The organism is Sphaerisporangium dianthi, from assembly GCF_042654065.1.
In the GTDB taxonomy this organism is placed as follows: domain Bacteria; phylum Actinomycetota; class Actinomycetes; order Streptosporangiales; family Streptosporangiaceae; genus Sphaerisporangium; species Sphaerisporangium dianthi.
In genome coordinates, this window is sequence record NZ_JBHSFP010000033.1 from 1 (window position 1) to 98436 (window position 98436).

Genomic DNA, 98436 nt, shown 5'->3' on the forward strand with positions numbered 1-98436 from the left:
CAAGCTCAAGCAGTGGCGAGCCATCGCCACCCGCTTCGACAAACTCGCCAGCCGCTACCTAGCCGGCGCCACCATCGGCTGCCTGATGCTCTGGCTCCGCCACCGCGAATTGTCAGACACGCCCTAGGCCGTCAGCAAGATCTCGGGCATACTCCTCGCGGACCTCACAGGCGACGGCGTGGGTGATCTCAAAACAGGAGCAGCGCATCGTCGGTCGCGTCGGCGCCCCCGTTGAGCGGCAGCCCTGCCACGTGGTGGAGGTGAGCGACGGTGAAGGCTGATCCTCCAGGAAGCCGGCCGACCAGCGCGGCCAGGAGCAGCGCGGCGCCGGTCGCGTCCCACAGCGCGCGGTGCGGCGTCTCGTGGCCGACGAGGGCCGTCACTTCGTTGGTGAGCCCATGGGCCGAAAGGAGCGCCGTCAGGCTCCGCTCATGGCTTGCCGCAGCGACCCAGGCGAGCTTCAGCGTGTCGATGAGCGCTGCAGGGCGGACGGTCGGGCATCGTCGCGACAGCAACCGCCAGTCCACCGCGACGTTGTGCCCGACGATGAACGCCCCATCCAGGCGGGCCACGAGTTCCGGGGCGACAGCGTCCAGCGGCGGGGCGCCGGCGAGCGACTCGTTGGTCAGGCCAGGCGAGATCCAGGGGCGACGCGCGATGCGCCGCCCCGGGTTCACCGTGGACTGGTAGCTGCGCGCCATGTCGGGGCGGCCGTCGACCAGTGGGACGATCCCGACTTCGAGGATCGCCTCGTGCTTACCGTCCTGGCTGCCGGTGCCTTCCAGATCGAAGGCCACCAGGGGGGCGGTTGTCCACGGCTGCTGCATGGCGCCTCTCCCGGTCAGTCATCGTCGTAGCGGGCCGCTGCCGCGAGCCTGATCGAGCTGTGCCTGCTCCTCCAGGCTCAGTACATACCCTTGCAAAGCGCGGCCGTGCGCGGCGGGCACATGCGGGTGAGCCACCTCTCACACACCAAATGAGCGTGGCGTCGAGGTCACGAACGTTCCAGCTAGGCTCGGGCCTCCACCGCCTGGGCGGCGGTGGAGGCCGGTCTACGCTGTGGCTCACGGCCACCGCACGATCTTTGGTTGTCCACACAGCAGCCGATGATCACGCAGTGGCCGTACCCATGTCCGCACAACCAGCCAGATCGCAACTAACGCTGCAGTATTAGGTGACAGTAACGTCCTCGGGCCAATAGCTTCTGCCATCCACTCCCTATTGCATCTGACCACGGTGATACGGCACCGGCCTCGCTGAACTCCAGATGTTCGGCGGGGCCTTACTTGAAAGTGCATCTTACTCTTGTTGCTTCCGGGGTCGAATTGAGCCGAAGTAGTAGCCGATTACCGACCCTGCTAGGACCTGTATGATATCGGTCGAAGCTCCTATTTTATTCCCGAATGCCACTGCGATCACGATAAGTATGCCCAGTGTGCCGCGCATAACCTGTTCGATCGTTTCGTGTCTGGCTTTAGTCTTCGCGTCATAAAATGCGAGCCTCGCTTCAATGTCTTCAACTTTATATGTATGGATTCCAAGTTCGGAGGATTTGTTTGCTAATTCATCTAGCTCACCTTCTCCAGCAGATGCGATGTCGCGCCGCGTCGAGCTACTGCGGACATCTATTAAACGACTCTCATATTTCCCGCCGCCTTGGCGAGGGGTTTCGTTGGTACTCGTCCCCGACTCTTCCGGCGCAATTTCTTTCTCGACTGGCGCTGGCTCTGACGAGCGGGGGCGACCTCGACCGCTACTACTCATAGGGGGATCCTCTCGATGCCTTTATGTTAATTTTGGGCGTTTTCATTCAATTACCTTCTGGATTTTTCCAGTGGCTTGGTTCCATAGGAGCACCGTGTTACCGGAAGTCTTGACGTCGTCCAGGAACTTGTGGGCGGAGATCGAGCGCCGAAGTGCTTCAGTGACGCTGACTCCATGCTTGTCGGCGATCTGCTGCAATGTCTCAAGCACTTCCTCGGACAAGCTGACCGAAATTCTATAATGGGCCACACCCCTCCCTCCCCTCTCTCTAAACGAACACATATTCACGTCGGCGCCTTGCGGTGCCGACCTGAGCGGTAAGACGACCGACGATACGACATGGTTCCCGAGGCCGCCAAGGAGCGAAGATGATCTTTATGGGCCTTGCACAGAAGGCGGGTAACCTCCAGCCCGTAACCTAGCGTGTGTGGGCGGAATTCCAGGACGCTGAGCGCGCTTTCCTCCTGCTTCGCGTAGCTGAAGGACGAGGATGGCTTTACGAGCTGACCTGCGCGCATGGGGCAACGGTGTTGCTTTCCTGGCATTGAACCCTGAACCTAAATGCCCGCCCGTGCCGTGGTCGCCGCAAGGCCAGAGGGCCGATTGCGCTCTACGCCAGCCGGATCGGGATGATGCCCAGGGAGGCGAGTTCCTCGTCGAGGATGCGGACGTGTTTGTTGGTCGCCCAGGGTTGGAGGCGGGTGCGGGTCTGGCGGATGGTATCGGCGAGGCGTCCGGAGCTGTGACTCACGGTGATGCGGGCCGCCTGGCGGATCTTGTCGATCGCGGCCGGTATCTCGCGCTTCTGGGTCAGGGCCCCGGCGTAGAGCAGCAGGGTTTCCCCGCGCATCAGCGGGCTGATCGCGGATGTCGACAAGGCTCGCTGTGCTGAATCGATGGCCTCGTCGGGACGTCTCCAGGCGATCGCGCAGTAGGCGGTGTGCCGTTGCACTCCGTTGGGCGTCCACCAGTAGAGGTAGGAGGGATCCGCCTCTGTCCTTGGGCGTGCCAGCAGTTGTCGTGAGCGGGTGAGTGCACGTTCGCTGTCCAGGACGTTACCGTCGGCGGCGAGAACCCGCGCGAGGTTCACGGCGTGTACCGACCGGAGCAGGCTGCTCGGACTCTGTTGTGCCCACCCCTGGGCGGCGTAGATGTGGTCCAGAGCCTCGCCGGTGCGGCCTTGGAAGCGGGACATGTTGGCGAGGCAGGCGTGCAGGTAGGCGATCAAGGTCGCGTCGCGGATCTGGTGGGCGGCGGTGAGGGCTTCTTGGTAGCGGCGGCGGGCTCCGGGGTGGTCGAGGAGGTCGTGGTGGAGCCAGCCGGCGAGTTGGCTGAGTTCGGCGTAGGCGCGGATGAGGCGGTCGCGCAGGCCGGGGAGCAGGGACTCGCGATGCAGCAGGTCGGCGACGAGGGTGCGCTGGCCGTCCACGACGGGCAGGACCTTGGCGGGGCCGAACTCGTCGTCCAGGCGGCGGCAGCGGGCGGTGAGTTTCTCGATCAGTTCCACCGTGGCGGCGTCGACCCGGGCGGAGGAGCGGATCGCGGTGGCCAGCCGGTCTTTCTCGGGTGGGGACAGGTGGCGCAGCAGGGCCAGGGCGGGGGCGCCGCCGAGGGCCAGGGCCAGTTCGAAGAGCAGATCGCGGCGCTTCACGTCGGCCTCCTCGGCTGTGAGGGCACGCAGCAGCGCGGCGCAATCCTTGAAACCGGGAACCGGGGCAGCCGGGCGTGCCGCTTCCACTTCCTGACCCATGGTGACATGCCCCGGGAAAGCGGCCGGGACGGCGGAGGGCCGCTGGGGGGCATGGGACGAACGGTGGTCGGTGCGGTCGATGAGGTCGCGGTCGCGCACGCTGTAGGAGGCGTAGACCTGGTCGCCGACCAGGCGGCGGGCGGCGGTGCTGTAGACGTGCGCGAACAGCGCGATGGTGCGGGCGGTCGGGCGCATGCCGCGCTGCGGCCAGTGCTCGAACTCGTACAGCCGTGACTCGCGCAGCGCGGCGGTGCCCGCCGGGTCGAGGTCGTTGTACCGCGCGGCGGCCTCGGCGGCGGTCAGCCCGTAGGCGTAGCGGTACAGGCGCAGCGGGCTGACGTCGTGGCAGACCGAGAACACCTCGGCGATCTGGTCGAAGGTGTAGCCCATGGCGCGCAGCGCCTCGCTACGTCGCCGGCATTCCAGCAGGGTGTGCACTCCTTCGCCCGACATGTGCGTACGCCCCCCTGACTCGAACAGGTTCCCGGATCACAGAAGTTACACGGAAAGTATCGAATTGACTACGGAGAATGATGCGGCTGGGACATGGTCAGAGGGCTCGACGGGTGGTGATCAGCCGGATTCATATGTTCGCGCACGTCATCAGGGGTGTCTGGCTGAAAGATCGTCCTGGCGGAAGGTGGGATCGGTGAGGCGCGTCCGCTCGTCGATCGTTGTGGCTCGTGTCCATGAGAACCGATCCCGGCGACGAGGTGCCGCGCGTGGCCGCCGCTCCCGTCATCTCGCCCGTCACGCCGCAAGCAGGTGATTCCTCACGCACCCTGCCGGACGCCGGTCATCGCTCACGTGCCCTGCCGGTCAACGAGGCCGTCCGGGTCGGCCCGGAGATCCTCATCTGGCGGCGCGCCTTCCCCGGCGCGCTCGACCAGGCCGCGGAGGCCAGGCGCTTCACCCGCTTCCTGCTCGCCGGCACGCCGTTCGCCGACGACGCCGAACTGATCGTCGGCGAGCTGGTGGGCAACGCCGTCCGTCACACCCGCAGCGGTTCCCCGGGCGGTCGCTTCACCTTGGAGATCGCCCTCGCCTCATCCCGCCACGAGCCGCTCGGCACCCCCGCGGTGGCCGCGAGCGTCCTGATCACCGTCTACGACCTCGGCGGGGCCGGCGTCCCGCGGTTCGGCGACCACGGCCGAGCGGAGGTCCCATGCGCTGAAGGCGGGCGCGGGCTGGCCATCGTGACCGCCCTGGCCGAACGTGCCGGCTTCCAGGGCGCCCCGGCGACCGGCCACAGAGTGTGGGCCTATATTCCACGTCGGCCGTGACCACGACGGACGCGTCCCCGGCTCACGGCCTTCGCCTCACAGCCGGGATCTCAGCACGTCGACCTCACAGCCCGGCGCGAACGGGTCGAAGCCGTGCTCGATCAGCCAGCGAACCACCAGCAGGCTTCGTAACGACCACCACGCGCGGATCACGTCGAGGTCGATGTCGGTGCCATAGCCGGCGACGACGTCGCCGAGGTGTTCCTCGTGTCCGAGAGTCAAGGTGGCGAGGTCGAACAGGGCGTCGCCTTGGCCCGCCTCGGACCAGTCGATGATGCCCGTGATCTCGTCGCCGTCGACGAACACGTGAGCGATCTGCAGGTCGCCGTGCGTGAACGCCGGATCCCACGGCCGGAGCGCGGCCTCGGCGATCTGGCGGTTGCGGGTGACCAGGCCGACGGGCAGGACGCCGTTCGTCACGAGCCATTCGCACTCGCCGTCGAGTTCCGCCGTCAACTCGTCGACGTCCCGGCCGGCCCGGCCGCGCCTGGGCGGCAACGGCGCGTCGTGCAGTTTCCGGATGGCGGCGCCCGCCGCGGCCCACGCCGCCGGGGACGCGGTCGACGGCTCGCCGAGGCGGCCGAGCGCCGTCCCCGGGACCGCGGCGATCGCGAGCACCGGCGGCTTGTGCCACAGGATCTTCGGCGTCGGTACCGGCACCAGGGCGATCGCCTCGACCTCGGCGTCGATGCGCGCCTGATCGACGTCCACCTTCAGGAACACGTCGCCGACGCGCAGGGTCACGCGCTCGGAATGGGCGACGAGCATTTGGACCTCATCCATGGACGACCAGTATCCCGGGGGTGATCGCCGACGTCACCGGGTTCATCGCATGTGGCCCGGCGGTGGGCGGCTGGAGTGCCGTCCGGCGCAGGGGGTGGGCGTTCCGGCGATGGGCGGGTTCTGGGGGCCGTGACGCGCGGGTAGGCTCCGGCGGCGTGGAACCGCTGCTCGCCGTCCCGGTGCTCCTGGTCCTCGCCGGAGTGCCCGCCGTGGTGCTCTGGCGGGTGCTGCGCGGCCGGCGCGAGCTCGGCACCAGTCCCGCCGAGCGCGCCACCTTCGAGACCCTGCACACCGCGTCGCTGGCCGCGCCGCCGCTGCGCGCCGGCCTGACCGCCGCCGGGGCGCTCAAGGCGTCCCGCTACCTGCGCGAGCTGCTCGGCTCGCCCGCCATCGCCATCACCAACCGTGAAGAGCTGCTGGTCTACGACGGAGCGGGGGACCACCACGCCAAGAACGCGTTCGCGCACGCCGCCGCGACCCTGCGCGACGGCCGCATCCAGGTGCTCGGCCCCGACGTCGTGTGGTGCCTGTCGCCGGAGTGCCCGGTCAGGTACGCCGTCGTCGTCCCCCTCACCACCGACGACCGGGTGGTCGGCTCCCTGGCGGCCTATGGCGACCATGCCAGCGCGGGGCTGGTCAGGGCGACGGGGGAGGTCGCCGCCTGGGTCGACTCCCAGCTCGAGCTCGCCGAGCTCGACCGCTCGCGCACCCTGCTCATGGAGGCCGAGGTGCGGGCGCTGCGCGCGCAGATCTCCCCGCACTTCATCTACAACTCGCTGACCACGATCGCCTCGTACGTGCGCACCGACCCCGAGCGGGCCAGGGAACTGCTGCTGGACTTCGCCGACTTCACCCGCTACTCCTTCCGGCGGCACGGCGAGTTCACCACGCTCGCCGAGGAACTGCGCTCGATCGACCGCTATCTGACCCTCGAACGGGCCCGCTTCGGCGACCAGCTCCGGGTCACGCTGCGGATCGCGCCGGAGGTGCTGCCCGTGGCGGTGCCGTTCCTGTGCCTGCAACCGCTGGTGGAGAACGCCCTGCGCCATGGGCTCGAGAGCAAGGACGGCGTCGGGCGCATCGCCATCACCGCCGAGGACGCGGGGGCCGAGTGCCTGATCAGCGTGGAGGACGACGGCATCGGCATGGACCCCGAGCGGCTGCGGCGCATCCTGTCCGGCGACCCCGACGAGCGGTCGGGGACGGGCGGCGTCGGGCTGGCCAACGTGGACGAGCGGCTGCGCCAGGTGTACGGCGACGAGTACGGCCTGGTCGTCGAGACCGCCGTGGGAGCGGGGGCCAAGGTGAGCGTTCGCCTGCCCAAATACCGGCCGGGCGTCTCCGTATAGTTATCAGCGCTCCGCCTCTGAGCCGTTGACTTCCCCTGCCCGATTCACCACTCTCTAGGAAGATGAGGAGCAAGTCTCGCCAGGTCGGCCCCCCGGCCCCGCGGTTTCCGGGCGAGTCAGGGTGAGTGGCGGTGACGTGACGGGCCTGCGCGTGCTGGCGGTGGACGACGAGCAGCCGGCGCTGGAGGACCTCGCCTATCTCCTGCGCGCCGATCCTCGCATCGGCGAGGTCTCCATGGCGCGCGACGGCGCGTCGGCCCTGAAGATGCTCGACCGCGCCATGGCCGAGGGCAGGCCGGTCGAGGCGGTCTTCCTGGACATCCGGATGCGCGGCCTGGACGGCGTCGTGCTCGGACGCCTGCTGACCCAGTTCGCCCGGCCGCCCCGCGTCGTGTTCGTCACCGCCTACGAAGAGCACGCGGTGGACGCGTTCGAGATCAAGGCCGAGGACTACCTGCTCAAGCCGGTGCGCCCCGAGCGGCTCGCCGAGGCCATCCGCAGGGTCTGCGCCGCCGTCCCCGGCGGCCTGGGAGCCGGGGACGAGGCGGGACGCCCGGCGCCCGACGGCGACACCATCCCGGTCGAGCTGGCCGGGGTCACCCGCTTCGTCGCCAGCACCGACGTCCGCTACGTCGAGGCCCAGGGGGACTACGCGCGCCTGCACACGGCCACGGGCAGCCACCTGGTGCGCATCCCGCTCGCCGCGCTGGAGGAGCGCTGGGCCGCCGCCGGGTTCATCCGCGTGCACCGCAGTCACCTGGTCGCGGTCAAGCACATCGACGAGCTGCACATCGACTCCGGCCGCTGCATGGTGCGCATCGGCGACACCGAGATCCCGGTGAGCCGCCGTCACACCCGCGAGCTGCGCGACCTGCTCGTCCGCCGGGCGAGGAAGGGCCGCGCCGAGTGACCGGGACGACGCGCGGCGACGGGCAGGACGGCGGCCGGCGGCGCATCGCGCCCAAGGCCCCCGAGCGGCCCCGGCGGCAGGTCGTCACCAGCCCGCGCACGACCGCCGCCCGCCGGCCCCGGCACCCGGTCACCCTGGAGATCGACGAGCAGACCAGCCTCGGCGAGGTCTACATGCGCTCGCTGGTGCGCACCCAGTTCCGGCTGGCGCTGTTCGTCTGCACGGTCCTCTCCTGCGTGATCGGCGGCCTTCCGCTGCTGTTCCTGCTGGTCCCCGGCCTGCGTGAGGTGCGGCTGCTCGGGTTGCCGCTGCCGTGGGTGGTGCTCGCCGGGCTCATCTACCCGGCGTTCGTCGCCGGGGCCTGGCTCTACGTGCGGCAGGCCGAACGCAACGAACGCCACTTCGCCGAGATGGTCGAGCGTCAGTGACCGGGTGGCCGCGGTGAGCGCGGGACTCGGGGTCGCGGCGGTGGTGGTGGTCGTGGTGGCGGCCATCCTCATCGGATCGTTCGGGCTGCGCCTGTCCCGCACCACGTCGGACTTCTACGTCGCCTCGCGCACCGTCTCGCCGCTGTGGAACGCCTCGGCGATCGGTGGGGAGTACCTCTCGGCGGCCTCCTTCCTCGGCATCGCGGGCCTGATCCTCGCCTACGGCGCCGACATGCTGTGGCTCCCGGTCGGCTGGACCGGCGGCTACCTGGTGCTGCTCGTCCTGGTGTCCGCCCCGCTGCGCCGCTCGGGGGCCTACACGCTGCCCGACTTCGCCGAGGCCCGGCTGGAGTCGATGGCCGTGCGCCGCATGGCGAGCGTCCTTGTCGTGCTGATCGGCTGGCTGTACCTGATGCCGCAGTTCCAGAGCGCGGGACTGGTCCTGCGCACGATCACGGGCGGCCCGGCCTGGGTGGGCGGCCTGCTGGTGGCCGTCGTCGTCGCGGTCAACGTGCTGTCCGGCGGCATGCGCTCGATCACCTTCGTCCAGGCGTTCCAGTACTGGCTGAAGCTGACCGCCCTGGCCCTGCCGGTGTTCTTCCTGCTGTTCGCGTGGAACGGGCTCGGCAGGCCGGCGCCCGCGGGCGACGCTCCGCCCGTCTTCACCGCCCCGGTCACCGTCACCGTGGGCATCGACGTCACCATCAGCGTCGAACGGCCGGTCGAGGTCACCGCGGACGGCCGCGTCGACGGCCGCGTCAGGCACGGAGAGCGGATAACGCTGGCGCACGGCCCGCACACGGTCACGGCGGACACGACGCTCGGCTTCCCCGCGGGCGCGCCCGTGCCGCACGCCGAGAACCTGCCCGTCCTCACCGACCACGAGTGGGCGCTGCCCCTGCACGGCCGCGAGCACCCGCTGTACGCGACCTACTCGCTCATCCTGGCCACCTTCCTCGGCACCATGGGCCTGCCGCACGTCCTGGTGCGCTTCTACACCAACCCCGACGGGCGGGCGGCCCGCCGCACGACCCTCGTCGTGCTGACCCTGCTCGGCGCCTTCTACCTGCTGCCGGCCATCTACGGCACGCTCGGCCGCCTCTACACCCCCGAATTGCTGATGACCGGACGAACCGACGCCGTCGTGCTCACCCTGCCCGGGCGCATGGTCGGCGGGACGGCGGGCGAACTGCTCGGCGCGCTGGTCACGGCCGGGGCGTTCGCCGCGTTCCTGTCCACCTCCTCCGGCCTCGCCGTGTCGGTGGCGGGCGTCATCGGCCAGGACATCCTGCGCGGGGGAGTGCAGTCCTTCCGGGCCGCCACGCTGCTGGCCGTGGCCGTGCCGCTGGCGCTGGCGACGACGGCGCGCTCCCTCGCCGTCGCCGACGTGGTCGGCCTGGCCTTCGCGGTGGCGGCGTCCTCCTTCTGCCCGCTGCTCGTGCTCGGCATCTGGTGGCGGCGGCTGAGCGCGGCGGGGGCGATGGCCGGCCTGCTCACCGGGGGCGGCCTGGCCAGCGCCGCGGTGATCGCGGTGATCACCGGCGGCCCGTACACCGGCTGGACCGGGGCGCTGCTCGCCCAGCCGGCGGCCTGGACGGTGCCGATCTCCTTCGCCGTGATGATCGTCGTCTCGCTTCTCACCCCGGGAGGCGTCCCTCGCGGGGTCGCCCGCACGATGGTCCGCCTGCACACGCCCGAGACGCTCAACGTCAACCGCGGTGACTGGCGGCCGCGCTCCACCTGAGCGGGCGCGGCCGGTGGGGGGAACACGGCGGCCATTCGTCGCAGGGATCGGGCCTTTGGGCGCAGGAGCGCGCCAGATGAGCGATCCTTCGCGTCGGCTTGGCGACCGTGTGGCCTGTACCCCTGCGCAGCGGCGGGTGTCCCCTTCTACGGTATGGCGTGATTCAGATCACAACGTTGGAGGTCGCGTGACCACTCGACAAGACGAGTCGTCCGAATACGAACAGGTACAGGCGAGTACCGAATTCCAGGAGCTGCGCCGGCGCTTCCGCAACTGGGTGTTCCCGGTGACCATCGGCTTCCTCGCCTGGTACCTGCTGTACGTGGTCCTGTCCGGCTGGGCGCGCGGGTTCATGGGCACCAAGGTCTTCGGGAACATCAACATTGCGCTGATCTTCGGCATTCTGCAGTTCGTGTCGACGTTCCTGATCGCGTGGGCGTACGCCCGGCATGCCGACAAGAAGCTCGACCCGTTGTCCGGCAAGCTGCGCGCGGAGATGGAGACCACGACCAATGAGTGACCACGCCCTATCGATCACCCTTTTCGTCCTGTTCGTCGCCGCGACGCTGGGCATCACGTTCTGGGCGAGCCGCAACACCAAGACCGCCACCGACTACTATGCGGGCGGGCGCTCGTTCAGTGGCGTGCAGAACGGCCTGGCCATCGGCGGCGACTACATGTCGGCCGCGTCCTTCCTCGGCATCGCGGGCATCATCGCGCTGTCGGGGTACGACGGGTTCCTCTACTCGATCGGGTTCCTCGTCGCCTGGCTGGTGGCGCTGCTGCTCGTCGCCGAGCTGATGCGCAACTCCGGCAAGTTCACGATGGCCGACGTGCTGGCCTTCCGGATGAGCCCGCGCCCGGTGCGCACGGCCGCCGGCGTGTCGACGATCACGGTCAGCATCTTCTACCTGCTCGCCCAGATGGTCGGCGCGGGCGCGCTCGTCGGCCTGCTGTTCGGCATCACCTCCGACGCCGGCAAGATCGGCACGATCGTGGTCGTCGGCCTGCTGATGATCATCTACGTGGTCGTCGGCGGCATGAAGGGCACCACCTGGGTCCAGATCGTCAAGGCCGTGCTGCTGATGACCGGCGCCGCCCTGGTGACCATCATGGTGCTCGGCCACTTCGGGTTCAACCTGTCGTCCCTGCTCGGCACCGCCGCCGACCAGAGCGGCAAGGGCAACGCCTTCCTGAACCCGGGCCTGAAGTACGGCGTCGAGGCCAAGGGCCTGGTCAGCAAGCTCGACCTGATCAGCCTCGGGCTCGCGCTGGTGCTCGGCACCGCGGGCCTGCCGCACATCCTGATCCGCTTCTACACCGTGCCGACCGCCAGGGACGCCCGCAAGTCGGTCCTTTGGGGCATCGGCATCATCGGCGTGTTCTACCTGCTCACGCTCGTGCTCGGCTTCGGCGCCGCCGCGCTGGTCGGCAGCAAGGCCATCGCCGCGCAGAACAAGGCGGGCAACACGGCGGCTCCCCAGCTCGCGCAGAAGGTCGGCCAGCTCCTCTTCGGCGACGTCGGAGGCACGATCCTGCTCGCGATCATCGCCGCGGTGGCGTTCGCGACGATCCTCGCCGTGGTGGCGGGCCTGACGCTGGCGTCCTCCTCCAGCTTCGCCCACGACCTGTACGCGCACGTCTTCAAGCGGGGCACCGCCACCGAGCAGCAGGAGATCAAGGTCGCCCGCATCGCCGCCTTCGCCATCGGCGCGGTGTCGATCGTGCTCGGGATCTTCGCGCAGAACCTCAACGTGGCGTTCCTGGTGGCGCTGGCCTTCGCGGTCGCCGCCTCGGGCAACCTGCCCGCGATCCTGTACAGCCTGTTCTGGAAGCGGTTCAACACCGCGGGAGCGGTCTCGGCGATCTACGGCGGCCTGGCGTCGGCCGTGCTGCTGGTGATCTTCTCGCCGGTGGTGTCCGGCACGCCGACCGCGCTGTTCCCGGGCGCGGCCTTCAACTGGTTCCCGCTGGAGAACCCGGGCCTGGTCTCGATCCCGATCGGCTTCCTCGCCGGCTACATCGGGACCGTGCTCAGCAAGGAGTACAACGCGGCCAAGTACGCCGAGATCGAGGTGCGGTCGCTCACGGGCGCCGGCGCCGAGAAGGCCACCTCCCACTGAGGACCCTCCCGGGTGGCGCCGCGCGGCGCCACCCGGGAGCGCTGAGGACATCCTGCCTCAGCCGCCCGGCCGCGGGCCCACCCCCTCCGGCCCCGGCCGGGCCCGGCGACCGCCCGCGAGACGGTGACGCTTCGCGTCCGGCCGCAGGGTGGCGACGAACCCGTACAGGCTGAGCGCGATCATCTCTGCGCCGATCCACCAGACGCCCTTGTGCTCGCGGACGCCCCGCCAGGCCGGCCTGGCCCCGCCGATCTCGGCGAGTGCCGCAAGGGCGAACGGCGCGTGATCGGTTCTTGCCGTAGGGGCGCGTCAGGACGACTGGACGATGTCGTCATGGGTGTCAGGGCCGTTGATCGTCCAGCCGGGCGCGTGAGACACCAGGTGCAGGTCATCTTCGCTGATCGCCTGCCCGCAGGTGCGGCACACCATGGCCGGCTGGATCTGGTGCCCGTGGTGCTCCAGGACCAAGGGCGGGTCATCGACCGCCCAGCGGTCACCCCAGGTCATGAGGCCGATGAGCACGGTGAGAAGCTCTTTGCCCGCATCGGTGAGGTGATACTCGAACCGTGTGGCCTGATATTCCCGCTTCTCAAGGATGCCGTCGGCGACCAAGGACTTGAGCCGGACGGCCAGCCGATCACGTGGTGCCCCTGTGTTGCGGGCGATCTGGCTGAACCGCCGATTCCCGAAAAGGATCTCCCGCAAGGCCAGCAACGACCAGCGGTCGCCGGTCAGTTGCAGCGTGGCCGCTATCGAACAGGGTCGTCCTGGGACCACCGGGGATTCAACCATGATTAAGAGTACCAAGCCACGGTTTGCTATCCAAACCATCCAGGGGTAGCGTGGCGTCACGGTCTCGAAATCAAACCGTTCGTGCCGTGATCGCCAAAAGGCCCGGACGCGGGAGTGGTCTGCTGATGGAACCGGCGATGCTTCGCAAGGTGACGCAGGCACTCGGGGGAGACATCGGCGCGTTCTCGTCCTGGTCATGCAGGCGACCAGGACCACGCGGTGCATGGCCGACCGTGCCGGCTCGCACATCGTCAAGGTGAACGCCCCCCACCTGTCCATGGTGGCCGGACCCGGAGACGTCACCGACCTGATCACGAACGCGGCCGGCCACAGCTGACACGCGATATCACCTTGCTGCAACTGATGAGGAGGAAATGGAATGCCGGAGAAACTGATCCTGGTGACCGGAGCCGGAAACGCCGGATCCGTGGGCAGGAAGGTCGTCGAGCGCTTGCGGAGCCGCGGACTGCCGACTCGTGCGCTGGTCAGGCAGGACGACGAACGCGCCGAGTCCCTCCGCGCGACAGGCGCCGAAGTGGTCGTCGGCGACCTCACCCGACCGGCGGACATCGCTCGTGCCCTTGAGGGGTGCCACCGGATGTACTTCGGGATGAGCGTCTCGAGCTCCTACCTGGAAGCGACGACGGCGGTCGCCGCCGCCGCACGCGAGTACGGGGCCTTGGAGGCCTTCGTCAACATGTCACAGATGACGGTCTCGCAGATGACGATCACGAGCAGTTCGGAATCACGTCAGCAGCGCCTCCACTTGCTGAGCGAGCTGATCCTCTCCTGGTCGGGCCTTCCCGTCGTTCAAGTCAGGCCCACCATTTTCATGGAGAATCCGCTGTTCCAGTTCGCGGTCGGCTCGACTCCAGAAGGGATCACCCTCCGGTTGCCGTTCGGCTCCGGGCGCACCTCGCCGGTCGCCACGGGTGACGTCGCGGACGTGGTGACCGCTGTTCTCGCCGAGCCCGGTTCTCATCTGGGCCGGGTGTACGAACTCACGGGACCGGTTTCCAGGGATTTGGATGGTGTGGCGGACGAATTCGCCAAGGTGGTGGGCCGGCCCGTCACCTACGTTGACGTTCCTTTCGGCGAGTGGGCGCAGGGGCTGGCGGCGGCGAAGCTTCCGGAACATCTCTTCGAGCACATTGGAACCATGACCCGGCTGCATCGCGAAAACCGATACGATCGCGTCTCCACGGATATCGAGACCATCCTCGGCAGGCCGCCTCTCGACGTTCGGGATTTCGCCGAGAACAACCCTCGGCTATTCCAGTAGTTCATTTCCGCTGATCCATCCCTCCGGAGGCCCCCTTCCCTCCTGTGCCGGCCATCGGCGGTTCCGGTTGGCGGACACCCTGGCCAGGACACCCTCCACCTCGCCGGACGGACCTGATCGCGGGCGGGCCGGAACAATGTCCATGGATGACCGGGCGGCAGCGGGCACGATTCCCCTTGAAGATCGGCTGTGTGAGAGAACCGATCTGAGGAGTCGTGCCCGTTCTCGCGCCCGAATTGGGGCAGCCGTCACTTGTCGGTGTGGCGCGGGTGTTGTGCGGCGCGAGAGATATCGGCCGGCCGCGACCCGCACGTTCGACTTCGGTCACCGGTCATTGATCCGTCCAACGTGACCGCGGGCGAATACCACTTCGGTTTGGTTTTCAAACCGAGGCATGTATAGTCCACATGGTTCGAGTTTCAAACCGTCATATCTGAGGAAGTCGCCATGTCATCGTCCGCTCCACAATCGGGCAAGGCCGGACCCGTGGTCACCCAGCACAGCGCCTGGATCCCACTCGTCGTCACAGGACTGATCATCGGCGCTGCGTTCATCGCCGTTTATGTCGGCCTCCAACGATCACCCACCCCCTACGAACTTCCTGTGGCCACGGTCGGGGGACAACTGACGAACGCGGCACAGGCCAGGCTGGGTGACTCGCTGAACGTCACGCAGGTCTCCAGCATCGACGAGGGTGCCGCCTTGGTCCGAAACGGCGACGCGGTCGCCGTGGTGGGCGCGACCTCCCCGACCACACTGCGGTTGGAGTACGCCGGCGCGAGCGGGCTCAGCGAAAGCGGGGCGGCTCGACAGGTCGTCACCGGTCTCGCCCGCGCGGCCGGACTCACCGTTCAGGAAACCGACATCGTCCCTCTGATCAAGTACGACTCGCGCGGGCTGTCCGCTTTCTACGTGGTCTTCGGCGTGACACTCTCGTCATTCGTCCTCGCCCAGGGCCTCACCGGTGCCGTCGCAACCGTTCGCCTTCGCCACAGGCTCTATGCGATGGCCGGCTTCGCGGTGGCGATCGGTGTCGTGGCCGCCACGATCGCAGGCCCCATCTTCGGCTCGCTGACGCCGTCGTTCCCGCTCCTGGCCGTGTCTCTCATCCTCCTGTCGGCCGCGAGCGCGTTCGCGACCAAGGCCCTCGGGGCATGGCTGGGCCCGGCCGGAATAGGCCTGGCCGTGCTCACCCTCACGACGATCGGCAACGCGACCAGCGGCGCGGCCATAGGGTTCGACCTGCTTCCCGGATGGGCACAGGCGGTCTCCGCGAAGCTGCCCCCCGGCGCGGCCGTGCGAGCCATCAATGACTTCGGCTACTTCGGCGGATCGCACGCAGGGCGCGCGCTCGCCGTCCTTGCTCTCTGGTTCGTCGCGGGTCTCGGCCTTGTGCTCCTGCGGCAGTGGACGACCGCGCGCCGCGTGAGGGTGAGCACCGTCGAAGTGGAGCCGCTGGCAACGGTCGGATGAACAGGTACGGGGACGAATCCGCTCGTTGCGGCGGAAGAGTCTTCCATCGCGGTCGTGATCGCCGCCTCCGCCAACGGCGCCACTCTCACCACCACCATCGATCGACCTCCGGCACCGTGCCGAACCCTGTCCGCACGGACAGGCGCAGGCATGTCCGTCAGGCACGACCCCGCATATCGCAAGGAACCGCACCATGACCGTCGTAAAAGCTGCCGCAGTCCAGATCAGCCCCGTCCTCTACAGCCGGGCGGGCACCGTCGAAAAGGTCGTTCAGAAGATCCGCGCACTGGCAACGAAGGGTGTCCAGTACGCGGTCTTCCCCGAGACCGTCGTTCCCTACTATCCCTACTTCTCCTTCGTGCAGGCGCCCTACGCCATGGCCAAGGAGCCCTTGCGCCTGCTCGAGGAGTCGGTGACCGTGCCGTCCGCCGAGACCGACGCGATCGCCCAAGCGGCGAGGGAGGCCGGCATGGTCGTCTCGATCGGCGTCAACGAGCGCGATGGTGGGACCATCTACAACACGCAGCTGTTGTTCGACGCGGATGGCACGCTGATCCAGCGCCGCCGCAAGCTCACGCCGACTTATCACGAGCGCCTGGTCTGGGGCCAGGGTGATGCTTCCGGCCTGCGCGCGGTGGACAGCGCCGTCGGCCGCATCGGCCAGCTCGCCTGCTGGGAGCACTACCAGCCGCTGGCGCGCTACGCCCTGATCGCCGACGGCGAGCAGATTCACGCCGCGATGTATCCCGGCTCCTTCGGGGGCTCGCTGTTCGCGGAGCAGATCGAGGTCAACATCCGCCAGCATGCTCTGGAATCGGCTTGTTTCGTGGTCTGTGCAACCGCCTGGCTCGACAAGGACCAGGTGGGGCGAATCGCTGAGGACACCGGCGGTCCCGCGCTTTCCGGGGGCTTCTTCACCGCGATCGTCGATCCCGAAGGACGCATCGTCGGAGAGCCGCTCACGTCGGGCGAGGGCGAGGTCATCGCCGACCTGGACTTCGCGCTGATCGACCAGCGTAAGCGTCTCATGGATGCGCGCGGCCACTACAGCCGCCCGGAACTGCTCAGCCTGCAGATCGACCGCACTCCGACGGCCCACCTCCACGAGCGTGGTGCTCATGTGCCGGTCCAGAACGCTCGGACGGTTGAAGAAGACCGCTCCGCTGAGGCCCACTGAGCCGCCGTGAGCGGCGGCGGGGCGCCGACCCGGGTGATCAAGACGGCCGGGCGGGACGCGTACGGTTTCCGCGCCTCCGCCCAGCACTCGCCCTGTGTCAGGGGATGATCGTCACCGGGTGCTGGACCACGCCGTCGAAGTGGTAGCCCAGCATGTTGAAGCGGGTGCGCACGGGCTGGGCGGCTCCGGTCTCGTCGACGGCCCTGGCCATCAGGATGTGCGCCCCCGGTCGCCTCGGCACCCAGGCCAGGTGCCAGGGCACCCACGCCCGGGCCGATCGCGGGCCGCTGGTCTCGGCGACCGTCCACACGCGGCCGCCGTCCACGCTGACCTCGACCCGGACGACGTGCCCGCCGCCCGACCACGACCGGCCGTGCAGGATGTGCGGGCGCCCGGCCCGCAGCGTGGCGCCCCACGGCAGCTCGAAGGCGCTCTTGACCACCTGGGCGGCCAGCGGGACGCCCCCCGTCGGATGCCCGGGCCCGAACATGCGGTAGAAGCGGGTGGTCCAGGGCGACGACAGGGGAGCGGTGGAGACCTCGATGCCGCCGAGCCACTTGATCGAGGCGACTCCGCTCCAGCCCGGCACCACCAGCCGGGCGGGGAACCCGTGGTCGGGCGGCAGCGGCACGCCGTTCATCTCGTAGGCCACCAGCACGTCCGACAGCGCCTTCTCGATGGGCAGCGGCCGGCGTACGTGCCCGTGGTCGACGCCGTCCTCGACGTACACCGGGTCCAGGCCCTGGGGCATGACGTCGACGGCGCCGGGGGTCACCCCGGCCAGGTCCAGCAGCGTCGCCAGCGGCACGCCCCGCCAGCGCGCGACGCCGATGGCGCCGAGCCGCCATGGAATGCCGGACATGGGCTGGTCCTGCTGGAGGTCGAAGAACGCCCGCCCGTTGCCGGCGCACTCGATGGCGACGTCGGCGGTCACCGAGGGCAGGGCCAGCAGGTCCTCGTACGTGAGGCTGCGCGGGTTGCGCAGCCCGTCCCCGTGCAGGCGCAGCCGCCAGGCGCGGGCGTCGACGAGCGGGGTGGAGGTGTGGTTCCGGACGAAGAACCGGTCGTTGGGGGTGTGGTAGCCCTGGCCGCGCATGGACTCCCAGCGCGTCTCGGCGCCGGCGCCGTAGGTGATGAACAGGTCGGGCGGCAGAGGCTTGAGGATTCGGACGGGCGCCACGGCGGGCGGGGCCGCGGCGGAGGCGGAGGCCCCGCGCCGGCGGGACGCCTCCGCGGAGGCGGAGGCCGCGCGCTGGGAGGCCTCCGCGGAGGTGTGCGGGGACTCCGGGCGCATCCGCGGCACCCACCCAGTGCCGCTGCCATGTCCCAGGTCAAGTCTGGTCGTGGTGGCTTCGCCGGTCCGGTCATCGAGTTCCATGGGGCACCCCCCCATCCGGTCAAACTTCTACCAAATCCCTACCAGAAAACCATGTTATATCGCCAGTCTACTCCGCTCGCGCCTCCGGCGGGAGCCCTCTGTTCTGGGCCTGCTCGGACGCCGGCCCACAAGGACACCTCACCGGCGACACCGGCTCTTCGTGCCGATGCCGGGACACCGGCTCCCCTCCCTGGCGCCGGCTCCCGCGACGGGACGCGGGCGGTCAGTGGCCGCCGAGGAAGTCCAGCAGCCTGTCGAGCGGCCAGCTGTTGATGACGTCGTCGCCGGTCAGCCACGCCCGCTGGGCGACGCCGACGCCGAACCGCAGGTTGTCCATGTGCGGCACGGCGTGGGAGTCGCTGTCGATCGAGAAGCGCACCCCGTGGTGGCGCGCGAGCCGCACCAGGTCGGAGGGCAGGTCGGCCCGGTCGGGGTAGGCGTCGATCTCCATCGCGGTTCCCGTGCGCGCCGCCGCCGCGAAGACGGCGTCCCAGTCGGCGTCCACCTGCGCCCGCTTACCGATCTTGCGGGTGGTGGGATGGCCGATGACGTGCACGTGCGGGTTCTCGCAGGCGGCGACGAACCGGCGGGTCATCTCTTCGCGCGACTGGCTGAAATGAGAATGAACCGAGGCGACGCAGATGTCGAAGCCGGCGAGCACCTCGGCCGGCCAGTCGACGGTGCCGTCCGGCGCGATGTTCAGCTCGGTGCCGTGCAGCAGGCGCATGTGCGGATGGTCGTCCTGCAGGCGGCGCAGCCGCTCGCGCTGCTCCAGCATCTTGTCCAGCGTCATCCGCTGCATGAACAGGTTCGGCGCGTGGTCGGTCACCGCGTAGTACGCGTACCCGCGCCGGGCCGCCGCCTCGACCATCTCTTCGAGCGTCGCGATGCCGTCGGTCAGGTCGGTGTGGGTGTGCAGGTCGCCCTTCAAGTCTTCCAGCGTGACGAGCTCGGGGAGCGCGCCGCGCAACGCCGCCTCGATCTCGCCGCCGTCCTCGCGCAGCGGCGGCGGGACCCACTGCATGCCGAGCGCCGCGTAGATGTCCTCCTCGGCCTTGCCGGCGATCACGGCCTCGCCCTCGAACAGGCCGTACTCCGACAGCTTCCAGCCGCGCTTGACGCACATCTCGCGCAGCCGCACGTTGTGCTCCTTGGAGCCGGTGAAGTACTGCATCGCCGCGCCCCACGACTCGGCGGGCACCAGGCGGAGGTCCACCTGGATGCCCTGGGTGGTGCGCACCGAGGTCTTCAGCGCGCCGCTCGCGATGACCTCCGCCACGTACGGCTGCCCCTTGAAGTCGGCCATCAGCGACTCGGGGCCCACGGCGAGGACGTCGACGTCGCCGACGGTCTCCTTCATTCGGCGCAGCGACCCGGCGTAGGAGATCTTCTCGGCCGCGGGCAGCGAGGCGATGACCCGCTCGGCGAGGTCCATCGCGACGCCGATGTGCACCCGCTCGCCCGCCCGCTGGAGCTGCTCGATGCCCTTGAGGAGGTTCTCCTCGGTCTTCGCGCCGAACCCGCGCAGGCCCTCGAGTCGCCCCTGGCCGATCGCCTCGGCCAGTGACTCAGGGGAGTCGATGCCCAGCTCGCGGTACAGGAAGACGGCCTTCTTGGGGCCGAGGGAGGCGATGCGCGTCAGCGCGCGCACCCCCTCGGGCACCTCGGCGCGCAGGGCGTCGAGCTGGCGGAAGCTGCCCCGCTGGAGGAACTCCTCCATCTTCTTGGCGATCGCCTCGCCGACCCCTGGCACCTCGCGGACGTTCACCTGGGAGATGTCGCCGGGATGGCCCGCGATCGCCTTGGCGGCCTTCTGGTAACTGCGCACCCGGAAGGCGTCGCCGCCGGTCATCGCGAAAAGATCGGCGTACTCCTCGAGAGCCGCCGCGGCTTCGTCGTTCGCCCGCCCCATGGGCACCAGCTTACGGAGGCCGGCCGACATTTCCGCCCTGGCGGCACGCCCGCCCCCGGGGCACGCCCACCCCCGGGGCACGCCCGCCCCCGCGGGCCGCCCCTCCCGCCGCGCGTGGCGTGCCGCGAGGCGGGAGCGGCCGCCGGGCCTCAGGTGAGGGTCAGTGGATGACCGGGCGGGTGACGTACGGCTCGGCGAGGTAGGCCAGTTCCTTGTCGCTGAGCGACAGCTCGGCCGCCGCGACGGCGTCCTCGATGTGGCGCTCCTTGGTGGCGCCGACGATCGGGGCGCTCACGCCGGGCTGGGCGAGCAGCCAGGCCAGCGCCACCTGGGCAGAGGGGACGCCCCGCGTGGCGGCCGTCTCGGCGACCCGCGCCAGGACGGCGGCGTCGCCCGGGCCGCCGTACAGCTGCTCGATGCGGCCGTCGACGCCCGAGCGCGTCGTCCGCTCCTGCCCCGCGTCCGCCCGGGCCAGCAGCCCACGGGCCAGCGGGCTCCACGGGATGAGGCCGACGCCCTGGTCCAGGCAGAGCGGGATCATCTCGCGCTCCTCCTCGCGGTACAGGAGGTTGTAGTGGTTCTGCATCGAGACGAACCGGGTCCAGCCGTTGACCTCGGCGACGTGCTGGGCCTTGGCGAACTGCCAGGCGTACATGCTGGAGGCGCCGATGTAGCGCACCTTGCCTGCGCGCACGACGTCGTGCAGCGCCTCCATGGTCTCCTCGATGGGGGTGTCGTCGTCCCACCGGTGGATCTGGTACAGGTCGACGTAGTCGGTGCCGAGGCGCTTCAGCGAGGCGTCGATGCCGGCCATGATGTGCTTGCGTGACAGCCCGCCGTCGTTGGCGGCCTTGTCCATGGGGAAGAACACCTTGGTGGCCAGGACGTAGTCCTCGCGGCGAGGGAAGATCTTGCGCAGCAGCCTGCCGGTGACCTCCTCGCTGGCGCCGAAGGAGTAGGTGTCGGCGGTGTCGAAGAAGGTCACGCCCGCCTCGGCGGCCTTGCGCACGAGCGGCTCGCTGCCCTCTTCGTCGAGCACCCAGTCTTGCCATTTCGCGGGATCGCCGTAGCTCATCATCCCGAGACATATCCGGGACACCTTCATACCGGTGGTACCAAGCCTGACGTAATCCATATACGTACCTCCTGCCGGACATCCCATCACGTCCTGGGCGAGCCGTCATACGGCCCGGGCGCTCATGGTGAGGGATGTCCGGGGGGGCGAGGCGAGCGGTGCCGTGCCAGGAAGGCCGGGCACGGCACCGCGGGTGTCAGCGCCGGGTATCGGTCACGGAGAGGATCTCGACGAAGGACCCGCAGTTACCGGGCCATGTCGGATTCCCCCCGATACCGGGTTCCGGTTGGATGAGACACGCCGCCTGGAACACCCGCGTGTCCGTGGACACGGTGACGTTGAGCGTCGTGGACGGAGCCGTCGGTGACGGAGCCAGCGCGACGGAAATCGCGCCCTTCGGGTAGCCCGGTAGCGAGGACACCTGGTGGGGCGTGTCGGGAGTGCGGGAGTCCCGGACGTAGGTCACGCCGTTCTTGATGAACGCGACGAACTGCGGGGCGCTGATCTGCGTGAGGATCGTCGCGTTGACGTCCGCGACCGGGCCCAGCGGCCCTGCCGGCCCCGCGGGTCCTGCCGGTCCTGCCGGTCCTACGGGCCCTGCCGGTCCGGTGGGGCCCGCCGGTCCGGCGATTCCGGGGAGGCCGATGGGTCCGATAGGTCCTGTGGGTCCGGGAAGGCCGATCGGACCGATGGGTCCCGCCGGTCCCGCCGGTCCTGCGATTCCGGGGAGGCCGATGGGTCCGATAGGTCCTGTGGGTCCGGGAAGGCCGATCGGACCGATGGGCCCTGCTGGTCCCGCCGGTCCTGCGATTCCGGGAAGGCCGATGGGTCCTGCCGGTCCCGCCGGTCCGGGGAGACCGATGGGTCCGATCGGTCCCGCCGGTCCCGCCGGTCCGGGGAGGCCGATGGGTCCGATCGGACCTGCCGGCCCCGCCAGTCCGCGCGGTCCCGCGGGTCCAGTCAGACCGACGGGTCCCGCGGGTCCGGGGAGGCCGATGGGTCCGATCGGACCTGCCGGCCCCGCCAGTCCGCGCGGTCCCGCGGGTCCGGTGAGCCCGGTGAGACCGATGGGTCCCGCGGGCCCGGGGAGGCCCATCGGTCCTGGCGGCCCCTCCGGACCGGGCAGCCCAGGAGGGCCGGGTGGTCCCGGAGGCCCTGGACGGAAAAGACACTTCCGCATGTTGGTGCAGCACTTACCCCGGCATTTGAAGAGCTTCTTGTCGAAGTCGAAGTAGAAATCCCGCCACTCGTCACCGGGCGGGCCTCCCCGCGGCGACGTGTGCCGGGCATCAGGGCTCACCGGCTCGGTGCCGGCGACGGCCGACGAGGAGAGGGTCAGAAGTGCGCCGCTCATCACCACGACCGCCCACCCCGTCCGGCGCCTGGGCGCGCGAGAGGCGGAGTCGCTCAAGGTACCACGAGAAATCATATTGTTCCGTATGGTGATTGATTTTGGCTGAATGGGACGTCTCCGCCGCACCCGGCAGAGACGTCTTTGAAAGTAGCCGTTCTTTGGGCAGTGGCCATCATTTGGAGATCGTGAAACGGTAAACAGACTGCATGATAGGGCAAATATGATATCGACGATCTGTATGTCCTGGCGAAGTCGTTCCAGGTGCGATCTTTTCCGCCAAGGTGTCATTGATGGCGTCGGTCAATGAAGAAGGCGTCCGCGGAGATGGCGCGTCACGCGCAGGGCCCGCACGCATACGGTGACGGGTCGGCGCGCTCTTTGACCACGTGTTCGGCCATGCGGGGCGCCATGGCGCGCCTGTATATCGCGACAACCTGGAATGAAGCGCGCGAGCATCGAACCCCGTGTCATGTGGCGAGGATCATCGCCGAACCGGGGCGACCGTTCGCAATCGGTCAAGGAATCACGTGCGGTCGATATCCGGGAAGATCGGTGAGTATGCCGGTCAAGCGATGGTGGCCGCGTTATATCGGCTCGCGGCTGGTTTCAGGCGGCCAGGCGTCGATCGATCGAATTCACGTCTGAGGGGTGCCGGTCGCCAGGTGATCGATACCATGGCGGGGTCATCCTGCCGAGGACCGTCAAGGAGGACGTCATGACGAGCGACGAGCCAGAGCGGGGGCCGTCTCCCGCGAGCCCGGCGCCGGCCGCGTCCTCTCCCTTCGGGCTGGGGCTGCATCACGTGCAACTGGCGTCGCCGCCGGGGGAGGAAGAGGCGTGCCGGCGGTTCTATGTGGGCGTGCTCGGGATGACGGAGGTCGGCAAGCCGCCGGAGCTCGCAGCCCGGGGCGGGCTGTGGGTGCGCGCGGACGCGCTGGAGATCCACCTGGGCGTCGAGCCGGACTTCCGCCCGGCGCGCAAGGCCCATCCCGGCATCCTCGTCGCCGACCTTGACGCCCTCGCCGAAAGGCTCACCGCCCACGGCGTCCAGATCACCTGGGACGACGCCTTCCCCGGCCATCGGCGCTTCTATGCCGCCGACTGCCACCAGAACCGGCTGGAGTTCCTCGGTCCCCGCCAGGCTTCCTGACCCCGTCGGCGCGGCCGGGCTACACCGGGCGGAAGGATTCCAGGAGACGGTCCTCGGGGCTCTGCTGTCGCGGGACCGGCGGCTGGAGGCCTTCGGGGGACAGGGCGTCGCGGGAGCGGCCGTCGCGAAGATCGCGGTGGCGTTCGGCGACGCGGCGGGCGGCGGTCACCGGGTCGTCGGCCGGGCTGTAGGCGTAGGTCCTGCGGCCGGTCGTCTCCGACACCTCGCCCGACCACCAGAAGTAACACGCGCCGTCGGTCCAGGCCACCAGGTCGACGCAGACCGAGGCCAGCGCCAGGCCCCTGCCTTCGTGCACCTCGGCGGTGATCCCGTGCCATTCCAGCGCGCGCCGCAGCCGGTGGGCCGCGCGGGTGGCCGGATGGGGGTGTAATCGGCCGTCCGCGCGCCCATGACCGGCACCTTGACGTTCAGAGGGAGAGCTCATGGAACGAAGCTAGAAATGGCGGCTCAGACCCGGCAACACAGTTCCGCGAAGTTGCTCGTCATTCGCCAGGGCGGGTCCGCCCGCTGTTCGTTCCTGTAGGTCCGCATGTGGCGGGGGTGTGGGCGATGAGCGCGATCTGGTCACATCCAGGTGCGCGGGTGATCGAGTCCCGTGGCCGGGGCGGATGAGATCCGACGCGGTGGACGGCTACGGCTCCGCGTCCTCGTCGTGCATGAGCATGCGACCGTGGACGGACGGTTCGCGCAGGGCGACGCCGGGCAGCGACCTGGCGAGCCGCAGGTCCAGGTTTCCGCGGATCTCCGCGCCGTAGAAGCCGGCGAAGTCATGGCGCTCGCGCCCGTCGAGGAAGGTCGCGCCGAGGAAGACGCAGTCCTCCTCGAAGGTGCCGTTGCTGAAGTCCATCTCGGCCAGTACCGCGTGCGTGAAGTCCGCCACTCCGTCGAACGTCGCGCCGGAGAAGTCCGCCTGCCCGGCCAATCTCGCTTCGGTGAAGCGGGCTTCGGCGCCGAAGCCGGCGCCGAAGAAGGAGATCTTGCCGCAGACGAGCCCCGCGAAGCTGGTCCGGCCGTGGAACCGGCAGTGGTCGAACACGGCGGTGCCCAGGGAGACGCCGGACAGGTCGAAGTCGAACAGATGGGCCCCGAAGAGGTCGACGCAGGGGACGGCGGGGCCGCCGGTCCACAGCCTCGCCAGCCGAAGCAGTACCGCCTGTGCCCGGAGATGCGAACGGCGGAAGTCCTCGGCCGTCTCCGCCTCCCGTCCGCGGCCGGCGGCGCCGCCGGGGGAACGGTCTCGCGCCCCGGCGCCGGACGCGTGCTCCGCGTGCTCCGCGTGCTCCGCGTGCTCCGCCTGGGCCGCCCCGCCCGCCGGCCAGGACGCGGCCGACCCGAGCAGCGGTCTGCGCAGGTAGGCCGAGACGGCGTCCACGGCGATCTGCCGGCGCTCGGGGCTCTCGCCGCCGAACTCCTCCAGCCAGGCGAGCGCCTGGTGCCGCACCTCGGGAGCCGGTGCGCCCAGCCGGTCCCATGCCGACACGAGGCCGGCGCGCGCGCCCGCGTCCAGCGCCGTCAGACCCTTGGCGCCGAAGCCCTCGCGAATGGCGTCGGGCAGCCCGGCCTCGCCTGGGGATCCGGCGGCCGGGGAGGAGGCGGCGAGGCGGTCCTGCAGTGCCGCGTGCCTGAACTGGTACACCGGGCCCACCCGCCGCAGGATGCCGAGCCGGTAGGCATCCTCCAGGAAGGACATCAGCCGCCAGGGAGCCTTGCCCGTAGCCGCCAGGACGATCCGCGCGATGGTGTACGCGGGCCACTCCTGGACGGTCCGCGTCACCAGGAGCCCGACGGCGGCTCCGCTGAGGGCGAGCGCCGCCGGCAGGGCCAGGTCGGCCGGCGAGACCGTGATGGTCACCGGGTCGAGCGATCTGAGGTCGACCGGGCGGACGAACAGCCGCTCGGAGAGTGCGGCCGCGTGTTCGGCCAGGTAGAGGACGGGAACGCCCGCCGTGGCGAAGGCCGCCGCCACCAGGCCGATGCGGAGGAAGGCGAGCCGCCGGTCACCCCGCAAGGTGGTCATCGGGCTCTGGGCGTGGTCGGTGGCGGCCGGAGTGGCGGCCCACCTGTCCAGGGTGAACAGCGCGGTGTAGACGAGGAGGGCGACGATTCCGGCCAGGACGCCCAGCGCCGGCTCCACGACGGCGGCGGCCAGGACGGCCGTGGCGGCCGCGAGCGCGAGGCCCGGGCCGGTGTGCCTGAGCAGGGGCAGCAGCCGTCCGCGCAGACGCAGGTCCGCCGACGACGGCTCCGACGAGTAGGGGTTCGCCGTGAGGAGGCCGAGGCCGAGGAGCGAGGACAGCACGCCCGAGCACACCGCGGCCGCCGTGGCCGCGTCCGCCCTGCCGGCCGCCCCGCCGAACATGACGTGGAACAGCGGATAGTAGGCGGCGAAGGCCGTGACGGCGCCGACCGGCGCGCTGGACCATCGAAGCCGCCGTGCCGTGAGGGCTTTGTGCAACCGCCACCACGCGAGGTCGCTGGTCCGCCGTTCCCGCATGTGCGCGGCCAGGTGCGAGAGCCACGCGATGGCCTCGCGGCTCTCCCAGCGACGGCGCGGGCGGGAGTGGTGCTCGGGGTGATGCCGGCCGACCGGCGGGCGCATCCGGACGAGCGCGTCGATCAGGCCGTCCAGCAGGTGCGCCTGCACGGCGCGCGCGCCGGGGAAGGACCGCTCGTCGAGGAGTTCGGCGGGACCGGCGCCGGTCTCGATGTGGACCGAGCGGAAGAGCGACAGGTACAGCGGGATGGTCAGGGCCGTGGCGACCGGCCCGTCGGGCCTCTTCTCGATGTGCGCGAGGAAGGAGGTCCACCGCTCGGGCGGGTCCGGCCTCAAGCAGGCACGAAGGTAGGTGACGACGTCGTCCGCCGTCAGCGGCGACGGTTCGATGACGGCGGCGGCGGTGAGCACGTCGGCGTGCGCCGCCGAGACCGAGCCGGTGTACTCCGCCGTGCGGCAGGTGAGGATCAGCTCGTCGCCGGCGGTCACCCTCATGTTCAGCGCCGAGATCGCCTGCGGCCGGACCGCCGGGGGAAGCTCGTCCAGCCCGTCGAGCACCGGCAGGATCCGGCGCTCCTCCACCAGCGCCCTGGCCGCCGTGCCGCCGTACCGCTTGGACAGCAGCGCCGGGTAGCTCTCCTCCAGGCTGCGCACCAGCCAGTCACGGAAGGTCTCGGCCCTCGGGTCCCAGCTCGCCAGCGTGAACAGCACGGGGACGGGCCGCTGGTGGTCCTCTTTGGCGTCGATCCGGTCCAGGAGCTCCAGCATGATGAGGATCGCCAGCGTGGTCTTGCCCATGCCGGCGTCCCCGATGATCGCCAGCCGGTTGTGGCTGAGCCGGTCGAGCTGGTCCACCAGGTCCTTCACCGCGTCGGCCCGCGCGCTCACCTCCTGCGTGGCCGCCGCGCCGATGTGCGGGCGGTGGTCCACGACCGGCAGGCCGGTCATCCGCCACCGCACGGCCAACGGCGTGGGGTCGTAGAGCTGGCGGGCGGTGGCCTCCTCCCGCCACTGGGCGGCGACGTCCGCGGCGAGCTTCTGCCGTGCCAGCGCCACCTGCCCGGGATCGGAGGAGTCGTCCCGGTCGCCGGAGCCGCCCCGCTTCGCCCAGGCCAGCACGCCGGCCGCGATGGCGAGGGCGCCGATGACGCCCGCGGTCCAGCTGGCCCCCTCCGGCCCGGCCGGCGTCCGCCAGGAGATCAGCAGCGAGACCACGATGAGCACAGCGGCCGAAACCGCCACCGACCACCGTATCCACGAACGCACGATCCGAATTCTGCCCACCCCGCCGGACCCCGGCCGCCCGACGGAGACATCGATACCATCGCGTAGCCAAGACGCACGCCACCGCGGACGGAGCCCGGGAAGACCGCCGGGGCGGACGCTCATCTCGTCCCCGTGCGGGCATACGGGCGCTCGCCCGAGCTGTGGCGCGTGGTGTGTCCTACAGCGTCGCGCGGATCTCGCCGACGGGGTGGCCGCCGCCGAGGACGGGAACGGTGGTGAAGGTCTCGGCGCCGGTGGTGTCGGCGCCGAGCTCGGCGAGGGCGGCCAGGGCGATGGCCGAGGTCGCGCGCGGACCGCCGTCGATCACCTTGACGGCCACCGCGTACCCCTCCGGTGTGGCGGCCACCAGCACGCCCTCGGCGCCGCCCTTGACGACCCAGCCCGGCAGCGCCCGCATCAGCTCGGTGTTGACGTGCCCGGTCCCTCCGACGAACTCGGGGAACGAGCGCATGGCGTCGGCCACCGCGCGCTCGGAGGTGTCCTTCGGGGCGACGGCGAGCGCCCGCACGGCGCGTGCCAGGCCGGCCAGGGAGAGCGCGAACAGCGGGGCGCCGCAGCCGTCCACCGCCGTGTGCGGGCTCTTCTCGCCGGACAGCCGCTGGATCGCCGACCTCACCCGCCGTTGCAGGGGATGGGAGGCGGTGAGGTAGGAGGCGGTGTCCCAGCCGGCGGCGGCGCAGGCCATCAGCATCGCCGCGTGCTTGCCCGAGCAGTTCATGCGCACCCGGGCGCGGTCTTCGCCGGCTCTGACCATGGCGTGCCGCGTGGTCTCGTCCTCCGGCCAGTCGGCCGGGCAGCGCAGTGCGGAAGGGGCGAGGCCGGCCTCCGCCAGCATCGCGTGGACCAGGTCGGCGTGGAAGTCCTCGCCCGTGTGGCTGCCGGCGGCGATCGCCAGGCGCGAGCCGTACAGGGCGGCGCCGGAGTCCAGGCAGGCCAGGGCCTGGAAGGGCTTGGCCGAGGAGCGCGGGAGCATCGGCTCGTCGACGACGCCGCGCGCGAGCGCGAGGGTGCCGTCGGGCGCGAGCGCGGCGACGCTGCCGAAGTGGGCGCTCTCGGTGAAACCAGACCTGATGACCTCCGCCAGGCGCGCGTACATGGAAGTGCCTCTCTCGAACATGGAACGGTCCGGCGTGGAGCCGGGGCGAGCGTTGGGCGCCGCCGGGGGCGAGCCGGGGCGAAGGGAAGGGGATCGGGGCGTGCGGTCAGGCATGGAGGGCGGCTTCGGGGGCGGCGGGGGGCTTCGGGGCGCCGGTGGCCGCGGCGCGGCGGGCGGCGCCGGCCTGACGGGCCTCCAGCGTGCGGGCCAGCTTCGACAGCGACGCGTTCACCACCAGGTAAACCAGTGCCACGACGATGTAGGTCTGGATCAGCAGATGGTTGTAGTTGGCCAGGACCTTGCCGCTGTACAGCAGCTCGGCGTAGCTGACGACGAAGCCCAGCGAGGTGTCCTTGAGCAGGCCCACCGACTGGCTGACGATGGACGGCAGCACGCGCCGGGCGGCCTGCGGCAGCACGATGAGGCGCATGGTCTGCCCGCGCGTCAGCCCGACCGACAGGCCCGCCTCGCCCTGGCCGCGCTCGACCGACAGGATGCCGGCCCGGAAGATCTCGGCGAACGCGGCCGCGTTGGACACCGACAGCGGCACGACGAGCTTCCAGAACAGCGGCAGGTCCAGGCCGTACCTCGGCAGCGCGAACAGCACAACGTAGACCAGCAGCAGCGCCGGGATCGTCCGGACGACCTCGACGTAGGCGCCCGCCGCCCAGCGCACCGGGCGGCGCGAGGACACCCGGCCGAGCGCGAGCAGCAGCCCGCCGGCCATGGCGAGGGCGGCCGAGACCACGGCCGCGAGGACGGTCGACCACAGGCCGCCGAGCAGGTAGCGCCACATGGGCCAGGTGGCGTACGGCTGCCAGCGTGCCGCGTCGAGCTGGCCGTTGGCGGCGAACTGGCGCAGGGCCAGCGCGGCCAGCGCCAGCAACGCGAGAGCGGACACGAACGTGGCGATCCGCGTGCGCCGCCGGGCGCGTGGGCCCGGCTCGTCGAACAGCAGGCGGCCGGCGGCGCTCATCGGCGCACCGCCCTCGCGGCCGGCGGTGAACCCGCCGCGCGTCCGGCCGGCGGTGAACCCGCCGCGCGCCTGCCCGCCGGTGCGGGCCGGCCGCTCACCGGTGCACCGCCAGCCTGCGCTCCAGCACGCCGGTGGCGAATCCGACCAGCGACGACAACAGCATGTACGCCACTCCGGCCCCCACGAAGATCGGTATCGGCTGGGCCTCGATCAGGTTGACCCGGTTGGCGGCGGCGGTCAGCTCGACCACGCCGACCGCCGCCGCCAGCGAGGTGTTCATCGTGAGCATGATGAAGATGTTGCCGAGCGGCTGGACGACCGTGCCGAGCGCCTGGGGGAGCACCACGTGGCGCAGCGACCCCGCGAAGCCCAGCCCGAGCGCCCGGGCGGCCTCGCCCTGCCCGGCGGGGACCGCGTTGATGCCCGACCGCAGCGCCTCGGCCACGTAGGCGGCCTGGTACAGGGCGATCACCACCACGGCGGTGGTGAACAGCCCGGCCTGGACGCCGATCTCGGGAAGCCCGAACACGGCCAGGATCAGCAGCACCAGCAGCGGGATGTTCTGCAGTGTCTCCACGTAGACCGTCCCCGCCGCGCGCAGCACCGGGACCGGGCTGACGCGCGCGGTGGCGACGAGGATCCCGGCGACGGACGCGCCCGCGAACGCGAGCAGCGTGAGCTGCACGGTGACGAGCAGACCGTCCCACAGCGCCGGGAGGTTGCCGGACAGGGCGTCCATCTACGACGGCGGCCTTCAGGAGCCGGGGACCGAGCCGATGGCGGGCGGCGCGGGCGCCTCGCCCTGCACGACCGTGCCGATGGAGTTCTTCCACGCCTGCTGCCACAGGCCGGCGTCCTGGATCTTCTTCAGCCAGTCGTTGACGAACTTCTTCATCTGGTCGTCGCCGTGCTTGAGCCCGATGCCGTACGGGTCGGTCGTGAACGGCTCGCCGACCACCTGCAGCTCAGGGTCGCTCTTGCCGTCGGCGACCAGCAGCGACTGGTCCTGGACGTAGGCGACGCCGCGGTCCTGCTTGAGAGCCTGGACGCACTCGGGGTCGCTGCCGAAGGTGACGATCTTCGCGTTCGGGGCGACCTTCTTGATGGCGGGGATGGCCGGGGTGTTGGCGCCCGCGATGACCGTCTTGCCGTCGAGGTCCTCGGGCTTGGCGATGCCGGTGGTGCCCTTCTTCACCGCGATCGCCAGGCCGGAGGTGTAGTACGGGCCGGCGAAGGCGACCTGCTCGGCGCGCTCGGGGGTGATCGTGTAGGTCTGGAAGACCACGTCGACGGTGCCGTTGGACAGCAGCGCCTCCCGGGTCTCCGACGCCGAGTTGACGATCTTCACGCTGGGCTTGCCGAGGATGTACTTGGCGAGCATCTTGCCGAGGTCGGCGTCGAACCCCTCGACCTGGCCGGTCACCGGGTTCTGCTGGGAGAGCAGCGGCGCGTCCAGCGACCCGCCGACGAGGAGCTCGCCGCGCTGCTTGATCTTGTCCATCGTGGAGCCCGCCGGGATGTCGGCGGCCGTCGCGACCGGCGCCGAGGCGTAGGCGTCGGCGGGCTGGGAGTTCGTGCCGCCCGCGGGGGCGGGAGGCACGGCGGACGAGCCGTCGCCGCCCGAGCAGGCCGCCACCGCCCCGGCCAGCGACAGCACGGTCATGACGGTCAGCGCCGCGCGGCGCGTGCGGGAGGGTGCTGGAGCGTTTCCGCGCAGCTGGATCATCACTTACCATCCGACTTCGTTCGGAATCGAATTTTGAACGGACACTATGGGTCGATGTCGGCCGAAGTCAATTGATTGCCGCACTAAGTAACATCGTGGTATTCATCTGGTTGTGTCAGGCAAAGGTGAGCTGCTCCGTCTCGTCGCGCTGGGCCACGCCGCGTCTCGCGCCGAGCTCGCCCGGCATTCCGGCCTCGCCCCGTCGAGCGTGTCGCTGCGGGTGGAGGAGCTCATCGACGCCGGCCTGCTCCAGGAGGAGGGGCCAGGGCTGTCCACCGGCGGCCGGCGTCCCAGGCGCCTCAAGCTCGCCCCCGAGTCCGGGCTGCTCGCCGTCGCCGACCTCGGCAGCCACCACGCCCGGCTCGGCCTGGTCGACCTCGCCGGCACCCCGCTCGCCGTCGTCGAGCACGCCTGCGACATAGGGGCAGGGGCGGCCGTCACCCTCGACTGGCTCGCCGCCCGGCTGGAGGAACTGGTCGCGACCGCCGGCGGCGGCCTGCCGGTGCGGGGTGTCGGCGTCGGGGTCCCCGGCCCGGTCGACCCGGCGGACGGCACGGTGATCTCCCCGTCCCGCATGCCCGGATGGAACGAGTACCCCGTCGGCGCCCACATGGCCGAGCGGTTCGGCCTGCCGGTTCTGGTCGAGAACGACGCCAACCTCATGGCCGCCGGCGAGCACCTGGCCTGGCCCGGCTGCGAGAACCTCATGGTGCTCAAGGTGGGCACCGGCATCGGCTGCGGCATCATCGCGGACGGCCGGCTGCACCGCGGGCGCGGCGCGGCCGGCGACATCAGCCACGTCCGCGTGCGCGCCGACCGGTCGGTGATGTGCTCCTGCGGCCACTCCGACTGCCTGGAGGCCTACGCCAGCGGCGCGGCGCTGATCGCGGCCCTCGCCGGGCAGGGCATCGAGGTGGACCACCCCGCGCGCATCGCCCGGCTCGCCTCCGACGGCGTCCCCCAGGCCACCAACCTCGTGCGCGGCGCCGGGCGGCTCATCGGCGACGTGCTCACCGCCCTGGTCAACTTCTTCAACCCGGACGCGGTGGTGATCGGGGGCAGCCTGTCGGCGGCCGAGCAGCTCATCGCCGCGGTCAGGGGCGCGGTCTACGAACGCTGCCTTCCGCTGGCCACGCGCGACCTGAAGATCGACGTCACCCGCGCCGGGCCGAACGCCGCCATCCTCGGCGCCGGCTCGCTGCTGCGCGACGTGGTGCTCGCGGGCGACTGGGTCGACGAGGCCGCCGTCCGCCCCTGACCCCTCCCGGGGCTCCCGCGCGGCGGGCCGGCGGGACGGGCGCGCGGGCGGGCCGGCGCGCTAGATCCAGTCCTTCTTGCGGAAGATGACGTACAGGACCCAGGACACCACGACGATCAGCAGGCTGGAGGTCCAGAACCCCTCCTCGCGGGAGAACCCGGGGAAGGGGATGTTCTGCCCGTAGAAGCCGGTGATCAGCGTGGGCACCGCGATGATCGCCGCCCAGCTCGTCACCCGCTTCATGATGTCGTTCATCCGGTAGCCCTGCAGGTTCAGGTGGGTCTCGTACACGTTGCCCACCAGTTCGCGCAGCGACTCGGTCCATTCGGAGACCCGCAGCACGTGGTCGTACACGTCCTGGTAGTAGGGCGCCATGCCGGCCTCGACCACGCCGAGGTCGCGGCGCAGCAGGCCGCGGACCACATCCTGCATGGGCAGCACGACGCGCCGGAACCGCACGGCGGTCCGCCGCAGGTCGAACATGCGCCGCTGCATGCCCCGGTTGTTGCCGGGACGCTCGGTGAACAGCTCGTCCTCCAGCGCCTCCACCTGGTCGTCGAGGGCCTGGGCGACGTCGAAGTGGCCGTCCACCACGTAGTCCAGCACGGTGTGCAGCAGGAACGACACGCCATGCTTGATCATGCGGGGGTCGGCGTCCCAGCGCGCGGTGATCGCGTCGATGTCGCACGAGTCGTCCGAGCGCACGGTGACCAGCGCGTTCTCGGTCACGAAGGCCGAGAGCTCCGTGAGGTGCAGCCCCGCGCCCGCCTCGCCGAGCCTGACCGCGTACAGCGTCAGGAACAGGTGGGTGTCGTAGACGTCCAGCTTGGGCCGCTGGTGAGGGTGCAGGACGTCCTCGATGGCGAGCTCGTGCAGCCCGAGCTCCTCGCTGATGACGGCGAGCTTCTCGGGGGTGGGGGAGAGCAGGTCGAACCACACCGTGGCCGAAGGGTCCTTGAGATACTCGGAGACCTCGGCGTAGGGAAAGCCTTCGGCCTCCAGAGCACCGTTGCGATAGAGGCGGGTGCGCACCATGCCCGCCAGACTAGACCCGCACCTCGGCGGCGCGCCGACCCGCGTGGCGCGGCGAGGTTCAGGACCGGCGGAAGCCGGCCCGCAGCGCGATCACGATGAGGGCGATGCCCGCGAGGATCTGGCCGCCGAGCACGATGCGGTTGACGTCGATGGCCGGCTCCCACGACACCTCGCCGTTCTTGATGACGTACGCGCCGACCGGGCGGGCGATCGCGCCGCCGCCTCCGCCCGTGCCGCCCGTCACCTGGCCCTGCACGTCACCTTGGCCGAACCCGCCCCCGGCGCGCACCGAGACGGCGGGGATGACGGTGGCGCCGTCCTTCTCGTACGGCTGCCCGTACACCCGCTGGGCCCCGGAAAGGTGCTCGAAGAACTCCCGCAGTTCCATGCCCGCCTCCATGATCCGACTCGTGTGAGGTCATCATGCCTCAGCGCGCCGGGCCGGGACGCGGCCCCCGCCCGAGTTCGCCCCGGTCGATCCGCCCGGTAGAAAGGCAGATGTGAACGAGCACGAGATCGCGGACGACGTCCGCCCGGGGGCGCCCGGCACCGTGGACGACGCCTTCGCGCGCGCATTCGAGATCCGCCGGCCGGGCGCCGACGACGCGCCGGCCGTCTACGAGGTGGTGTCCGCCTGCGACACCGAAGTGCTGGGCCACCCCGACATGACGCCGGACGACGTGGCCGACGTGCTGGCCGAGCAGGCGCTGGACCTTGAGCGTGACGCCTGGCTGGCCTACCGGCGCGGCGGTGACGGCGGCCCGGTGGGCTGGGCGTACGCCCTGCGCCAGGGAGAGGGCGGCACCGTCGAGGTCGAGGTCTGCTCCACGGACGCGGGGGTGACGGCCCGGCTGTGGGACGCCGTCCTCGGACGGGCCAGGGAGATCGCCGCCGAGCGGGCGGAGCCGGCCGCGCTCGAGGCGGCGGGCCACGCGGGGGCGGTGGCGGGCCACGCGGGGGCGGCGGCCGAGGTCGCGATCTACCGGCAGGACGAGGCCAAGCGGGCCCTCGCCGCCGCGTACGGCTTCGAACCCGCGACGAGCTTCCACCGGCTGCGGGCCGACCACGCCGAGGTGGACGAGGGCTCCCTTCCCGGCGTGACCGTCCGGGCCGCGGCCGGCTCCGATGACCTCATGCGCGCCGCCCACCGGATCCATCAGGAGGGCTTCGCCGAGCATTTCGGGTTCGTCCCCAAACAGTACGACCGGTGGAAGCGGGACTTCGAGTCCTCCAGCACTCACGACTGGTCCCAGCTCCTGCTGGCCGAGGTGGACGGCGTGCCGGCGGCGATGCTCCTCGGCTCCGACATGTTCGCCGCCGACGAGAACTGCGGATACGTGCGCATCCTGTCGGTGCTGCCCGGGTTCCGCGGCCGGGGACTCGGCCGGTTGCTGCTCAAGCGGGCCTTCGCCGCCGACGCGCGCCGGGGGAGGACCGGCACCTACCTGCACGTGGACGCCGGCAACACCACCCCGGCGCTCGATCTGTACCTGTCGGTCGGCATGCGCCCCGTCCTCGCCATCGACGTGTGGCGCCGCGCCCTCTGAGAAGCCGGCCGCAGGGACGGGGCCGTGCCCCGGCCGCGAGACGCGAGGCGGATCGGAGCTCATGCCTCTCACGTCGGCGCGCGCGGGCCGACGCTCACGTGTCGGGTCTGTCCCGGTTTTTGATCGTGATCAGACGGTGGATGTGACGGCCGCGGGCGCGACTCGCCTCCGTCGCGGTCTGCCGAAACAAGGAGCGACACACATGAGTGCGATGCATGACTATTACCGGGCTCCCGATCGCGCCGCTGCCACCTTGCGGCCGGATGATCTACGGGCGCCGGCCAAGCCTCTTCCCGGCGCTCCGGTGTTCGACGTCGTGGAGACCAAGTGGGTCGATCCTGAAGGGTCCCTCGGCAGCCTCGTGGCCGTCATCGAAGGCGTCCCGTACTCGGACGATCTGGTCGAGACGGTCACCTTGTACCCTCCGGTCCCCGGGATGCCGGCGACCGGAGAGGAACGGCCGGCCCTCCCGGAGGACTTCGGCTACGAGGGACCCGTGATCGAGGAACTGCCGGTGACCGCCCGCGACGCACTCGCCGGAGTCGAGGACGGCCGCCTGGCCGAGGTCGCCCGGCGTTGGACGATCGAGCCTCTCTCCGGCTTCCACGAGGGTGACGACGTGCTCGACCTGGTCAGGGACCTGGTCGCGCTGGCACGAAGGGCAAGGAAGGACGGCCAGTCGCTCTACTGCCGGTGGATCCCCGGCTAGCCGAGATCGCTGGCCGAGATCCCGGGCGGAACGACGAGTCGCGCTGTCAACCGCAGTGTTCGAAGGGGCTGGTGTACGAGCTGCCGCCGACCGAGCCGCCCCACTTGACGCACTGTCCGGCCGCGTCGCGCTTGACGGGTCCCGCGTAGTAGCCGTAGCTGCCCGAGTCGGTCGTCCTGCTCTCCCCTTGCGGCTCCAGGAAGGCGGACGTCGACGACGGCGAGCCGAGGTTCGTCGTCTTCAGCGTCACGACGCAGTTGTAACCGTTGCCCGAGTTGTAGAGAAGATAAGCGCGGCCACCGGTGAGGGCGGCCGAGTCGATGACCGTGTAGCCGGCGCCGCAGACCTCCGCAGGGGTGTAGGGGTTGCCGCCCCCGCAGGAATTGGTGCTCGTGACGGCCTTCTTCTGGCCCAGGGACACGGTCACGCCGTCCACGGTCGGACTGGTGTCCACCGCACCGGTGGAGGTCCGCTGTTCGTAGTGCAGGTGCGGAGCGTTGGAGCCGCCGGTCGAGCCGACGGTCCCGATGGCGGTGCCCTGGCTGACGCTCATGGAGCCGCCGGCCGATTTCGCCATCGTCGAGAGGTGGGCATAGCGGGTTCTGGTGCCGTCACTGTGGCGGACCTCCACCCACTTGCCGTAGCTCGTGCTTCCCGCGTCGTTGAAGTACGCGGTGCCCGCGGCGGTGGCGCGCACGGTCTCACCGTTGATGTCGTCGCCCCCGTAGTCCTGCCAGTCGATGGCCCCCGATGGGCTGTGGTCGGGGGTCCAGTTGTTGGCGTAGAAGGTCTTCCCGCAGTTGAACGGGCTTTTGTGGGACAGGGCCAGGACGCCTGAGCCCTGCGCCGAGGCGGCCTGGGGCAGCAGTGCCGCTGCGAGGGTGACCAGCAGGACGGTGATCGCGGATCCGAGGGTCTTCGGCCAGGTCGGGCTGCCGGTTGTGGGCATGCTCACCTCTCTGAAGCAGGTGTGTGTGGGGGGATGCGTGCGGTCCCGGTTCTCGATGTCGATGAAACCCCGTGGCGACAGGACCACGGAGGACTACGTCGGCGGCATGGTGGTCAACCTTGGCGGGAGGGGAGGGCCATCGTCGGGGAACGTCTCGACTTCTCACCGCTTACGGGAAGGACGGGTCGATCGTGAACATAACCCTGAAAGTTCTCTTCAACAAGCTCTGTGCAAGTGAAATTCTGCGGCTCTCCGGGCCGTCCAGACTGTCCGGGCTACACGGGGGCGGCGTCGAGGGCGGACCGGCAGGTCCTCGATGACCGACGCCACGAGTCGGCCCTCCAGACGACTCCCACGCCGGCAGGTCTCCGCGGCCAGGGGCGCGGGCGCGTCGCGGCCGGCCATGGAGGTGCGTCGGGGCCGGCCATGAGAGGTGGGGCGCGGTCGGCGACGGAGACAGGTCGCGGTCAGCTGCGGAGGTAGGAGGCGCCGTTGAGGTCGATGATGGCGCCGCTGGCCCACTCGGCCATCGGCGAGGCCAGGTAGACCACCGCGGCGGCGATCTCCTCCGGGCGGGCCACCCGGCCGAAGGGGCTCTGGCCGCGGATCGCGTCGCCGCGCGGCGCCTTCAGGTGCTCGTTGGTCATGTCGGTCTCGACGAAGCCGGGCGCGACCGTCCCGACGGCGATGCCGTGCGGAGCGAGCGCGATGGCGAGCGACTGGCCGAGGGCGTTCATGCCCGCCTTGCTCGCCCCGTACGCCGGAGCCTGCGGCTCACCGCGGAAGGCGCCCCGTGAGGAGACGTTGATGATGCGCCCGCCGGAGGGCATGTGCGGCACGGCGCACCAGGTGACGTTGGCCGCGCCCAGCAGGTTGAGGTCGAGCGTGCGCCGCCACGCCTGCTGCCACTCCTCGTAGGAGACCTCGGTGATCGGGTGGTGGACGAAGACGCCGGCGTTGTTGACCAGCACATCGATGCCGCCCAGCCCGTCCGCCGCCTCGTCCACCATGCGACGCACCTGCTCGGGGTCGGCGATGTCGGCCTGGACGACGACGTGCCCGTCGCCCGGCAGCTCGTCCCGCGTCCGCTCGGCCAGCTCGGCCGACCCTCGGTGGTGGACGGCGACGCGGTCGCCCTGGCCCGCGAACGCGGCGGCCACCGCCCGCCCGATGCCCCGCGACGCCCCTGTGACCAACACCGCTCGTCCGCTCACCCGCAGCACGCTAGCAACCTGGCCGCGCGGCCTCGCCATCGGGCGGGCGCCGCCGTCCCGCACAGGTGCGGGCGGGGCGAGCGGCGGGGTCCGTCCTATGATGATCCGCCGATCCACTGGCCGACCTTCGAAAGGAGAGCGCATGGAGGTCCACGACCCGCCGGACACGGCGGACGGTCTCGCACGCGCCGGGCACGCCGGCCCCGAGGCGCCGGGCGACGGCGCGCCTGGTCAGGCCCTCCGCGACCGCGGTCAGGCCCTCAACGACCGCGGTCAGGGTCTCCACGATCTCGGGCAGGGGCTTCACGATCTGTCGGACGATGACGGCGTGCTCGTGCGCGTCGGTCAGGTCGCCCGGCGGGCTCTGCGGCGTTACGACGTCGGGGAGGACGCCGAGGTGGAACTGATCAACGTGTCGGAGAACGCGACGTTCCTCGTCACCGACGCGGGCCGGCGCCTGATCCTGCGGGTCCACCGCCTCGGCTACCACTCGCCCGAGGCGATCGGCTCGGAACTCGACTGGCTCACGGCGCTGCGCGAGGAGGCGGCCGTGCCGACCCCGCGGGTGGTCCCGGCGCTGGACGGCTCGCGCGTGGTCGGCGTGGCCGACCCCGGTGCGTCCACGCGTCACTGCGTCATGTTCGAGCACGTCCCCGGCGGCGAGCCCGCCGAGGACCGTCTGGACGAGCACTTCGGGCCGCTCGGCGCGATCACCGCGCGCATGCACCTGCACGCCCGCCGCTGGCGGCGGCCCGCCGCGTTCACCCGCTTCCACTGGGACGAGGACGCCGCGTTCGGCCCGGCGCCCCGCTGGGGACGGTGGCAGGACGGCGCCGGGGTCGACGGTGCGGCGCGCGAGGTGCTGAGCAGGCTGGAGTCCGCGCTGCGCGACCGCCTGGCCCGCTTCGGCAAGGGGTCCGAGCGGTACGGGCTGATCCACGCCGATCTGCGCCTGGCCAACCTGCTGGTCGCCGGCGAGGCGGACGCCCAAGGCGCGCCGGTCGCGGTCGCGGCGCCGGGCGCCGGGGCCTTGGACGGCCCGGCGGCGGGGGAGGGCGCGGGTCGCGTCACGGTGATCGACTTCGACGACTGCGGTTTCGGGTGGTACCTCTACGACCTCGGGGCCGCGCTCAGCTTCATCGAGCACCACCCTCGGGTCCCCGAGATGGTGGAGTCGTGGATCAGCGGCTACCGCACCGTCCTCGACCTCCCGCGCGAGGACGAGCAGGAGGTCTGGACCTTCATCATGATGCGCAGGCTGCTGCTGGTGGCCTGGATGGGCTCGCACCCGGCCGTCGGCATCGCGCGAGAGCTGGGAGCGGGGTACACCGCGGAAAGCTGCGCGCTCGCCGAGCGCTACCTGAGCACCATGTAACGCTGTCCGCTGTCCGCTGTCGCTCCCGGACACGGACACTGGAGCGCGCGAGCCGGGGCCGAGGGCAGCGAGGTCGGGGGAGCGGGGGCCGAGAGAAAGCGGGGGCGGGCCGGTCGGCGCGTTGGCCTGGAAAGTTGCGGTCGTCGTATGAAAGTTTCTTGGCGGGCGTCTCCCCGCACCTGGAGTCTCTGGAGAACGCGCAGGCCACGACGGTGAGGCCCGCACAGGGGGCGCGACCATGATTGCTCGCCCGCACGCTGGCCACATACGGTCATAAGTCAGGTTTTGACACCGTGCCTTACGCGGCGTAGGGAGCACGCGATGACCGCTATGCCGGTGATGCGAAAGCGCATCACCTCCATCCTGACCGTCGCCGTCGCCGCGGTCGCCGCGGCGACGGTTCTCATTGTGACCCGGCCACCCGCCGCCGGAGCCCTCGCGACCGGCGGCTTCGACTTCACCCGGGCCCAGGTGGCCAACACCGGGCTGCAGGTGCCCTGGGGAATCGCCTTCCTGCCCGACGGCAGCGGGCTGGTCACCGAGCGCGCCACCGCCCGCATCATGCAGGTGCGCCCCGGGGCCACGCCCACCGTGGCGGCCACCGTGCCGAACGTCGTGCCGTCGGGCGAAGGCGGCCTGCTCGGCATCGCGGTCTCGCCCACCTATGCCCAGGACCAGTACGTCTACGTGTACTACACCGCGAGCTCCGACAACCGCGTCGTGCGGCTGCGGCTGAACGCGCCGGGCACGCAGCAGGTCATCGTCTCCGGCATCCCCAAGAACAGCTTCCACAACGGCGGGCGCCTCGCCTTCGGCCCCGACGGCATGCTGTACGTGTCCACCGGGGACGGCGGGACCACGTCCAACGCCCAGAACCAGAGCAGTCTCGGCGGCAAGATCTTGCGCATGACGCCGACCGGCGGGGTGCCGTCGTCCGGCAACCCGTTCGCAGGCTCCGTCGTCTACACCTTGGGGCACCGCAACGTCCAGGGCATGGCCTGGGACGGGCAGGGGCGGATGTACGCCAGCGAGTTCGGCCAGAACACCTATGACGAGCTCAACTACATCGTCGCCGGGGCCAACTACGGCTGGCCGACCTGCGAGGGCGTGTGCAACAACTCCTCCTTCCGCAACCCGCTGGTGACCTGGACCACGGCCGAGGCGTCGCCGAGCGGTCTCGCCTACGCCAACGGCACGCTGTTCGCCGGCGCGCTGCGCGGCACGCGGCTGTGGACGGTGGCGGTGAACGGCGGCGCGACCACCGGGTCTCCGGTCGCCGAGTTCCAGGGGACCTACGGGCGGCTGCGCGCGGTCGTGGTCGGCCCCGACGGCTGGCTGTGGGTCACCACGAGCAACCGCGACGGCCGGGGGTCGCCCGTGAGCAGCGACGACCGCATCATCCGCGTCCCCCCGACGGGGACCACGCCGTCCCCGTCCGCGACGCCGACCCTCACCCCGACTCCTACGCCGACGCCGACCGTCACCCCGACCCCGACCCCCACGCCGACGCCCACCGTCACCCCGACCCCCACGCCGACACCGACGGCCGGGCGTGCCTGCGTGGCCACCTACCGCATCAGCAACCAGTGGACCGGCGGGTTCCAGGGGGAGATCACGGTGCGCAACTCGGGAACGGCCGCCATCGCGTCGTGGACGGTCGCCTTCACCTTCCCCAACGGCCAGACCATCAGCCAGATGTGGGGCGGCCGGTACACCCAGTCCGGCTCGAGCGTGACGGTGCGCAACGAGAGCTGGAACGGCACGGTGCAGCCCAGCGGCTCGACGACGGCCGGCTTCAACGGCTCCTGGACCGGGACGAACGGCACACCCTCCACCATCATTTGCACGGCCACCTGACCCAGGGCCGTCCGCATCGCGCGCGGAACGGCGGCGTGGCGAGTACGGCGCCCGTTTGACCGCCTTCCATGCGCGCATCGACCGGGGCGCTCGCTGAAGCGAGCGCCCCGTGTCGCGTTGACGACGAGCCGGAAACCGCCGTGACCGCGGGCTTCCCGCGTCGCGAACCTCTCCTGGGCCGCCTCCGGTGAGGAAGCTGGAGCCACCTTTTCGATCACCGCCCACCGCTGTTACGTAATGTGATAGCTATGTGACGGCATGCGATCGGTAACGAGTGGTGAGCGACCACTCGTACAACGTTATGGAGATGGTCATGCTCGTCAGCGTACTGGCGGTTGCGGCGGCGGTCGGGGTGGTGGCCATCGCCGCCTTTCTTTTCCGCAAGCTCGGTCACGGCAGCGAAGACATGCTTCCGAACGGCCCGACCGCCGGCCACGCAGGCTCCATGCTGTCGTCCCTGTTCCTGCTGGTCTTCGCCATCGCGATCGTCGTGCCGTGGACCACGGCCGACTCCGCACGGCAGAACACCTACACCGAGAGCCGGGCGGCCGTGGAGACCTACTGGGCCGCGTCCGGGCTTCCCGTCCCAGTGGGTGCCCAGGTGCAGCAGCAGGTCCGCGACTACGTCCAGTACGTCGTCCAGAAAGAGTGGCCGCTCATGGCCGACGGCCGGCTCAGCGTCGAGGGCGCCTCGCGGCTGGACGCGCTGCGCACTCAGGTGGCGGGCCTGATCGTGACCGGCGACGACGCGAAGTCCGCCAAGAGCGCCACCCTCGACGAGCTGAAGGAGCTGTCGGCGGCCCGCCGCCAGAGGGCCGCCGACGCGCAGGCCAGACCGCCCGCGGGTGTGCTGCCCCTGACGATCCTGACCGGGTCCATCGTCATGCTCTACCCGTTCCTGGCCGGCGCCCGGCCCCGGGGCAGAACGCTGGTGCCGCTGCTGATCATGGCAGGGCTGCTCGGCTTCGGCATCTTCCTCACCTGGCAGATCTCCCATGTGTTCGCCAGCGGCCTGTCGGTGGGGCCAGAGGCCTTCCGCGCCGTCCTCGACGAGTTCCAGCGCATCCCGTGGAGCGGATGATGACGGCCCCTTCCCGTGTGGCGGCCCTCCTGTCCGTTCCCTTCGCAGCCGCATCGCTGGCGGGCGTCGTCGTGGCCGCAGCCCCACCGCCCCCCTCCAGCGCCGCCGTCCCACTGCCGCCCTCCAGCGCCGTCGCCCTACTGCCCTCCTCCAGCGCCGCCGCCTCCCGCCCCTCACCGCCACGACCGGCCACCGCCACGCCCGCGGGCGCGCCAGGGAAGCCCTCCCGAGCCACCGATACGACCGGGCACCCGTCCCGGCTGAAGAGCGAGCGCGACGGTTCCTCCAAGAACGCCGGCAAGCCGGCCCGCTCGCCCAAGCCAGCCGCCAGGGCGGGCCGCTCGTCAGAGGTATCCGCCGGAGCGAAGCGTTCGTCCGGGGTGTCCGCCGGAGCGGGCCGTTCGTCAGGGACGTCCGCGGGAGCGGGGGGTTCGTCGGGAGTGTCCGCGGGAGCGGGGGGTTCGTCGGGAGTGTCCGCGGGAGCGGGGGGTTCGTCCGCGACGTCTGCCGGGGCGGGGCGGTCGTCCGAGATGCTCGCCGTGCCCGACGGGGAGGGGTCACTGGTCGGCGTCGAGGCGGAGGCCGGCGCGCAGGCGCGCGGCGGCTCCGGGCTCGTCGGGGCGACCGTAAGCCTGTCGGACGAGGACCGCGACGGCCTCGCCGTCGTCCCTGGCGTCGGCGTCTGCCTCGATGTCGACCTGGTGGTGAGCCTGCGGGTCGGCATCACCGTCGGAGGGCCGCCCCCTTGCCGGCGCCCGGCGGCCGATCCTCCCGCGCCTACTCCCGCACCCACTCCCGCGCCGTCCTCGGCTCCGTCGGCTCCGTCGGCCCCGACACCCCCGCCGCCACCCGGTCCCACCGCCGTGCCCTCCCAGGCGCCGCCGTCCCAGCCCGCGGCCCCTGCGGTTCCGCGCACTCCTTCCCGGCCGCAGGCGGCGCCGCGTCCGTCGCCGGTTCGGCCGGAGAGCACGCCGGCGCCCTCACCCTTCAAGCCCGGCCCAACGCCACCGGCGGCAACTCCGTCCGCTCCGGTGCGCGCGCTCCGGGCAGGCGTCCCCCGGCCGCGTCGCGAACAGCCGCTGGCCACGGTGATGGTCATGGTCGTCCTGTCACTGGTCATCGCGCTCGCCGCCGGCCTGGCGTTCGGCACCGTCCGCTGACAGTCGCCTCCGCTCGCGGGAGCTTCGGCTCACGGGTGTCTTTGTTCAGGGGCGCCTCCGTTCACGGGCGCCTCCGCTCGCAGGAGCTTCGGCTCAAGGGTGCCTTCGTTCACGGGAGATTCGGCTCGCAGGAGCTTCAGCTCACGAGGGCCCTCGTGCACGGGGGCTTCGTTCATGGATGTCCCGTCCTCAGAGGGAGTGTTCTGGTGAGGGGGCGGGGGGCGTGGCGAGGGCGGACGGGTGAGAGCGGTCCTTGCTGGAGGTGGGCGGGTGCGTAAACTGGGGCGATGACCGCGACGGATGCCGGCCTCGCCGAAGAGGGGTCACAGCGGCATGATCTGACGGTGGCGAAGATCGCGAAGCTCGCCGGGGTGTCCCCGCCCACCGTCTCCCGGGTGATCAACGGTCAGGCCGGCGTCGCGCTCGGCACCCGGCAGCGCGTCGAGGCGGTGCTCCGCGAGCACGGTTACCGCCGCAGGGACACCAGCTCGTCCATCGCCATCGTCGAGCTGGTCTTCCACGCGCTCGAGAGCATGTGGGCCCTTGAGATCATCCGTGGCGTCGAGCAGGTCGCGCGCGAGTGCGAGCTCGCCGTCGTGCTCACCGAGATGCAGGGCCGGCTCACCCCCGGCAAGGCCTGGACCGAGCAGGTGCTCGCCCGGCGCCCGAGCGGCGTCATCGCGGTGTTCTCCGAGCTGACCGTCCAGCAGCAGTCGCAGCTCGCCACCCGGTCGATCCCCCTGGTCGTGATCGACCCGACCGGCGAGCCGCTGCACCACACCCCGTCCGTGGGCGCGACCAACTGGAGCGGCGGGATGACCGCCACCCGCCACCTGCTCGAACTCGGCCACCGTCGCATCGGCATGCTGAGCGGGCCGACCCAGTGGCCGTGCTGCCGGGCGCGGCTCGACGGCTACCGCGCCGCCATGGACGCCGCGGGCGTCCCGGTCGATCCCGACCTGGTGCGCGTCAGCACCCTGTACGTCGAGGGCGGCCTGCGCGACGGCACCGAGCTGCTGCGCCTGCCCGACCCGCCGACCGCCATCTTCACCGCGAACGACCTGCAGGCGTTCGGGGTCTACGAGGCCGCCAGGCGGTCCGGGGTGCGCATCCCTGACGACCTGAGCGTCGTCGGCTTCGACGACCTGTCGTTCACCCAGTGGGCGGGCCCGCCGATGACCACCGTGCGGCAGCCACTCGTCCAGATGGGCGCCACCGCCGCCCGCATGATCGCGACCCTCGCCGCGGACGAGGAGCTCGAGCAGCACAGAGTCGAGCTGGCCACCGAGCTGATCGTCCGCGAGAGCACCGCCCCCCCGCCCCACCGGTGAGGCTGCGCTGTGCTGGTCGGGTCAGTTGGACGACGGGGCGCCTAGCGTGGTGAGCATTGTGCGGAGGACCGTGCGGACCCGCCGGCCGTGCCGCCGCCACCAGGTGCGCAGCCACAACAGCTGGACGGTCCCGATGACGGCGATGACCGCGACCGGGTCGAGCACCGCGAGGACGGAATCGGCCGCCATGAGCGCCGCCACCGCCTGGCTCAGCAGCGCCACGGTGATGGGCACCGTCACGGCGAGGAAGAAGCCGAGGCAGACCACCGTCCCCGGGACGAGGAAGGCGGCGTAGAGGCGGACCGCGCGCCGCTGCCTGGCCGGCAGCCCGGCGGTCGGGTCGGGCGCCGCCCGGCGCGGGAAGAGCCGCGACGCCAGGTGGCGCGCGTAGGCGGCCGCGTCGCCGTAGAGGTTGTGGCAGCGCGCCACGTCCTGAACCACGAAGTAGACGTCCGTGCGCATGAAGAACATGAACTGGCCGGCGATCAGGACGATCTGCGTGATGAACACGACCGCCCCGAGGTTGTGCCAGAAGCCCGGCCCGGTCGCCTGGAAGATGACCGACCCCGCCGCCGCCAGCACCGCGTTGACCGCCATCCCCGACAGGTAGACCACGAGCCGGACGCGGCGCGGGGCCGCCCACACGCCGCTGACGTTGGTCTGGGCGGCCAGGAACTGCAGCCGCGTCCCGAACGTCATCCGGCCGGGCATCCCGGCCGCGCGGGCGGTGAACAGGTGGCCGAGCTCGTGCAGGAAGATGACCGGCCAGTAGACGGCGACCTGTGACAGCAGCACCAGGCTGCCGCGCTCGGACCACACCACGTCCGCGGGCGCCGGCGGCCGGCCGGGGCCGAACAGGGCGAACAGCGCGGCGAAGGCGACGGCGGCGACCACGGCGGCGCCCAGGACGGGGCTCAGCATCCATCGCACATGCCGTTGCCGGACCCGTGGGAACGTCGAAGGGGGCACCGTCTTCCCGGCGACCGCCTCGCCGTCGAGTTCCGCCACGAAGCCCAGCTTGGCGAGGCTTCGGACGAACCCGGCGACGTCCACCGGCTCGCCGTGCTCCTCGGCGAGCGTCGCCGCGGCGCCGGGAACGTCATGCCCCTGCCGCAGCAGCTCGATGGCCCGTGCGCCGACCTCGGGCAGCGCGACGAAGGTGCCGGTCTCCACCCGCCCGACGATCCACTCGTCCCCTTCGGCGCGTACCGACAGCGGGTGCAGCCGGACGTTCGTGGCGGTGGCGCCGCCCGCCTCGGTCCCCGTCATGCCGCGCCTCCGCACGCGGGGCAGCCGGGCAGCGGCGCGCCGGTCGTGATGACGAAGCTGTGGGCGGGAGCCGCCAGGTTCATCCCGTAGGCGCAGTTGACCGGCAGGCGAGGAACCCCCGTCAGCAGGGCCAGAGCGGCATGGGCGACAAGGTTGCCCGACATCCCCGCGGAGATGGCCGTGGCGGCGTGCACGGGAGGCTCGCCCGCCCAGCCGAGTTGCGGCGATCCGGTGTCGCGCCCGCGCGCGTCGGCGACGCGGACGCACTCATAGCAGGGCCCGCTGCCGGGCCGGAAGACGCCGGCGGTGATCTGGGGGCCGTGGTAGCCCCCGTAGACCCACGGGACACCGACCTTCAGGCAGGCCTCGTTGGCCAGGCCGCGGATGTCCGCCGGCCGATCGCCGCCCAGCACCAGCATGTCGTAGCCCTGGAGGACGTCGATGAACTCCTCCGCCGTGCGGACCTCCCGCCGGGTGCCCGTGACCTGGATCTCCGAGTTGAGGGCGCGCAGCCGCTCCAGCGCGGCCTCCACCTTCGGGCGGCCGATGTCGGCCTCGGTGTAGAGGATCTGGCGGTTGAGGTTGGACAGCTCCACCACATCGGGCTCGACGCAGTGCAACGCGCCCACACCGGAGGCGGCCAGTGCCAGCGCGGCGGCGCCGCCGGTGCCGCCTACGCCGACCAGGACGACCTTCGCGTCCCGGAGCCGCCGCTGGTGGTCCCAGCTGCTCTCCCGGGGGGCCAGGTCGACCCACTGGAAGAACGACCGGCTCCTGCTGTAGCGCTCCTGCTCGGCCGCGGTGAGATCGGGGGGCGCCGGCTCGTCGGCGTCCTCCAGGTAACCGGTCGCGGCGAGCCGGTCGAAACCCTCGCGCAGCTCGCGCTCGGTGTACTGCGGGAACCGGTGGACCAGGTGGCCGACCACCTGGTCCACCGTCCGTGTGCCGTCGAGGAGTTCCAGCATCGCCCAGATCCACCCGTCCGGGTCCCGCATCTCTGCGGCGATCTTGTAGACGGTTCCCCCGATGGTGACGCGGTCGGTACCGAGCCGCCGCGGCCGATGAGGATGCTTGACCCGTGGGCGTCGCATCGCTGGACTCCTCTCTGGCGATTCTCTGACGATCGCCGGTCGTCAGCCGCAGTGGCACTCACAAACGCAGGTGGTCTCGAGCTCGTCCAGCTCGCGGATCTCGATGTTCATGTACGGCACCCCCCTTCGCCCCCTCGTGCGACGGCTTCGCGCGCCTTCGGCGCGGCGGCCGTCAGCCGCAGTCGTCGCAGCACAGCCCGGTGGTCTCCAGCTCTTCGAGTTCACGGATGTCGATCGTCATCGCGATGCCTCCCTTCTGCCGCCTCGTCGTTTCCTGCGGACGTGGCGATGATGGGCCGGGCCGGTATATCGGGGGTATACGGCCGCCGCGCCGTCGCGCGCCCGGCGGCCGCCCCCCGCATCAGGGAAAGGCGCGTTCGCCCACTTCAGGGGTGACGCGCCGCCCTTGCGGCGGCAGGCCGCGTTCGAGTGCCGAGACCACCTGAAATGCCGTCTGACCAGGCGATATACAGCCGATATACGCGTGCTGGATATGGTCGCCGCATCACCACGGCGAATCCGCCGGTGGCGCGGAAGAAATGGGGGAACACCTGTGCTGAGAAAGCGCTGGTTCGTGATCGCGGCGGGTCTGCTGACCGCTGTCCTGGCCGCCGTCGTCGTCCACTACGGCGCCGGAGATCTCCTCGGCTCCCCGGCGACCGTCGTGGCCGGTCCGTGGGAGTGGCTGGCTCCTCCGCACTGACGGCGGGACCAGATCTCTCACGAGGGGAGACCCGCACGGCCCGGGGGCGTCGTGGCCGCCGTCGCCACGGGGGACGGCGGCGGCGTGATCGGCGCGCCCGGGCCGGTCGGCGGTGTCCTTGGGGGACCCGGGTCAGCCGGTCGCGTCCTGGGGAAGGGGCGCGCCGATCGCGGCGTACAGCTCCGCCGCCAGGCGTTCGTGGCGGCGGGCGGCGGCGACGTCGCCGCCGTCTCGCGCGATGCGCGCGAGCAGGGACAGGGTGTCGGCCTCGCCGAGCCGGTGCCCGGTCCCGCGGTGCCGGCGGAGGGCGTGGCCGCCGTACCTCTGCGCCTCGGCCGCGTGTCCCATCCCGTGGTACGCGCGAGCCAGGGCGGTGAACGCCTGCCCTTCGACGACGAGGAAACGCGACGTGCCGGCCAGTTTCAGCGCCCGCTCGGCGTCGTCGACGGCGGCGCGGTGCTCGCCCGCGCGGTGGTGCGCCGTGCTCGACCCGACGAGCGCCTCGGCCGCCGGGTAGTGGGTGTTGATCTCCTCGGCGACGGCCAGCGCCGCCTGGTGCAGGCGCAGGCCGTCCGCGAAGTCCCCGGCGCGCACTCGCAGAGAGGCGAGCGTGTTCATCGCCTGCACCTCGGTGAAGCGGTCGCCGATGTCCGCGGCCAGGTCCAGGGCGGCCTGCGCGACCTCGCGGGCGTGTTCGTGACGGCCGGCGTCGCGGTGCACCAGGGCCAGCCACGCCAGCGAGTTCGCCTCCAGGTAGCGGTCGCCGAGTTGCCGGTGGCGGGCGAGGGCGACGGTCAGGTGCTCGGCCGAGGCGGTGAGGTCGCTCAGCTGGTGGTGCAGTTCCCCGAGGGTGGCGATGGCGACCGCCTCGGCTCTCGGCGCGGGATCCTCGCGGATCAGCGCGAGCGCCTGGGCGGCCCAGCTGAGTCCTTCGCCCAGCCGGCCGGCCTGACGGCAGGCGTTCGCCAGGTTGTTCAAGATCTTCGCTCGGTTCTGCCGCGAGCCGAGGCGGTCGTGCAGCCGCAGCGCGCTGTGCAGGTGGCGCGTCGCCTCGTCGGGGCGTCCGACGAACATCAACGTGGTGCTCAGGTTGGTCAGGGCGCTGGCCTCGCCCTCCGCCCATCCGGTCTCGGCGCAGAGCGTGATCGCCTTGTCCAGGTAGGTGATCGAGCGTTCGTAGCGGGCGAGGCAGTAGTTCACGTGGGCGAGGTTGAGGTAGGCCGAGGCCATGGCCCGCCGGTCCCCCTCGGCGCGCGCCGCCACCAGTGCCATGCGGGCGACGGCGAGCCAGTCGGCCATGTGCCTGGTGAGGTTGTGGTAGCCGCGGGACCTGTCGGCCATGAGCCAGGCCAGGGGCCGGAAGCCGTGGCGGAGCGCATGGCGGATCACCGCGTTCACGTTGTGCCGCTCGGCGTCCAGCCACGCCATGGCGGCTGGGGCGGGCCCCGCCTCCACCTCGCGCGCGAGGAGGCCGGGCGGCGCCGGGAGCCGCAGGATGTCCGGGTACAGCGTCCCGGCCGCGCTCTCGATCATGGACAGGTACCAGGTGAGCAGCCTGCCGGCCGCGTCCGCGCGCTCCTGCGCGCCGTCCTCGGCGCAGGAGAGGTCGCCGGCGTACCGGCGCAGCAGGTCGTGCAGGGTGAAGCGGCCACGCTTGTGCTGTTCGACGAGGTGGATGCCGGCCAGGCGGTCCAGCGCGGAGGCGGCGTCCTGCTCGGAGATCCCCGCCAGGACGGCCGCCGCCGCGGGGGTGAAGTCGGGGCAGGCGACCAGCCCGAGACGCCGGAACACCACGCGCACATGAGCCGGCACGGCCCGGTACGACAGGTCGAAGGCGGCGTGGACCGCGGTCTCCTCGTCGCCCTCGACGGTGAGGGCGGTCACCGGGTTGCCGGCGCTCAGCTCGGTCGCGTACCGCGCTATGGGGCAGTGCGGCCGGTCCAGCAGGTGCGCGGCGGCGATGCGCAACGCCAAGGGAAGATGGCCGCAGATGCGGATCAGCCTGGTGACGGCCTCGGGTTCGGCGGCGGTGCGTTCCCCGCCCAGGAGGTGGCCGACCAGGGCCGTCGCCTCGGCCGGGGCCAGGACGTCGAGGGTGAGGCGGCGTGCCCCTTCGCGGGCCACCAGCCCGGTGAGCCGGTCGCGGCTGGTGACCAGCACCACGCAACCGGAGTGGCCCGGGATCAGCGGGCGTACCTGCTCGGCGGAGTCGGCGTTGTCCAGCAGGACGAGCAGGCGCCGCCCGGCCGTCAGCGAGCGGTACCTGGCCGCGGCCTCCGCCGTGTCCAGCGGCACCTGCTCGGGGGGCATGCCGAGAGCGCGCAGGAATCCCGAGAGCGCGTCCGCGGGGCGCACGGGCGTCGTCGAGGAGTATCCCCGCAGGTTGAGGTAGAGCTGCCCGTCGGGGAACCCGGCCTCGACGTGGTGGGCCCAGCGCACCGCGAGCGCCGTCTTGCCGACGCCCCCGGTGCCCGTGATCGCCAGGATGGTGTTCGCGCCGGCCCCATCCGCCAGCATCGCGTCCAGCCCCTGGAGGAAGCTCTCCCGCCCGATGAAGCCGGCGACGTTGGACGGCAGCTCCCTCGGGGGAGGCGGCGCGGTGCGGGCGCCGCCGGGAGACGCCGCGGCCACCGGCGCCGGCGCGGCGCGCACGGGCCGGTCGTCGCCGCGCAGGATGTCCTCGTGGAGCCGCTGCAGCACCGGGCCGGGCTCGATGCCGAGCTGCTCGCGGAACAGCGTGCGGGCCTGCCGGAACAGTTCCAGCGCCTCGGCCTGGCGTCCGCTGCGGCTGAGCGCGGTCATCAGGTGGGCGCGCAGGCCCTCGCGGAAGGGGGCCGCGCGCACCAGACGGGTCAGTGCGGGGATCAGCTCCCTGTGCCTGTCCAGGCGCAGCTCGGCCTCGGCCCAGCGCTCGTGGGCGACCAGCCGCAGCTGCTCCAGTTGCTCGGCCTCCTCGGTGACCGGTTCGCACCCGGCGAACTCGGCGAACGCCGGTCCTCGCCACAGCTCCAGGCCCTCGCGCAGGAGCCGGGCGGCGAGCGCGGGATCGTCGTGGTCCAGCGCCCGGGCTCCCTCGGCGGCCAGGCGCCGGAACCGGGCCGAGTCGAGCCCGTCGCCGGTGACGACGCCGTACCCCTCGGGCGCCCGGATGATCCGGTCGGCGCCGAGCGCGCCGCGCAGCCGGTGCACGTAGAGCTGGATGTTGCGCCGCGCCGAGGGCGGAGGGGCGTCGCCCCACACCGCGCCGATCAGCTGGTCGGTCCGCACGACGCGGCCGGCGCCCGAGGCGAGGAGTACGGCGAGCACCAGGCGCGGCTTGTACGCGGTGCCGGTGGAGACCACCCGGCCGTCCTGGGTGACCACGAGCGGCCCCAGCACCAGGAACTCCATCGGCGATCGCCTCTTCTCCCCGCTGAAACCGCGGCTCGACGACCGCACAAGTATGGACGAATCAGCGGTTAAAGGACGTTCCCGCGCGCGGTGGGCGGTGGCCGCCCAGAAGGGGCGGCGTCGTCCGGCCGTCGGCGGCGTTCGAAAGTTTCAGCGTCCCGAGGGCTCGCGGAGATTCGCGGGACGCGATATGGCCGGTCAGCGGGGTGGCCGGTGACCGGCCGGGCAGGTGGCCTTGCCTGCTGAAAATTTCCGATCGATACTCCGGAACGTTTCACAGCCGTCCGCGATCGATCCGTGCCACGGGCCGGAGGGCCGGCGGGCCGTTCTCCTTCGCCTCCGGCGGGACGGCCTTTCGGTGGCCTGACGGTCCGGCCGCCGTCTCGTGGCCCGGGGGCGCAGGCGATGCCCGGGGCGCGAGACGGGTCATTCCCGGCACGTCGAACACGCCGGGACGGACCTCCCCGCCGAGGGGGCGGGGATGTCCGAACAACCGAAAGCCGGCTGCGGGGCGCGCCACCCCGCAGCCGACTTCCGCTCATTCGGGCGGGTCGTTTCGATCTTCAGGAAAGATGGTGAATCCTCGGTTGACGTGAGCCCTCGGTCATCGGAAGGCTCGGTGGTCGTTCACCTCCTCTGGGTCAGTAGCCGGAGTTGTTGTTGGAATTGGAGTTGGAGCTCGGCGAGGCGGACGGGCTGGCCGACGCGCTGGGCGAGGCGGTGGGGGTGGAGGAACCGTTGGCGGCGTCGGCCGGCATGATCAGTCCGATCAGGCCGTGCTGTGCCTTCTGGACGCCGGCGGAGAACCACAGGGCGTTCTCGCCGCCGACGGCCGCGGTGCCCGGCTCCAGGTCCCACAGGCCCTCTATGGCGATCGCCTTGCCGTCGGACTTGCGCAGCGGGCCGAGGTAGCGGCCGTTGCGGTAGGCGTTGATCCAGCCGTCGCCGAAGTTGCCGACCAGCAGCGCTCCGGCGTAGGCGCCGAAGCTGTCGGGGGCCTTGATCATCGCCCAGGGCGCGTTCAGGGCGCCACGGGCCGCGACGCGGCCGGCGAACCGTCCCGAGGCGGTGAAGCGGCTGATGAAGCCGAGGCCCCGGCCGGCGATCGACTTGCCGGTCTCGGAGTCGCGCTTGGCGTAGGCGACGTAGACGGCGTTGCCCACGATCTCGACGTTGAAGGCGGAGTAGTCACTCGGCAGGCCACGGTCGCGGAACGCCCACTTCGACAGCCGCACCCGGCGGAAGTCGTCGTCGAAGACGTCGACCCGGTTGTGGGCGAAGTCGGCGGCGAGCAGGAAGCGTCCCCGGTTGGTCGGCATCAGGGCCAGGCCCTTGTAGTCGGCGTGACGGGTGAAGGCCGCGATGATGGCGCTGGTCGGGTTCACCTCGGCGTTCCAGCCGGTGATGGCGCCGCTGGGGCTGGCGAAGATGAACGTCGCCGGCCCGGAGGCCCCCTTGCTGGAGATCTCGAAGCCCTCGCCGGCGTCGTTGAAGATCTGGCCGGTCGGGGTGCCTCCAGGGATCCAGACCTCGGTCTTCTCCTTGGTGAGCTGGCTCGCGCCGCCCGAGTACACGGTCGCCGTGCCGGTGCCCGCGTTGGAGACCCACAGCGTCTTGCCCATCGCCAGACCCCAGGGGTTGATCACCTTGGTGTCGGTGACGTCCGCCTTGCCTGCCACGTCCGAGATGAGGGGGATCTCGGCGAATCGGTTCTTTGTGTGAGTGGTGGACCTGGTGGACTCCTTGGACTGCGGGGACTCAGCGTGCGCCGGGATCGTGCCGGTGGAAATGCCCAGGACGAGTGCCGCAGCGCAGAGCGTGACGATGCGCGACCGCATCAGGCCTCCTATGTGTCTGCATGTGCGTACGGACGGAGGTACGCGGCGACCCGAGACCCGGTTCAAACCTCTTTGCAATCTTTCTCGGACACCGGCACGGCGCCGCGGCTCCCGGACGATCTGGGGCGGGCGCCGGCGAGGTCGGATCGTGAGCGTTCCGGGATCTTGACTGCGGAGATGAGAGCGCTAACAATCGGCGCGAACGACTCTCTCGGCCACAGGCCATGGCGAAGGCGGGCAGAACCACCGTGTACCAGGCATCCCTAACGATCGATCCCGCCTTCCGCGTCGCACCGGTGCGGCGGCGGACGTTCGGCACCTTCGTCGAGCATCTCGGCCGCTGCGTCTACACCGGCATCCACGAGCCGGGCCATCCCACCGCCGACGAGGACGGCTTCCGCCGGGACGTCCTGGACCTCACCCGTGAGCTGGGCGTCAGCACCGTGCGCTATCCGGGCGGGAACTTCGTCTCCGGCTACCGCTGGGAGGACGGCATCGGCCCCGCCGCGTCCCGCCCCTCCCGGCTCGACCTGGCCTGGCACTGCACCGAACCCAACCAGGTCGGCGTGGACGAGTTCGTCCGCTGGGCCCGCAAGGCGGGCGTCGAGCCCATGATGGCCGTCAACCTCGGCACCCGCGGCGTCCAGGAGGCCCTGGACATCCTCGAGTACTGCAACATCGAGTCCGGCACGCACTGGTCGGACCTGCGCGTCGCCAACGGGGCCAAGGAACCGCACGGCATCGGGATGTGGTGCCTCGGCAACGAGATGGACGGCCCGTGGCAGATCGGCCACAAGACCGCCCGCGAGTACGGCAGGCTCGCCGCCGAGACCGCCCGCGCCATGCGCATGATCGATCCGGGTCTGGAGCTGGTGGCCTGCGGCAGCTCGGGGTCCTCCATGCCGACCTTCGGCGCCTGGGAGGCCGAGGTCCTGGAGGAGGCCTACGAGCAGGTCGACTACATCTCCTGCCACGCCTACTACGAGGAGAAGGACGGCGACCTGGCGAGCTTCCTCGCCTGCTCCACCGACATGGAGAACTTCATCGCCTCGGTCGTCTCCACCGCCGACCACGTGCGTGCCAGGCTGCGGGCCACCAAGCGCGTCAACGTGTCGTTCGACGAGTGGAACGTGTGGTACCTGAGCCGGTTCCAGGCGGAGCAGGCCAAGGAGCCGCCGAGAGGCTGGCCGGTCGCCCCGCCGCTGCTGGAGGAGCGCTACCACCTGGCCGACGCCGTGGCCGTCGGCGGGCTGCTCATCACCCTGCTGCGCAACAGCGACCGGGTCACCGCCGCCAGCCAGGCGCAACTCGTCAACGTCATCGCTCCCATCATGACCGAGCCGGGCGGCCGCGCCTGGCGTCAGACGATCTTCCATCCGTTCGCCCAGGCCTCCCGGTACGCCTCCGGTGACGTGCTGCGCGTCGAGCCGGTCTCGCCGATGCGCGAGACCGCCGAGTTCGGCGAGGTGCCGCTGCTCCACGCGGTCGCCACCCGGGACGACGACGTCACCACCGTCTTCGCCGTGAACCGCTCCACCGACCGGCCGCTGGAGCTGACGCTGGACGCCCGCGCGCTCGGCGAGGTCCGCCTCGTCGAGGCCACCACGCTCAGCGACCCCGACGTCTACGCCGTCAACACCGCCGACGACCCGGACCGCATCGCCCCGCGCGCCAACCCCGACGTCGAAACCGACCCCCTGCGCGTCGTGCTGCCCCCCGTCTCCTGGAACGTCATCCGCCTGACCCACTGAGCCCACAGAACGGGCCCGCCGCCTTCGCCGTGCGCCGGCGGGGCGGCGAAGCCCTGGGGTTCGACCGCGCTCCGGCCGGTGCGGCCGTAGAGCTCGCGACACGCCTTGCGACCTCTCGGGCGGCCTGACGAAGCTCGCCGCTGTTCGCCGGCCTTGGACTTGAACGGCGAGAGACGACGGGCCTGATCTGGAGGCGGAGCATGGCCGAGTCATTGCCTGACTGGTTCTATCCGCCGCCGCAGGGCTGGGTCGCGGAAGATCTCGACCGCCTGCCTCCGGAGGCGCCGCGCCACCTGGAACTCGTCGATGGGGCCCTCATCGTGATGTCGCCGCAGACCAAGTTCCACATGAGGGTCATCGACAGGCTGACGCGCATGCTCGAGAGCGCCGCCCCCGAGGGGTCGACGTCGTCCGCAAGATGACCGTCACCCTCGGACGCAGGAGCAGGCCGAGCCCGATGTCATGATCGTCCGTGAGCGACCGGGTGAGGGGCTTGATCGCATCACCTATTGGGCGGAAGAGGTCGTGCTCGCGATAGAGGTAGTCTCGTCCGACTCCGAGGACCGTGATCGCCGGGTCAAGCCGGAGCGGTACGCCGAGGCGGGCATCCGTCACTTCTGGCGCATCGAGAACGAGGAGACAACCGGCCAGTGGTGCATGTCTACGAGCTGGACGACACCACGGGCGCCTACGTGCCCACCTCCATCGAGCGCAAGCGGCTGCAGCTGGTGGACCCGTTCGGCATCGACATCGAGGTGGACCGCCTCGTCCGTTGATGGGTGAAGTGTTTCAACGAGATCGCCTCGCGGGCCACCGTGTACGAGGCGTACCCGCACGCTCTCGGCGCGCCGGTCGGAGACCTCGAAACCGTAGACGAAACGGTCGTCGCCCAGCACGATGTCGGCCTCGAACAGTGAGTCGTACTCGGGCCGCCCGGAGTCCTTGATCGCGTGCCGGCTCGCCGGTGGGCCATAGGGAAACGTGAAATATGTCAATAGGTTGGCACGACGATGTACTGATATACCAGAGTGGAGCGGGAGTCGTTCCGCGCCGCTGATGAGGGGAAGATGGCGATGCTGGATGACGTCAGGCGGGCGCTCGCCTCGGTGGTCTCCATACCGGTGACGCCCTTCGACGAGACGGGCCGCATCGATGAGAAGGCCTACGCCGCCGTGGTGTCGCGCATGGTCGCGGCGGGCGTCACCACCGTCACTCCGAACGGCAACACCGGCGAGTTCTACTCGCTGTCCGCCGGCGAGCTGAACCGCGTGGTGGCGCTCGCGGTGGAGGCCGCGGGCGAGGCGTGCGTCATCGCCGGGGTCGGGCACGACGCCGGGCAGGCCGCCCGGCTCGCCACCGAGGCCCTCCGGCTCGGCGCGCACGCCGTGATGGTGCACCAGCCCGTGCATCCCTACCAGTCGGAGGACGGCTGGGTCGACTACCACCGGACCGTCGCCGAGGCGGTCCCCGGGCTCGGAGTCGTGTGCTACCTGCGCTCCCCGCTGATCACGGCGGCGACGGTGCGGGCCCTCGTGGGGGCGTGCCCGAACGTGGTAGGCGTCAAGTACGCGCTGCCCGACGCGGTGCGGTTCGCCGAGATGGCCGCCGCGGCGCCCGAGGTGACGTGGGTGTGCGGCCTCGCCGAGAGCTGGGCCCCGTTCTACTGGATGGGCGGGGCGCGGGGGTTCACCTCCGGCCTGGTGGCCATCGCGCCCGAGCTGTCCCTGCGGCTGCACGGCCTGCTCGAGGCCGGCGACGTCGCGGAGGCGATGCGGCTGTGGCGGCTGCTCAAGCCCATCGAAGACCTGCGCGCCCGGCGCGGCAACGCCGGCAACGTCTCGGTGGTCAAGGAGGCGCTGGCCCAGCTCGGCCTCTGCCGCCGCGACGTGCGCCCGCCCATCTCCACGCTGCCGCGTGCCGAACGCGACGAGGTGTCCGCCATCCTGCGGTCCCTGGACCTCGCGCCCGGCGGCGCGTGAGCGACGGCGAGACCATGGGCGCGACCGGACAGGATGGCATGTAAGCGACAGGGGTAGAGATGGTGAACGAAGCACGCCACAACGGTGCGGACGGCTTGAAAGCCCTAGAAGAGGTACAGCGGGACGGTATGGACGGCTCGAAGGGCGCGGACGGGACACCGCGGGACGGCAACGACGAGATGGGGTCGAACAGCGTGGAAGCGGCAGGTCGGAACGGGCAGGACGCGATCGGGCCGGAGGTCTTCGACGCGCTGAGACGGGTGTCGACCGCCACCATCACCACCCAGCTCTTCGCCCGCGGCCTGCGCAACGCCTTCATGGCCGGTCTGCGCCCGCTCAACCCCGCCTTCACCCGGATGGTGGGGGAGGCCTTCACGCTGCGCAACATCCCCGCGCGCGAGGACCTCGACGTGCTGTCGGTCTTCAAGGACTACGACCACCCGCAGCGGCTCGCGGTCGAGTCGGTCGGCCCGGGCCAGGTGCTGGTCATGGACTGCCGCGGCCAGACCCGCGCCGCCTCGATCGGCGGCATCCTCGCGACCCGCCTGCTGCGGCGCGGCGCGGCGGGGCTGGTCACCGACGGAGCGGTGCGCGACTCGCCGTTCTTCGCCCAGCTGGAGCTGCCCTCCTTCGCCGCGGGGGTCTGCGCGACCACCAACCTCGCCCGGCACCACGCGGTCGACCTGCAGGTCCCCATCGGCTGCGCCGAGGTGCCGGTGTACCCCGGGGACGTCATCGTGGCCGACGCCGAAGGCGTCGTCTGCGTGCCGCGCCACCTGGCCGTCGAGGTCGCTCGCGACGCCCTCGAGCAGGAACGGCTGGAGGAGTTCATCCAGGCCGAGGTCGAGGGCGGCGCCCCGCTGCGCGGCACCTACCCGCCGGACGAGAACACCCTGCGGCGCTACCGCTCCCGCTGAGACCCCGCCGCCGGCTCCACGGGACTCCGTATCGGTCTCCGGCGGTCCGGTATGCGGCGTGTGGCGTACGAGCGTGCGGGGCCATGGCGTCGCGTCCGCGGGCGGCGGCCGGGGCGCCTCGGCGGACGCGGCGTCCCGATGCGGCCACGCATTGTCACTGATCGAACACGTGGTGCTATGGACACGATGAGTGATTGGACGGATACTCAGCGTGTCGAATCAGTCTCCCCGGTCGCTCCGGCACCGACGGCACCACATCGGCGGCGACCACCGTGATGCCGCGTGGCCATGGCGGCGCACCGGGAACGAAGCTAGGAGAGCGATGCGCCCGAAGAAGTCCACCGCCCTCGCCCTGTCCGTCATGCTGACGGGCGCGTGCCTTGCCACCGTCGCCTCGGCGAGCGCGGACACCACCCCGGCCGGCGCCCCGCCCGGCCCCGCCGCCCTGCCCCCGGGCTATCAGCTGGTCACGCTGCCCAACGCCAACGTCCCGAACTTCCAGCGCCGCACGCTCTACTGCCCCGGTTCCAAGAGGGTGCTGGGCGGCGGGGCCGAGGCCCGGGGCAACCGCGCGATCCTGGTCGGGTCGTTCCCCACCGACGACGCGCGGGGCTGGATCGGCCTCGGCCGCCAGGACGGATACAACGACGTCGGCATCAGCGTCTTCGCCATCTGCGCCGACTGACCATCGCCCCACCCAGCCGGCCCCGGGATCCTCCCGGGGCCGGCCCCTTTTCCACCGCCGCCCGCCCGGAGGCCGCGGTTTCAGCCGGCCGAGCGCGGCTTGAGCGTCCACAGGCCCGTGCCGTACATCGCGAGTCCGAGCACGATGAACGCGGCCGCCACCGGGTAGCGCAGGCCGGACGGCATGTACGTGGCCAGGAACCAGGTGTGGCGCAGCATGTCGTTGCTGACGAAGACGGCCGCGACGACGCCCTGCGGGAACAGCGGGATGGCGCCGAAGCCGAAGCACCACCAGGTGATCGCCTTCTTCGTCTTGGACAACTCGTCGAAGCGGGACCTCGCCGTCGGCCGCGGCCTGCGTCCGGTCCGCATCGTCTCCAGCAGTTCGGGGCCGTGCGAGCGCAGCCGCCGCTCGGCGAGCAGGCCGAAGCCCCACGCGAACAGCACCCCGGTCACGACGCCGACGGCCACGCCCGCCCAGCCGAACCACAGCGCGGCCAGCCCCGCCGGCACACCGGTGAGGAGCACCAGCGCGAGCGCCAGGTAGGCCAGCCCGGTCAGCCCGCCGTCGTCCTCACTGGTGCGCAGCGGATTGCCCGAGCGGCGGTGCGGGTCGGTGCCGGGCACCAGCCCGTACACCGAGATCAGCGGAACCAGCCCGGTCGCGCCGCCCAGCAGGGCGGGCAGCAGCGCGAGCATCAGCGGCCACGGGCCGCCGGTGATCGCGGTGAACGCCAGGGTGATCACGATCGCCACCGGGGCCTGCGCCGACAGCCAGGCCAGCTGCCTGCCGCGCACGTCGCTCACGCCGGGTGTCATCAGCGTCAGCCACAGCGCCGTGCCGTCGGTCCCGTACAGGTTGGCGGCCATGGCCGCGGCCATCACGATGAAGATGGGGCCGGCGTAGGGAAGCATGCCGTCCCAGCCGAGGATCAGCGGGCTGGCCGCGAAGCAGACGCCGTACGACAGCGCGAAGGTCAGCTGGTGGTTGCGCACCAGGTCGCGCGACCACGTGCGCAGCTCCTTGGCGACGATCGCGCCGTTGACCGTGGCCGCCGTCATCGGGCGCCTGCCGCGCGCGGAGGGCCGCGTCGCGCCCGCGCGCCTGCCGAGCAGGGCGGCCCAAGCGCCCAGGAGCAGCAGCCCCAGTACGGCCAGCGCCGCCAGCGCCCGCCAGTCGCCCTGGACGGCCCGCAGGCCCCACCCGGACGGCAGGTACCAGACCGCGGAGGGCACGCCCGTCTCGCCGAAGGCCCAGAAGAAGACCCAGATCTGGCCGAGCGCCGCCAGGATCGCGCCGTTGAGCACCCCCGAGGCGACGGCGCCCAGGCGTGAGCGCAGCGCCAGCCCGACCAACGCCACCGACACCTTGGACAGCAGGACGAACACGGCGAGCTGCAACACCATCGCGGGCACGGCCAGCAGGGCGTTGGCGGGGCCGAGCCGTACACCCGCCACCAGCAGGCCGAGCAGGGCGGTCAGGCTGACCAGCGGCGCGACGCCGACGAAGGCCGCCACCAGCAGGCCCGCCGCCAGGCGGCGAGAAGGCAGGCCGAGCAGTGAGAAGTACTCCGGCCGCAACGTCTCGTCGCCGCCGCCCATGAAGACGGGCCCGAGCATCCAGCCCAGCATCCACACCGCGTACCCGGCCGCCAGCAGGTCCGGGCCGGCGAACGCCAGGTAGACCGTCCCGGCCGCGAACAGCACGCCCAGCACGGCTCCCGTGGCCGCGGTCTGCGCGCGCCCGCCGTGGAAGGAGTGGCGCAGCACCGCGACCTTCATCTGGGCCATGGTCAGCGCGACAGCCACGACAGCTCCTTCACCCCGTTGTCCCGGTCGCCGACGAGCCCGACGAAGGTGTCCTCCAGCGACCGCGCGCCGCGTACCTCGTCAAGCGTGCCGGCGGCGGCCACCGTCCCCTTGTCGATCACCGCGACGTGGTCGCACAGTTGCTCCACCAGCGCCATCACGTGGCTGGAGAGGACGATCGAGCCGCCGCCGGCGACGAAGCCGCGCAGCATCGTCTTGATCGTGGCGGCCGACACCGGGTCCACCGCCTCGAACGGCTCGTCCAGCACCAGCAACCGTGGCGCGTGCAGCAGCGCGGTGGCCAGGCCGATCTTCTTGCGCATGCCGGTCGAGTACTCGATGACCAGCGTCCGCTCCGCGCCGTCCAGCTCCAGGACGTTCAGCAGCTCGTCGGCGCGCTGGGCCACCACCTCCTTGGTCAGGCCGCGCAGCAGGCCCAGGTAGGTGAGCACCTCGCGCCCGGTCAGCCGTTCGGGCATGGCCAGCCCGTCGGGCAGGACCCCCACCATCGCCTTGGCCCGCTCCGGGGCGGACCAGACGTCCTCGCCGAAGATCCGGGCACTGCCGCCGTCGGGCCGCAGCAGGCCGACCGCCATGGACAGCGTGGTGGTCTTGCCCGCGCCGTTCTGGCCGACGAGCCCGAAGAAGGAGCCCTGGGGGACGCTCAGGTCGATGGCGTCGACGGCGAGGTTCTCGCCGAATCTCTTGGTCAGCCCGCTGATCTCCAGCGCTGGCGTCATGGTGGTGTCCTCCGGGGGGTTCCCGCCGGCCCGAGCGGGGCCCGTCGCGGTCGTGGGGGAAGATCGGTCGTGGGGTCGCCGCGGCCGGCGGGTCCGCGAGTGGATGCCGCGGTACCCGTTCACACGGCGGACGGTGGGGTGGGCGGGCTCCCTTCGGGTTCGGGGAGCCGGGCGTCGCCGGGTACGGCGAGCCGGTCGTGGGCGGCGGCGAGTGTGTCCACGGCCTCGTGCGGTGCGCGCGCAGGCCGGGGTGGTGGTCGTCGCGCGCCAGATCATTATCTGGGAAACAGTGCGACCAAATCCACGAGCGGCCGCGGGACCGCGCCGGGTACGGCGGGCCGGGTGGCCATGGCGAGGCGTCACGTCATCGCCGGCGCGGACGCACGGGCCGGCGCCGCTCAGCGACGCCGAGGGTGTGGCCCGCAGCCGGGCGACACTGGACGAGTGACCTGGAGCCGCGGGATCACCGGCGCCGGCGCGGAAGGTCAGTCCTTGTCCTGCGAGCGGACGAGGTGGGTGACGGTGCGCTTGACGTGCGTTCTGGCCAGGCGTTCCGCCAGGGCGGCGTTGCCGGCCGCCACCGCCCCGAGGATGTCCTCGTGCTCGGCGTGCTCTTCGCGCCAGGTGGGCCAGCGCCGCCACAGCACGCTCACCGTGCCGAGCGCGGTGAGGTCCTGCAGGTTGTCCAGCTGCGCGGTGACCAGCTCGTTGTCGCACCCGCCGTACAGCGCCCGGTGGAAGCGGCGGTTGGCCAGGCTGAGGGCCGTCGGGTCCTCGCCCGACAGCAGCTCGCGCGCCTCACCGAGCGCCTTGCGCGCGTCCTCGACGGCGCCGGAGTCTCCGGCGCGGGTGGAGGAGGCCACGGCCCACGGTTCGAGCAGCAGGCGAAGCTCCTGGGCCTTGCGTAGGTCGGCGGCGTCGAGCGTCCGCACGCTGACCCCTCGGTTGGGGCTGATGACGACGAGCCCCGTCGCGGCGAGGCCGATCAGCGCCTCGCGCACGGGGGTCTTCGACACGCCGAGCTGCTCGGCGAGCCGGCGTTCCACGAGCGTCTCGCCCGGTTTGATGCGGCCGGACAGGATGGCGGTCCTGATGGAGTCGGCCACGAGGTCGGTGCGGGTCGTGGACCGCGCCACGGGCCGCAGTACCGGTTCCTCCGAGATGTTGTACACCGGTATATCGTGCCGCACGCCCACCGGCTCCGCTCACGCCGCTCCCGGTTCCGCCGGTTCGGAGGTTCAGCGGGCGCGTGCGCCGGCGGTGGTCCGGCGGTGCGGTGAATCCACGACGTTAAGGCGCCCGCCCGCGGCCCGCGGGCGGGCATCCGTAGCGGCGGCAGGGGAGCGGCGTCAGCCCATGTCGGGCTCTGGAGCGCCTCCGGAGCCGAGGAGGAAGTCGAAGTCGCAGCCCTCGTCCGCCTGGAGGATGTGGGCGTCGAAGATGGTGCCGTACCCGCGCTGGAACACCGGCTCGGGGGGCTGCCAGGCGGCGCGGCGGCGCGCCAGCTCGTCCTCGGGCACGTCGAGGGACAGGCGGCGTCCCTCGACGTCCAGGGTGATCGGGTCGCCGTCCCTCACCAGCGCGAGCGGTCCGCCGACGTGTGACTCGGGCGCGACGTGGAGCACGCACGCGCCGTAGCTCGTGCCGCTCATCCGGGCATCGGAGATGCGCACCATGTCACGGATGCCCATCTTGAGCAGCCGGTTGGGGATGGGAAGCATGCCGTGCTCGGGCATTCCGGGGCCCCCGCGCGGGCCCGCGCCGCGCAGCACCAGCACCGAGTCGGCGGTGATCGGCAGGCTCTCGTCGTTGATGCGCCGCATCAGGTCGCGGTGCCCGTCGAACACCACCGCCGGGCCGGTGTGCTTGAGCAGCCTCGGCTCGGCGGCCACGTGCTTGATCACCGCGCCGTCCGGGGCGAGGTTGCCGCGCAGGACGGCCAGGCCGCCCTCCTCCGACAGCGGGTTGCCGCGCGTGCGGATCACCTTGTCGTCGTGCACGCCCGCCCCTTCGAGCGTCTCGCCCAGGGAGCGGCCGGTGACGGTGGGACGGCCCGGGTGGAGCAGGTCGGCGATGCGGGCCAGCAGGCCGGGCAGGCCGCCGGCCAGGTAGAAGTCCTCCATGACGTAGGCGCCGCTCGGGCGCAGGTCGGCGAGCACGGGGACGCGCCGGGAGGCCTCGTCGAAGTGGTCGAGCGTCAGCTCCACGCCGCTGCGGCGGGCCATGGCGATCAGGTGGATGACGGCGTTGGTGGACCCGCCGAGCGCGAGGACGGTGGTCACCGCGTCGGCGTAGGCCTCGGCGGTGAGGATCGCGGACGGGCGCAGGTCCTCCCAGGCCATCTCGACCACGCGGCGGCCGGTGGCGGCGGCCATCCGGGTGTGCGCGGAGGCCACGGCGGGGATGGAGGCGGCGCCGGGCAGCGTCATGCCGAGCACCTCGGCGACCGACGTCATGGTGGAGGCGGTCCCCATGGTCATGCAGTGGCCGGGGGAGCGGGCGATGCCCTCCTCGACGCCGCTCATCTCGGCCTCGGTGACCAGTCCCGCCTGCTTGTCGGCCCAGTAGCGCCACATGTCGCTGCCGCTGCCGAGCACCTCGCCGCGGTGGTTGCCGGGGATCATCGGGCCGGACGGCACGAAGATCGCCGGAATGTCCATGCTGATGGCGCCCATGATCAGCGCCGGGGTGGTCTTGTCGCAGCCGCCCATGAGCACCGCGGCGTCCACGGGGTGGGAGCGCAGGAGCTCCTCGGTCTCCATGGCCAGCAGGTTGCGGTACAGCATCGTGGTCGGTTTCATGAAGGACTCCGACAGCGACATCACGGGCAGCTCCACCGGGTAGCCGCCGGCCTGCCAGACCCCGCGCTTGACGTCCTGCGCGCGTTCGCGCAGGTGGATGTGGCACGGGTTGAGCTCGCTCCAGGTGTTCAGGATGCCGATGACGGGCCGGCCCATGTGCTCTTCGGCGGACAGGCCGAGCTGGCGGGTCCTCGCACGGTGGCTGAAGGAACGGAGCCCTTCGGTGCCGTACCACTGGTGGCTTCTCAGTTGATCAGGGGTCAGACGCTGCACGAGTCCTCCTCGATATCCTGATATATCACGATATCGGCAGCCCCCGGCGCGCCGATGCGGGGTGACGGGCGTGGCCCACTCTGTCACCTTATGACCGGACGTCGTCCTGGACGGGGCGCGCGGGTCATCCGTGGAAGGGCCCTGCCACGGATGACCACGGCGGCCGTGCGGGCTGGCCGCGCACCGGGATGGCGGCGGAGCGCGTCAGGCCCCGGCCGGCTTCTCCGCGACCTGGGCAAGCTCGGCGACGATCCACGCCTCCGCGGCGTCCGTGGCGACGCCGAGGCCGGTCAGCACCTGGGCGGACGCGGCCTCCTCCGTGCCGAGCAGGGCGAGGAGCAGGTGCTCGGCGCCGATGTGGGCGTGCCCGAGGCGCAGCGCCTCGCGCACGGTGATGGCGAGCACCTTCTTGCCGCCGGAGGTGAAGGCCACCTCGCCGGCGCCCTCGTCCCCGGCCGCCCGCTCGGGGGCGGGGCCGAGGGAGGCGAGAGCCGCCTCGCGCACCCTGTCCAGCGGCACGCCCTGCGCCACGATGGCCCGGGCGGCCGGCGACTCCGGCTCGCGCAGCAGGCCGAGCAGCAGGTGCTCGGTGGCGATGTGGCCGTGCCCGGTCTGGCGGGCCTCCTCCTGCGAGGCCACGATGGCGCGGCGGGCGCTGTCGGTGTACCGGGCGAAGGAGGTCGGGTCGAACGGCTCGCCGTCCTTGGGGACGAACCGCTTCTGCGCGGCCTGCTTGGTCACGCCCATGCTGTGGCCGATCTCGGTCCAGGAGGCCCCGGTTCTGCGGGCCTGGTCGACGAAGTGGCCGATGAGGTGGTCGGCCACCTCGCCGAGGTGCTCGGCGAGCAGCACGGCTCCGGTGAGCTGCTGGAGCGCGCCGCCGCCGGCGTGGTTGCTCTTGATGTGCTCGATCAGGTCGTCGAGCCGTACAGGCGTCTGTCGCATGCGTCAACCATAGGTTGACGCGCCTGCGATCGTCAACCTTGGGTTGACGATCCGCTGTGCCGTCCGGGGCGCGACGGCCGTCAGTGCACGTTCACCGCCGCGCGGACCGCGTCGGCGAGCAGGCCGTGGCGGGCGGGCCCGGCCAGGCCCGCGTGGTATAGATGCACCTCCTGCGCGCCCGACTCGGAAAGGCGCCGCACGTGCGGGGCGATGTCCTCCTGGCGGACCGGCGGCAGCACGGTCACGTACGCGCCCACCGCGACCTGCTCGGGCAGCATGTGCCGGGCGATGCGCACCCGGTCGAGGGACTCCTGGCCGGTGGGCCAGCACTGCACGACGACGGCGTCGACGTCCTTGCCCGCCTGCGGGCCGAGCCCGGGGTTGGCGCCCGTGGCCCAGGGGTCGGGACTGGCGTGCAGGCTGACCCGCAGGCCGGCCGGCAGCGCCTCGATCACCTGGTGACGCAGCTCGTCGGCCGCCTGGTGGCGCACGGAGAGGATGGTGGCCGCCGTCGCGGGGTCGAGATCGTGCTCGCGTGAGCGCACGGCGGCACGCAGGTCGCGCACGGTGCGCTCGGGGTCGGCGCCGCCCGCCGTCCAGCCCGCCTGGCAGGCCGCGCAGCAGCACACCGACAGCATGCGCCGGGCCCGCGCGTCATAGGCGCCGTCGGTCTTGTCATGGTGGCCGCCGTGGTCGGCTCCGAGCTGCCCGCAGGCCTCCAGCAGCGCCCCGGCCAGCGGCAGGTCCCGCACCGTCTCGGCGGCCAGCGTGGCGGCGTACTCGCGGACCTCGGCCCGCGACGGGCAAAGAGCCCACGGGTAGTGCTGCCCGAAGCAGTTCACCACGCTCACGTCCGGATGCGCCTCGCCCAGCCGCGAGTTGTGCGTGAGCACGATCCAGGCCGTCACGGGGATCCCGGCGTCGGCCAGGGCGCGCGCCGCGGTGCCGAAGGAGTCGGGATCCTCCATCCAGGCGGGCGTCCCCGGCACCAGCCGCCTGTCCTGCCAGGCCTCCTGCCGGACCGGACGGTAGAGCGCGGCGTGCCTGGCGTCCATGTACGCCCGGTCGGGATGCCAGGGGGTCGCCGCCCGCACCGTGTGGTAGGCGGCGGCGAGGTTCACCCCGTCGCCGCCGAGCGTCTGCACCCGTGCCGTGAACAGCGGGTCGCCGATCACGTCCCACGGATAGGCATGTACGAGCACTCGCATGGTCATCGCCTCCCCACGAGGGGCCTCACCCCAAAATGGCGTTGTCCAGGCATACCGATATACCAGTGCGGAGTCAATGGCTGCGGACGATCGAGGTCGCGGCCCCGGTCGCAGGCATGAAAACCCGCGGCCGGGACAGGGAGGGGGTGAGACCCGAGGCCGTATATGGGGGACGACACGATGGGACAGCAAGTGGCAAGGGAGCGGTTCTCCGAGGCGGAGTACGGGCGCTTCGGGGAGCGTCTGAAGGATTCGCTCATCGCCCTGCGCGAGTTGCTGGCCAGGCCGGGGTTCGGCGCCGGGCCCGCGACCGTCGGGGCCGAGCTGGAGTTCTTCCTCATCGACGAGGACGGCCGCCCGCTGCGCCGCAACAAGGAGGTCCGCGACGCCGCCGCCGACGAGCGGGTGGTGCTGGAGCTCGGCAGCTTCAACCTGGAGGTCAACCTGACCCCGGCGCCGCTGGCCGGGCGGCCGTTCAGCGCCCTCGCCGGCGAGACGCGGCGGTTGATGGAACTGGTCGACGAGGCGGCCCGGTCGCAGGGCGGCCGGGTGGTGCCGATCGGCATCCTGCCGACGCTGACAGAGTTCGACTTCACCCGCGACGCCATCAGCGACGACACCCGCTATAGGGCGCTCAGCCGGGGGATACGCCGGGTGCGCGCCGAGCCGTTCCGCGTGCAGATCCACGGCAACGAGCGCCTGGAGCTGGAGGTGGAGGACGTCGTCCTGGAGAGCGCCAACACCTCCTGGCAGGTGCACCTGCGCACCTCTCCCGAGGAGTTCTCCCACGCCTACAACGCCGCCCAGCTCGCCATCGGCCCCGTGCTGGCGGTCAGCGGCAACTCCCCGTCGTTCCTGGGGCGCGACCTGTGGGAGGAGACCCGCATCGCGCTGTTCGAGGAGTCCGCGGACGACCGCGACATGGAACGCCCCTGGCGCGTGGACGGCCGGGTCTGCTTCGGGTCCGGCTGGGTGGAGAGCGGCGCCGGCGAGGTGTTCGAGCAGAGCGTCCGCGAGTACGAGCCGGTCATGCCGGTGCTGGACGAGGAGGACCCGCTGGCGGTGATCCGCGAGGGCGGCATCCCTGGGCTGGCGGAACTACGACTCCACCAGGGCACGGTGTGGCAGTGGAACCGCCCGGTCTACGACCCCGCGGACGGCGGGCACCTGCGGGTCGAGCTGCGGGCGCTGCCGGCCGGGCCCACCTGCGCCGACATGGCGGCCAACGCGGCCTTCCTGATCGGCCTGGTGACGGCGATGGCGGCGCGGCCGTCCTGGATCGGCGGTTTCCCCTTCGCCGACGCCTACCGCAACTTCTACCGGGCGGCGCGCAACGGGCTTTCCGCCGAGCTCGCCTGGCCCGGGCGCACGGACGTCGTCCCGGCTTTCGACCTGGTCGCCGACCTGCTGCCGGTGGCACGCGGCGGGCTGCTGTCGGCGGGCGTGGACGCCGACGAGGCGACCCACCACCTGTCGGTCATCGCCGAGCGCGTCAGGCTGCGCCGCACCGGGGCCCTCTGGCAGCGCGAGACGCTCGCCGCACTCGGGGATGAGCCGGGCGCGCGGGCCGCCATGCTGGCCCGCTATCGCGAACTGGCCTTCGGCGGCGACCCCGTCCACACCTGGCCCCGCCCCTGAGGGCCGCGGTGATCGTCCCGCCTCGCCACGCCCGGCTCGGGGCTCCCTCGCGGAGCTCGGCTCGGGGCGGCCTCGCGGATCAGTCGTCGATGCCCGTGAGGGAGCTTCCGTAGCTGAGCGCGACGAGCTGGGCGACGGCGCTGTGCGCGCCGAGCGGCTCGGCGCAACCGGCTCCGACCGCCTCGGCGGCCTTCGTGATCTTCTGCTGGTCGATCTCGGGGCCGATGAGGAACGGCGCCAGCGCCAGCCGCGAGGCGCCGATGTTGCGCAGGCGCTGGGCGGCGTCGCCGACGCCGGGCGATGCGTCCAGCGAGGCCGCCACGACCGGAAGCGTGAGGCGGGCGGCCAGCAGGACGACCGTGGCGTCCGCCGCCCGCACGGCCTCCTGGCCGCCGACCGTGCCGACGATGATGCCGTCCACCGGGGCCGCGATGTTGAACAGGCGCATGCGGTCGGCGCGCGCGAGGCCGCTCTCGGCCAGCTTGACGTGCAGCGCCTCGGCGAGCAGCGGGTGCGGCCCGAGCGGGTCGGCGATCGTCGTCATGACGTCGCTCTCGGCCACGGCCTCCCGGATGGCCCGGTACACCTGCTGGTGGGGCCCGGTCACGAGCGGGACCACGATCGCCGCGGGCGATTCCTTCGGCCGGTCGGCGGCGCATTCGGTGAGCGTCTCGGCCAGGCTGGTCTTGCTGTCGCCGAGATGGATGAGGCGCACGTCGAGCTGGGGATGGTCCACGCTGACGATGGTCTTGACCGCGGCGGGGATGTCGCCGCCGGCGCCGGGCGCGGCGAGCACGAGCGCGGGCGCGTCCGGGGGAAGCTGCGCGGGCACGGGCCGCCGGTGCCGGCCGGAGCTGGTCCGGAACGAGCGTTCGCGGACCGGAAGCTCCTGTGGAGCCTGATGACCATCGTTCACATCGGCGGATTTTACGGGGTATGAGGCGAAAGTTAAGTCTGATTCGCGGTGACGCTCGGTGGGAGGCGGGCTCAACTCCCGTGACATCAGTGACAAATTAGGACTCGATCCTCTGAACCGCACCAACGGTCCGTAATCATTCGAGATCATCGTGGGGACGCCTGACCCTGACGAGGGCCTCCGACGGCCCCCAACGCTGACAGTTGCCTGTACCGCACCTGTGAAGTTTTTTTCGCGAGATGGAAGCCGCCGCGCGTGTCAGCGCACACGAGGGTGGCCGGCGGGACGGTCGCTCAGCGTCGACGCGGACCGGCCGGCCCTCGAGGCGGCCAGCGCCAGGAGGGCGAGCACCGCGCACGCGCCCATGATGAGGCTCATCGGGACGGCGTCGCGGGCGCCGCCCGCACCGGCCAGCGGGGCCATGACCGCGCCGAAGGCGAACTGCGCGGTCGCCATGAGGGCCGCCGCGGTCCCGGCCGCGCGAGGCGCGCGGGAGAGCGCGACCGCCGAGGTGTCGCCGAGCACCAGGCCGAGCGACGCGACGGCGAGCAGCAGCGGCGGCAGGCACGTGTCGGCCGTCAGCCGTCCCGTCACGGCGAGCACGCCGATCGCGACGGCGCAGAGGAGCAGGACGGCCAGCCCGGCGCGCGCCGGCCACAGCGGCCGGAAGCGGTGGGCGAGCCTCGCGCCCAGGGCCGCGACCAGCACCAGGGCCAGCGCGTTCAGGCCCAGCGTGGCGGCCACGGCCGCGATGTGCGGGCCCAGCAGGTGGGGGAGGAAGAACGGGGCCGCGGCCAGGTAGGCCGCCAGCGCCCCGAAGGCGAGGACGAACGCCGCGGCCGGGCCGAGGTGACCGCGGTCGCGCAGCAGGGCCAGGTCGCCTCGCGGGAGCAGCGGGCTCACCGTCCGGGCGTGGAGGGGCAGCGTCTCGGGAAGGGCGATCAGCGCGGCCAGGAACATCAGCAGCGACAGCAGCGCGAGCGCGCCGAACACCGCCCGCCAGCCGGCCGCGGCGACCAGGACGCCGCCGATCGGCGGCGCGACGACGGGTACGGCGGCGAGCACCCACATCTGGGCGGCGAAGGCGTGGACGGCGCGGCGTCCCCGTGCGAGGTCGGAGACGACGGCCCGCCCGATCACCAGGCCGGCCGAGCCGGTCAGCCCCTGGACGAACCGCGCGCCGGCCAGCGCGCCCGCGGTGGGCGCCAGCGCGCACACCGCCCCGGCGATCGCGCATATCGCCAGGCAGGCCAGCAGCGGGCCCCGTCGGCCGTAGCGGTCGGACAGCCGTCCGAGCGTGAGGTGGCCGACGGACATGCCGAGCAGGAAGGCGGAAAGGGTGATCTGTACCCCGATGGCGCCGGTGCGCAGATCACGCCCGATCGAGGCCAGCCCGGGAAGGTACATGTCGGTGCCGAACGGCGCGAACACCGACACCAGGCCGAGCACGGTGATCAGCTGCCGGGAAGGGCTCGCCGCCCGAGGGGCGCCGACGATGGTGGTAGCGGTCATGGCGACTCCATGGGGCGGTGAACGGCGACCGCCGGTTCCCCGCACCGCCGCGGGGTCCCGCGGGCCACCCGCGAGAGCGCGAACGATGCCGTACCTGGCCACAGTACGCCTGGCGCCGGCGCGGGCCGCCGCCCGGGCATGCCCGTGACCTGCGATCGCCGGGTCAGGCTTCCTTGCGGGCGATGCCGCCGACCGACCAGACCGCACGCGGATCGAGGATGTGCTGCCCGGCGTCGGGCCGCCACTGCGAGATGTAGGTCACGCCGGGCGCGACGAGCGGCATGCCGCCGAACAGGCGCTCGATGTCGGCCTTGGTGCGGAGCTGGTGGCGGTGGGCGTGGCCGGAGACCGCGCCGCTGCTCTGGTAGACGTCGGCGAGCTCGGCGGTGGCCTTCGGACGAGGGTCGGAGACGCTGTCGCCGATCGCCACGTAGCCGCCCGGGGCGATCGCGTCGCGGAACCGCGCGACGATGCGCGACGCCAGCTCGTCCTCGGGGATGAAGACCAGGGTGAAGAGCAGCAGGACCGCGACCGGCTGATCGAGGTCGATCAGGTCGCGCAGGCGGGGGTGGCCGAGGATCTGGTCGGGCGTGCGCATGTCGGCCTCGATGACCGCCGTGTGCTCCCCGTCGTCCAGCAGCGCGCGGGCGTGGGCGACGACCACAGGGTCGTTGTCGACGTAGACCACGCGGGAGCCGGGGGCCGCGGCCTGCGCGATCTCGTGGACGTTGCCCTGGGTGGGCAGGCCGCACCCGATGTCGATGTACTGCCGGACGCCCTGGGCGGCGAGGTATCGCACCACGCGGCCGAGGAACCTGCGGGCCTCGCGGCACATCATGGGCAGCTCGGGAGCGATCTCCAGCGCCCGGCGCGCGGCCTCACGGTCGGCCGCGAAGTTGTCCTTGCCACCCACGAAGTAGTCGTAGATGCGAGCTTTATTGGGGATCGTCGGGTCGAACCCGAGTGGCTCGAGCCGCGGAAAAGTCGTCATCTCACCCCATATCGCCGGATCCCGATGGTAGCGCCGCTCGCATGACGATAACCGTTGTTCCAGACATGTATGAGATGTGGGTGGCGGGGGTACGGCGGCCGGGAGCGCCCGGCGGGCCATTCTCCCCGCCTCTCATCCCCCGTCCGAGCGGGTGCGGCGCGTCGTGTTCCGCACCCGGTCACGGGGACGCCTCAGGGTTTAGGGCATATCGCCGCGGATTTACGCCTCAGGCCCTTATTGCTGCTGTATGGTGTGCAGATGCAAGTACCGATGCACGTGCATCCGCACGCCGGTATGCTGATGCCCGGGCGGAAGTAGCCCGTCTGGCCCTTCGTTGGAACGAAGGGCTCGCTTGGTAACGATGTCAGTGTTCGTCGGCTTTGGGGATGTGTGAACCAAGATGGACGAGATCTCCAACGGCGTGACCGCGTCGGCGCTCTCGGGAGCACGCTGGCGCAAGAGCGCCTACAGCAATCCGAGCGGGAACTGCGTTGAGCTGGCCGAGCTCCCGGACGGTGGAGTGGCCGTGCGCAACTCGCGGCACCCCTCCGGGCCGGCGCTGATTTACAGCCGGGGAGAAATCGCGGCCTTCATCCAGGGTGCCAAGAACGGCGACTTCGATGACCTGGCACTTTGACGGACTCGGCGGCTACGCAGTGTGGAAAATCGTAGCCTAAGGGTGACGTTGGGGTATATCCGGATTGCACGGTCAGAGGTATCGTTGACTTCTCTTTGACCGCGAGAAGTGAGCAAGACCGCTGTTCTAAGGATTGTCCATGATCACAGCCCGAGCCGAAGGGGACGAGACCCCGCTCAACCTGATGGCTCGGGAACGGGGCAGCTCCACGGTCCTGCGCATCCTCCTGGGTTCCCAGCTCCGCCGGCTGCGCGAGCTCCGGGGCATCACCCTGGAGGCCGCGGGGCACTCCATCCGGGCCTCCCACTCCAAGGTCAGCCGCATGGAGCTGGGACGGGTCAGCTTCCGGACGCGCGACGTCGCCGACCTGCTCACCCTGTACGGGGTGGGCGACGAGCGCGAGCGCGACGCCCTGCTGTCGCTGGTCTCTCAGGCCAACCGTCCCGGCTGGTGGCACAACTACGACGACATCCTGCCCAACTGGTTCGAGGCGTACGTCGGCCTGGAAGAGGCCGCCACCCGCATCCGCTGCTACGAGGTGCAGTTCGTCCCCGGCCTGCTGCAGACCCCCGGCTACGCACGCGCCGTGGTCCTGCTCGGCCACCCGAACGTCCCCGAGGACGAGGTCCGGCGGCGGGTCGACCTGCGGATGGCCCGGCAGAGGCTCCTCACCAGGGCGGGCGCTCCGCACCTGTGGGCCGTGGTCGACGAGGCGGCGCTGCGCCGCCCGCTCGGCGGGGCCGAGGTGATGCGCGCCCAGATCGCTCACCTCATCGAGGCCATCGCCTCGCCCAACGTCACCGTGCAGGTCATGCCCTTCAGCGCCGGCGGTCACGCGGCGGCGGGCGGACCGTTCAGCATCCTGCGCTTCTCCGAGCGCGACCTGCCCGACGTGGTCTACCTGGAGCAGCTCACCAGCGCCATCTATCTCGACAAGCGCGAGGACCTCGACCGCTACCAGGCGGTCATGGAACGTCTGTGCATCGACGCCGTCCCCGCCACCGAGACCAAGAAGGCCCTGACCAGAATCCTCGCCGACCTCTGAGCACGGTCACCCGTGCGCGTGCAGCGCGGCGATCAGCCAGTCGAAGGCCGGGATGACCGACGGGGAGTGCTCACGGCCGTTCAGAACGGCCGGCAACTGCCAATAGCGCTCCACCTGGGCGTCGGCGAGCGTGCGGAGGCGGTCGCCCAACTCGGCCCGTTCCCCGGCCGGCAGGCGCGGATCGACGATGCGATCCAGGACGCGCCCGCCCTCGGCCGACCCAGGTGCGACGCCGGCGGCCAGGGCGTTGCCCGCCTCCTCCAGCACCCGGCGCCGCAGGTCGAAGCCCTCCTCGATGCGCGGCCCCGAAGCGCCGTCGAGCACGATGCGCCGCAGCCGCCCCCGGAAGCCCTCGTCGGCGACCAGCTCGGCCAGCTCCAGCCAGGCCTCGACCTGATCCGCCGCCGGATCGTCCGGCAACCCGGCGGGAAGCTCCCGCATCCATTCCGCCACGATCATGGCGTCGTCCTCGGGGCCGGCGCCGGCGAAGGTCTCCGCCACGAAGTCGTCGATGACCCGCTGCCGTTCGGCGGCGGACAACCGGGCGAGCCTGTGCATGATCATTGTCTCCTCTGTCGTGCCGCCGCGCTCGGCGATGCCGCCCAGCACGGCCCGGCGGAGCTTCAGGGTCCGGATCTCGGCGTCCAGGGCCCGCACGTGCGCCCGCGCGACCTCGGCCACGGTGATCTGCCGCGTCAGGATCTCCTGAACGGTCTCCAGGCCGATGCCGAGATCGCGAAGCGTACGGACCAGGTCGAACCGGGCGACGGCCGTCGCGTCGTACAGCCGGTACCCGCCGGCCGACCGGACCGTCGGGGGCACCACACCGGTGTTGGACCAGAACCGGATGGTGTGCACCGACAGCCCGGTCCGCCGCGCGATGCGCCCGACCGTGTAAAGCTCCGAATCGTCACTCACGCCGACGACCCTGCACCCTCGCCCCACCCGAAAGTCAACCGTCCCACCGACCCGTGCCCCCAAGCCTCATCCGCATAGGTGTGAGACCGTGCCGAACATTCGAGCCGGCCCCTATCGCCGGCTGCCAGGTCACGACGACGCCCATCTCATCGTCGCGACGCCGCGATCATCCCCACTGCGGCGGCGGCGGCGGTGGATGCGGCGCCGCACACGGTCCGTACCGAAAACCAGCCACCGCCGATGCGTTCAGCCGAGGCCGCCGGAAGCGATACGCCAGCGTTCGGCATCGGCGTTTCGCACGAGCAGATAACTCCATACGATGCGTCCGTTCTGCCAAGTCATCTCCTCGCATTGCCGCAGCGTGAAATCCACGTACACCCGGTTCACCTGTCGATAGGACTCTGCCTCGTACGTGTCAGGGATCGGTGCACCGGTGTCCACGTCCTGGATGGTTATCCAGTTGTTCAGCCCCCCGTCCGGGGACGATGCCGTTACTTCCCAGTACTTCGGGGTCGTGAGGGTGCGTGCTGCTTTTGTGTCACGTGCGATCACTGCAGCCAGATAAGCCTTGACCACTGCCTCCGGCGTCGCGTTCACCGGTGGAACGGTGATGGGGGGACCAGCGGGCAGTCGGCAGGAGGAACAGCCCGCCGGTAAGGTGAGCATGGCGCCGAAGACCAGAGCCACGCAAATTGATGCCAGCGTGCGGTTCATCAAGAATGAACGAGGCAAGTTGCTCCTCAGCAATACGGTCCAGGCCGCCGGAGTGCCCCGGCGGCCTGGATGAGCGGCTACTTCCAGACCCTTATGGCGTACACCTTCGCGTTCGGGTACTTGATCCGCACGCCCGGCAGCGAGACGGAGAGTTTGCGATAGTCGTACGGGGCGGAGTGTTGTGCGTACTGGACACCCTTCCAGGACCCGCTGGTGATCTTGCTGACGATCGCCGCGTGGCCGAAGTCAAGTGTGCCGCCGCTGAAGTCCCACAGCAGGATGTCTCCTACGCTGACGTCCTTCCACGAGGTGACCCACACGGCTCGCTTCTGTGCGGTCATGAAGTGCTTGTAGAAGTTATTGACGGCCGACCAGGAGTAGGTGGACATGAAGCGCTTAGGCCATAGCTGCCACCACAGCCTATTGTCATTCCGCTGTCCGGGATGCGGGTCTCCGGCGACGTACATCCGTGCCCCTCCGCCGTGGTATAGAGCTTGCGACACGAAGTTGGTGCAGTCGTTGTCGAACACCGTGTCGTCCTTATCTGACCGAACGTCAATCCGATCTGCCGGAGATGCATCGGCAGGGTCATCTCCGGCCTGCCCATGAATACCTGATCACCGGGAAGAGGTAGCCCCCCAATGAGTTGGTGTCGGTGACGCGATCGTCTCGGCGATGGTCGAGATCGGCTGGCGATTAGGCGACGCCGCTGGCTACCGGCCCGAGCGGGGCTGGATACGGGCGAGCTGTTCACCATCGGCGACACCAAGATCGATGAGTAGGTGGAACGAACTGCGGCAGGCCATTGAGGAGGGCTTCATCCTCGACGCGGCTGCGTAACTGCATCAGGTGCGACACCTACTACAAGCTGGTTAAACAACAACCCCGACGAGCGGGAGGTCGACCCCGCGAAGGCGAATCCGCCGACGGCAAGTCCAGGGCGTCGAGCGCGGCCGCACAGCCCGAGTATCGGATTCTCGTCGTGGCCGAGAAGTACCAGACCGGCTTCGGCCAGCCGCTGCTGACGACGACGTACGTCAACACGAAGCTCACCGGCATCAACGCCGCGCAGACCCTCTCCCGGCTCCACCGCACCGCCGACCGCAAGTCGCAGAGTGACCTGGCTGTCCTGGATTTCGCCAACGAGGTGGAAAAAAGCCAGGACGCCTTCCGGCCGTACTTCGAGCAGGCAACCACCTTCCCCACCGATCCGGACCTCCTCTACACAGGGCAGACGAAAGTGATGTCGGCGGCGATCCTGGTCGAGGCGGAGATGGACGCCTTCGCCCCGGACTACCTGGCGGCCGATGACCAGGCGAAATGAGTGAAGCTGCATGCCGAGCTCTACCGGCACCTCGCGCCCGGGTGCGAGCGGTTCTCCGCGCTGCTGCACAGCGAGGACGAGGAGGAGCGCGAGACGGCGGACAGGTTCCGTGCGGACTTGGACGACTATGTCCGCAATAATGCCTTCCTCGCGTAGGTCGTCCCTTACAGCGGAGCATCTCTACCTTTAAGGCCGGCACCTGCTCGCCCGCCTGGAGCGGTGCGGACGGCAGCGTGGACATCGGCGATGCCGACCTCGCCCGCCTGTGGATCGAGAAGACTGGGAATACGACGTCAGCCTGTCCTCAGAGGCTTCGGCGACGGAGCCTGTGGTGGCAGAGAGCCGGAGAAGTCGCTGCTGTCGGAGCTGGTGGAGAAGTTTAACGAGCGGTTCGGCACCTCGCTCACCGAGCAGGACATCTTCAAGCCCCTCGAGGAGGCGATGAAAGAGCCGAAGGTCCAGCTCGCCGCCGTGGCGAACGTCGATGAGGAGAACTTCGGCCACGTCTTCTACGAGGTCTTCGAGGACAAGATGATGGAGCACCTCGACACGAATGGCGGACCGCGGCAGCAAAATACTTCGTCCCGGACCAGGGTTTCCGCAGCTCCCTCAACATTGGTGCGGTTAGCCGCAGCGTTCCGCTCTTGTGCGGTGATCTTCCCGAGGGTCAGTTCACGAGGCGAATAGACTGGTGCTAATAGGTGTCAGCGCTGGAGCCCGGAGATCCGGCAGTGGTTTTGGCGGTGAGCGGGTCGCGGAGCATCTATCAAGGACATCGGTCCCCACGTGGGCAGGGCCTCATATCCGTGATCCACATCCCCGAGACGTTGCGATGTTTCTGCAGCTTTCGAACAAAGGCGGGCGATCCGCCGTCAACGACGGTTCCATAAATCAATCCGGCTGCTGCGGCTTGACGCAACTCCGCCACCGAAAGGCCGAATCCGCTTAAGGTCACGTCGTCACTAGGTCGCAATTGAGACACCCAACTTCTAAATTGGGCGAGAGAAGAATAGCTAGCGCAGTTTCGCGGCGTTGCTGATTTGAAGCAGCCTGATTCGCCGGACCAGTAGATGGGGTTGCCTGTACGCCTTGCGCCCGATAGGAAAATAGATGCCGAGGATCCGGATGAGGTGAATAGATTTAAGTCTCGTTCTTGTACTGGTTTCCTAAGTTGTATCAGTACGGTCGTTCTTACTCCCGATCCGACGCTCTTTAGGGCCTGATCGCTCCCGTCTCCATTTTTCCCTATTCCGAACTCTCCGATGGCCAGGGAGAGTCTATTCTCGGGCATCTGATTGATCTCTTGTACATGGCCCGACTTGTCTAGTCTGACAGCATAAGGAACGCGCGCTGAGGAAAATGCCCCATGGGAAGTGGGAAAGAAGACGGATATGGGGTGAAACTCGTATCCGTCTCTGCTCTCATCGAGCCTACTTCCAGTCGCGGCTAAGCGGTCTGCAGGGTTTGTCACCACAACAGCCAGCTTGACTACAGTCTCAAGATGATCCTGCTCCATATGCTCATTCGTTACGCCAATAAGGTCCGTGACGGGCGGGTTTCCGCTGCAACTGGTAGTGGCAATGATCGTAGCAGCCAGAAGATGCATTAGTCGACCGGTTCGCATATTCATCTCCTGTCGTTGCTCTGTGATATCCGTGTCAGTTCGTCTTTGCGGTATCGACATGTCTCAATGCCCGCTGTGCCCGGTGGCGATCGGCGGACATGGTAAATCGTGCGGGTGGTCAGTCGCGAGCCGAAGGGATCGTCCTTCGGCTCGCGACCTCTGGAAATTTAGCGTTCCATCCAAGAGGAGCTTGCAGCAACTATCTTAGCAGTTTTTATGCCTTTCTGCTTAGCCCAGTTGAAGGTTCCGAAGGTGCGCTGTTGATATCGCGATATGGAGCATGTGTTTCCAGTGCTCATCCAGCACGTTGCTATCAGTGCGTCCTTGGGCCCCCAAAAGGAGGATCTGAAGGCGATCTTATCGTTGGAGCCACCTTTATCGCCGATAAGGCTGTACTGCCCTGGACAGTCTTTCGATGCTGTTTGGGTGAAGGTCAAGCCGCCGCCGACCTCGCCGCCCTTTGGGAGGCCTACGTTCCCCTGAACTCCGAGTTGATAGGTTGTAGTCGTCACTTTGAAGCAAGCTGTGCTATTTATGTCGACGCCCGAGTTGTTTAGAACGTAAGCATTCACCTTCTTTGCGCTTGCGCCCTTCGGCTTCCGAAACGAAGAATCGGTGTATAGGGTGGCCACTGCGCCGAATTTACTGATGTTCCATGTTGTGTCGTCATATGGAAAACAGGCATCCCATTTTGACTGGCCTACAACCTCGAACAGCAGCCCTTTCGCAGGCCGGGTTTCCTCCTTGCTGTGCGCGCCGCTCCAACTCTTGACGTTGCTGCGACAGGATTCACCTACCATAGCTGTCGCCGATGATGATGCTGCAACCACATCATCATCCGGTGAACGCAGTTTCTGTGCGATGAAGGACTCGCCATCGGTTTCGAAGGAGTCGGTCGAATCCTCCTCGACGTCACTAGTGACCTGAATAACAGTGATATTGCCGCAGCGATCGAATATAAAGATGGAGATGGTGGATTCGCTTGGCTCCACCTGTCCAGGTGTCTGCGAGGTGGCATTGCCCCCCGTCCTGACGGCAGCCCCAGCCATGGCAGAAGCTTCTTCATTCCACGTGCGATTGATGTCGGCGGCCACGCGCACCGTACCGTCGGACATGGCTTGGATTACTGTGTCGCTGACCTGCACCTGTGAATTTGTGCGTGTAATACCCGCCCGCGTCATCGAAGCGCGTTTCTGAATCAGAGCCGCGTTCGCGAGCGATAGTTTGGCGGTACTCGGTGCGTCAGGGGCCACCCCGGGAGCATCCCAGATGGTGGTGGCGCGATTTTCCAGGACGGCGTCCTGGGCTTGATAGTAGGCCTTGATGCGGTCGATGTAGGCTTGACCGCCTGCATCAGTTGCCGCCGTGACGGTGTGTGGGGCGGTCGGGAGTTCGAGGAGGCACGTAGTGCCGCCCTTTATGGGTGGCGGGGGGACGGCCTTTGTAGTGGCCGTAGCGGCTTCCCAACCGCTTACCCCGAAGGCAGTCTTGGCACGCACCTTCACTGTGTAGGTGACATCGTTGACCAGGCCTGAAATGGCTGCGTACGGCTCCTTGGCCTCCAGCGTCTTGACGATGGCGCCACTGTTGTCGGTGACCTCGATGTCGTAACCATCCAGCATTGCCACGCTGCCGTTGGAGTCCGGAAGACCCCAACTGGCCAGGGCGCTGGCGTCCCCACCCGAGACGGTCAGGTTGAGCACCTTGCTTGGCGGCCCAGCAGGCAGGTAGGTGAGTGCCAGGGATGGCTGCTCAGCCGCAGACGCGTCGGCGAAGGTGACGACTTCGTCCTTATTAGACGTGAGCATCAGCCACTGGTACTCGCTGCCGGCGATGTCGGCTTGGGGGGTGTTCAGCGGCAGGGAGTATGCGCTGGTGTTTGAGTCGGCGTCGGCGACCAAGTCCGAACCCTTGGTTTCGCTTGTAACGGGGCTCTTCAGCGGTGTAGCGGTGATGGTGGCGTCTGCCGGACAGGGACCTGCCGGGCAGATGGGTGTACCGAGTTTGAGAACGGCTTCCGACACGCCTGCGCCGTCGGGCAGTTCGTCCAGACTAAAGCCGATCAGCGTTGTCGCCTTTTCGACGCCCATCCCTCCGATCTGCATTGTGGCCGCGTCGGCCACGGCGCAGGGCCCGCCGCTGCAGGCAGTCGGGTCGGTCTTGGCGGTCTTGATGACGAAGCTACTCCTGCCCAAGGCCAAGTGCCGGACGTCCTCAACAGGATCGGGCGGTGGCGTGCCAGGAATGGTGAATGACACCGAGGAGGTCTTGGATGTGCAGACCTCATCGGCGATGGTCTGCCCCTGGGCGCAGGCTTGCATCTGCCACCGGTAGGCAGTTCCTGGCTGGACGGTGTTGATCGGGATTTGGAAGGAGGCGCGCTCGCCGCCGTTGACGGCGCGCTCGCCGAGTGGTGCCGCGCCCACCGGGGCGCCGCTGCTGTCGTACAGGTAGTACCTGGCGGTCATGGGGCCGCCAGAAGGCCGGTTGACCATGCCGGACAGGACGGGCTGGACAGGGTCGGCCATACCTGTCTTGGTGTCGGCTGGCAGCATTGGCGCATCGGAGGTGATGCGGTAGGCCGGGCTTTCGTTGCAAGAGGGCTGGGTGATGCCGCTGCGGCAGGCCTTCACCACGAATTTGAGGCTGGCGGGATTGTCAAGTGAGAAGGTCTGTTGGATAACCTGCCCGGAGGGTTTGGCGTTGTAGCTGGTGGCGGCTACCTCGCCGTACAGGTCCTTGATCTCTTTGGTGGTGAGGGCGCGCTGGTATACGCGCATGTCGTCGACCGCGCCCTGCAGGTGGAAACTGCCGGACTTGTAGTTGCCGATGCGGAACGGCCCTGCGGTCACGCTCCCTGTAGGGGTGTAGTCGGCTTCACCGGAGAGCGCACCGTCGAGGTAGAGACGGATCTTGGCCGCCGCGGCGTCGTACATGGCGACCAGATGCGTCCAGGTGTCGGCCTTGGTGACCTTGGCAGAGTCGACCCAGACGCCGTAGCCGTTGCTACCACCCGTGCCGGAGATCTGCAGCCGCCACTTCTGGTAACTACTGCCGAGGTAGTAGATATCCAGTCCGAACGGATTGCCGTCCTGGCTGGCGACGGTCTGGATTGCTTCGCTGTCGGTGAGGCGGACCCACGTGCTCAAGGTGAAACTGGAGTTCTGGTTCAGGACCGGCCTGCTGGTCACTGCGTAGGCATCCGGTAAGCAGCAGCCACCGCTGCCGGTCATGTCGTTCAGTTGCAGTGCGCCGCCGAGTTTGCCGGTGGTGGCGGTTCTCCTGGTGCCGGTGTAGGTCGCGGTGTAACCGTTCGGCCCGGAGTCGGCTGCGGCTGCGGCGCTGGAGGGTTCGTCGAATTTCCAGTGCGCCACATGCCCCGTGGGGAAAGCAGGTGGGGGCAGCATGGTGGAGTCGTTGACGGTGACGGTGTAGTTCAGATTCGTGCCCTCCGGGACACTGGACTTGAACCCCACTTTCACGCTCTGGCTACGGGCGATGGCGTCGTTGCCGGTGAGGGAGTCGATGGATTCGGCGGTCACCGTGGGGATCTCGGGCGGCAGGAAGTAGGAGACCGTCAGCTTGGGCGGGGTGCCGCCGGTGCGGTCGGCCGAGTGGAAGTACACCCACCAGCCCGATCCCTGGGGAGGATCGGAATCGCCCTTGCCCGACAGTCGTATGCCTTGATCGGGGTAACCACTCGCCCAGGCTTGGGCCATCGCGGTGACGTCCCACGTGAAGGTATGTGGAATCCAGTTGCCGTTGGCATCGATTCCCGACGTGCTCGGGCAGAACTGGATGGAGGACCCGAAACTCGTTACCGATGGCTGGCTGCTCCAGCTCACGCCGGTGGCTGGCCAGCCGGAGGTGACCCGTTTGGCCTCGATACCGCCGGGCCCGTACCAACGGCAGCCCACCAACTGCTCGGCGTACACGTCCAGGCGGGCGCTGCCGACCGACCTGCCTGTGAGCGGTCCGGTGTCGAACTTCAGTAGAGAGTGACTGTAGGTGAGACTTCCGTTGGAGACTGTGCGCTCGATGCTGGTCATCAGCTGCGGCGAGGCCGGCGAGGTGTCGTAGGTGGCCTGGTTGCTCACGATCAGGTCGCTCTGCAGGGCGAGCGTCGTGGTGGGGTCCACCGTGACGGGATAGCGGGTGGCGGGATCGTTCAGAAACGCCGGGTCGGGCTTGAGGACCAGCGTCTGCCGCCCCTTGTCCTCGGCTATCCGCGTGTCGATCTTCCCGGTCCGCGGGGCGATCGCCTGGCGGTTGGCAGCCTCGGCCGGGTTCGGACCGGCATCGACGGCCACAGGCTCGGCGGCGGATGCCACCTGCTTCCCCTTGGCATCGGTGAGTTGCAGACCGCCCTTCTTGGCCTCAGCGAAGGCGAGGCCGTCGGTGTCGACGGGAATGCGGAATTCCACTGGCCCTGTCGGCCGCGTCCGCAGCACTACGTCATGACGGAAGCCGGTCGGCAGGGCGGTCACGACGAGGTCCGCACCCGGATACCCGGCCGCGTCGGCGTAAGTCGCGACGTTGCCATTGATCGTCGGCTTCGGCAGGGCCCTCGGCCAGGTGAGGGAGAACCGCTGCCCATTGCCGCGTTCCATGGACGCCAACGGACGATCCTGACCGCCTGCCGAGAACTCCAGATCGGCCTTGGCCAGCTTGGGCTTGAGCACCCCACCCTGTTCGACCAGGGTTGTGTCGATGAAGGCCCACGAGCCGTCGGCCCGCCTCAGCTGAGTGGGCCCGGCATAGGACTGCGTGGTCAGATGCCCGTCCGGGTAGGCCCAATGGCGCGCGGTCTCGGTGAATGCCTCGGTCACCTCGACCGGCCGGCCCTGCTTCCTGGCCTCCTCGATCGCGGCGCGGAACACCGCGTCCGGATCCTTCGGTTTCGGGAACTGGGTAATCGTGGGCACCGTAGAGGCGGGAGTCGGGTCCGGGTCGGCCATGGCTGGGGACGTGGTTCCGGCCACGAGCAGCGATGCTGCCACCGTGAGCACCGTTGCGATCGCGAGCTGTCTGGGCTGTTTCCCGCCTAATGTTGATGTTTTGACTAACTTGTCCACTAACGCTCTCAATCGCTTGTGAGTTATGTAGCGGACAATCTTTATCTTCGATGAATATCTCGCAGCAATATGAGATTGTTCATAACAAATTATGAGTAACAATCTGGAGCTCCGAAACGATACCTATGCCCGATCTGTCCCTCGATGTCGGGCAGTGGGGGTCGAAGGTGTCATTACGTGCTTGGGTGCGAGGTGTGCTGTGGCTTGTGACACGTAGTGCCCGACAATTACCTCCAGCTTGATCGGCGGTTATGGTCCAGCCCGTATATATCGCCTGGTCGGCCGCGAGGGCGGGTGTGGTGGGCAGGCGCCCCTGGCCGGCGGATGGCAGCAGAGATCACACTGGTTGCCCAAGCTGGATCACGATGTGGGACGACCGGTAGAACGGTGAGATCACGGAAGATCGCGGGCCGTACGAGCTCGTCGAGGAGCTTGACGCCGGAGCGATGGGCCAGGTCTGGCGGGGCGCGACGCGATGCTCGACCGCGAGGTCGCGAGGTCGCGAGGTCGCGATCAAGCTGATCCGCCCGGAGCTCGTCGCCTACCCTGAGCATGCCGAGGTGCTGACCAAGCGGTTCCGCCGGTAGGCCAGGGTCACGGCCCGCATCGGCCATCACGGCGTCCCATAGGTGTACGACGCGGTTCTGGAGCGTTCGGTCGCGCACCTGTACCTGGTGATGGAGTTGGTGCACGGCACGCCGCTCACCAGCTTTATCTCCCCGGACGAGCCGCTGCCCTTCTCCTGGGTGGCGTCCGTGGTGGTCCGCTCAACGCGGTGCTGAAACGGCGTCCGACGCCCGGGGGCCGACAACCGGCGGGTGTTGCGGCTCCGGCAGCGGCGGGCGGCGATTCTGGTGATCGGGGGCGACTTTCGGCGCGCCCTGCCCGAGTTCGACAGGCTCGCGGCTGCCTACGCCCGCGTGGCGGGGCCGAACGACACGGAGACCCTGGACTGCCGGCGGCAGGCGGCCTACTGCCGTGCGGAACTCGGGCAGGGGGTGGCGGCTCTTGAGGAGTTCCGCGAGGTGCTGGCACGCCTGCGGGCCGAGAAGGGCGATGGAGACGACACCGTGCTGGACCTGCGCCGCGACATCGGGTACCTGCTCGCCGCTGAAGGGCACACCGAGGACGCCATCGCCGTCCTCCAACCTCTCCACGACTGTGCGTTCATTGTTTGTCCCAGATCGAGGTGCCGTACACGACCTGGTGCCGGTCGACGGGGATCACGATGTCGGCGGTTTCGACCGGGCGCGCGTCCGCGTAGTAGGTGCGCTCGATGGTGAGCACGATCGCTCCCGGTGCTATGTCGAGCGTTGCGGCTTCATCGGCGAGCACCTGGCGAGCCGAGACCACCTCGGCCGCGTGCGTGATGTCCACCCCTATCTGCCGCATGCGTTCTACCACTCCACGGCCGGCGTGGGGGCCGTCCTCAGGCAGCACGATCGGTGTACCGCGGGTCAACGCCAGTGGCTCCCAGCTGCTGCTGAGCTGTACGGGTTCGCCGTCACCGCGGAACACATACCTGGTGAACATCACATCGGGGTCGTCGTCCTGCAGTGCGGGTATGGCCAGGCGCTCACGCACATCGGCCGGCGCGCGAGAAGTACGACTCTCGTAGTCCCACGACCCGATCTGCGCGTAGTCGGTCATCGACTGGGCGAACGGACTGCCGCCGATGGCGTTCCGGTGCCAGTTGCGGACGAGTCGGCGCCGCTGTGGCCGTGCGCGGACGTAGGTTCCCGATCCTGGCCGTGCGACCGCCAAACCTTCGGTGACCAGCAGGCCCAAGGCGTCGGACGCCGTGTTGCGCGCCACTCCGTACACCTTGACGATCTCGGGCGACGAAGGCAGGCGGTCCCCTTCGGCGAGTTCGCCGGAAAGGATGCGAGCCCGTAGTTCGTCGGCGATGCGTACGTACACAGGCCGATCGGTTTCGTGATCCACCCGAATAGCTTGACGGGTTGCCTAGGCAGGTTGCAAGCTGTGCATGAAGCCAATAAACCTGACTAGGAAGCCTGGCGATGCTCATGATCGAGTCGTTCCAGCAGTCATTGCCGGGTGGACCGGCGGCTGTTGACGCCGCGTGCGCCTGGATGAGCGCCATCGTCGGCAGTGTCGAGCCCGGCCAGGCGGAACTCGCTGTACGGATCACGAGAGAACTGATGGCCGGCGCCATACGGCACACCCCTGCAACGGAGGAGCTGCACCTTTGTGTCATTCCCTTGGCGACGAATCTCGTCATCGAGATTCGTGACCCGGGCGCTCCAGCCGCTGATGGCACCGCGCGTACCTCATGGGCAGACCTCTCCCTGGAAGTCGCCGAGTTCGGCAGTAAGCAGATCGCCGGCCAAGGTCACATCGCCTGGGTTCTTCTTCCCCCGAGACGGGGTTCGCATGACTGATCGCGATATGAGGACGGGACAGCGCGGCCGGCATCGGCGGGGCGGGATCGCGATTCGCGTTCGCCCGGGGGACTGGGATCTGGCCGAGCGGGTCGCCGCGCGGCAGTTGGACCAGATGGAGCCCGCCTGGGCCGTCTGGTACGGGCTCGGTGGGCGTCGCTTCTACGCCGCCGCCGTCTGGCCGGCGTCCGAGCCCTTGATCGTTCAGGCCGGTACCGCCGACGAGTTGCTCGACCGCATGCGGGAGGCCGAGGTCGGCGACCTGATGCGTGAGGCCGAGCGACGCGAACGTGTGCTCCAAGCCGAGCGGTCGGCATGGGCGCGTGCTCCCCGGCCAGCAAGAGAGCGGCCGGTGCCGCGTCCACCCCTGTCCATGCCGCATCCACCCCGAGGAGCGACCATGCCCGAGATGCCGGACGGCGCGCGTACCGTCTGCTGGGATCTGCCCTGCGACCTGTCGATGATCGGCAAGACCCGGAGCATGGTGAAGGAGGTTCTCACCTCATGGGCGCTCCAGAACTACGCCGACGACGTGGTCCTGGTGGTCGGTGAATTGCTGGCGAACGCGCTGACGTACGGGAAGCCGCCGGTCAGCCTCGCCCTGTCCGCCGAGAGGGGCAACCTGCGCGTGCGGGTCACCGACCACGCCGCCGAACAGCCTCGCCACCTGCACCTTGGCATCGAGGCCGTCCACGGCCGCGGTCTGACCATCGTCGAGGCCCTGGCCCACGAGTGCGGCGTCACCCCGCTCTCCGGCCCCTTGGGCATCTGCGGCAAGACCGTCTGGGCCCGCTGGCGCCTGTCGCCGGCGGACGAGGGTCCCGGTGAGAACGATCCGGTCGCTTCGCCGTCGAGCTGACCGGGACACAGCAGGTGGCGTTCGTGTGACCGTCCGCCGAAGCGGCGGACCTCAACTTTTGACGGCCTCTGCGATCTGGAGGGCGACCTGGACGGGTGTGAGGTGCGTGGTGTCGACGACCTCGGCCTCGTCGTGTAGCCACGTGCGGGCCGCCTCGGCGTAGGGCTCAAGGTACTGGAGACGGAAGGGGGAGGGGCCGAGAAGAGTGTCCCCCTCGATGCGCGCGCGGAGGGTGTCCTGGTCGGCGTGGAGGACGAAGTGCCGTACCGGAATGCCATGGTGGGCGAGGCCCGTGCTGATCTCGCGCCAGTACTGCTCGACCAGGACGGTCATGGGCATCACCAGAGTGCCGCCGGTGTAGTCGAGCACGCGGCGGGCGGTCTCGACGACGAGTGGCCGCCAGGGCGGCCAGTGCTGGAAGTTGTCCGTCGCGGGCAGCCCCGGCGTGATGTCCATGAGTGTCTCGCCGACCTTCTCGGCGTCGAACACCCGTGAATCCGGGATCAGTCGCCGCACGAGTGCGCTGGTCGTCGTCTTGCCCGCGCCGTGGGTGCCGTTGAGCCATACGATCACGGACCCGATGCTAGTGGCCGACCTATTTTCCAAGGGATGTGGGAGCGGGACGGCCCGACACCCCCTCCGGCCGCTGCGCGGAGCCAATGCCGGCCCCCTGCTCCACAGCTGGCGACGTTGTCGGTGGCTGTCCGACCGCGCGCTCGGGTGACCGGCCACGCCGCTGATCGGCCTCGCCACGGCCGGCGCGTCGCGCGCCGGTGGGTTCGTCCCGGAGTCCTTCGGACCGATGCCCACCTCGGAGGAGGTCACCGGCAGACCGGCCCCGGACGTTCTCCGGCTGGGCCCGCGACCATGCCTGCGACTTCGCCGGAGACCTGCCCCGCGATGCCGGACGGTGAACCGCGGCCCATCCGGCCATCGCGTTCTGCCGGACGAAGGGAGTCGATCCCGCTCACGGGAGGGGGCCCTGTGTCCTGGGTCCGGTGCGGGCATCGGCGCGAGGCGATCCTGAAGTTCGGCGTGCCGGCGGACGAGTTGTCCTTCACTACTTCATTGTGCCGGCGACGTGCTTCTTCAGTCGCAAGGGCGCCTTCTTGCAGTCAACTTAATGCCAGGGTTAATCTATGGATGGGGCTGAATGGGAGGTCGTCCTGGTCGCCGAGGTCGCCGACTGGTACGACCAGTTGTGTGTAGCTGACTGGGACAGCGCCGAGCAGGTCGAGGACGCTATCGACATGCTGTCAAGGGTCGGGCCAACTCTTGGCCGACCACTGGTCGACCGCATCAAAGGGGCGGGAAACCATCACCTGAAGGAGTTGCGGCCTGGTTCGTCGAAGGGGAGTGAGATCCGCATCCTGTTCTCGTTCGATCCGATTCGCCGGGCAGTGCTCCTGGTCGCAGGAGACAAGGCCGGCAACTGGGACCGTTGGTATGACGTGAACCTACCGCTCGCGGAGAAGCGCTACGACGCACATGTGGCCGAGTTGGCTGACAGGGAGTACGAATGAGCGCGGTGAACTGGGACGAGGTGAAGCAGCGGGCGCAGGAGCGGCGCCGGGCTTCGGCACTACCGTTGCGGTCCGACTCCGAGAAGGAGGCCGCGATGGAAAAGCTCGCGGCGGAAGTCCGAGCGTACAAGCTCGCGGAGATCAGACGTGAGCAAGACCTGACCCAACGCGACGTCGCCGTCACCATGGGAGTCTCCGGTCCACGAGTCTCGGCCATCGAGCACGGAGAGGTGGATCGTGTCGAGGTGGCGACCTTGCGGTCCTATGTCGAGGCTCTCGGCGGACGCCTCCGTGTGGTCGCGGACTTCGGTGACGTCGAGTACACGGTCGCGTAGCTGATGTGATCACAGCGGCCCCCGGTGCGGCGGCGCGGCTCAGGAGGGGGCCGGCTTGGGGAGGTTCGAGGGGGTGGGGGTCACGGGGTGGCCTTCGGCGTGGGCGAGGGCGGCGAAGCGGACGGCGTCGCGGACGGCGGCGCCGTTCGGGTCGTTGTTGAAGTACACGTAGACGTCATGGTCGTCCGGCCACGCGTCGGTGAGCCGGTGCAGCCATGAACGCAGCGACGTCTCGCCGTATGCGGGCCAGGGGCGGGCGCGGCCCTGGTGCAGCCGGACGTACCCCCAGCCGGCGGTGCGCCACAGCGGGGTGACCGGCCGGCCGAGGACGTCCGCCCAGCACAGGGTGGCGCCGTGGGCGGTCAGCACGTCGCGGACCTCGTCGCTCCACCAGGAGGGATGCCGGGGTTCGACGGCCACCCGCACATGGCGGGGGAAGCGGGCCAGGCACGCGTCGAGCCGCTCGGGTTCGGCCCGCAGCGTCGGCGGGAGCTGGAGCAGGATCGGCCCGAGCTTGGGGCCGAGCCCTTCGGCGGCGTCCATCAGCCGCCGGACCGGCTCCTCGGGCTCCTTCAGCCGCTTGACGTGGGTGAGGAACCGGCTGGCCTTGACCGCCATCACGAACCCGCCAGGGGTGCGTTCGCGCCAGCCCTCGAACGTCTCGCGTGACGGGAGCCGGTAGAAGGCGTTGTTGTTCTCCACCGTGCCGAAGCAGCCGGCGTACCGTTCGAGCCACACCCGCTGCGGCAGCCCCTCCGGGTACAGCACGTCGCGCCAGTGCCTGTACTGCCACCCCGAGGTGCCCACCAGCAGCATCAGAGCCTCCGCCTCACGCCTTCGCTTCCCGCCTCTCGTCCTTCCCCGCCCGCCCGTGCCCATGTGACCTCGAAGCCCCTCGCGGGCCCGTGCGCGGCGGAGGGCGCAGGGGCCGAGGAAGCGGTTTTCCACAAGGGCTTGGCCGGCCGGCCGGGCTTTGTCGGTGGGGATCCTTATGGTGCTCGCCATGACGAACGCAGTGCAGGCGTACTCCTACTCCGGGCCCTCCGCACTGGTGGGTGACCGGCTGGGGCTCTCGACCTCCGGCGGGCGCACCGCCACCGGCCTGACGGGCCGTCCCCGGTTCTTCAGCGGTGTGGTCACGCGGGCGGCTCCGGCGGCCGCGGCGCTCCTCTCCCTGGCCGATGTGGCGCTGGCCCGCTACCACCAGCCCCGCGCGGGCGGGGGCGGCTGGTCGCGCGACCCGGTGATCACCTGTGACGGCGAGCGGCTGCGCCTAGAGTCGTTCTCCGCGTGCGGCGGGGTGTACGCCCGGCTCGACCTGCTCGGAGAGGCCCTCGACGGCGAGGTGTTCGACCGCGGCACCACCAACATCGACGTCAACAACCCGCTCCGCGAGGCGCTGGCCCGCGTCGGCGCGCGCGACCCGCTGCACCTCGGGGTCGGCGCCGACGAGGTGGCCGTCACCACCATGGACGGCGCCGTCCTTGAGAAGAAGGTGCCGCTGCCCGAGCGGTGGCTGCGCGGCTTCGCCGAGGTGCAGGTGATCGCCTCGGGGTTCGACCTGCGCGCCGAGGCGGCCGGCATGGCCGCCGTCCGCTTCCTGCGGAGCCTGCCCAAGAAGGCCTCGGCGAACGTGTGGGTGGTCCCCTCCGGCCGCGACCTGAGAGTGGCCGCCGCCTCGGCGCCGGGCGCGGTGTGCCTGTCCGGCGTCGGGCGCCTGGCCACGCTGCACCCGCTGCTGCGCTTCGCCACGCGACTGCGCGTGTACGGCCCCCCGGTCCGCGACCTGGCGGCCTCCAGCGCGTGGGAGCTGGAGCTGCCGGGCATGCGTTACACCCTGGTGCTGTCGCCGCAGGCCTGGCGCGGCTTCTCCGGCGAGGGCGCCGTGCTGGACGACCTGTCCGGCGACGACGCTCAGGCGGACGCCGACGTCGTCGGCATGCTGCTCAACTTCGAGCCCGCCGTCGAGATCGGCCTGCTGGCCGCCCGGTCGGGGCTGCCTGTGGCCCGCGTGCGGGCCGCGCTCACCCAGCTCGGCACGGCCGGGCGCGTGGGGTACGACCTGGCGGAGGCGGGGCACTTCCACCGCGAGCTGCCCTACGACCGCGAGCACGTCGAGACCTTGAACCCTCGCCTGGCCTCCGCCCGCGCCCTGGTGGCCGCCGGCGCCGTGCGGCCCGGCGCGCCCGGGCGGGCGAGGGTGACCACCACCGGAGGCGTCTACGACGTCGAGACCGAGACGGGCTCGTGCACCTGCCCGTGGTGGTTGGACCATCGTGGGTCGCGAGGCCCGTGCAAACACGTCCTCGCCGCCCGCATCGCCACCCGCTCCACCCCCGCCACGGTGGGTGCCACCGACGGTGCGCGTGACGCCGCGGCCGAGGAGGCCGCGCTGTGACCGCCTGGGACGACGTCCGCGGTCTCATCGACGCCGGAGACGCCGTAAGGCTCGCCGACCGCCTCACCGGCTTGACCGCCGGCGAGCGCAAGGCCGTCTCCGGCGAGCTGCGCGAGTACATCCCCGTCATCCGCGCCCGTGCGCGGGCCTTACGTGAGGAGCGCTGGGAAGAAGAGAGCCGCCTGCACGAAGCCTGGTCGGGCCGGGGCAGGCGCGTTCTTCGGAGAGAGCCGTGGGAGGACTGGCCCGACCTCATGCGGCTGGCCGGCGCGGGCACGATCAGCGCCGTCACTGCGGTGGCCGCGTGGGTGACCCGGCGCGACCTTTTGACCACGCGACGGTCGCGCCGCCCCGCGTTCGGCGATCCGGGGCCGATCGTCCAGGTGCTCGCGCACCGCCCCGCCGAATGGCAGGCCGAGCTGGCCGTCCGGCTCGCGGCGAAGGTACGCGGCCCCCGTGACACGGGGGCGCCGCTGGCGCTGGCGATGCTGCGGCACACCGGCGCCGAGCCGCCGCCGAACGACGCCCTGGTCGTGGCCTGGGTGGCGGCGGGCGTGGGCTCCAGCCCCGCCTGGCAGCCGCCGGGTACGGCGCGTCCTGAGGGGGTGCGGCCGGGCGATGACACCGGGGAGCCGTGGGAGGAGGAGTTCGCGGATCCACTGCTGCCGGTGCTGCTCCCGCGCCTGTTCGAGGCCGAGGGCGTCGGCAGGGCGCTGCGCGACGAACGGCTCGACCCGATCTCCCCGTGGCTGCGCACCATCCGCGACGTGGTGGAAAGCGGCGCGGTGGCCCGTGAGCCGCTGCTCGACGGGTGCGTCCGCCGCCTCCTGCGCGGCGGCGCGGCACCCGACCTGCGTTTCTTCGCCCGCGTGCACGAACTGCTCGCTCCCTCCGCGGCCGAGGTCGAGGCACGGCGCCGCGACTACCTGTCGATGCTGCCCGCCGCCCCCGGCCCGGTCGCCGAAGTCGCCCTGCGCCACCTGCGCGGCCTCCCCGAGCACGAACTGGAAGACGTCGCGGAGGCGATCGGAGGCCTGCTGTTCCGCGCCGAGGTCGGGCTGGTCAAGGCCGGCATGACGTGGTTCGACCACACCGTGCGGCACGACCCGGCCCGGGCCGACGGCCTTGCGCCCGCGCTCGCCACGGCCTTCCACCACGAGTCCTACGACGTCCAGGGGCGGGCCGCCCAGCTCGCGCTCAAGCACGCCGGCCGCTTCGGCCCGCTCGGGGGCGAGCACATCAGGGACGCCATCCCCGCCCTGCCGCCCGAGCTGGGCCGGCGGGTGGCCGAGGTGTTCGGGGGCGAGGCGGTCGACACGCGGACCGAGCCGCCGTTCGTCCCTCGGCCGCTTCCCGAGCCGCCGCCGGTCATGCCGTTTCCCGCGACCCCGGCCGCTCCCGCCGAGATGGAGGCGCTCGGCTGGACGCAGTGGCAGTGGCAGCCGGCCGAACGCTGGCTGGCCGGGTTCGTCCACCTGACGCACCATGACAGGCTCGGCCTGCGTGCCGCGCTCCAGGCAGCCTACGGTACGGCCTACTCCGACGTTTTCGCGATGCGCGTCTGGACCGCCACCGACTTCTGGCGCGCGGCGATGGCCATGGAGTTGATCACCCCTGGGGCGGACCCGGGCGTCCCGGCCGATCCCGGCCACGGACCGTGGCCGTCCGGCTGGACCGCGGGCTTCACTGAGGGCGTTCTCGTCACGGTGACGCCCGGTGGCGCCCTGGCGGACGTCGAGTACGGCGGCCTTGCCGGGCAGGAGGAGGCGGTCTGGGCCGAGGGGGACGCGCAGGCCCATGATGGCCACGACCCGGACGTATTCGGGAGGCGCTACACGGACTACGCCGCCGGCCTTCCGGCCTCCTGGGTGGGCGGTGCCGCACCGTCCGGTGGTGACGCGAAGATCGGCGGTCTCGGGCCGAACGGGCGGTGGGCGGCGGTTCCCGAGCCTCCGCGCGACCGGCTGCCCGCCCCGGGGGAGGTCTCCCTGCCGCACATGTTCGTGCTGCGCAGGTTCGCCGAGGTCCTGAACGCGCTCAAGGAGGGGACGCTGCCGCCGGTGCTGCTCGCCACCCCCACCTCCTCCACTGGCGCGTTGTCCCCCGGCGTCCTGGTCTCGCGGCTGGAGGAGTGCGAGGCGGCCGGCGTCGAACCGCTGCCCGCCGACCTGCAGCAGGCCCTGCTCCGCCTGCCCCGTGGCGTGCACGCCGAGGCGGCGGCCAGGGTGGCGCGGCTGACCTCCGAGGCGGCCCGCACGGCGGCACGCTGGATGTCCGGCGGCGGCCTGCCCGATCCGCGGGCCGGTGTCCGCTGGGGCTACGTCGAGGGTGCGTGCGAGCACTACTTCGACGAGCGGCCGGACGGGCGCGTCGGGCAGATCCGGCTGACGCCGCTGCTGAAGGCCGGGCCGACCGGGCTGGCGCTCATCGACGAGCTGCTCGCCGAGCCGGTCAAATGGACGCGGAACGAGCACGGCGGCTGCATGGAGTGGTGGCCGGGGGTGCTGCCCTCGCACCGAGAGGTGGTGGCCGTCAACCTGTTGCCCCATCTCCTCTATCAGTGGAACCGGCCGGGGGTCTCCGCGTCGCACGCCGCGATGCTGGCCGCGGCCGACGGCCCGGCGGGTGAGGCGACCGCGCTCGTGCTCGCGTACTTCCTGGCGCAGAAGCGGTCCGACGCGGGCGTCTCGGTCCTGCTCACGATGGCCGCCCGCGGAGATCTGCCCGCGAGGGAGCTGGGAGACCAGCTGCAACGGCTGATTCGGTGGATGCGGCACGCACCGCAGCACATCGTTAACGCGCTCCAGGACGCCGCCGACCAGGGCGCGCATGAGGAGGTCTGGCAGGTGCTGCGCGCCATGCTCCCCGGCCTGTTACCCGGGCCGGAGGAGCGGCCGCGCAGCGGCCTGGCCGCGGCGGTGCGGCTCGCCGTCACGGTGGCGGAACGGGCTCAGGTCCGGGACGATTTCCCGGAAGTCGCCGAACTCGCCGCCCGCAAGAGCACCAGCCTGCTCACCCGCCAGGCCCGGCGCCTCCACGACCACCTGACCCGCCCCTGACGACCGGTCCTCTCCAGGGACGAGCCGTGTGATCGCCGGCTGATGACCGGTCCTCTTGCAAGGACGAGCCTCGTGGTCATCGGCTGACGACCCGTACTCTCCAGGGACGAGCCGTGTGATCATCGGCGGCGCCGGCCGTCGTCCACCGCGACCCGCCGCCTCGCATCATGACGGCCGCGGTGGACGGCACGCTGAACGTTCGCGACTTCGGAGCACGGTGCTCCTTCCGGCCGCACATCGGCCGTCAGTCGGTGTCGGTGTCGGTGTCGTTGGCGTCGTCGGTGTCATCGGTGTCGGTGTCGCCGGTCTGGTTGGTCACCACGGCGCCGGAGGAGGCGTCGACGGTGATCTCGTGCTCGGCGCCGTCGGTGCCGGTGATGTCGAAGTCCCACACCTGCTTGCCGTGTTCGTCGTCCAGTTCGGCCGAGGTGACCTTGCCGCCCGGCACCTTGGCCAGGGCCGTCTTCTCGGCCTGGTCACGGGCCACGGCCGGCGCGGACGTGGCGGTGGAGCCGCCGTCCTCCAGGCCGGTGTCGTCGGTGTCGGTGTCGTTGGCGTCGTTGGCGTCGCCGGCCTTATTGGTCACCACGGCGCCGGAGGAGGCGTCGACGGTGATCTCGTGCTCGACGCCGTCGGTGCCGGTGATGTCGAAGTCCCACACCTGCTTGCCGTGTTCGTCGTCCAGTTCGGCCGAGGTGACCTTGCCGCCCGGCACCTTGGCCAGGGCCGTCTTCTCGGCCTGGTCACGGGGGACCGCGGGCGCCGAGGTGGCGGACGAGGGGGAGCCGGTGGGCTCCTGCTGGGCGGCGAGGGCCACCCCGCCGGCGGTGAGCGTGGCCGCCGCGGCCAGACCAGCGATGATCACAGACTTGCGCATCCGAACCTCCGGTGCGATCGACTTTTTCTGATCTCGAACGCTTACGAGGTTGCCGTAGCGAGGGATAGCGCGGCGTCTGCGGAACACTAACGCGAGGTTAACGCGGCGGGGGGCCGAGGGTGAGGGTGACGGCGGCGCCGCCCTCCGGCGCCGGCCCCAAGGTCATGGTCCCCCCGGAGCGTCGAGCGGCCCGGCGGACGATGTCCAGCCCGAGGCCGGTCGACCCCCCGCTGCTGACCCCGCGTCCCGACGGGTCGCGGAGCCCGAACCCGGGGCCCTCGTCGGCGACCTCCAGCAAGGCGCCGCCCTCCGGCCGGGGGTGCAGCCGGACGGTGAAGGCCGTCCCTTCCGGCGTGTGGGCGAAGACGTTCTCCAGCAGGGCGTCGACGCAGACGGCCAGTGCCTCCTCAGGCAGCCCGACGCGAAGCGGAGGCTCGGCCACGTCGCGGCCCACCCGGCGTTCCTGCTCGCGCGCCAGCATGGACCAGTGCTCCAGGCGCTCGGCGACCACCTCGGCGGCGTCACACGAGCCCGACGCCTCATGCCGGGAACGGCGGGCCTCCTCGATGACCCGCGTGACCATGCGCTCGACCTCTTCCACCGCCGCGGCCACCCGGGTGGCCTGCTCGCCGGCGGGCAGCCCTTCGACCTCGACCCGCAGCACGGTGAGCGGCGTGCGGAGCTGGTGCGACAGGTCGGCCACGGCCTCGCGCTCTTGTGCCAGGAGTTCGCGGATCCGTCCGGCGAGGTGGTTCAGCGCGGCCGTGACGTCGCGGATCTCCGAAGGTCCCTCGGCCGCGGCCCTCGCCGTCAGGTCTCCGGCGGCCAGGCGGTGGGAGACCCCGGCGAGGCCGGCGATCGGGCGGATCAGCGAGCGGGCCAGCCGGTCGGCCACGCCCAGGCTGATCAGCAGCAGCCCGAGCCCGAGCAGCCCGAGGATCACCCAGGCGCGGGTCACGCCGCGCGTCAGCTCGGCGTCGGGGACGAAGGCGCGGACGACGGCCGCGCCACCGGGGCGTCCCTGGACCGCGACGACGATCTCGCGGCCTCCGGTGGCCTCGGCGGTGAGGCTGCGGCCGGTGAAGGCGAGCCGCACGGCCTCGGACGGGGCGGCCGGCGCGCCGAGGACCGCGCCGCCGGGCAGGAAGACGGTCACCGGTGAGCCGTCGCCGCTGTTGGCCTGGTCCACGGCCAGCGCCAGGCCCTCCTCGCCGCCGGCCGACACCACCGGCACGAGCGACTGCGCTCGCACCAGCGCGTCGGCGGTGGCCCTGTCGGCGGCCAGTTGCAGGGCCAGCAGCGCGAGCGGCACCAGGAAGGCGACCAACGCCAGGGAGACGGTGGAGGCCACCAGCGAGAGCAGGTGCCGCCTCACCGCTCCGGTTCCACGATCTTGATGCCGACGCCGCGTACCACCCGCAGGTACCGCGGGTCCTGTGCCGACTCGCCGAGCTTGTTGCGCAGCCACGACAGGTGGACGTCCACCGTCTTGTCCGCGCCGCCGTAGGGGACCCGCCACACCTCGGTGAGCAGCTCACGCTTGCTGACCACCTCGCCGGGACGGGCGGCCAGGTAGCACAGCAGGTCGAACTCCTTCGGCCGCAGGTCCAGCACCCGGCCGTCCACGCTCGCCTCGCGGCCGCGCGGGTCGACGCGCAGGGCGCCGACGGTGAGCGGCCGGCCGCCATCCTCCTCGTCGCCCCGCAGACGGCGCAGCACCGCGCGGATGCGCGCGTCGAGCTGGACCGCGCCGAACGGCTTGACGAGGTAGTCGTCGGCTCCCGCGTCCAGGACCCTGGCGATCTCGTGCTCGTCGTCACGCGCCGTGGCCACGATGAGCGGGACCGGGCTCACCGCGCGGAGCATGCGCACGACCTCGTAGCCGTCGACGTCGGGCAGGCCGAGGTCGAGGATCACCAGGTCGGGGCGTTCGTCGACGGCCTTCCGCAGGCCGGACATCCCCGAGTCGGCCGAGCTCATGGCATGGCCGCGCTCGGTGAGCGCGCGCATGAGCGCGGATCGCACCGCGACGTCGTCCTCGATCAGCAGCAATTGCGCCACGATCACACGCTACAGCCGCCGGCGACGTCGTCCCGCTCCCCGCGCGCCCCCGGTGGCGATCGCGTCCCGCGAACCGCCGGGAGCCCCGCGGCGCGAACCGGCGGGCTTCCTGCCGGTCCGCCTGACCGCGAGCGTCACCGGTTCGCGGCGGCGGTCACTCGGCACGCAGGCCGTCCGGCCGGGTGAGGCGCCACAGCCACGATCCCGGCCAGGCAGTGCAACAGCGTCGACTTTCCGGACCCGGACGGTCCCATGATCGCCACCACCTCCCCGGCGCGCACCGCCAGCGAGGCCCCTTCCAGCGCCGGCGTCGGCCCGTACGACTTGTGCAGGTCCGCCGCGACCAGCAGCGGCGAGCCGGTCGCGAGCGCACCCGCGCTGCCAGCTCGTCCAGCCGCGCCGTGGTCAGCTCCAGCCAGCGCAGGTCGGCCTCCAGGTGGAACAGCGCGTGATCGCAGATCAGCTGCTCGGCGAGGTCGCCTGCGGCCTTGCGCCGGGTCAGCTCGCGCATCAGCCGCAGGTGCTCGGCCCGCTGCACGTCCAGCAGGTCGGCCGCCGGCCGGTCGGTCAGCAACGCCAGCACGACCTTGGTGTACAGCGTGTTCTGCAGGTACCGCTCAGGCTTCTCCGGCGTGCCCAGCCAGCGCCCCACGTCGGTCACTCCGGCCGAAGTGACCGCGCGGCGTGCGGGGAGGGCGGGGCAGGCCCGGCGGCGCGAGCGCGGGCCCGCTCGCGGAGCGTGACCATCGGCGCCGGCTCGCCGATCTTGGCTGTAGCGGGCGGGAATCGCCGGGGCGGGCGGCGGGCTGGCAGGCTGGGAGCATGAACCGCCGACCTCAGCTCGCCGTGCTCGGGTGGATCGTCGTGGCCGGTCTGACCACCGTCATCAGCACCTGGGCGATCTCGCTGCTGGGGCAAGGGCTGTCCGAGCGCGTGGTGTCGCCGGTGAGCCGCGCCGACGTCGCCCGCGCCCTCGCCACCGCCACCGCCGCGCCCCGCCCGGCCGCGACGCCCGGCGGCACCCCGGCCGCCCGAGGCCGGGCGTTCACCGCGGACGGCGGCTCTATCGTGGCGGCCTGTGACGGTGGGCGGGCGGTTCTGCTGTCGTGGAGCCCGGCCCAGGGATACGCCGTGGACGACGTGAACGCCGGCCCCGCGGCCGCCGCCTCGCTGGAGTTCGAGTCGGACACCCGCACGGTGAAGGTGAGCGTCGCCTGCCAGGGGGACGTCCCCAAGACGACGGTCTCCCAGGAGCGGGAGCACGACTGACCCTCCGGGCCGCAGCCGGCGACTCGGCCGTCCACGGTGACGAGCCGGCCGGTCCACGGCGCTGGGATGGCACCGTACCGGCCGACAACTTCGACGTCGGTCAGGTCGACCGCGGTGAATGTCGGAGTTGCCGGTAAGTCCGCAACGCGGCGGAAGACGCGGGGCGAGGGAGGCAGGGGGCCGGGGAAAGCGGTTGTCCACAGGGGCACGGCCGGCCGTCCGGGCTTTGTCGGTGGGGATCTTTATCGTGCTCGCCATGACGAACGCAGTGCAGGCGTACTCCTACTCCGGGCCCTCCGCGCTGGTGGGTTACCGGCTGGGGCTGTCGACCTCCGGCGGACGCACCGCCACCGGAGGCGTCTACGACGTCGAGACCGGGACGGGCTCGTGCACCTGCCCGTGGTGGTTCGACCATCCTGGGTCGCGAGGCCCGTGCAAACACGTCCTCGCCGCCCGCATCGCCACCCGCTCCACCCCCGCCACGGTGGGCGTCACCGACGGTGCGCGTGACGCCGCGGCCGAGGAGGCCGCGCTGTGACGGCCTGGGACGAGGTCCGCGGTCTCATCGACGCGGGAGACGCCGGAAGGCTCGCCGACCGCCTCACCGGCTTGACCGCCGGCGAGCGCAAGGCCGTCTCCGGCGAGCTGCGCGAGTACATCCCCGTCATCTCGGCCCGTGCGCGGGCCTTGGGTGAGGAGGGCCGGGCACAAGAGAGCCTGTACGAGGAGTGGTCCGTCCGGCGGCGGGGCAGGCGCGTAGTTCAGAGAGAGCCGTGGGAGGACTGGCCCGACCTCATGCGGCTGGCCGGCGCGGGCACGATCAGCGCCGTCACTGCGGTGGCCGCGTGGGTGACCCGGCGCGACCTTTTGACCACGCGATGGTCGCCCCGTCCCGCGTTCGGCGATCCGGGGCCGATCGTCCAGGTGCTCGCGCACCGCCCCGCCGAATGGCAGGCCGAGCTGGCCGTCCGGCTCGCGGCGAAGGTACGCGGCCCCCGTGACACGGGGGCGCCGCTGG

At 70.6% G+C, this 98436-nt stretch carries 86 protein-coding genes and 4 pseudogenes; 46 read left to right on the forward strand and 44 right to left on the reverse strand.

The features are described from left to right. Positions 1-188: 188 nt before the first annotated feature. The 3 genes from ACFO60_RS32755 to ACFO60_RS32765 all read right to left on the reverse strand — a co-directional run bounded on the left by ACFO60_RS32755 (position 189) and on the right by ACFO60_RS32765 (position 3967). Positions 189-827 (reverse strand): 3'-5' exonuclease, encoded by a 639-nt coding sequence (locus ACFO60_RS32755; RefSeq protein ID WP_380848370.1) that lies wholly within the window; start codon positions 825-827, stop codon positions 189-191. A gap of 979 nt (positions 828-1806) precedes the next feature. Continuing rightward, positions 1807-2046 (reverse strand): ribbon-helix-helix domain-containing protein, encoded by a 240-nt coding sequence (locus tag ACFO60_RS32760; protein WP_380848609.1) that lies wholly within the window; start codon positions 2044-2046, stop codon positions 1807-1809. A 328-nt stretch (positions 2047-2374) separates the two neighbouring features. Next, on the reverse strand, positions 2375-3967 hold the full coding sequence (locus ACFO60_RS32765; protein WP_380848373.1) for a hypothetical protein: 1593 nt from the start codon (positions 3965-3967) through the stop codon (positions 2375-2377). Between the two features lie 236 nt (positions 3968-4203). Here ACFO60_RS32765 and ACFO60_RS32770 point away from each other — a divergent pair, with 236 nt between their 5' ends. After that, the gene (locus tag ACFO60_RS32770) at positions 4204-4797 is read left to right on the forward strand and encodes an ATP-binding protein (protein WP_380848612.1); all 594 of its coding nucleotides are present in this window, start codon (positions 4204-4206) and stop codon (positions 4795-4797) included. Positions 4798-4833: 36 nt separating this feature from the next. Here ACFO60_RS32770 and ACFO60_RS32775 read toward each other — a convergent pair whose 3' ends face one another. Next, complete coding sequence (locus tag ACFO60_RS32775) at positions 4834-5580, reverse strand: phosphotransferase family protein (protein ID WP_380848376.1); 747 nt, start codon at positions 5578-5580, stop codon at positions 4834-4836. A gap of 155 nt (positions 5581-5735) precedes the next feature. On the opposite strand from ACFO60_RS32775, the gene ACFO60_RS32780 reads away from it, so the two are divergent. The 6 genes from ACFO60_RS32780 to ACFO60_RS32805 all read left to right on the forward strand — a co-directional run bounded on the left by ACFO60_RS32780 (position 5736) and on the right by ACFO60_RS32805 (position 12134). Then, entirely contained in the window at positions 5736-6929 is a 1194-nt protein-coding gene (locus tag ACFO60_RS32780; RefSeq protein ID WP_380848379.1) for a sensor histidine kinase, read from the forward strand. A gap of 136 nt (positions 6930-7065) precedes the next feature. Beyond that, on the forward strand, positions 7066-7839 hold the full coding sequence (locus ACFO60_RS32785; protein ID WP_380848615.1) for a LytR/AlgR family response regulator transcription factor: 774 nt from the start codon (positions 7066-7068) through the stop codon (positions 7837-7839). Next, positions 7836-8267 carry a hypothetical protein gene (locus tag ACFO60_RS32790; RefSeq protein WP_380848382.1) on the forward strand — a complete coding sequence of 144 codons (432 nt, stop codon included), beginning with the start codon at positions 7836-7838 and terminating at the stop codon, positions 8265-8267. The genes ACFO60_RS32785 and ACFO60_RS32790 overlap by 4 nt, the downstream gene beginning before the upstream one ends. 13 nt (positions 8268-8280) lie before the next feature. After that, positions 8281-10011 carry a sodium/solute symporter gene (locus ACFO60_RS32795; RefSeq protein WP_380848385.1) on the forward strand — a complete coding sequence of 577 codons (1731 nt, stop codon included), beginning with the start codon at positions 8281-8283 and terminating at the stop codon, positions 10009-10011. 187 nt (positions 10012-10198) lie between these two features. Further along, the gene (locus tag ACFO60_RS32800) at positions 10199-10531 is read left to right on the forward strand and encodes a DUF485 domain-containing protein (RefSeq protein WP_380848388.1); all 333 of its coding nucleotides are present in this window, start codon (positions 10199-10201) and stop codon (positions 10529-10531) included. Continuing rightward, positions 10524-12134, forward strand: coding sequence for a solute symporter family protein (locus tag ACFO60_RS32805; RefSeq protein ID WP_380848391.1), 1611 nt, complete (start codon positions 10524-10526; stop codon positions 12132-12134). Before ACFO60_RS32800 ends, ACFO60_RS32805 begins: the two co-directional genes overlap by 8 nt. 57 nt (positions 12135-12191) lie before the next feature. Here ACFO60_RS32805 and ACFO60_RS32810 read toward each other — a convergent pair. Next, positions 12192-12398: pseudogene (locus tag ACFO60_RS32810) on the reverse strand (YnfA family protein); the annotation flags it as partial. 45 nt (positions 12399-12443) lie between these two features. Next, a complete protein-coding gene (locus tag ACFO60_RS32815) occupies positions 12444-12926 on the reverse strand; it encodes a winged helix-turn-helix transcriptional regulator (protein ID WP_380848394.1) in 483 nt (160 codons plus the stop codon). 196 nt (positions 12927-13122) lie between these two features. Between ACFO60_RS32815 and ACFO60_RS32820 the strand changes: the two genes are divergently transcribed. The 4 genes from ACFO60_RS32820 (at position 13123) to ACFO60_RS32835 (ending at position 16858) form a co-directional block, all read left to right on the forward strand. Then, positions 13123-13263, forward strand: a complete 141-nt coding sequence (locus tag ACFO60_RS32820; protein WP_380848397.1) for a hypothetical protein — start codon at positions 13123-13125, stop codon at positions 13261-13263. 42 nt (positions 13264-13305) lie between these two features. After that, complete coding sequence (locus ACFO60_RS32825; RefSeq protein ID WP_380848400.1) at positions 13306-14208, forward strand: NmrA family NAD(P)-binding protein; 903 nt, start codon at positions 13306-13308, stop codon at positions 14206-14208. 486 nt (positions 14209-14694) lie between these two features. Beyond that, positions 14695-15681, forward strand: a complete 987-nt coding sequence (locus ACFO60_RS32830) for a hypothetical protein (RefSeq protein WP_380848403.1) — start codon at positions 14695-14697, stop codon at positions 15679-15681. A gap of 193 nt (positions 15682-15874) precedes the next feature. Beyond that, on the forward strand, positions 15875-16858 hold the full coding sequence (locus ACFO60_RS32835; protein WP_380848406.1) for a nitrilase-related carbon-nitrogen hydrolase: 984 nt from the start codon (positions 15875-15877) through the stop codon (positions 16856-16858). 97 nt (positions 16859-16955) lie between these two features. Here ACFO60_RS32835 and ACFO60_RS32840 read toward each other — a convergent pair whose 3' ends face one another. From ACFO60_RS32840 to ACFO60_RS32850, 3 genes are all read right to left on the reverse strand, one after another. Then, entirely contained in the window at positions 16956-18152 is a 1197-nt protein-coding gene (locus tag ACFO60_RS32840; protein ID WP_380848409.1) for a sulfite oxidase, read from the reverse strand. Positions 18153-18459: 307 nt separating this feature from the next. Continuing rightward, a complete protein-coding gene (gene polX / locus ACFO60_RS32845) occupies positions 18460-20148 on the reverse strand; it encodes a DNA polymerase/3'-5' exonuclease PolX (protein ID WP_380848412.1) in 1689 nt (562 codons plus the stop codon). A gap of 160 nt (positions 20149-20308) precedes the next feature. Beyond that, positions 20309-21283, reverse strand: a complete 975-nt coding sequence (locus ACFO60_RS32850) for an aldo/keto reductase (RefSeq protein WP_380848415.1) — start codon at positions 21281-21283, stop codon at positions 20309-20311. A gap of 2009 nt (positions 21284-23292) precedes the next feature. On the opposite strand from ACFO60_RS32850, the gene ACFO60_RS32855 reads away from it, so the two are divergent. Then, positions 23293-23727 carry a VOC family protein gene (locus ACFO60_RS32855; RefSeq protein ID WP_380848418.1) on the forward strand — a complete coding sequence of 145 codons (435 nt, stop codon included), beginning with the start codon at positions 23293-23295 and terminating at the stop codon, positions 23725-23727. A gap of 19 nt (positions 23728-23746) precedes the next feature. On the opposite strand, the gene ACFO60_RS32860 is transcribed toward ACFO60_RS32855, so the two are convergent. The 6 genes from ACFO60_RS32860 to ACFO60_RS32885 all read right to left on the reverse strand — a co-directional run bounded on the left by ACFO60_RS32860 (position 23747) and on the right by ACFO60_RS32885 (position 31327). Beyond that, positions 23747-24172 carry a hypothetical protein gene (locus ACFO60_RS32860; protein ID WP_380848421.1) on the reverse strand — a complete coding sequence of 142 codons (426 nt, stop codon included), beginning with the start codon at positions 24170-24172 and terminating at the stop codon, positions 23747-23749. A 207-nt stretch (positions 24173-24379) separates the two neighbouring features. Next, a complete protein-coding gene (locus tag ACFO60_RS32865) occupies positions 24380-27508 on the reverse strand; it encodes an NACHT domain-containing protein (RefSeq protein ID WP_380848424.1) in 3129 nt (1042 codons plus the stop codon). Between the two features lie 178 nt (positions 27509-27686). Further along, complete coding sequence (locus tag ACFO60_RS32870) at positions 27687-28625, reverse strand: asparaginase (RefSeq protein WP_380848427.1); 939 nt, start codon at positions 28623-28625, stop codon at positions 27687-27689. A 106-nt stretch (positions 28626-28731) separates the two neighbouring features. After that, the gene (locus tag ACFO60_RS32875; protein ID WP_380848429.1) at positions 28732-29601 is read right to left on the reverse strand and encodes an amino acid ABC transporter permease; all 870 of its coding nucleotides are present in this window, start codon (positions 29599-29601) and stop codon (positions 28732-28734) included. A 94-nt stretch (positions 29602-29695) separates the two neighbouring features. After that, the gene (locus ACFO60_RS32880) at positions 29696-30340 is read right to left on the reverse strand and encodes an amino acid ABC transporter permease (RefSeq protein ID WP_380848432.1); all 645 of its coding nucleotides are present in this window, start codon (positions 30338-30340) and stop codon (positions 29696-29698) included. Positions 30341-30355: 15 nt separating this feature from the next. Then, positions 30356-31327, reverse strand: coding sequence for a glutamate ABC transporter substrate-binding protein (locus ACFO60_RS32885; protein WP_380848435.1), 972 nt, complete (start codon positions 31325-31327; stop codon positions 30356-30358). 112 nt (positions 31328-31439) lie between these two features. Here ACFO60_RS32885 and ACFO60_RS32890 point away from each other — a divergent pair, with 112 nt between their 5' ends. Further along, positions 31440-32585, forward strand: coding sequence for an ROK family transcriptional regulator (locus ACFO60_RS32890; RefSeq protein ID WP_380848438.1), 1146 nt, complete (start codon positions 31440-31442; stop codon positions 32583-32585). A gap of 60 nt (positions 32586-32645) precedes the next feature. On the opposite strand, the gene ACFO60_RS32895 is transcribed toward ACFO60_RS32890, so the two are convergent. Further along, entirely contained in the window at positions 32646-33620 is a 975-nt protein-coding gene (locus ACFO60_RS32895; RefSeq protein WP_380848441.1) for a magnesium transporter CorA family protein, read from the reverse strand. 58 nt (positions 33621-33678) lie between these two features. Beyond that, complete coding sequence (locus tag ACFO60_RS32900) at positions 33679-34008, reverse strand: spore germination protein GerW family protein (RefSeq protein ID WP_380848444.1); 330 nt, start codon at positions 34006-34008, stop codon at positions 33679-33681. 112 nt (positions 34009-34120) lie between these two features. On the opposite strand from ACFO60_RS32900, the gene ACFO60_RS32905 reads away from it, so the two are divergent. Further along, a complete protein-coding gene (locus ACFO60_RS32905; RefSeq protein WP_380848447.1) occupies positions 34121-35167 on the forward strand; it encodes a GNAT family N-acetyltransferase in 1047 nt (348 codons plus the stop codon). Between the two features lie 202 nt (positions 35168-35369). Beyond that, positions 35370-35876, forward strand: a complete 507-nt coding sequence (locus ACFO60_RS32910; protein WP_380848450.1) for a hypothetical protein — start codon at positions 35370-35372, stop codon at positions 35874-35876. Positions 35877-35922: 46 nt separating this feature from the next. On the opposite strand, the gene ACFO60_RS32915 is transcribed toward ACFO60_RS32910, so the two are convergent. Next, positions 35923-36825, reverse strand: coding sequence for a M23 family metallopeptidase (locus ACFO60_RS32915; protein ID WP_380848452.1), 903 nt, complete (start codon positions 36823-36825; stop codon positions 35923-35925). 467 nt (positions 36826-37292) lie between these two features. Next, positions 37293-38078, reverse strand: a complete 786-nt coding sequence (locus ACFO60_RS32920; RefSeq protein ID WP_380848455.1) for an SDR family NAD(P)-dependent oxidoreductase — start codon at positions 38076-38078, stop codon at positions 37293-37295. A 103-nt stretch (positions 38079-38181) separates the two neighbouring features. On the opposite strand from ACFO60_RS32920, the gene ACFO60_RS32925 reads away from it, so the two are divergent. The 5 genes from ACFO60_RS32925 to ACFO60_RS32945 all read left to right on the forward strand — a co-directional run bounded on the left by ACFO60_RS32925 (position 38182) and on the right by ACFO60_RS32945 (position 44843). Next, positions 38182-39414, forward strand: coding sequence for a phosphotransferase enzyme family protein (locus ACFO60_RS32925; RefSeq protein WP_380848458.1), 1233 nt, complete (start codon positions 38182-38184; stop codon positions 39412-39414). A gap of 321 nt (positions 39415-39735) precedes the next feature. Continuing rightward, complete coding sequence (locus ACFO60_RS32930; protein WP_380848460.1) at positions 39736-41271, forward strand: PQQ-dependent sugar dehydrogenase; 1536 nt, start codon at positions 39736-39738, stop codon at positions 41269-41271. A 313-nt stretch (positions 41272-41584) separates the two neighbouring features. Further along, positions 41585-42352, forward strand: coding sequence for a bestrophin-like domain (locus ACFO60_RS32935; protein WP_380848463.1), 768 nt, complete (start codon positions 41585-41587; stop codon positions 42350-42352). A 530-nt stretch (positions 42353-42882) separates the two neighbouring features. After that, complete coding sequence (locus ACFO60_RS32940) at positions 42883-43512, forward strand: hypothetical protein (RefSeq protein ID WP_380848466.1); 630 nt, start codon at positions 42883-42885, stop codon at positions 43510-43512. Positions 43513-43799: 287 nt separating this feature from the next. After that, on the forward strand, positions 43800-44843 hold the full coding sequence (locus ACFO60_RS32945; protein ID WP_380848469.1) for a LacI family DNA-binding transcriptional regulator: 1044 nt from the start codon (positions 43800-43802) through the stop codon (positions 44841-44843). A 21-nt stretch (positions 44844-44864) separates the two neighbouring features. Here the strand turns inward: ACFO60_RS32945 and ACFO60_RS32950 are convergent, their stop codons facing one another. Both ACFO60_RS32950 and ACFO60_RS32955 read right to left on the reverse strand, forming a co-directional pair. Beyond that, entirely contained in the window at positions 44865-46112 is a 1248-nt protein-coding gene (locus tag ACFO60_RS32950) for a hypothetical protein (RefSeq protein ID WP_380848472.1), read from the reverse strand. After that, positions 46109-47203: a HesA/MoeB/ThiF family protein gene (locus ACFO60_RS32955; protein ID WP_380848475.1), complete on the reverse strand. Its 1095-nt coding sequence runs from the start codon at positions 47201-47203 to the stop codon at positions 46109-46111. Before ACFO60_RS32955 ends, ACFO60_RS32950 begins: the two co-directional genes overlap by 4 nt. 553 nt (positions 47204-47756) lie before the next feature. Here ACFO60_RS32955 and ACFO60_RS32960 point away from each other — a divergent pair. Beyond that, positions 47757-47906, forward strand: a complete 150-nt coding sequence (locus ACFO60_RS32960) for a hypothetical protein (protein WP_380848478.1) — start codon at positions 47757-47759, stop codon at positions 47904-47906. 132 nt (positions 47907-48038) lie between these two features. Here the strand turns inward: ACFO60_RS32960 and ACFO60_RS32965 are convergent, their stop codons facing one another. Both ACFO60_RS32965 and ACFO60_RS32970 read right to left on the reverse strand, forming a co-directional pair. Further along, a complete protein-coding gene (locus ACFO60_RS32965) occupies positions 48039-51296 on the reverse strand; it encodes an AfsR/SARP family transcriptional regulator (RefSeq protein WP_380848481.1) in 3258 nt (1085 codons plus the stop codon). A 641-nt stretch (positions 51297-51937) separates the two neighbouring features. Further along, positions 51938-53134 (reverse strand): TIGR03118 family protein, encoded by a 1197-nt coding sequence (locus ACFO60_RS32970; protein WP_380848484.1) that lies wholly within the window; start codon positions 53132-53134, stop codon positions 51938-51940. A 248-nt stretch (positions 53135-53382) separates the two neighbouring features. Here ACFO60_RS32970 and arfA point away from each other — a divergent pair, with 248 nt between their 5' ends. The 8 genes and pseudogenes from arfA to ACFO60_RS33010 all read left to right on the forward strand — a co-directional run bounded on the left by arfA (position 53383) and on the right by ACFO60_RS33010 (position 58466). Then, entirely contained in the window at positions 53383-54885 is a 1503-nt protein-coding gene (arfA, locus tag ACFO60_RS32975) for an arabinosylfuranosidase ArfA (RefSeq protein WP_380848487.1), read from the forward strand. Between the two features lie 200 nt (positions 54886-55085). Beyond that, positions 55086-55307 carry a Uma2 family endonuclease gene (locus tag ACFO60_RS32980; RefSeq protein WP_380848490.1) on the forward strand — a complete coding sequence of 74 codons (222 nt, stop codon included), beginning with the start codon at positions 55086-55088 and terminating at the stop codon, positions 55305-55307. A gap of 40 nt (positions 55308-55347) precedes the next feature. Continuing rightward, positions 55348-55470 (forward strand): annotated as a pseudogene (locus tag ACFO60_RS32985) (Uma2 family endonuclease); the annotation flags it as partial. 65 nt (positions 55471-55535) lie between these two features. Next, positions 55536-55661 (forward strand): hypothetical protein, encoded by a 126-nt coding sequence (locus ACFO60_RS32990; protein ID WP_380848618.1) that lies wholly within the window; start codon positions 55536-55538, stop codon positions 55659-55661. A gap of 3 nt (positions 55662-55664) precedes the next feature. Then, a complete protein-coding gene (locus tag ACFO60_RS32995; protein ID WP_380848493.1) occupies positions 55665-55802 on the forward strand; it encodes a hypothetical protein in 138 nt (45 codons plus the stop codon). 150 nt (positions 55803-55952) lie between these two features. Then, positions 55953-56864 (forward strand): dihydrodipicolinate synthase family protein, encoded by a 912-nt coding sequence (locus ACFO60_RS33000; RefSeq protein ID WP_380848496.1) that lies wholly within the window; start codon positions 55953-55955, stop codon positions 56862-56864. A gap of 128 nt (positions 56865-56992) precedes the next feature. Further along, on the forward strand, positions 56993-57781 hold the full coding sequence (locus tag ACFO60_RS33005; protein WP_380848498.1) for a ribonuclease activity regulator RraA: 789 nt from the start codon (positions 56993-56995) through the stop codon (positions 57779-57781). Positions 57782-58103: 322 nt separating this feature from the next. Further along, the gene (locus tag ACFO60_RS33010; protein WP_380848500.1) at positions 58104-58466 is read left to right on the forward strand and encodes a hypothetical protein; all 363 of its coding nucleotides are present in this window, start codon (positions 58104-58106) and stop codon (positions 58464-58466) included. An 80-nt stretch (positions 58467-58546) separates the two neighbouring features. Here ACFO60_RS33010 and ACFO60_RS33015 read toward each other — a convergent pair whose 3' ends face one another. From ACFO60_RS33015 to ACFO60_RS33040, 6 genes are all read right to left on the reverse strand, one after another. Next, entirely contained in the window at positions 58547-60274 is a 1728-nt protein-coding gene (locus ACFO60_RS33015) for a hypothetical protein (RefSeq protein ID WP_380848502.1), read from the reverse strand. After that, on the reverse strand, positions 60259-61014 hold the full coding sequence (locus ACFO60_RS33020) for an ABC transporter ATP-binding protein (RefSeq protein WP_380848504.1): 756 nt from the start codon (positions 61012-61014) through the stop codon (positions 60259-60261). The genes ACFO60_RS33015 and ACFO60_RS33020 overlap by 16 nt, the downstream gene beginning before the upstream one ends. A 485-nt stretch (positions 61015-61499) precedes the next feature. Continuing rightward, positions 61500-62186: a GntR family transcriptional regulator gene (locus ACFO60_RS33025; protein WP_380848507.1), complete on the reverse strand. Its 687-nt coding sequence runs from the start codon at positions 62184-62186 to the stop codon at positions 61500-61502. 177 nt (positions 62187-62363) lie between these two features. Further along, positions 62364-64088 (reverse strand): L-arabinonate dehydratase, encoded by a 1725-nt coding sequence (gene araD / locus ACFO60_RS33030; protein ID WP_380848510.1) that lies wholly within the window; start codon positions 64086-64088, stop codon positions 62364-62366. Between the two features lie 204 nt (positions 64089-64292). Beyond that, the gene (locus tag ACFO60_RS33035; protein WP_380848513.1) at positions 64293-65033 is read right to left on the reverse strand and encodes a Clp protease N-terminal domain-containing protein; all 741 of its coding nucleotides are present in this window, start codon (positions 65031-65033) and stop codon (positions 64293-64295) included. A gap of 80 nt (positions 65034-65113) precedes the next feature. After that, positions 65114-66241, reverse strand: coding sequence for a hypothetical protein (locus tag ACFO60_RS33040; protein WP_380848516.1), 1128 nt, complete (start codon positions 66239-66241; stop codon positions 65114-65116). A 180-nt stretch (positions 66242-66421) separates the two neighbouring features. On the opposite strand from ACFO60_RS33040, the gene ACFO60_RS33045 reads away from it, so the two are divergent. Then, positions 66422-67879, forward strand: a complete 1458-nt coding sequence (locus tag ACFO60_RS33045) for a glutamate-cysteine ligase family protein (RefSeq protein ID WP_380848518.1) — start codon at positions 66422-66424, stop codon at positions 67877-67879. A 79-nt stretch (positions 67880-67958) separates the two neighbouring features. On the opposite strand, the gene ACFO60_RS33050 is transcribed toward ACFO60_RS33045, so the two are convergent. The 3 genes from ACFO60_RS33050 to ACFO60_RS33060 form a co-directional block, all read right to left on the reverse strand. Then, positions 67959-68795 carry a sirohydrochlorin chelatase gene (locus ACFO60_RS33050; protein ID WP_380848521.1) on the reverse strand — a complete coding sequence of 279 codons (837 nt, stop codon included), beginning with the start codon at positions 68793-68795 and terminating at the stop codon, positions 67959-67961. Between the two features lie 258 nt (positions 68796-69053). Next, on the reverse strand, positions 69054-70307 hold the full coding sequence (locus ACFO60_RS33055; protein ID WP_380848525.1) for a Bcr/CflA family efflux MFS transporter: 1254 nt from the start codon (positions 70305-70307) through the stop codon (positions 69054-69056). 163 nt (positions 70308-70470) lie between these two features. Next, positions 70471-71298 (reverse strand): SAM-dependent methyltransferase, encoded by an 828-nt coding sequence (locus tag ACFO60_RS33060; protein ID WP_380848528.1) that lies wholly within the window; start codon positions 71296-71298, stop codon positions 70471-70473. 400 nt (positions 71299-71698) lie between these two features. On the opposite strand from ACFO60_RS33060, the gene ACFO60_RS33065 reads away from it, so the two are divergent. Beyond that, on the forward strand, positions 71699-71935 hold the full coding sequence (locus tag ACFO60_RS33065; RefSeq protein WP_380848531.1) for a DUF397 domain-containing protein: 237 nt from the start codon (positions 71699-71701) through the stop codon (positions 71933-71935). Positions 71936-72074: 139 nt separating this feature from the next. Further along, complete coding sequence (locus tag ACFO60_RS33070; protein ID WP_380848534.1) at positions 72075-72980, forward strand: helix-turn-helix domain-containing protein; 906 nt, start codon at positions 72075-72077, stop codon at positions 72978-72980. 6 nt (positions 72981-72986) lie between these two features. On the opposite strand, the gene ACFO60_RS33075 is transcribed toward ACFO60_RS33070, so the two are convergent. The 3 genes from ACFO60_RS33075 to ACFO60_RS33085 all read right to left on the reverse strand — a co-directional run bounded on the left by ACFO60_RS33075 (position 72987) and on the right by ACFO60_RS33085 (position 75142). Next, on the reverse strand, positions 72987-73898 hold the full coding sequence (locus tag ACFO60_RS33075; RefSeq protein WP_380848537.1) for a helix-turn-helix domain-containing protein: 912 nt from the start codon (positions 73896-73898) through the stop codon (positions 72987-72989). A 246-nt stretch (positions 73899-74144) separates the two neighbouring features. After that, positions 74145-74612: a hypothetical protein gene (locus ACFO60_RS33080; protein ID WP_380848540.1), complete on the reverse strand. Its 468-nt coding sequence runs from the start codon at positions 74610-74612 to the stop codon at positions 74145-74147. Between the two features lie 77 nt (positions 74613-74689). Then, complete coding sequence (locus ACFO60_RS33085) at positions 74690-75142, reverse strand: amidase domain-containing protein (RefSeq protein WP_380848543.1); 453 nt, start codon at positions 75140-75142, stop codon at positions 74690-74692. 452 nt (positions 75143-75594) lie between these two features. On the opposite strand from ACFO60_RS33085, the gene ACFO60_RS33090 reads away from it, so the two are divergent. The 3 genes from ACFO60_RS33090 to ACFO60_RS33100 all read left to right on the forward strand — a co-directional run bounded on the left by ACFO60_RS33090 (position 75595) and on the right by ACFO60_RS33100 (position 76623). After that, positions 75595-75936 (forward strand): hypothetical protein, encoded by a 342-nt coding sequence (locus tag ACFO60_RS33090; protein ID WP_380848546.1) that lies wholly within the window; start codon positions 75595-75597, stop codon positions 75934-75936. Continuing rightward, complete coding sequence (locus ACFO60_RS33095; protein WP_380848549.1) at positions 75937-76092, forward strand: hypothetical protein; 156 nt, start codon at positions 75937-75939, stop codon at positions 76090-76092. Between the two features lie 90 nt (positions 76093-76182). After that, complete coding sequence (locus ACFO60_RS33100; RefSeq protein WP_380848552.1) at positions 76183-76623, forward strand: hypothetical protein; 441 nt, start codon at positions 76183-76185, stop codon at positions 76621-76623. A gap of 1104 nt (positions 76624-77727) precedes the next feature. Here the strand turns inward: ACFO60_RS33100 and ACFO60_RS33105 are convergent. Next, positions 77728-82635 carry a LamG-like jellyroll fold domain-containing protein gene (locus ACFO60_RS33105; protein ID WP_380848555.1) on the reverse strand — a complete coding sequence of 1636 codons (4908 nt, stop codon included), beginning with the start codon at positions 82633-82635 and terminating at the stop codon, positions 77728-77730. 446 nt (positions 82636-83081) lie between these two features. Here ACFO60_RS33105 and ACFO60_RS33110 point away from each other — a divergent pair, with 446 nt between their 5' ends. Both ACFO60_RS33110 and ACFO60_RS33115 read left to right on the forward strand, forming a co-directional pair. Then, positions 83082-83222 carry a hypothetical protein gene (locus tag ACFO60_RS33110; protein WP_380848557.1) on the forward strand — a complete coding sequence of 47 codons (141 nt, stop codon included), beginning with the start codon at positions 83082-83084 and terminating at the stop codon, positions 83220-83222. A 42-nt stretch (positions 83223-83264) separates the two neighbouring features. Next, positions 83265-83417 carry a hypothetical protein gene (locus ACFO60_RS33115; protein ID WP_380848560.1) on the forward strand — a complete coding sequence of 51 codons (153 nt, stop codon included), beginning with the start codon at positions 83265-83267 and terminating at the stop codon, positions 83415-83417. A gap of 385 nt (positions 83418-83802) precedes the next feature. On the opposite strand, the gene ACFO60_RS33120 is transcribed toward ACFO60_RS33115, so the two are convergent. Continuing rightward, positions 83803-84555 (reverse strand): GntR family transcriptional regulator, encoded by a 753-nt coding sequence (locus ACFO60_RS33120; RefSeq protein WP_380848563.1) that lies wholly within the window; start codon positions 84553-84555, stop codon positions 83803-83805. Between the two features lie 101 nt (positions 84556-84656). On the opposite strand from ACFO60_RS33120, the gene ACFO60_RS33125 reads away from it, so the two are divergent. Together ACFO60_RS33125 and ACFO60_RS33130 are read left to right on the forward strand one after the other, a co-directional pair. Continuing rightward, positions 84657-85037 carry an ATP-binding protein gene (locus ACFO60_RS33125; protein WP_380848566.1) on the forward strand — a complete coding sequence of 127 codons (381 nt, stop codon included), beginning with the start codon at positions 84657-84659 and terminating at the stop codon, positions 85035-85037. Further along, on the forward strand, positions 85030-85896 hold the full coding sequence (locus ACFO60_RS33130) for an ATP-binding protein (RefSeq protein WP_380848569.1): 867 nt from the start codon (positions 85030-85032) through the stop codon (positions 85894-85896). The genes ACFO60_RS33125 and ACFO60_RS33130 overlap by 8 nt, the downstream gene beginning before the upstream one ends. A 51-nt stretch (positions 85897-85947) precedes the next feature. Here the strand turns inward: ACFO60_RS33130 and ACFO60_RS33135 are convergent, their stop codons facing one another. Then, the gene (locus tag ACFO60_RS33135; protein WP_380848572.1) at positions 85948-86469 is read right to left on the reverse strand and encodes an AAA family ATPase; all 522 of its coding nucleotides are present in this window, start codon (positions 86467-86469) and stop codon (positions 85948-85950) included. A gap of 566 nt (positions 86470-87035) precedes the next feature. On the opposite strand from ACFO60_RS33135, the gene ACFO60_RS33140 reads away from it, so the two are divergent. Then, complete coding sequence (locus tag ACFO60_RS33140) at positions 87036-87419, forward strand: type II toxin-antitoxin system RelE/ParE family toxin (RefSeq protein WP_380848575.1); 384 nt, start codon at positions 87036-87038, stop codon at positions 87417-87419. Continuing rightward, positions 87416-87754, forward strand: coding sequence for an XRE family transcriptional regulator (locus ACFO60_RS33145; protein ID WP_380848579.1), 339 nt, complete (start codon positions 87416-87418; stop codon positions 87752-87754). The genes ACFO60_RS33140 and ACFO60_RS33145 overlap by 4 nt, the downstream gene beginning before the upstream one ends. Before the next feature lie 39 nt (positions 87755-87793). Here ACFO60_RS33145 and ACFO60_RS33150 read toward each other — a convergent pair whose 3' ends face one another. Then, positions 87794-88570 (reverse strand): DUF72 domain-containing protein, encoded by a 777-nt coding sequence (locus ACFO60_RS33150; RefSeq protein ID WP_380848582.1) that lies wholly within the window; start codon positions 88568-88570, stop codon positions 87794-87796. A gap of 187 nt (positions 88571-88757) precedes the next feature. Between ACFO60_RS33150 and ACFO60_RS33155 the strand changes: the two genes are divergently transcribed. Both ACFO60_RS33155 and ACFO60_RS33160 read left to right on the forward strand, forming a co-directional pair. After that, positions 88758-90152 (forward strand): SWIM zinc finger family protein, encoded by a 1395-nt coding sequence (locus ACFO60_RS33155; protein WP_380848585.1) that lies wholly within the window; start codon positions 88758-88760, stop codon positions 90150-90152. Continuing rightward, complete coding sequence (locus ACFO60_RS33160) at positions 90149-93211, forward strand: DUF7824 domain-containing protein (protein ID WP_380848588.1); 3063 nt, start codon at positions 90149-90151, stop codon at positions 93209-93211. Before ACFO60_RS33155 ends, ACFO60_RS33160 begins: the two co-directional genes overlap by 4 nt. Before the next feature lie 244 nt (positions 93212-93455). Here ACFO60_RS33160 and ACFO60_RS33165 read toward each other — a convergent pair whose 3' ends face one another. The 5 genes and pseudogenes from ACFO60_RS33165 to ACFO60_RS33185 all read right to left on the reverse strand — a co-directional run. Then, complete coding sequence (locus ACFO60_RS33165) at positions 93456-94088, reverse strand: PepSY domain-containing protein (protein WP_380848591.1); 633 nt, start codon at positions 94086-94088, stop codon at positions 93456-93458. Positions 94089-94185: 97 nt separating this feature from the next. Beyond that, positions 94186-95463, reverse strand: a complete 1278-nt coding sequence (locus tag ACFO60_RS33170) for a HAMP domain-containing sensor histidine kinase (RefSeq protein WP_380848594.1) — start codon at positions 95461-95463, stop codon at positions 94186-94188. Next, the gene (locus tag ACFO60_RS33175; protein WP_380848597.1) at positions 95460-96149 is read right to left on the reverse strand and encodes a response regulator transcription factor; all 690 of its coding nucleotides are present in this window, start codon (positions 96147-96149) and stop codon (positions 95460-95462) included. The genes ACFO60_RS33170 and ACFO60_RS33175 overlap by 4 nt, the downstream gene beginning before the upstream one ends. A gap of 197 nt (positions 96150-96346) precedes the next feature. Continuing rightward, positions 96347-96499, reverse strand: a pseudogene (locus ACFO60_RS33180) (ATP-binding cassette domain-containing protein); the annotation flags it as partial. A gap of 14 nt (positions 96500-96513) precedes the next feature. Then, a pseudogene (locus ACFO60_RS33185) lies at positions 96514-96834 on the reverse strand (PadR family transcriptional regulator); the annotation flags it as partial. A gap of 137 nt (positions 96835-96971) precedes the next feature. On the opposite strand from ACFO60_RS33185, the gene ACFO60_RS33190 reads away from it, so the two are divergent. From ACFO60_RS33190 to ACFO60_RS33200, 3 genes are all read left to right on the forward strand, one after another. Next, the gene (locus ACFO60_RS33190) at positions 96972-97418 is read left to right on the forward strand and encodes a hypothetical protein (RefSeq protein WP_380848600.1); all 447 of its coding nucleotides are present in this window, start codon (positions 96972-96974) and stop codon (positions 97416-97418) included. 256 nt (positions 97419-97674) lie between these two features. After that, complete coding sequence (locus ACFO60_RS33195; RefSeq protein ID WP_380848603.1) at positions 97675-97956, forward strand: SWIM zinc finger family protein; 282 nt, start codon at positions 97675-97677, stop codon at positions 97954-97956. Beyond that, positions 97953-98436, forward strand: a 484-nt coding sequence (locus ACFO60_RS33200) for a hypothetical protein (RefSeq protein ID WP_380848606.1), incomplete at its 3' end; no start/stop codon positions are given. The genes ACFO60_RS33195 and ACFO60_RS33200, both read left to right, overlap by 4 nt.

Coding starts and splice junctions, on each gene's coding strand:
- ACFO60_RS33005 (WP_380848498.1), top strand. CDS start 56,993: ATGGACGGCTCGAAGGGCGCGGACGGGACACCGCGGGACGGCAACGAC.
- ACFO60_RS32875 (WP_380848429.1), bottom strand. CDS start 29,601: ATGAGCGCCGCCGGCCGCCTGCTGTTCGACGAGCCGGGCCCACGCGCC.
- ACFO60_RS33070 (WP_380848534.1), top strand. CDS start 72,075: ATGATCACAGCCCGAGCCGAAGGGGACGAGACCCCGCTCAACCTGATG.
- ACFO60_RS33020 (WP_380848504.1), bottom strand. CDS start 61,014: ATGACGCCAGCGCTGGAGATCAGCGGGCTGACCAAGAGATTCGGCGAG.
- ACFO60_RS33000 (WP_380848496.1), top strand. CDS start 55,953: ATGGCGATGCTGGATGACGTCAGGCGGGCGCTCGCCTCGGTGGTCTCC.
- ACFO60_RS32840 (WP_380848409.1), bottom strand. CDS start 18,152: ATGCGCCCGGAGTCCCCGCACACCTCCGCGGAGGCCTCCCAGCGCGCG.
- ACFO60_RS33065 (WP_380848531.1), top strand. CDS start 71,699: ATGGACGAGATCTCCAACGGCGTGACCGCGTCGGCGCTCTCGGGAGCA.
- ACFO60_RS33155 (WP_380848585.1), top strand. CDS start 88,758: ATGACGAACGCAGTGCAGGCGTACTCCTACTCCGGGCCCTCCGCACTG.
- ACFO60_RS32755 (WP_380848370.1), bottom strand. CDS start 827: ATGCAGCAGCCGTGGACAACCGCCCCCCTGGTGGCCTTCGATCTGGAA.
- ACFO60_RS33130 (WP_380848569.1), top strand. CDS start 85,030: ATGACTGATCGCGATATGAGGACGGGACAGCGCGGCCGGCATCGGCGG.
- ACFO60_RS32910 (WP_380848450.1), top strand. CDS start 35,370: ATGAGTGCGATGCATGACTATTACCGGGCTCCCGATCGCGCCGCTGCC.
- ACFO60_RS32945 (WP_380848469.1), top strand. CDS start 43,800: ATGACCGCGACGGATGCCGGCCTCGCCGAAGAGGGGTCACAGCGGCAT.
- ACFO60_RS33190 (WP_380848600.1), top strand. CDS start 96,972: ATGAACCGCCGACCTCAGCTCGCCGTGCTCGGGTGGATCGTCGTGGCC.
- ACFO60_RS32855 (WP_380848418.1), top strand. CDS start 23,293: ATGACGAGCGACGAGCCAGAGCGGGGGCCGTCTCCCGCGAGCCCGGCG.
- ACFO60_RS33010 (WP_380848500.1), top strand. CDS start 58,104: ATGCGCCCGAAGAAGTCCACCGCCCTCGCCCTGTCCGTCATGCTGACG.
- ACFO60_RS32835 (WP_380848406.1), top strand. CDS start 15,875: ATGACCGTCGTAAAAGCTGCCGCAGTCCAGATCAGCCCCGTCCTCTAC.
- ACFO60_RS33140 (WP_380848575.1), top strand. CDS start 87,036: ATGGATGGGGCTGAATGGGAGGTCGTCCTGGTCGCCGAGGTCGCCGAC.
- ACFO60_RS32955 (WP_380848475.1), bottom strand. CDS start 47,203: ATGCGACGCCCACGGGTCAAGCATCCTCATCGGCCGCGGCGGCTCGGT.
- polX (WP_380848412.1), bottom strand. CDS start 20,148: ATGGGGCGGGCGAACGACGAAGCCGCGGCGGCTCTCGAGGAGTACGCC.
- ACFO60_RS33055 (WP_380848525.1), bottom strand. CDS start 70,307: ATGACCGCTACCACCATCGTCGGCGCCCCTCGGGCGGCGAGCCCTTCC.
- ACFO60_RS32815 (WP_380848394.1), bottom strand. CDS start 12,926: ATGGTTGAATCCCCGGTGGTCCCAGGACGACCCTGTTCGATAGCGGCC.
- ACFO60_RS32825 (WP_380848400.1), top strand. CDS start 13,306: ATGCCGGAGAAACTGATCCTGGTGACCGGAGCCGGAAACGCCGGATCC.
- ACFO60_RS33195 (WP_380848603.1), top strand. CDS start 97,675: ATGACGAACGCAGTGCAGGCGTACTCCTACTCCGGGCCCTCCGCGCTG.
- ACFO60_RS32970 (WP_380848484.1), bottom strand. CDS start 53,134: ATGCGGTCGCGCATCGTCACGCTCTGCGCTGCGGCACTCGTCCTGGGC.
- ACFO60_RS32965 (WP_380848481.1), bottom strand. CDS start 51,296: ATGGAGTTCCTGGTGCTGGGGCCGCTCGTGGTCACCCAGGACGGCCGG.
- ACFO60_RS32895 (WP_380848441.1), bottom strand. CDS start 33,620: ATGGTGCGCACCCGCCTCTATCGCAACGGTGCTCTGGAGGCCGAAGGC.
- ACFO60_RS32935 (WP_380848463.1), top strand. CDS start 41,585: ATGCTCGTCAGCGTACTGGCGGTTGCGGCGGCGGTCGGGGTGGTGGCC.
- ACFO60_RS32775 (WP_380848376.1), bottom strand. CDS start 5,580: ATGGATGAGGTCCAAATGCTCGTCGCCCATTCCGAGCGCGTGACCCTG.
- ACFO60_RS33165 (WP_380848591.1), bottom strand. CDS start 94,088: ATGCGCAAGTCTGTGATCATCGCTGGTCTGGCCGCGGCGGCCACGCTC.
- ACFO60_RS33145 (WP_380848579.1), top strand. CDS start 87,416: ATGAGCGCGGTGAACTGGGACGAGGTGAAGCAGCGGGCGCAGGAGCGG.
- ACFO60_RS32980 (WP_380848490.1), top strand. CDS start 55,086: ATGGCCGAGTCATTGCCTGACTGGTTCTATCCGCCGCCGCAGGGCTGG.
- ACFO60_RS33080 (WP_380848540.1), bottom strand. CDS start 74,612: ATGAACCGCACGCTGGCATCAATTTGCGTGGCTCTGGTCTTCGGCGCC.
- ACFO60_RS32850 (WP_380848415.1), bottom strand. CDS start 21,283: ATGGATTACGTCAGGCTTGGTACCACCGGTATGAAGGTGTCCCGGATA.
- ACFO60_RS33045 (WP_380848518.1), top strand. CDS start 66,422: ATGGGACAGCAAGTGGCAAGGGAGCGGTTCTCCGAGGCGGAGTACGGG.
- ACFO60_RS32940 (WP_380848466.1), top strand. CDS start 42,883: ATGCTCGCCGTGCCCGACGGGGAGGGGTCACTGGTCGGCGTCGAGGCG.
- ACFO60_RS33040 (WP_380848516.1), bottom strand. CDS start 66,241: ATGCGAGTGCTCGTACATGCCTATCCGTGGGACGTGATCGGCGACCCG.
- ACFO60_RS32805 (WP_380848391.1), top strand. CDS start 10,524: ATGAGTGACCACGCCCTATCGATCACCCTTTTCGTCCTGTTCGTCGCC.
- ACFO60_RS32885 (WP_380848435.1), bottom strand. CDS start 31,327: ATGATCCAGCTGCGCGGAAACGCTCCAGCACCCTCCCGCACGCGCCGC.
- ACFO60_RS33110 (WP_380848557.1), top strand. CDS start 83,082: ATGGGCCAGGTCTGGCGGGGCGCGACGCGATGCTCGACCGCGAGGTCG.
- ACFO60_RS33060 (WP_380848528.1), bottom strand. CDS start 71,298: ATGACGACTTTTCCGCGGCTCGAGCCACTCGGGTTCGACCCGACGATC.
- ACFO60_RS32860 (WP_380848421.1), bottom strand. CDS start 24,172: ATGAGCTCTCCCTCTGAACGTCAAGGTGCCGGTCATGGGCGCGCGGAC.
- ACFO60_RS33100 (WP_380848552.1), top strand. CDS start 76,183: ATGCCGACCTCGCCCGCCTGTGGATCGAGAAGACTGGGAATACGACGT.
- ACFO60_RS32765 (WP_380848373.1), bottom strand. CDS start 3,967: ATGTCGGGCGAAGGAGTGCACACCCTGCTGGAATGCCGGCGACGTAGC.
- ACFO60_RS32820 (WP_380848397.1), top strand. CDS start 13,123: ATGCAGGCGACCAGGACCACGCGGTGCATGGCCGACCGTGCCGGCTCG.
- ACFO60_RS32920 (WP_380848455.1), bottom strand. CDS start 38,078: ATGGCGAGGCCGCGCGGCCAGGTTGCTAGCGTGCTGCGGGTGAGCGGA.
- ACFO60_RS32770 (WP_380848612.1), top strand. CDS start 4,204: ATGAGAACCGATCCCGGCGACGAGGTGCCGCGCGTGGCCGCCGCTCCC.
- ACFO60_RS33035 (WP_380848513.1), bottom strand. CDS start 65,033: ATGCGACAGACGCCTGTACGGCTCGACGACCTGATCGAGCACATCAAG.
- ACFO60_RS32870 (WP_380848427.1), bottom strand. CDS start 28,625: ATGTACGCGCGCCTGGCGGAGGTCATCAGGTCTGGTTTCACCGAGAGC.
- ACFO60_RS32930 (WP_380848460.1), top strand. CDS start 39,736: ATGACCGCTATGCCGGTGATGCGAAAGCGCATCACCTCCATCCTGACC.
- ACFO60_RS33125 (WP_380848566.1), top strand. CDS start 84,657: ATGCTCATGATCGAGTCGTTCCAGCAGTCATTGCCGGGTGGACCGGCG.
- ACFO60_RS32760 (WP_380848609.1), bottom strand. CDS start 2,046: ATGTGTTCGTTTAGAGAGAGGGGAGGGAGGGGTGTGGCCCATTATAGA.
- ACFO60_RS32915 (WP_380848452.1), bottom strand. CDS start 36,825: ATGCCCACAACCGGCAGCCCGACCTGGCCGAAGACCCTCGGATCCGCG.
- ACFO60_RS32950 (WP_380848472.1), bottom strand. CDS start 46,112: ATGACGGGGACCGAGGCGGGCGGCGCCACCGCCACGAACGTCCGGCTG.
- ACFO60_RS32900 (WP_380848444.1), bottom strand. CDS start 34,008: ATGGAACTGCGGGAGTTCTTCGAGCACCTTTCCGGGGCCCAGCGGGTG.
- ACFO60_RS33150 (WP_380848582.1), bottom strand. CDS start 88,570: ATGCTGCTGGTGGGCACCTCGGGGTGGCAGTACAGGCACTGGCGCGAC.
- ACFO60_RS32925 (WP_380848458.1), top strand. CDS start 38,182: ATGGAGGTCCACGACCCGCCGGACACGGCGGACGGTCTCGCACGCGCC.
- ACFO60_RS32880 (WP_380848432.1), bottom strand. CDS start 30,340: ATGGACGCCCTGTCCGGCAACCTCCCGGCGCTGTGGGACGGTCTGCTC.